Genomic DNA, 96999 nt, shown 5'->3' on the forward strand with positions numbered 1-96999 from the left:
AGGATTTCTGCGCGCACGGATAACTCCCTGCTCGGATGCGTGTGCCGCCGCCCCCATGCAGCCATATGCGCAAGCAGCGGCACGAGCTGGATGGATGACTCCGTCAAACTGTAGATGCCCTTCTGCCGGTGATTCGGGTCGTTCTGCCGATCCAGGAGCCCAGTAGCCGTGAGCCGCTTCAACCTGTCCGCAAGAATGTTCGAAGCAATGCCTTCCTCGCTGTTTTGCAGGAGTTCCCCATAGCTACGCCGGTTCCCGAACATCACATCACGGATGACGATGAGGCTCCAGCGATCACCCAGCTGCTCGAGCGTGAGGTTGATCGGGCATCCGGATCGACCATGCTGTTTCACGCGCACCCCTAGAAATGACTTGCATTGTGCAAGTGGATTCCGATAGAGTCAAACCACTTGCAAAATGCAACCACTCAAAGGCGGTGTCCATGTCGCTCACTCTCTACGGCCATCCATTTTCTTCGTACACACAGAAGGCGCTGATCGCGCTGTACGAGAACCATGTTCCCTTCGAGTTCCGATGCATCGACGCGGAGCACCCGCACAACGCGCAGGAGTGGCTGCGGCGCTGGCCGATGGCGAAGTTCCCGCTGCTAGTGGACGGCGATCGCGCGATCAGGGAAACGAGCATCATCATCGAATATCTGCAACTCACGCATCCCGGGCCCATCAGCCTGCTCCCTACGGACCCCATGGCCGCCCTGGAGGTGCGCTTTCTCGACCGGTTCTTCGACCTGCACGTGATGTCGCCGGTGCAAGGCGCGGTGAGTGCCGCCCTCACCGGCGATGCGGGGCAGCGCGAGTACTTCCACACCCGGGCTCAAGAACTTCTCGAGCGCGCCTACACGTGGCTCGAAGCACACCTCGCGGACAAGAAGTGGGCCGCCGGCACAACCTTTTCCCTCGCGGACTGCGCTGCCGGCCCTGCACTGTTCTACGCTGATTGGACGCATCCGATTTCGCTGTCACTGCCTCATGTTCGCGCCTATCGAGCTCGTCTGCTCGATCGCCCCTCGTTCGCCCGCGCAGTGCGCGAGGCAAGGCCCTACCGGCCCTTATTTCCTCTGGGCGCGCCAGATCGCGATTGAGTTCAGACGACCAGGCCCGTCGCAGCCCTCACGGAAGGCGCAAATCCATACCGAGCATCCTGGAAAGGCCGAAGGTGAAGAGCAACACCGCCAGCAGCGCCAGCATGAAAACGGCAACGACCTTGCCGCTCGTGCGCAGCAGCGCGCGCCTGTCCGCTCCTTTGTTCCCCTGGTCGTAATGCCATTTGATGGCAAAGAACATGCACGTGCCGAAGACGAGCACCTTGAACGTGATGAAGACTACAGGGACCCAGTCGATCATTTTTTGAGGAATTTCAGCGCTTGAGTTGTTATTGTCTACCGTGAAGAACACCACCGCTGCATGGCAGGTCATGGCTATCAAAAAGCAACCGGCAGCAATGCATCGGTTGCAGCCCTCCACACCATTGCGTTTTTAATGAACTTCTGCTGCACCAAAGCCGTTGGCAGTTATGACCGTCTTGACCATCCGCCCCGCCACCATTGACGACACCGATCTGATCTTGCACTTCGTGCGGGAACTGGCGATCTATGAAAAAGCGGAGCATGAGGCGCTGGCCACGCCCGCGCACGTGCACCGCACGCTGTTCTGCGCCAACCCCAAGGTGCACGGCCTGATCTGCGAGGCCGGCGGCACCGCCGTGGGCTTCGCGGTGTACTTCTTCAACTACTCTACCTGGCAGGGCCGCCACGGCCTGTACCTGGAAGACCTGTACGTCTCGCCAGAGCACCGCGGCAAGGGTGCAGGCATGGCGCTGCTGCGGCAACTGGCCCGCATCGCCGTGGACCACGACTGCGGGCGCTTCGAGTGGAGCGTGCTGGACTGGAACACACCCTCCATCGCGCTGTACGACAGCCTGGGCGCACGCCCGCAGAGCGAATGGATCCGCTACCGTCTCACGGGCGACGAGCTGCATGCGCTGGCGGCGCAGGCCCGGCCGCTGGACCCGAAGCCCTGCACGCCCGCGCCATGAGATCCCCCATCGCCATCGTCGACGTCGACCGCGTCGACACCTGGACCCGCTACCGCGCGGGCCTGTGCGAGAGCTGCGCGGCCAACTGCTGCACCATGCCGCTGGAAGTGCACCTGTCCGACCTGGTGCGCCTGGGCCTGGTGGACGCCTTCGAGGCCGAGCATGAAGAGCCCCGCCACATCGCCAAACGGCTGCAGAAGGCGCGGCTGATCGACCACTTCAACCACAAGAACACCCTCTTCACCCTGGCGCGGCGCGCCAATGGCGACTGCCAGTTCCTGGACGCCACCACGCGCCTGTGCACGGTGTACGAGCAGCGGCCCGAGACCTGCCGCCTGCATCCACAGAAGAAAAGCCCCAAGCCCGGCTACTGCGCCTACGGCGCGCGCGAGCGGCAGCGCCGCGGCTGACCACCACGCTGTAGGACGCGGCCCACGCCGCAAGCCAGCGGCCGCCCACCTGCGCCGCGCGCGCGGCGTGGTGTGATGGGCGTCTTTGCACACTGTGGAGGTTCCCATGTCCGAGAAGAAGGCCAGCGTTCACTGGGAAGGCGGCGGCAAGGCCGGCCAGGGCCAGATCAGCACCGAGACCGAAGCGCTGCAGAAGTACCCCTATGGCTTTGCCAGCCGCTTTGGCGACGACCGCAAGGGCACCAATCCCGAGGAAATCCTGGGCGCGGCGCATGCCGCCTGCTTCACGATGGCCTTCTCGTTCGCGGCGGACAAGGCCGGCTTCGCCACCGAGCGCGTCGACACCACGGCCAGCGTGCGTCTGACCCAGCAGGGCGAGGGTTTCCTCATCGACCGCATCGCGCTCACGCTGAAGGCCAAGGTGCCGGGTATGGACGAGGCCACCTTCCAGAAGCTGGCCGCCGACGCCAAGGCCAACTGCCCCTTGTCCAAGGCGCTGGCCGCGGTGCCGGAGATCACGCTCAGCGCCACGCTGGTGCAGTGAGCGGCGCTGCCGTGGACAGCGCCACCGGCCGCCCGCACATCCGCGTCGGCATCGGCGGCTGGACCTTCGCGCCCTGGCGCGGCAGCTTCTACCCGCCGGGCCTGGCGCAGGCCAAGGAACTGCATTACGCCAGCCGCCAGCTCACGGCCATCGAGGTCAACGGCACGTTCTACAGCACCTTCCGGCCCGCCACCTTCGCCAAGTGGCACGACGAAACGCCGGACGGCTTCATGTTCTCGCTCAAGGCCCACCGGCTGGTGACGCACCGCCGGGTGTTGGCCACGGCGGGTGATGCGATCGCGCGCTTCGTGGGCAGCGGCATTGCGCAGTTGCAGGGCAAGCTCGGCCCCATCGTCTGGCAGTTCATGCCCAGCAAGCGGTTCGAGCCCGAGGACTTCGAGGCCTTCCTGGCGCTGCTGCCGCGCGAAGTGGATGGGCGCCGCCCGCGCCATGCGCTGGACGTGCGGCACGAGAGCTTTGCCACGCCGGCCTTCATCGCCCTGGCACGCCGCTACGGCTGCGTGCCGGTGTGCACGGACTCCGAGAAATTCCCCGCGATAGCCGACGCCGAGGCCGACTTTGCCTACCTGCGGCTGATGCGCAGCCAAGCCGACATCCCCACCGGCTACACGCCCGAGGCCATCGCGCAATGGGCCGCCGGCGTGCGCGCCTGGACCGGCGGCGAGCAGCCGCGCGACGTATTCGTGTACTTCATCAACGGCGCCAAGGAGCGGGCGCCGGCCGGCGCCCTGGAATTGCTGCGGCAGCTCGCCTGACGCCCAGCCGGAACGGCCGCTGCCGGCAAGCTCCTGTTTTCATAGCTGCTAGCGCTTGCTGGATAAGCGCTAGAGGCCGATTTGGCTTAAACCGTCTGGCGCTGCTCAAACCCTTGGGCGTCGCAGGCGGGCGCCTCTCCCACCTCCACACGCTCCACCCGCGCGGCGGGCGGGCCCTCGTGGGCCCAGTCGATCAACGCCTGCACGGCCGGCGCGGCGCCACTGGCCAGCGCTTCCACGGTGCCGTCCTGGCGGTTGCGTACCCAGCCCTGCACGCCCAGGCGGCGCGCGGCTTCGGTCATGGATTTGCGGTAGTACACGCCCTGCACCAGGCCGTGGATGCGCAGGTGGCGGGTGATGGAAGCAGCGGATTCAGCCATAAGCCCCGCACTGTAGCGCCCGCCGTGGCATGCTGCGCCGATGACCGCCCCCCGCAAGGCCCTGCCCGCGATAGACCCGCAGCGCTGCACCGGCTGCGGCTGGTGCGTGGGCGTGTGCCCGCCGCATGTGCTGTCGCTGCAGGTGCAGGGACCGGAGCGCTTCGGCCCCAAACGCTCGGTGCTGCATGACGCGCCGGGTTGCACCGGCTGCGCGCTGTGTGCGCTGCGCTGCCCGTTCGATGCGATCCGCATGGTGCGCAATTCCACGCAGTAGGGCGGCGCCTTCACGGCGGCACAATCGACCCGGCATTCCTTCCCCTTCCAGATCGGCTTCCATGACTTGGCAACTCCCCTACCCCTCCGGCCGCCAGCCCGTGCTGGCGCGCAACGTGGTCTCCACCTCCCAGCCGCTGGCCGCGCAGGCCGGCGCGGCGGCGTTTGCGCGCGGCGGCAATGCGATCGACGCAGCCCTGGCCGCGGCCATCACGCTCACGGTGGTGGAGCCGGTGATGAACGGGATTGGCGGCGACGCCTTCGCGCTGGTGTGGGACGGCGCCGCGCTGCACGGCCTGAACGCCTCGGGCCGCGCGCCGCGCGCCTGGACGGCCGAGCGCTTTGCCCACCTGCCGCAGATGCCGCGCATCGGCTGGGACACGGTGACCACGCCCGGCGGCGTGGCGGGCTGGGTGGCACTGTCCGAGCGCTTTGGCGCCCTGCCCTTCGAGGACCTGTTCACCGACGCCATCCGCCATGCGCGCGACGGCTTTCCCGTCAGCCCGGTGATCGCGCGCCAGTGGGCGCAAGCGGCCATCGACCTCAAGGGCCAGCCGGGCTTCGAGGCCTTCACGCCCGGCGGGCGCGCGCCGCAGGCGGGCGAGATCTGGCGCTTTGTCGACCAGGCGGACACGCTGGCGGACATCGCCCGCACGCGCGGCGCGTCGTTCTACCGCGGCCGGCTGGCGCAGGCCATGGCCGACTACGCGCGCCAGCACGGCGCAGGCCTGGCGCTGGAGGACCTGGCCGCGCACGCCGTGGAATGGGTGCAGCCCATCAGCGTGCCCTTTGGCGACCGCACGGTGCATGAGATCCCGCCCAACGGCCAGGGCATCGCCGCGCTGATGGCGCTGGGCCTGCTGGAGCATCTGCCCTACCGCAGCACCGCAGCGGGCTCGGCCGCGCGCATGCACCTGGAGATCGAGGCCATGCGCGTGGCCTTTGCCGACCTGTACGCGCACGTGGCCGACCCGGACCACATGCGCCTCACCCCCGCGCAGCTGCTGGACCCAGCCTACCTGCGCCAGCGCGCCGCGCTCATCGACCCGCAGCGCGCCGGCCAGTACCCCGCCGGCCAGCCCGGCAGCGGCGGCACGGTGTACCTGTGCACGGCCGACAGCGAGGGGCGCATGGTGTCGTTCATCCAGTCCAATTTCAAGGGCTTCGGCTCGGGCGTGGTGGTGCCGGGCACGGGCATCGCGCTGCACAACCGCGGCATGGGCTTCGTCACCACGCCGGGCCACCCCAACCAGGTGGCAGGCGGTAAGCGGCCCATGCACAGCATCATTCCCGCGTTCGTCACGCGCGGCGGCCAGCCCCACATGGCCTTTGGCGTGATGGGCGGCAACATGCAGGCCCAGGGCCATGTGCAGATGGTGCTGCGCGAGGCCGTGGAGGGCCTGAACCCCCAGGCCTGCTCCGACGCGCCGCGCTGGCGCATCAACGACGCGGGCGCGCTGACGCTGGAGCACACCGTGCCCGCCGCCGTGGTCGACGGCCTGCGCGCCCTGGGCCACGACCCGCAGGTGGCCGCGCCCGGCAGCCTGGAATTCGGCAGCGCACAGATCATCCGCCGGCTGGAGGCCACGCCCGGCACCGGCTTCGCCTACGCCGCGGGCTCCGACCACCGGCGCGACGGCCAGGCCGTCGGCTGCTGATTCTCATCCCGAGGCATTCAAACCAAAACCGCCTCTAGCGCTTGTCCATCAAGCGCTAACAGCTATCAAAACAAGAGTAAAGCACGCTGCACCGTCACCTGCGCTACACTGCACGCATGCTGTTCACACTGCTTTGCTCTGACCCACGCACCCCCGCCACCGGCGCGGCGCGGGCCTGCGCATCGGGCGTGAACGCACGAATGATTACCACCATGACCACCGCGGCGACCTAGCGCACGCGCAGGGTGGCCGCACCGGCGGCCCCCTGGTGTCTTCTTCCCCCTCCGAACGAAACCCAGCCCCGGCCGCTGGGTTTTTTTGTGGGCTTTTGCAGCCCGTGTTTGGAGAAAGACATGTTCGTAGAACCCCAGCTCAGCCCCTCGCCCGAGGTGCACGCCAGTGCGCGCCGCGCCCCGGCCCCGCCCCCTGCCCTGCGCGTGGGCATGATCGGCACCGGCACCGTGGGCAGCGGCGTGTGGCGGGTGCTGCGGCGCAACCGGGACCTCATCAACGCACGCGCCGGGCGCGCCATCGAGATCGTCGCGGTCGCCGCGCGCAACACTGCGCGTGCCGCTGCGGCGCTGGACGGCGCGCCCGGCGTGCGCCTGCTGGCCGACCCGCTGCAACTGGCCACCGACCCCGGCGTGGACGTGGTGCTGGAGCTGGCCGGCGGCACCGGCGCCGCACGCGACTGGGTGCAGGCCGCCCTGGCGCATGGCAAGCATGTGGTGACCGCCAACAAGGCCCTGCTGGCCACGCACGGCGAGGCGCTGGCGCAGACTGCCGCGCGCCACGGCCGGGTGCTGGCCTATGAAGCGGCCGTGGCCGGCAGCGTGCCCGTGATCAAGGCGCTGCGCGAAGGGCTGGCGGCCAACCGCATCACCGCGCTGGCAGGCGTGCTCAACGGCACCAGCAACTACATCCTCACGCGCATGCAGGCGGCGGGCCTCGGCTTTGCCGCCGCGCTCACCGAAGCCCAGGCACTGGGCTATGCCGAGGCCGATCCGGCCTTCGACGTGGACGGCACCGACGCCGCGCACAAGCTGACGCTGCTGGCCGCCAACGCGTTCGGCATGCCGGTGCGGCTGGACGCCGTGCACGTCGAGGGCATCCGCGACCTGCAGCGGGGCGACGTGGCCGCGGCCGCGCAACTGGGCTACGCCGTCAAGCTGCTGGCCGTGGCCGAGCAGCAGGAGTGCGAGGGCCGCGTGGCCATCCAGCTGCGCGTGCACCCGGCCCTGGTGCCCGCGCGGCACCCGCTGGCGCTGCTGGACGGCGCGACCAACGGGCTGCTGGTGCGCGGCGACGCAGCCGGCAGCGCCTTTTTCAGCGGCGCGGGCGCCGGCGGCGAGCCCACGGCGAGCGCCGTGCTGGCGGACCTGATCGACCTGGCGCGCCTGCCGGCCGTTTCTTCCCCGGCACCCACGGGCCCTGGCGTGCCCACACTGGGCACCCACCGCCGCGCGGGCGACGCCCCCGCCGTACTGCCGATGGCCCAAGTGCAGACGCCGCACCTGCTGCGCCTGCTACCCGGTGCGGCCCTGTGCGAAACGGCAGTGCTACGGGCGCTGGCGCGCGACGGCGTTACGGTGCGGCGCCGCACGTGGGCGGCACCCGTCACACCGGGCGGAGCGCCCGAGTTGCTGCTGCTCACCGCGCCGACGCCCGATGCGCTGGCCGCAGAGGCCACGGCGCATTTGCAGACGTACACGGGTGCGCAGGTGCGGCGGCTGCGCGTGGAGCTGTGCAGCGCTCCCACGGATGAACAATAAAAACAGGTGCTAGCGCTTTACTATCAAGCGCTGACAGCTACTTTTTTAATAGCTATTCCGAGTCCTTGAGCTTGCGATAGGTGCGGTCGGCGGGCGGCCCACGGTCGGTGTCTTGCAGGCCGCGTTCCACGTCGCGGTGGGCTTGCTCGACCTCGGGATGGCGCTCGCCGCCGGTCATGGTGACGGACTGGTCCCGCTCGTGCGGCAGCTTGGGCGCGGCGGGGGTGCCGGCGGCGCGTTCCTGCTGGGGCGGGGTCTGCAGGTCCACGCCCTGTTCGTGGACATCGGTGTGCTCGCCCGGCGACGGCGGCGCGGCGCCCGGGGCATTGGAAGGGGACGGGGTATCGCGATGGGATGGCATGGGGAACCTCTCGTTTGCCTGCAAGGCAGATCGCCCCATGCTAGGCAGACCCCGCCCGGTTCCGCGTAGGCCGGGGGCGGACGACGGCATCAGCGTTGGGCGCACGGGCGACCACGCATCACCTGGAGGGCACGGCCAGGGGTGTATAGCCGGCCCTGAGCGGCGCCCAGCCCGCTTCGGCTAACATGCCTGGATGCATTTACAGTGGCACGCCCCGCAAAGCCGGCCCCGCGCCTGATCTCCCTTCCATGTCTTCCACAGAGTGGGCCGCCCAGGCCCTGCAATCGTTCGAGGCGGTGGTCCAGTCCACGGCCGGCTTTCGCGTGCGCGAGGGCCAGCGGCGCATGGCCGAGCAGGTGGCCCAGACCTTCAGCCAGGCGCAGCTGGGCAAGCTGGAGGACGACGATGCCCTGCCCCTGCGCGCGATTGCCGTGGTGCAGGCCGGCACGGGCGTGGGCAAGTCGCTGGCCTACAGCGTGCCCGCGATCGCGATGGCGCTGGCGCGCGGCACGCGGGTGCTGATCTCCACCGCCACCGTGGCGCTGCAGGAGCAGCTGGTGCACAAGGACCTGCCGGCCCTGGCCGCACGCATGGAGCAACCCTTCCAGTTCGCGCTGGCCAAGGGGCGCGGGCGCTACGTGTGCAAGCTCAAGCTGGAGCGCCTGGCCGGCGGCGGCGCGGCCGGCCCGGGCGGTGACGGCGACCTGCCCGACGACGACCTGTTCGCCGACGAGGAGGCCGAGCAGCGCGGCAAGCGCCCGCGCCACGAGTCCGAGGCGCGCATGAAGTTCTACGCCAGCATGGCCGACGCGCTGGCGACCAGCGAATGGGACGGCGACCGCGACACGCTCGCTACGCCGCCCGAGCCCGAGGCCTGGAGTCCCGTGGCGGCCGAGGCCAGTTCCTGCACCGGCAAGCACTGCCCGGTGTTCAACCAGTGCACCTACTACGAGCGGCGCAAGCAGCTCGTGGCCGCGCAGGTCATCGTGGCCAACCACGACCTGCTGCTGTCGTCCCTGGGCGCGCGTCTGCTGCCCGAGCTGGACAACTGCCTGCTGGTGATCGACGAGGCCCACCACCTGCCCGCCACCGCGCTCGACCAGTTCGCCTGCGAGGCCGACCTCTCGCGCCTGACCTGGATCGACCGCCTGGCCAGCCGCGCGCTGCGCATCGGCCAGCTGGTGGAGGTCGAGGACATCGCCGACATCCCCAATCACGCCGCGCGCCTGCGCGCCGCGCTGCAGGATGCGGCGCGCCTGGTGATGGACGTGTATGGCGAGCAACTGCGTGCGCCCGTGCCGGGGCGCCGCCAGTTCGCATCCAGCCTGCCCACGCGCGCCCGCGTGGCCGGCGGTGTGCTGCCCGAAGCGTTGGTGGAGCCCTTCAGCCAGGCCGCGCACCACGCCGAGGGCTTCCTGAACGCCCTGCGCGCCATTTCCAAGGCCCTGCGCAGCGAAATGCGCGACAAGCCCGACGAGGCGCGGCGCCTGTCGCAGCTGTATGCGCAGATCGGCGTGCTGGCGCCGCGGCTGGAGGCCGTGCACGCGGCCGCCCAGCTGCTGCTGCAGGACGCGCCCGAGGGCGCGGTGCCGGCCGCCAAGTGGTTCACGCTGGAGGTCGAGGGCGACTTCATCGTCGTGCGCGCGCATGCCAGCCCCGTGCTGCCGGGCAATACGTTGCGCAACCACCTGTGGTCCGCCGTGCGCGGCGCGGTGCTGACCTCGGCCACGCTCACCAGTTGCGGGCAGTTCGACTTCTTCCTGCGCGAATCGGGCCTGTTCGGCGACGAAGCCGTGACCACGCTGGCCGTGCCCAGCCCGTTCGACTACGCGCTGCAGGGCACGCTGGTGGCCACCGAGACCCGCGCCGAGCCGCGCGATGCGCAGACCTTCACCGCCGAGATGGTGGACGCGCTGCTGTCCGACCTGGCCCTGGTCGAGGCTGGCGCGCTGGTGCTGTTCACCTCGCGCGAGCAGATGCGCCAGGCCGTGGACATGCTGCCCACCGCCATGCGCAGCGCCGTGCTGGTGCAGAACACCCTGCCCCGCCCACAGCTGCTGGCGCGCCACCGCGAGCGCGTGGCCGAGGGCCTGCCGTCCATCATCTTCGGCATGCAGTCCTTCGGCGAGGGGCTGGACCTGCCCGGCAGGCTGTGCGAATCGCTCTTCATCACCAAGCTGCCCTTCGCCCCGCCCGACGACCCCGTGGGCGAGGCCCGCGCCGAATGGCTGCGCGGCGCCGGACGCGACCCGTTCAGCGAACTGGTGGTGCCCGCCACCGCCATCCGCCTGGCGCAGTGGGTGGGCCGCGCCATCCGCACCGAGGAAGACCGCGCCCACGTGTATTGCTACGACAAGCGCCTGGTGCGCACCGGCTACGGCCAGCGGCTGCTGCAGGGCTTGCCGCCGTTCACGCTGGCGCGCCGGGCCGCAGGGTGACCGATTGCTCCTATTGGTATAGCTGTTGGCGCTTGCTGGATAAGCGCTGGAACCCGATTGGACCATTGACCCCTTCCCACATCGCCTGTCGGCCCGCGTCCCACAGGCGGGCAGGCCCATCGCCGACGCCCGCGTTCTGCCGTGCTGCCTAGAGTGGATTGGACCGATCTCTGAAAGGCCCGCCATGAAGCGCACCAACGACAACTCGGGCGCCACCGACAAGGTGGCCAACGACCACAACCAGCAGGGGCACCAGCTCCCCACGGCCCTGAACCAGGCGCGTCGCACGCCCGACAGCCGCAGCGACCGCACGGACCAGGTGGGCAGCGGCAACCAGGCGCAGTCGCGCCGCGGCAGCAAGAACCAGGGCGGCGCGGGCTGAGCCCGGCCTGCAGGGCCCGCGTGGCCCGACACCCCCACTTTTGGGGGCGGCGGCGCTTCGTGCGTGGCGGCTACGATTACGCACCGGTGCCGGTGGCCCGTGCCTATCGCACGGGGTGCGCGGGGCCGGTTTCCTGCCGTCCCGCATGCCGTCCGCCCCCATCGCCGTCATCGATTTCGAAACCACCGGCATGATGCCTGCCCAGGGTGCACGCGCCACCGAGGTGGCCATCGTGCTCATGGAAGGCGGCCGCGTGGTGGACCGCTACCAGAGCCTGATGCGCACGGGCGTGCGGATCCCGCCCTTCATCACGCAACTCACCGGCATCACGAATGCCATGGTGGAAGCCGCCCCCGATGCCGCCGCAGTGATGCGCGAGGCCGCGCGCTTTGTGGGCGACGCGCCCATGGTGGCCCACAACGCCGCATTCGACCGCAAGTTCTGGCAGGCGGAATTGCAGCACGCCGGGCTCGCCGCGCCCCATCCGTTCGCCTGCACCGTGCTGCTGTCGCGCCGCGTGTACCCCGATGCGCCCAGCCACAGCCTGGGCCGCCTCACGGACCACCTCGGCCTGCCGCGCGCCGGGCGCGCCCACCGCGCGCTGGCCGATGCGGAAATGGCCGCCGCGCTGCTGGCCTGTATGCAGCGTGACCTGTGCCAACGCTTCGGCCTGGCCTGGCCGGACCACGCGCTGCTGATGCAGTTGCAGCGCTGCGCACGCCCTGCCATCGGCAAGCTGCTGCAGCGCCACCGCCAGGCCGCGCCAGCCGAACAGCCGCCAACGGCGTTGCAAATGGGGTAGCTCCCCCTGCCCTTGTTGCGGGCGCTACAGGGCATTTTTCATCCTTCTCCCATTCATACCGCGCGTCGGATTGCGCGCACATCCAGGCGTGACCGGGGCCGACACCGCGCACCCCGAGCGCACCCTACAGTGCGTTGCATGCCCGTCCCGGCGCATGCGTGACGCACCGCGCCGTGGCGTCCACCTACATCCCACGGAGGTTCTCCCATGTCCATGCCCGACGATTCCCCCCACGCCACGCTGTGGAACCGCATCAAGGACATCCGCTTTGCCATGCTCGCCCACCGCGCAGCCGACGGCCGGCTGCATGCCCACCCGCTGACCACGCTGAACAAGGACATCGATGCGCAGAGTCAACTGTTCTTCTTCATCCCGCGCGGCAGCGAGTTGCACAGCCGCCTGCAGGCCGACAGCCAGGTGCATTTGAGCTACGCCGACCCGGGCGAAGACTGCTACGTGTCGCTGTCGGGCACGGCCGGTTTCATCGAGGACCCCGCGCGCAAGGAAGCACTGTGGACGCCGCTGGCCAAGGCCTGGTTCCCCGACGGTCCCACAGACCCCAATCTGGTGCTGCTGGCCGTCCGCATCGAGCATGCGGAATACTGGGACGTGAAGGACAGCAAGCTCTCCCAGCTCTACCAACTGGCCACCGCCGCGTTGACCGGCGAGCAGCCCAAGCCGCTGGGCGAGCACCGCGAGCTGTCGCTGGATTGACGGCGCGCCCAACCCGCGCGGGGGCACTTTGCGCGAGGAGCGTCTGTCTTGCCAGCGCGCGTTGCTGGAGCGGAGAGCGGGCGCCGCAAGCCGCGGCGTGCCCCGCCACAGGGTAGCCCTTAACCCTTAGCTCGTCGCCCGCAGAGAGGTCAACCACAGACCACGTGGCGGCAGTTCCAAGGACCGCCTCCCTCCGCAAGAAGCGAGATTTCAAGAAGCGGACTTTGACAACATTCCCCCCACGGGCGGCGTGCAGCACGGGAGCGCTGCCGTATTCGCGGCGCGCTCGCGTTCGTTAAAACACCGCCCGCATCGCAGGCCGCAGCGCCCCTGCCAGGTCGCGCGCCAGCCGGCCCATATCGCGCACGCCCACGGCGCCCAGGCTGATGCGCACACCCGGCCTGCTGTGCAGCCGCAGCGGCGCGCCCACCTGCACCGCCCAGCCCGCGGCCGCCAGGGCCTGCACCGCCGCGGCTTCGTCGGACACGGGAACCCAGGCGTGCAGGCCCTCGCCTTCCAGCCAGGGCGCCGCCACCCCGTGGCCGCGCAGCGCGTCCGTCAGCGCCGCGCGGCGGGCCGCGTATTGGGCCGCGGCATGGCGCCATGAGCCCCGCGCACGCCCCTGCGCCGCCTGCCGCCACAACTGCGCCACCAGCCCTTGCAACCAGTGGCTGACCCAGCGCGGCCCCAGCGCCTGGTGTGCGCACATGCCCTGCACCAGCGCCGGCGTGCCCGCGGCCAGGGCCACGCGGCAGTCTGCGCCCAACGCCTTGCTCACACTCAGCACATGCAGCCACAGCGGCGGCAGGGCCCCGGCCATCGCCAGGGGCGCGTGGCTCAGCAGGCCCCAATGGTCATCCAGGATCAGCAGCGTGTGCGGATGGGCCCGCAATTGGCGGCGCAGCGCCTTCCAGCGCGCCGCACCCAGGGCCACGCCCGTGGGGTTGTGCGCGCGCGGCGTAACCACCACGGCGCAGCACTGCGCCAACACGCCCGCTGCCGGAACGCACAGCCCTTGCGCGTCCACGGGCAGGGGTACGGGCTGCAGGCGCAGGCTGTGCAGCAGCGCCAGCAGCGGTGGCCAGCCCGGGTCTTCCACCGCCACGCGGTCGCCGGGGCGCGCATGCTGACGCAGGGCGCGCTCGATCGCATCCAGCGCGCCCGAGAAGACCCCCACGGCATCGCCAGGCAGGCCCTGGCTCTCCAGCCAGGGGCGTGCTTGCGACAGCAGCGCTTCCGCAACCGCTTGCGGCGCATGCGGCACCGCTGCCGGCTGCCCCAGCGCAGCGGCCCAGGCCGCGCCGCGGGGGCGCGGCAGCAGCGCAGGATCGGGCTGGCCGCTGGCCAGGTCGCGCAGGCCCTCGGGCGGAGCGAACGACGGGGCAGGGCGGGGCGGCTCGCCCGCTACGCGGGTGCCGCGGCGCCCCGCAGTGACCACGCGGCCCGCGCTGCGCAACCGCGCATAAGCGGCGGCGACGGTGTTGGGATTCACCCCCAGTTCTGCGGCCAGATGGCGCACCGAGGGCAGGGCAGCGCCGCTTGGCAGAGCACCGCGGCGCATGGCATATTCAAGGCTTGCCGCAATGTCTTTGGCATTGCTTCCTTCTACAGACAACGATGGCATGCACACATTGTATTGTTTGTACTAGTACAATTTTTTGTACTGCGCGGCTCAGTCGCTGCAATCGCGCCCCACACCCTTCGCGCGTGCACCACGGCGAGGCGCCGCGAGAAAAGTGCAAAAAATGACCCCAAAAAACGTTGCAAAAGTAGGAGAAAGCGCGTTTAGGCGCGGGGTGTTGGCTGCGCCATCGCGCCGCGGCTGCTACGCTTGACCCCCATGCGCGCCTTTGCCCTTCCCGTCCTGACGCTCGCGGCCAGCCTGCTGGTGGTGGGCTGCGGCACCACGCCGCCCACCTCTGCCTCGCGCAACGCCGCCTATTCCCGCCTGTCGCCCGAGCAGTCGAGCGACATCGCCATCCATGCCCTGGGACTGGTGGGCACGCCCTACCGCTACGGCGGCAATACGCCCGACAGCGGCTTCGACTGCAGCGGCCTCATCGGCTACGTGTACACCAGCCGCGCGGGCGTGGCCCCGCCGCGCACGGTGGCCCAGTTGAGCGGTTTCGGCCAGTCCATCGACGCGGACGAGCTGCGCACGGGCGACCTGGTGGTGTTCGGCCGCGGCCGGCCCACGCATGCCGGCATTTACGTGGGAGAGGGGCGCTTCGTACATGCGCCGTCCAGCGGCGGCACGGTGCGCCTAGACCACCTGAAGTCGCGCTACTGGTCGCAACAGTTCGCGAGCTTCCGGCGCCCCTGAAGTTCCACGGCGCCGCTTGCGGCGGCCACAGGCGGTGTTACCTTCCTTCACCGCCACCTGCCGCCGGGGCAGGGCGCCGGACTCCCCGGACAGGCTCTCACGCGGGTAGCGCGACAATCGGGGCACCATGACCCTGACCGAACGCCTCGCATCCCCGCTCACCACCCACGACACCACGCGCATCGACGACCTGCGCATCAAAGCCGTGCGCCCGCTCATCACGCCCGCGCTGCTGCAGGAATGGCAGCCCGCGCCCGAGGCGGCGCAAACGCTGGTGGAAAGCAGCCGCGTGGCCATCTCGCGCGTGCTGCACGGGCAGGACGACCGCCTCATCGTCGTGGTGGGGCCGTGCTCCATCCACGACCATGACCAGGCCATGGAGTACGCGCGCCTGTTGAAGGAGCAGGCGGATGCGCTGGCGCAGGACCTGCTCATCGTGATGCGCGTGTACTTCGAGAAGCCCCGCACCACCGTGGGCTGGAAGGGCTACATCAACGACCCGCACCTGGACGGCAGCTTCGCCATCAACGAAGGTCTGGAGCGCGCCCGCGCATTGCTGCTGGACGTGCTGGCGCTGGGCCTGCCCGTGGGCACGGAATTCCTGGACCTGCTGTCGCCGCAGTTCATCAGCGACCTGGTGAGCTGGGGCGCCATCGGCGCGCGCACCACCGAAAGCCAGAGCCACCGGCAACTGGCCAGCGGCCTGTCCTGCCCCGTGGGCTTCAAGAACGGCACGGATGGCGGCGTGAAGGTGGCGGCCGACGCCATCCAGGCCGCGCAGGCACCGCATGCCTTCATGGGTATGACCAAGATGGGGCAGGCGGCGATCTTCGAGACGCGCGGCAACCACGACTGCCATGTGATCCTGCGCGGCGGCAAGGCCCCGAACTACGGCGCGGCCGACGTGCAGGCCGCCTGCGCGCTGCTGGAGAAGGCCGGCCAGCGCCCGCAGGTGATGATCGACCTGTCGCATGCCAACAGCAGCAAGCAGCACCGCCGCCAGATCGACGTGGCGCAGGACGTGGCCCAGCAGATCGCCGCGGGCGATGCGCGGATCACCGGCGTGATGATCGAGAGCCACCTGCAGGAGGGCCGCCAGGACATCGTGGACGGCCAGCCGCTCACACCCGGCGTGTCGGTCACCGACGCTTGCATCAGCTTCGCACAGACCGTGCCGGTACTGCAGCAGCTGGCTGCGGCCGTGCGCGAACGCCGCACGCGCGGCTGACACGCTCCGGCGCCGTCGCGGCCGAAAAGAAGGAGGGCGCCCATGTACCATCAGTCACATCCGCCCGCCTTTCGGGCCACAAGCGTCCGCCATGTTCTTCCAACACCCCGCCGCGCCACCGCCGAGCCCCTTGGCCGGCGCCAGCCTGGACGGCTCCTGACGCGCGCCATGGCCCGGGCCGCCTCTCGCTCCTCCCCGCAGCGCCATCCCGGCCGCGCGTGGGCATGACACGCAGCGCGCCATGCCTATCAGCGATTCCACTGGAACCCCGTCAGCCCACCCGGCCGAGGCAGGAGGCCCGGCCGCAGCGGTGCAGGCGCACGACGAGGCGGCGGCGCATGCACTCCTGCTGCAGCTCCAGCAGCTGATCACGGACCTGCAGCTGCCCCTGGAGCACGTCCTGGCGCAGGCCGCCCAAGCCGCCTGCGCGATCACGGGCGCAGTCGGGGCAATGATCGCGTTGCGCGAAAACGATGCGCTGGCCGTGCGCGCCAGCGTGGGCGCGCCGCCACTGCCAGCGATCGGCACCCGCGTGCCGCTGGACGCCTGCGCATCCTGGCAGGGCATGGAGCAAGCCGCACGCGCGGGCCTACAGGCAGCCACGGACGCCCCCGCGCAGGATGTGGGAAGTGCGCAGCCCCCCCACCGGCGGGTCAGCATGCCGCTGGGCAGCGGCGCGCTGCTCGCGGGCCTGCTCCAGGTGAGGGTGCCCCAGGGCGCAGCGCTGGAGGCGCAGCATCTGCTGCACCTGCGCATCCTGGCCGAATCGCTGGGAGCGATGCTGCAGTTGCGGCGCGTGGACGCGCAGCTGCGTGCGTCCGAGCAGCAGTACCGCACGCTCTTTGCCGAACATCCGCAGCCCATGTGGGTCTGCGACCGCGACAGCCTGCGTCTGCTGGCGGTGAACCACGCCATGGTCCGCCACTACGGCCATGCGGAGCAGGAGCTGCTGGGCATGGAGTTGCGCGCGCTCTGGTCCGCGGAGAACCAGGACGCGGCCACCTGCGCACTCGACATGCTGCGCCGCGAGGCCCATGCACCCGGGTCTCCCGCGTCCGCACCACGGCTGTGGCGCCACGCACGCAAGGACGGCGCCGCCCTGGACGTGGAAGTCGTCGTGGGCGACACGGACTTCGGCGGGCGCCCGGCGTGGCAGATGCTGGCCAGCGACGTAACCGAGCGCTGCCGTATCGAGGACGAGCTGGCGCGCGTCAACCGGGCCAAGCGCATGCGCGGCGCTTGCAGCGAGACACTGGTGCGTGCCACCAGCGAGTCCGATCTACTGCACGCCGTGTGCAGCGTGGCCGTGGAGATCGGCGGCTACCGCATGGGCTGGGTGGGCATGGCGCGCGACGATGCGCACAGGCGCATCGAGCCCGTGGCGCACGCGGGCGTCGCCCAAGCCCATGACTACACCGAACACCTGCACCTGAGCTGGTCGGCGCAGGAGCCGGGCGGTAACGGCCCGGCAGGCGTGTGCGTGCGCACCGGCCGCACGGTGATCGTGCACGACGTGCACCACAGCCCGTCTTTCAGCCACCTGGCGGACCGCATGGCCCAGCTGGGCTTTCACGCCGTGGTGTGCCTGCCGCTGCGCAACGCCGAGCGCACCTTCGGCCTGCTGTACCTGTATGCGCCCGAGGTGCTGCACCTGGGGGTGCAGGAGACGCAGTTGCTGGAGGCCATGGCCGCCGACCTCGCGTTCGGCATCGAGAACCTGCGTGCCCGCGCGGAGCAGCAGCGCCTGCAGGCCACGTTGGTCAAGGTGGCCACCGCCGTCTCGGCCGGCGTGGGCGCGGCGTTCTTCGACCATCTGGCGCAGCACATGGCCGAGGCGCTGGGCGCCCAGGTGGCCTGCGTGGGCCGCTTCCTGCCGGCCGCCCCCGGGCAGGCGCGGCGGGCGGTGGCGCTGTCGCACGTGGTCGATGGCGTGACCCAGCCCAATGCCGAATATGTACTGGAAGGCACGCCGAGCGAGCGGCTGCTGACCCAGCGCTCGCTGGTCATCCGCGACCGTGCGCGCGAGCGATTCCCGCGGGCTCCGGTGCTCGCGCGCACGGGCGCGCGCAGCTACGTGGGCCAGCAGCTCACGGCCAGCGACGGCACGCCCATCGGCATGATCTTCGTGGTGTTCCGCCAGGCGCTGGAGCGCAGCCGGTTCGTCAGCAACACGCTGCAGATCTTCGCCGCGCGCGCGGCCGCGGAACTGCAGCGCCAGACGGACGACCAGCGCATCCGCCAGCAGGCATCGCTGCTGGACAAGGCGCGCGACGCCATCATCGTGCGCGACCTGGAGCACCGCATCACGTTCTGGAACGAGGGCGCAGAGCGCATGTACGGCTGGTCGCGCGAGGAGGTCCTCGGCCGCTCCATCGCCACGCTGCTGTACCAGAACCCGGAGGACTTCCTGCGCGCCACCCAGCACGTGATGCAGCATGGCGTGTGGAGCGGCGAGATCCTGCAGTGCGACCGCGCGGGCCGCACCCTCGAAGCCGAAGGCCGCTGGACGCTGGTGCGCAACGACCGTGGCGAACCCGAGTCGGTCCTCGCGATCAACGCCGACATCGGCACGCGCAAGCACCAGGAGCGCGAGATCCAGCGCCTGGCCTTCTTCGACCCGCTCACCCACCTGCCCAACCGCGTGCAGCTGCTGGACCGCGTGGACCAGGCCCTGGCCAAGGCGCAGCGCCTGGAGCAGGGCGGGGCGCTGCTGTTCATCGACCTGGACAACTTCAAGACCCTCAACGACACGCTGGGCCATGACCAGGGGGACGAGCTGCTGCAGATCGTGGCGCAGCGGCTGAACACCTGCGTGCGCAGCGCAGACACGGTGGCGCGCCTGGGCGGCGACGAATTCGTGGTGCTGGTGGAGCAGCTCAGCGCGCACAGCGACACGCTGGCGGAGCAGGCGGGCGCCGTGGGCGAGAAGATCCTCGCCGTGCTCAGCGCCCCTTATGCGCTCACCGGGTACCAGTACCGCAGCACGCCCAGCATCGGCATCGCGCTGTTCAACCACGCGCCCACCACGGTGGGCGAACTGCTCAAGCAGGCCGACCTGGCGATGTACCAGGCCAAGACCGCGGGACGCAACACGCTGCGCTTTTTCAACCCGAGCATGCAGCATGCCGTGGCCGAGCGTGCCTCGCTCGAGGCGGACCTGCGCAACGCGCTGGCGCAGAAAGAGTTTCTGCTGCACTACCAGCCGCAGATCAATGCGCGGGGCGCGATCGTGGGCGTGGAGGCGTTGCTGCGCTGGGCGCACCCGCGGCGCGGCATGGTGTCGCCCGGGCAGTTCATTCCGCTGGCCGAGGAGACCGGCCTGGTGCTGCCGCTGGGGCACTGGGTGCTGCACACGGCGTGCTCGGTGCTGGCCGATTGGCAGCGGGTGCCGGCGCTGGCGCCGCTGACCATGGCAGTGAACGTGAGCTCGCGCCAGTTCCGGGATGCGGGTTTCGTGGACGACGTGGCGGGCGTGCTGGCCGCCACCGGCGCGCCGGCCTCCCAGCTCAAGCTGGAGCTGACCGAGAGCCTGCTGGTGGAAGACTTGGCCGCCACCATTGCCACCATGGCGGCGCTGCGCGCGCTGGGCGTGGGCTTTTCGCTAGACGACTTCGGCACTGGCTACTCGTCACTGGCCTACCTCAAGCGCATGCCGCTCGGGCAGCTCAAGATCGACCAGAGCTTCGTGCGCGACCTGCTCACGGACCCCAACGACGCGGCCATCGTGCGCACCATCATCGGCCTGGCCGCCAGCCTGGGCCTGGAGGTGATCGCCGAGGGCGTGGAGACCAGCGCGCAGCGCGACTGGCTGGCGCACGCAGGCTGCGCGGTGTACCAGGGTTACTTTTTCAGCCGGCCGCTGCCGCTGGATCTGCTAGAGCAACTGCTGCACGACCACATCGCCGCAGCCCGCACGCCGCCTCTTTAAGCCCAATTGACCTGTAACGCTTGTCCAGCAAGCGCTAACAGCTATTTAATCGATAGCTTACGCTTCCTCGCTGCGCACGAACGGCTCCAGCCCCTTGACCATGCGCGCGAACTGCGGGCCGATCTCCTGCTCCAGCAGCGCGCGCGGGAACTTGCTGGCCGAGCCCCCCGCGTTGAAGCTGATCACGCGGCCGTCGGGCTGGCGGATGGCGGCGCCCACGCCCGCGATGTCCGTCTGCCAGTCGCGCACCACCACCGTGAAGCCGCGCGCCCGCCAGTGGGCACACCCGGTCTCGATGGCCTGGCGCAACTGCGGCCAGCGCTCGCCCTCGGCCTGGCGGATCTCGGCCAGCAGCCGCTCGCGCTCGCGCGGCTCCATCACGGCCAGCAAGGCGTGGCCCATGGCCGTCTCCGCCACCGGAAGGCGCGCGCCCAGGTCCAGCCCCAGCGACAGCGGCGTGCCCGAGCGGCAGTTCTCCACGTACAGCACCGACAGCCCGTTGCGGATGCCCAGCGACACCGAGATGTCGTAGCGGTCCGCGAAGTCCTGCATGTAGGGCCGTGCAATGCGCCGCAGCCGCAGGTTGGACACCATGGTGATGCCCAGTGCCGCCAGGCTGTCGCCCAGCGCGTACTTGCCGCTGTCGCGCGAATGGCGCAGGTAGCCCAGCACGCACAGCGTGTAGGCCAGGCGCACCACCGTTGGCTTGGGCAGGCCGGTGCGCGCGGCGATCTCGGCATTGGTGAGCCATTTTTCGTCCACCTGGAAGCACGCCAGCACGTCCAGCCCCCGGGCCAGCGCGGTCACGAAGCGCCGGCTGTCCGCGCCTTCGTCGAAGTCGATGTTCCGTGTGCGCGCCATTCCCACTCTCCAGGTAAATTTCTCTTAGCGGAATTATTTCATCGCAACTTTTCTGCACCGACTCATGGATTTCCCTAGCGAGAAGGGTTTTTCATCAGGGGGATACTGAAATCACGCCACTTCTCCCGTGCCTCCATGAATTTCGCACAGAGAAACCACGCTATTTGAAGGCCTCCACAGCACACGGCCTGCACAGCGGGTTGATCGCAGCGCCGGAGGCCATTGACCCAAGGACTCCCTCCATGACCCATGCTTTGCTCAACCGCCGCACCCTGTCCCTGCTGCTGGCCGCCGGCTGCGTGGCCGGCCCCGCGCTGGCGCAACCCGAGCGCTTTCCCAGCCGCCCGATCAAGGTGCTGATCGGCTTCACCGCCGGCGGCTCGACCGATGTGCCATTCCGCGTGCTGGCGGAGAACGCCTCCAAGATCCTGGGCCAGCCCGTGATCATCGAGAACAAGCCCGGCGCCGGCGGCGTGCTGCCCGCGCAGATGATGCAGAGCACCCCGGCCGACGGCTATACGCTCGCACAGGTGCCGCTGCCGGTGTTCCGCCTGCCCTACACGCAGAAGATCAACTGGAACCCGGCCACCGACCTGCAGTACGTGATCGGCCTGGCGGGCTACGCCTTCGGCCTGGTGGTGCCCGCGGACTCGCCCATCAAGTCCATGCAGGACTACATCGCCTACGCCAAGAACAACCCCGGCAAGCTGAACTACGGCACGCCCGGTGCGCTGACCACGTTGCACCTGACGATGGAGAACATCGCCCTGCAGGCCGGCGTGACGCTGAACCACATCCCCTACAAGGGCAACTCCGAGTCGCTGCAGGCCGTGCTGGGCGGGCATGTGATGTCGATTGCCGACACGCCCGGCTGGGCGCCGTACGTGGAGCAGGGCAAGCTGCGCGTGCTGTCGGTCTGGGGGGACAAGCGCTCGGCCCGCTTCCCCAACGTGCCCACGCTCAAGGAAGTGGGCATCAACCTGGTGCAGACCTCGCCGTTCGGCCTAGTGGTGCCCAAGGGCACAGACCCGAAGATCGCCCAGGTGCTGCACGACGCCTTCAAGAAGGCCATGGAGATGCCCAACTACAAGGAGTCCCTGGCGAAGTTCGACATGGACACCTACTACATGGACAGCGCCACCTACAAGCAGTACGCGCTGGACACCATGAAGACCGAAAAGGTCATCATCGAAAAGCTTGGCTTGGCCAAATAACCCGGCTTTTAGGAAAAATGGCTGCTGGCGCTTGATGGGCAAGCGCTGGCAGCTATCAATAATGAAGCACACCGGCCGACGGCCTGACCCACGCGGCCATCGCCCCGGTTATTCATGAATGTGTCTATTACTTCATAGTGGTAGTAGTAGAGCCCGCGCCATTTTGTGGACAAGCCGCTTTTTCTGAATGGCGGCGCGTACTTGCGCTACTGCAAAGTCTGTGTCCCGGCACCAGGTCAAGTCCGGCCTGAAATGGGTACAACTGTGCCGGTGGGACGGGTGCTGTGGACAAGGCGCAGATGACCAGCGCCGCATCCCCAGGCTTGTCCACAGGCCGCTCAGAAGTGCAACGCGTAGCGCAGTTGCAGGAAGTTCTCCCCGGGATTCGGGCTCTTGATACCGGCGTTGGACACGTGCTGCACGCTCAACATCAGCTCATGCTGGCGCTGTGCGCCGAAATTGCGCCCCAGGCCCAGGTGCGAGGCAAAGTTGAAGCGGGTGCTGAACTCATGGTCCTGCACGCGGTAGCGGTGGCTGGCCACGGTGGCACCGATGCCGGCCTCCCAGAACCAGGGGGAACGGCCCTCGTCGGGGCGCAGACGCAGCGTGGGCGCCACGCCCACCACCACGGCGCTGTTGTGCCCGCCGATGCCGTCAAAGGACCAGCGGCTCAGTGAAACATCCCAATGGCCGCGCAGCTCGCCGCCCCACAGCGGGCGGCGCCAGGTGCCCCAGGGCAGGGTGGCACCGATGGTGATGGCATCCGTCTGGCGCCGCGCCCATTCGCCCTGCACGTAGACCGAAGGGGCGTAGGCCCGGTCCTCTGACGGCTGCGCCAGGGCTGGTGTGGCCGTGAGGCACGCAGCGGCAGCTGCGAGAAAAGGCGCCGGGGAGAGAAGGGCGGTGCGCCGGAAAAAGGCGCTGCGGCGGGCGATGGTAGGCATGGTTGCGAGGTGTTGTTGTTACCTGAATATGTAACCACTGTAGCCCCCCACTGCCCAGCCGCCCTGTAGGCCAGAGCCGCAGCCCGCGGCCGGGCGCAGCGGATGCGCACCCGGCCCTGGGCAGGCTTACTGCGGCGTCAGCGGCGCGCCGGGAGCTGCGCCTGTGCCCGGGCCAGGGCCTTGGTGGCGCATGCCGCGACCGTCACCGCGGAAGTTGCCCCGCGCACCGTCCTTGCCCCAGCGCTTGCCCATGGGGTGGTCGCCGCCCCAGTGGCGGTACATGCGCTTGCCTTCGGCGTCGAAGGTCTTTTGCTGCGCCGGCGTCAGCGTGCCGTAGAAGGCCTTGACGGCGTCGCCGCGGCGGTCCATCTCGGCCGCGCGCTGGGAGCGCAACGCGCGCATGCGGTCGATGCGCTCGGGCGTGGTGAGCTGGTCCATGCCTTGCCAATCCAGCCGCGCCTTGCGTGCGTCGGCGTCGGGCTTCATGGACTGCAGGAAGCTGTTCCATGCGGGCTCCTGCTCGGGCGTGAGCTGCAGCTTGCGCTTGAATGCCTCGGCGCGCTGGGCCATGTACTGCTCGCGCTGCTCGGGCGTCAGGGCGCGTTGGCGCGGACGCTGCTGCGCCTGGGATGCGCCTTGCTCGGTGGCAGCTGGGCCGGGGCCGGGTTGCGCCAGGGTGGGCACAGCCATGCCGGCGAGCACAGCGGCCGCCACGGCGGTGGCGGCCAGGCGCTGGGTGATCTTGAAACGGGCCATGGTGTTTCCTTTCTTGCTTCACACAGGAAGTGATGGGCGCCTGGTGGTCCACCCGAATGGGGGACACTGCACCCTGCGCTTGCAAAGCAGTGTGCGCCGCGTGTGTAACGCGCCCGTGAGCGAATTCTGCGCCTGTGTAAAGTTCTGCTATTCACCCGGCATGCCCCACCCTGCCGGCTACAGTCGTTTTATGCCAAAAGTGCCTCCAGCGCTTATCCAATAAGCGCTGACAGCTATCAAATCAGGACCATTCACCGCCCCGCCAGTCGTGCAGCCCTGGCGCGGGGCCGGCATTTCAAAAGGAATCTCCCCGTGTTCAAGAACATGATCGTGTACCGCATTGCCCCCGAGTGGCAGGTGGAGCTGACCCAGCTGGAGGAAGCGCTGGCCAAGACGCCCTTCCAGGAATGCGGCGCCACGCAGGAAAAGTCCAGCGGCTGGGTGCCCCCGCGCGGCGAGGCCCATGGGCTGCTGGCCGAGAGCGTGGGCGGCCACTGGATGCTGCGCTTCCAATGGGAAGCCAAGATGCTCCCGGCCACCGTGCTGGCGCGCAAGGTGAAGGAAAAGGCCGCGCAGATCGAGCAGCAGACCGGCCGCAAGCCCGGCAAGAAGGAAACCAAGGAACTCAAGGAAGAGGCCAAGCTGGACCTGCTGCCCATGGCCTTCACCAAGCAGGGCGGCACCTGGGTATGGATCGACCCACAGGCGCATTTGCTGGTACTGGATACCGGCGCCCAGGGCCGTGCCGACGAGGTGGTGAGCCTGCTGGTGGAGCACCTGCCCGGCCTGTCGCTGGCGCTGCTGGACACGCAGACCAGCCCCCAGGCGGCGATGGCGCTGTGGCTCAAGGAGCAGGAGCCGCCGGCGGGCTTTTCCATCGACCGCGAGTGCGAGCTGAAGGCGCCCGACGAGACCAAGGCCGTGGTGCGCTACGCCCGCCACCCGCTGGACATCGAGGAAGTGCAGGGCCACATCGAGGCGGGCAAGCTGCCCACCAAGCTCGCCATGAGCTGGGACGACCGCGTGAGCTTCGTGCTGACCGAGGGGCTGCAGCTCAAGAAGGTGGCGTTCCTGGACACGGTGTTTGAGGGCCAGGCGCAGGATGATGGCGGCTTCGATGCCGACGTGGCGATCGCCACGGGCGAGCTGTCGCAGCTGATTCCCGACCTGATCGCGGCGCTGGGCGGCGAGGGGCGCACGAGCCTGGGGGGCGCTGCTGCCGCCCCCGCACCAACCGCCGGGGCCTTGCATGCCGCGGCCAGCGGCCCCGACGACGACGCGCCGTTCTGACGAAAAAAAAGCCCACGCGCCGTTGCCGGTGCATGGGCTTTGGGGCCTGGCTTGAAGGCCGCTGCCGGATCAGGCCCGGTGGCGGGCCAGCACGACGGGTTCCACCGCCCGTTCGGGCTCGGGCAGGAACTCGGCCTCCCCGTCCAGCACGCGGTGCAGGCGGTCGGCATCCAGCGCGTTTTCCCAGCGCGACACCACCACCGTGGCCACGGCGTTGCCGATGAAGTTGGTGAGCGAGCGGCACTCGCTCATGAAGCGGTCCACGCCCAGGATCAGCGCCATGCCAGCCACCGGCACCTCGGGCACCACGGCCAGGGTGGCGGCCAGGGTGATGAAACCCGCGCCGGTCACGCCGGCCGCGCCCTTGGACGAGAGCATCGCCACCAGCAGTAGCGCGATCTGGTGGCCCAGCGTGAGGTGCGTGTCGGTGGCCTGCGCGATGAACAGCGCGGCCAGCGTCATGTAGATGTTGGTGCCGTCCAGGTTGAACGAGTAGCCCGTGGGCACCACCAGGCCCACCACGGACTTGCTGCAGCCGGCCTTTTCCATCTTTTCCATCAGCGAGGGCAGGGCGGACTCGGACGAGGAGGTGCCCAGCACCAGCAGCAGCTCGGCCTTCAGGTAGCGGATCAGCTTGAGCACCGAGAAGCCGCAGGCCCGTGCCACCGCGCCCAGCACCACCAGCACGAACACCGCCGAGGTGATGTAGAAGGTGAGCACCAGCTCGGCCAGGTTCACCAGCGAGCCCAGGCCAAACTTGCCGATGGTGAACGCCATGGCGCCGAAGGCGCCGATGGGCGCGGCCTTCATGACGATGTTCACCAGCTTGAACACGGGCTTGGTCAGGCCGTCCAGAAAGTCCAGGATGGGCTTGCCGGCGTCGCCCACCATGGCCAGCGACACGCCGAACAGCACGGCCACCAGCAGCACCTGCAGGATGTTGTCGCCCACGAAGGGGCTGATCAGCGTCTTGGGAATGATGTCCAGCGCGAAGCCGGTGAGCGTCATCTCGTGCGACTTGCTCACGTAGCCCTTGACGGCGGTCTGGTCCAGCTCGGCCACGTTGATGTGCATGCCGGTGCCGGGCTGCATCACGTTGGCCACTACCAGGCCCACCACCAGCGCAAGGGTGGAGAAGGTGAGGAAGTACGCCATGGCCTTGCCGAACACGCGGCCCACGGCGCTCAGGTGGCTCATGCTGGCGATGCCGGTGACGATGGTCAGGAAGATCACCGGCGCGATGATCATCTTGATGAGCTTGATGAAGGCATCGCCGAACGGCTTCATCGCCGCGCCGTACTCGGGCTGGAAGTGGCCCAGCAGCACGCCGATGATGATGGCGAACACCACCTGGAAATACAGTTGGCGATAGAACGGAAGCCGCACCGACGGCGCGGGGGCGGCAGAGGAAATGGCATGCATGCGGCGTGTCTCCGGAGGTCGAAAAAAAGACACGCCAGGGCCGTGCAATGCCGCGCATCTTTGGAAGTCCGCGGTTGTACCCCTGCATCGCCGCCGCGCCGATAACCTATTGGTATTAGACGCCGCGCCCGCCCCGCCCGCGGACACCAAACCCAGAGACACTCCGCCCATGCCGCTACGTCGCCGCCGCCCGCTGCTCACCGCGCTTGTCGCACTGTTCGTGCTGGCGGGCATGGCCGTGTGCATGCTGCTGGCCAGCCAGTACGCGCAGCGCCGTGCGCTGCACGACGAAAGCCAGGGGGTGCGGCGCCAGCTCACGCTGTACGGCCAGGCGCTGGAGCAGCGCATCGACCGCTTTCGTACCCTGCCCGAGGTGCTGGCGCTGGACGCGCAACTGAGGGACGCGCTGACCCACCCGCTCACGCCCGCCGAGGTGGACGCGCTCAACCGCAAGCTGGAGCAGGCCAACGGCGCCAGCCATTCGTCCACACTCACGCTCATCAACCTGCAAGGCCGCGCCATCGCCGCCAGCAACTGGCGCGACACCCCCAACAACGTGGGAGAGGACTACCACTTCCGCCCCTACGTGCAGCAGGCGCTGGCGCAGGGCCACGGGCGGTTCTACGGCATCGGCCTGACTACGGGGGAGGCGGGCTACTTCCTGTCCACGGCGATCCGCGGTGATGACGGGCAGACGCTGGGCCTGGTGGCCATCAAGATCCTGCTGACCGAGCTGGAGCGCGAATGGCGCCAGAGCCCCGACGTGGTGCTGGCCTCGGACGCGCACGGCGTGGTCTTCCTCGCCAGCCGCGACGCCTGGCGCTACCGGCTGCTGGCACCCCTCACGCCCCAGGCGCGCCAGGAGCTGGAGGCCACGCGCCAGTACACCGGCCAACCGCTCGCGCCGCTGGGCCTGCAGGTGGAGCGGCGGGTGGACGAAGGCACGGTGCTGGCACGCGCGCAGGAGCCCCCCTTGCCCGGCCCGCTGCTGTGGCACACGCAGGAGCTGGCAGGCACCGGCTGGCAACTGCACCTGCTGCACCACGCGGACAGCGCCATCGAGGCCCGCCGCTGGGCGGCCGGCGCGGCCGCGGGCCTGTGGCTGGCGCTGGCACTGCTGGTGCTGTTCGTGCGCCAGCGGCAGCGCCTGGCCCTGCTGCGCCAGCGCAGCCGCCAGGAGCTGGAGACCGTGCTGCGCCAGCATGCCCAGGAGCTGCGCACCGCGCAGGACGGCATCGTGCAGGCCGCGCGCGAGGCCGACACCGGCCTGTCGCGCAGCCTGCAGCACCTGCCCCAGGGCGTGGTGGTCATCGACCGCGACCTGAACCTGGTGGCGTGGAACTCGCGCTACGTGGAACTGTTTCGCTTTCCGCCCGAGCTGATGCGCGTGGGCACGCCGGTGGAGGCGCTGATCCGCCACAACGCGCGCCGCGGCCTGCTGGGCGCCACGCCCACCGAGGACGCCATCCAGCGGCGCCTGCAGCACCTGCGCAGCGGCAAGCCCCACCTGCATGAGAGCGCCAAGAGCGACGGCACGGTGCTGGAGATCCGCGGCAACCCGCTGCCCGACGGCGGCTTCGTGACCAGCTATGCCGACATCACCAGCTACAAGAACGCCGCACGCGAGCTGCGTTCGCTGGCCGATGCGCTGGAGCTGCGCATTGCCGAACGCACGCGCGATCTGGACGCCGCCCGGCGCGAGGCCGAGGCCGCCAACCGCTACAAGACCCGCTTTGTGGCCGCCGCGGTGCACGACCTGCTGCAACCGCTGAATGCGGCGCGCATGTTCGCCTCGCTGCTGCGCGGCCACCTGCACGACGCCGCCGGACGCCAGGTGGCCGACAGCATCGACGGCGCGCTGGCCGCGCAGGACGGCATCCTCAACAGCCTGCTGGACATCTCGCGCATGGAATCGGGCCAGCTGGAGGTGCATGTGCGCGACTTCGCGCTCGGCCCGCTGCTACAGGTGATGCAGCACAACTTCGGCATCATCGCCGCCAGCCGGGGCCTGCGCCTGCGCACCGTGGGCACGCGCTACGCGGTGCGCAGCGACGAGGCGCTGCTGCGGCGCATCCTGCAGAACCTGGTGTCCAACGCCATCCGCTACACGCCCCGCGGGCGCGTGCTGATCGGCTGCCGGCGCCGCGGCCGGTACCTGCGTATCGAGGTGCACGACCAGGGCCCCGGCATTCCCGAGAGCCTGCAGCGCGAGATCTTCGAAGAGTTCCGCCGCCTGGGCGAGGGCCACAGCCAGGATGGCGACCGTGGTGCGGGCCTGGGGCTGGCCATCGTCGAGCGCCTGGGCAAGCTGCTGGGGCACGAGATCGGCCTGCGCTCGGAACTGGGGCGCGGCAGCGTGTTCTGGGTGTGCGTGCCGCTGGCCGATGCCGCTGCCGCACCCCGCCCCGCCGCCGCGGGCGCAGCCGCCCCGCCCGAGGGCGACCAGCCCCTGCAGGGCACCACGGCCTGGTACATCGACGACGATGCGCCCAGTTGCGAGGCCACCGGCGCATTGCTGCGCCGCTGGGGCTGCGAGGTGCCTTTGGCGGGCGGCCCGCAGGCGGCCCTGGACTTGGCCGCGCCCGGCAACGCGCCACAGCTGGTGCTGCTGGACGTGCGCATGGGGCCCTTCCACGGCCCCGACCTGTACGACCGGCTGTGCACCGTGTGGGGCCAGGCACCCTCGGTGGTGCTGGTGACGGCCGAGCGCAGCAGCACCCTGCGCCGCCAGGCGGCCGAGCGCGGCTGGGGCTACCTGCTCAAGCCCGTGCGGCCGTCCGCACTGCGCGCGCTCATCAGCCAGATGATGCTACGAAAACAATAGCTTCTTGCGCTTGTTATACAAGCGCTATAGGCCGATTTGGCTTGAAACTTGTGCAGGCAGGGTACTGCGCTCAGGGCGCGGCTTCCGGCTCCGTCTCCAGGCTTTTCACCAGCACCGCGGCCTGGGTGCGGCTGTAGCACTCCAGCTTTTTCAGGATGGCCGTCACATGCACCTTGACGGTGTTCTCGGCCAGGCCCAGCTCGTGCGCGATCTGCTTGTTGAGCAGGCCATCGGCCAGGCACAGCAGCACGCGGAACTGCTGCGGCGTGAGCTGCGCGAGCTTGGCGGCCAGCGCGGCGTCGGCCTCGGAGCGTTCGGCCGCCATGGGCGGAAACCAGCTGCCGCCGTCCAGCACGGCCCGGATGGCAGCGCCCATGTCCTCGGCCGGGGCCGACTTGGGGATGAACCCCGCCGCGCCGAACTGCTGCGCACGGCGGATCACGCGCGGGTGGTCGTTGGACGAGATCACCACCACCGGCACCTGCGGGTACTCCCCGCGTACGTGCAGCAGGGCCGAGAAGCCCCGCGCGCCGGGCATGGCCAGGTCCAGCAGCACCAGCTCCACCTCGGGGTGGTCCTGCAGCGCCTGGCCCAGCGTGGCGGCGCTGGCGGCTTCCAGCGTCTGCAGCGGCGCAAAGCGCTCATGCAGCACCTGGATCAGCGCCGCGCGGAACAGCGGGTGGTCGTCGGCAACGAGCAGGGTGGGGGGCGGCATGGGGTGCAGTCTGCCACGGCGCACGGACGGGGCCAGCCGCTACCATCGAGTTCCATGGCACTCAACTGGGTCTGGACGGGGTTTTTCATCGTGGCGTTCGCCACCGCCGTGGTGCGCTGGCTGCTGGGCGAAGCGGGCATCTTCCAGGCCCTGCTGACGGCGCTGTTCGACGGCGCACGTGCGGGCTTCGAGATCTCGCTGGGCCTGGCCGGCATCATGGCGCTGTGGCTGGGCCTGATGCGCGTGGGCGAGCGCGCCGGCATGGTCGAGCTGCTGGCGCGCCTGGCGGGCCCTCTGCTCACGCGGCTGTTTCCCGGGGTGCCCGCCGGCCACCCCGCCCAGGGCGCGATGACCATGAACATCAGCGCCAACCTGCTGGGGTTGGACAACGCGGCCACGCCGCTGGGCCTCAAGGCCATGCAGGAGTTGCAGACGCTCAACCGCGAACCGGCGGGCACGGCCAGCAACGCGCAGATCATGTTCGTGGTGATGAACACGGCGGGGCTGACGCTGATCCCCACGTCCGTCATCGCCATCCGCCAGAGCGTGGCGCTGAAGCAGGGCCTGGGCGCGGGATTCAACGCGGCCGACATCTTCCTGCCCACGCTGCTGGTCACCTTCGCCTCGCTGCTGGCGGGCGTGCTGGCGGTGGCGCTCTTTCAGCGCCTGCCGATCTGGCGCGCGCGCCTGCTGCTGCCTTTGCTGGCCGTGGGCGGCGTGCTGGCGGCGGCGGTGGCGGGCCTGGCGCAACTGCCCGCAGAGCAAGCCGCCCAGATTGCGGGTGCCACGGGCGCGGGCGTGATCCTGGGGGTGGTGGCGCTGTTCCTGCTGGCCGGGGCCTGGCGCCGCGTGAACGTGTACGACGCCTTCATCGACGGCGCCAAGGAGGGCTTTGGCGTGGCGGTGCAGATCATTCCGTACCTGGTGGCCATCCTGGCGGCCATCGGCGTGTTCCGCGCCGCGGGGTGCATGGATGCGCTGCTGGCGGCCATCGGCGCGGGGGTGGCGGCGCTGGGGTGGAACACCGACTTCCTGCCGGCCCTGCCCGTGGGGTTGATGAAGGTGCTCTCGGGCGCCGGCGCACGGGGTTTGATGATCGACGTGATGCAAACCCATGGCGTGGATTCCTTCGTGGGGCGCCTGGCCGCCATCGTGCAGGGCTCCACCGAGACCACCTTCTACGTGCTGGCCGTGTACTTCGGCAGCGTGGGCGTGAAGCACACACGCCACGCACTGGCCTGCGCGCTGGTGGCCGATGCCGTGGGGCTGCTGGCCGCGATCGGTGTGGGCTACGCGCTGCTGCGCTGACCGCAACCTTCCCTCTTTCCCAAAAAAGCGCCTGACAAGGCGCTTTTTTTACGCCGAAGCCTTCTCAATCCGGGGCCGAGAAAGGGGTTTTGTGCGGCGCTGCGGTTTGCCACGGGTTGTTCTTTGTAGTTCTTATAAAGAATAGTTGTAGTAGTAGAGGGCGGCCCGGCCTGTGGGCAAGCCGGTTTTTGTTTGACAGATCAAGCACTTGCGCTGCGCCAAAGCATGGGGACGGCCGCAGGCGCCTGCTGTACCGCAAATGGGGACAAGCCCCAGATGCGCCCCGCACCTGTGCATAACTGGCCAGTTGTGCCAGAACGCTCCGCAGACTTATCCACAAGGCGGCCTTCCGGGGAAGACTGCCGAACAAAAACGGCGCAAGCGAAGGCTGACACAGCGTTAGAAGCTCCTTTTTCAGGAGCTCTGGAGACGTGGTACCGCGATGCAGGCCACAGCCGCCCCGGGATTGCGGGACAATGCAGGCCCTTTACTGCTTTCCGAGACCTTTCCCTGTGACCGACTCCGCCCTGCTCCCCCTGCCCGACCGCCTGGCCATCGACCCGCGCAGCCCGCACCATGTGGCGGCCGTGTTCCAGCAGGCGGCGGACATCGGCATCCGCTTCAACGGCAAGGAGCGTGTCGACGTGGAGGAGTACTGCGTGAGCGAGGGCTGGATCAAGGTGCCTGCCGGCAAGACACTGGACCGCAAGGGCCGGCCGCTGCTCATCACCCTCAAGGGCAGCGTGGAGGTGTTCTACAAGCCGGAAGCCGCGGCATAAAAAAAGCCACCCGGTCCCGCCGGGTGGCTGGTGGGTGGGCACCCGCTGGTTCATCGGCCCGGTAGTGGCCGCGCAAGCCTTCCCCTCATGATGTCCGACGTGCCGCCGTGGATGCGCAGCCTGCGCGCGTCGGTTCAGAAAAGCGCGGGAATCGGGTATGCAGCCCTAGGGTCGGATCCACCCAAGAGCTGCAGGCGGCGTTCTGATCGGCCGTGAGGAATGCGCGGGATCGTTTGGTTGCTACTCAATCAGGAGCTAGCAACGCTTGATGGACAAGCGCTGAAGGCCAGAACGACTCAAACCCGCTCGAAGATCGCCGCGATGCCCTGGCCGCCGCCGATGCACATGGTCACCAGCGCGTAGCGCCCGCCCGTGCGGTGCAGCTCGGCAATCGCCTTGGTGGTGATGATGGCGCCCGTGGCACCCACGGGGTGGCCCAGCGAAATACCCGAGCCGTTGGGGTTGACTTTGGCGGGGTCCAGGCCCAGCTCCTGCACCACGGCGCAGGCCTGGGCGGCGAAGGCCTCGTTGGCCTCGATCACGTCCATGTCCTGCACCTTCAGGCCGGTGCGCTGCAGCACCTTCTGCGTAGCGGGCACGGGGCCGATGCCCATGTAAGCCGGGTCCACCCCGGCGTGCGCATAGCCGACGAGGCGCGCCAGGGGTTTCAGGCCCAGGGCGGCCACGCGGTCACCCGCAGCCAGCACCACGGCGGCAGCGCCGTCGTTGATGCCCGAGGCGTTGCCGGCCGTGACCGTGCCGCCTTCCTTCTTGAACGCGGGCTTCATGCCGGCCAGCACGTCCAGCGTGGTGGCGGCGCGCACATGTTCGTCTTCCTGGAACAGCACGGTGCCCTTGCGCGTGGCGATTTCGACCGGAACGATCTGTTCCTTGAAGTAGCCGGCGGCGATGGCGGCGGCGGCGCGCTGCTGGCTGGCCAGGGCGAGCTGGTCCTGCATCTCGCGCGAAATTTGGTAGCGCTCGGCCACGTTCTCGGCGGTGATGCCCATGTGCATCTTCTGCCAGGGGTCGTGCAGGATGCCGAGCATGTAGTCGATGCTCTTGCTGTCGCCCATGCGCTGGCCCCAGCGCGCGCCCTGGTCGAAGTAGGGGCCGCGGCTCATGGATTCCGAGCCACCGCCCACGGCCACGTCGCAGTCGCCATAGCCAATGGCCTGCGCCGCGCTGACGATGGCCTGCAGGCCCGAGCCGCACAGCCGGTTGACGTTGAAGGCGGGCGTCTCGATGGGGCAGCCGGCGTCAATCGCCGCCACGCGGCTCAGGTACGCGTCCTTGGTGTCGGTGGGGATCACGTTGCCCATGACCACATGGCCCACGGCGTCGGGCGCGATGCCGGCGCGCGCGATGGCGGCCTTCACGGCGGTGGTGGCGAGCTGGGTGTTGGGCACGTCCTTCAGGCTGCCGCCGAAGGTGCCGATGGCGGTGCGTGCGGTGCTGACGACGAAGACTTCGCGGTGGGTCATGGGGCAGATACGGTGGTTGGAGGTGGATAGGTGACCGTACCGTCCGGGTGGACCTGTGCGGCCGGGGTGAGTGTCGCACTCTCGGTGCGCGCGCCCAGGATGTGGCGCACCACGCCGCCGGCGGCCAGCACGTGGTCGGTGATGATGCGGCGGTGGCAGCGCCACCACACGGCCTCGGCGCACATGATGGCGCAGGGCTCGCGTGCCGCGGCCGTGCGCAGCGCGGCCAGCGCGGCGCGAAAGGCGGGCTGCAGCGCGTAGTCGGCGTAGTTGTGGAAGCTGCGGTTGTCCCAGTAGCCGTTGGTGGTGGGCGGCACGCCGCGCTGCAGGGGGCGGCGCCCGCCCAGCGCCGGCATGTGGGTGTAGGCGATGCCCTGCGCGGCCAGCGCGCCGGGCAGCCGGTCCTCGTGGAATTGCGGCTGGCGCAGCGAGCGCGGGATGGCGCGCACGTCGATCACCCGTGTCACGCCTTCGCGCTGCAGCAGCGCGATGAAGTCCTGCACCGCCAGCGTGGAGTGCCCGATGGTGTAGAGCGGCGGCGCGGCCATTGCGTGTGCCGCTCAGCGGGCCAGGCGGTGCAGCGCGCTGCCTTTGTGCAGGGCGACATGGTCGGTCTTGTCGCTCTGGATCTCGTACTGCGGCTCTTCGGCGCTGGCGTGGTGTGTGTAGCCCTTCCACTGCAGCGCGCGGGTGTGGACGGCGGTGATGCGCCCGCTGACGCGGCCGGCCTCGGAGTTCCAGCTGACGTGGTCGCCCACCTTGAAAGGGTGTGCCATGGCATGCCTCCTGCAGGGTGTGTCAAGGCGGCCATTGTGGCCCGGCCGGCAGGTTGGTTTGGGGTGTTTTAGGCCTCCAGCGCCATGTTCACACGCGCTGACAGCTATGAATTAAATAGCGACTTCGGCGGCGCCGCTATTCGGGGTGCCGGCCATGGCCAGATCGTCCAGGATCGGGCAGTCCGGCCGGTCGTCGCCGTGGCAGCAGTGCACCAGCGCCTGCAGGCTGCGCTGCATGGCCTGCATGGCGGCGATGCGCTCGCTCAGGTTGTCGATGTGCGCCTGGGCAATGCGTTTGACCTGGCTGCTGGCGCGCTGCTTGTCCTGCCACAGGCCGAGCAGGGTGGCGATCTCCTCCATCGAGAAGCCCAGGTCGCGCGCACGGCGGATGAAGCGCAGGGTGTGCACATCGGCCTCGGTGTACTGGCGGTAGCCGCTGTCGGTGCGTGCCACGCCGGTCAGCAGGCCCAGCGATTCGTAGTGGCGCAGCATGCGCGCCGAGACGCCTGCGCGCTCGGCGGCGGTGCCGATGGCCACGGGCCAGTCCAGCGCGGCCACGGGCCCCGCGCCGTCGCTGGGCACGCGGTGGGCGGGGCGCCGCGGCGCGGTGCTCATGCGGCGACCTTGTAGCCTTCTTCCTGGATGGCGTTGGCCAGCGCTTCGCGCGACTTGTCGCTCTCCACGATGACCTGGCCGGTGGCCAGGTCCACCTTCACGAGGGCGTCGGTGTCGACTTGGCGCACCGCGTGCACCACGGCACGTTCGCAGTGGCCGCAGGTCATTCCCTGGACTTGAAATGTGTATTGCATGATGGTCCTCTCGATCAAAGGGCGGTGGATGGGTTGCGGGCCAGCGGGTGGCCGACAGCTGCATCATGAAGCCTGACATGGTGTCAAAGTCAAGCGGGGACCCGCGCGGCCTGCCGCTTGACCTTGCCAGCATGTCAAGGTTTAAGGTGCGCCCTGTATCGATTCCAAGGTGGCTTTCATGACTTCTGCTTCCCTTTCCCCTGCTGCATCGGGCGACGCCCCCGCGGGCACGCTGGACCTGGGCATTGCCGGCATGACCTGCGCGAGCTGCGTGGGCCGAGTGGAACGTGCGCTGCGCAAGGTGCCGGGCGTGCAGGACGCCACGGTGAACCTGGCGACCGAGCGCGCGCACATCGTGTTCGACGCCGCCAGCGGCGGGGGCATGGAGGCGCTGGCACGCCGCGCCGTGCGCAATGCCGGCTACGAGCCGCGCAGCGTGGAGGAGCAGGAAGCGGGTGAGGAGGGCGCGCAGTCGCCCTGGGCAGGCTTCACGCCGGTGGCCGTGGGGCTGCTGCTGTCGGCGCCGCTGGTGCTGCCCATGCTGGGCGATCTGTTCGGCTTGCACTGGATGCTGCCGGCGTGGGTGCAGTTCATCCTGGCCACACCGGTGCAGTTCATTCTGGGCGCGCGCTTTTACAAGGCGGGTTGGCATGCCGCCAAGGCGCTCACGGGCAACATGGACCTGCTGGTGGCCATCGGCACCAGCGCGGGCTACGGCCTGTCGCTGTGGCTGTGGGCCACGGCCGAATCCACCCATGGCGCGGGGCACACGCCGCACCTGTACTTCGAGGCATCGGCCGTGGTGATCACGCTGGTGCTGCTGGGCAAGTGGCTGGAAGCGCGCGCCAAGCGCCAGACTACGGCGGCCATCCGCGCGCTGCACGCGCTGCGCCCCGAGGTGGCCCACCTGCTGGGCCGGGACGGCGAGGTGGACGTGCCGATCGCCGAGGTGATGACTGGCGACCGGCTCGTGGTGCGCCCGGGCGAGCGCATCCCCGTGGACGGCACGGTGGTGGAAGGGCACACGCAGGTGGACGAATCCATGCTGACCGGCGAGCCGCTGCCCGTGGCGCGCAGCGCCGATGGTCCCGAGGGTGGGGCGCTCACTGGCGGCTCGATCAATGGCGATGGGCGCATCGTGATGCAGGTGACGGCCGTGGGGGGGGAGACGGTGCTCGCGCGCATCATCCGCCTGGTGGAGGATGCACAGGCGGCCAAGGCGCCCATCCAGCGGCTGGTGGACAAGGTGTCGGCGGTCTTCGTGCCGGTGGTGCTGGCGATTGCCATCGTCACGCTGCTGGGCTGGCTGTGGACGGGTGCGGGCGTGGAGGCTGCACTGATCCATGCCGTGGCGGTGCTGGTCATCGCCTGCCCCTGTGCGCTGGGACTGGCGACGCCGGCGGCCATCATGGCGGGCACCGGCGTGGCGGCCAGGCACGGCATCCTCATCAAGGATGCCGAGGCGCTGGAAACCGCCCACCGCGTGCAGACCGTGGCCTTTGACAAGACCGGCACGCTGACCGTGGGTCGGCCGCGCCTGACGGCGTTTCACGTGGAACCGGGGGTGGATGAGGCGGCACTGCTGTCGGCTGTGGCCGCGGTGCAGAGCGGCAGTGAGCACCCGCTCGCACGCGCCGTGGTGAGCGCCGCCCAGGAGCGTGGCCTGCCTGTTCCTGCGCCCGACGGAGTGCGCGCCGTGCCCGGCCGCGGCACCGAGGGCGAGGTGGCAGCGCGCAGCTATCTGGTTGGCAGCCTGCGCTGGATGCAGGAGCTGGGTGTGGACCTGGGCCCGCTGGCCGATCGTGCGGCCACGCTGCAGGCCGAAGGCGCCACCGTGTCCGCGGTGGCCGAGCGGGTCGCGCAGGATCCGAGCGGCGCACGGTCGCCCGAAGCCGCGAGCACTCCCTTGGGGGGCAGCGAGGACACGATAGTGCCGAGCGCGGGGGCGCACTATGTCTTGCGCGCGCTGCTGGCCTTTGGCGATGAGCCCAAGCCCGGCGCACGCGAGGCACTGGCGCAACTGCGCGACCAGGGCGTGCGCTGCGTGATGATCTCTGGCGACAACCGCGGTGCGGCCGAGGCCATGGCCCGCCGCCTGGGCCTGCAGCCGGAGGCCGGCGAAGTGATGGCCGAGGTGCTGCCCGGCGACAAGGCGGCGGCGGTGAATGCGTTGAAGGCGCAGGGCCATGTCGTGGCCATGGTGGGCGACGGCGTGAACGACGCGCCCGCGCTGGCCGCGGCCGATGTGGGCATGGCCATGGGCAATGGCACCGACGTGGCCATGCACGCGGCGGGCATCACGCTGATGCGCGGCGACCCGCAGCTGGTGGCGGCGGCGCTGGACATCTCGCGGCGCACGGTGGCCAAGATCCGCCAGAACCTGTTTTGGGCCTTTGCATACAACGTGGCCGGTATTCCGCTGGCGGCGCTTGGCTACCTGAGTCCCGTGGTCGCGGGGGCCGCGATGGCGCTGAGTTCGGTCAGCGTGATGACGAATGCGTTGTTGCTCAAGCGTTGGCGGGGGTGATTGCGGGATAAACGAGACAAAAGGATTCTTATTTCTCTGGCAAACTGCAACGTTTTGTTGCATATTGGCGCGCGGCTTCGTTCGTAAGTCACGCGCAAGCCATCGCCTGACAGGGTGACGGATTGCGTGACGCACATCATGGGAGGGTGGCCCGCCGGGGGCTGCACACGACAAGGAAACGGTGATGAATATTTACGCGCTCATGCGGCTCTTCACGATTCGCCTGCGAATGATCGGCGCCATTGGCGTGGTACTGGGCCTGTTGGGCCTGCTGGGCGGTGCCGGCATGCTGGGCATGTTCCGCATCCACGGGCTGGCCCAGGACTTCGTCAGCCAGCCCCATGCCGCGGTGAAGCTGATGGGCCAGCTGCGCAGCGAGATGGGTGAGATCCGCCAGCATGAGAAGGACATGATCATCCACTACGAGCGCCCCGAGTCGGTGCGCGCCGCGCACGACCGGTGGCTGGCGTCGCTGGACCGTGCGAGCAAGGTCACGGCCACGCTGGGCCAGATCTGGCAGGGCGAGGACCTGGCCGAGGCGAAGGACGTCGCTAAGCACCTGGTGGCCTACCGCGAGCAGTTCGCACACGTGGCGCGCCAGCTGGAGGCCGGCGGCTACGACACCGCCACGATCGCCAACCGCATGAGCGGCAAGGCGGTGGAGCAGTTCAACATCGCCACCGAGAAGGTGGCCGCGCTGGACAAGCGCCTGGCCGCCGAGGTGGACAGCGCCATTGCGCACCAGGACCGCGTCACCGACCAGACCAAGTGGCTGTTCGCCCTGGCGGTGCTGATCACTGTGGTGGTGGTGGTGCCGCTCACGCTGCTGAACATGGTGTCCATCTGCCGCCCGCTGGAAGTGGCCCGCGCGATGGCACAGGCGATCGCCGGGGGCGACCTGTCTCAGCGCATCCACGTGGAAGGCCGTGACGAGGCGGCCGACCTGCAGCGCGCGCTGCTGGACATGCAAAACGGCCTGGGCGCGATGGTGGCGCAGGTGCGCGACGCGAGCAGCAACATCGCCACGGCCAGCCAGGAGATCGCCACCGGCAACCAGGACCTGTCCGGCCGCACCGAGCAGACCGCCAGCAACGCACAGGAAGCCGTGGCCGCGCTCTCGCAGCTCACCGCCACGGTGCAGCAGACGGCGTCGTCCTCGCAGGTGGCCAACCAGCTCGTCACCTCGGCCTCGGGCATCGCCACGCGCGGCGGTCAGGTGGTGCAGCAGGCGGTGAACAGCATGCACGAGATCTCCTCCTCCAGCCGCAAGATCGGCGACATCATCGGCCTGATCGACTCCATCGCCTTCCAGACCAACATCCTCGCGCTGAACGCGGCCGTGGAAGCGGCGCGCGCGGGCGAGCAGGGCCGCGGCTTTGCCGTGGTGGCGGGCGAGGTGCGCAGCCTGGCGCAGCGCAGCGCGGCCGCAGCCAGCGAGATCAAGGGCCTGATCAGCTCCAGCGTGACGGCCGTGGACGGCGGCGTGCGCCACGTGGAAGATGCCGGCAAGGCCATGCAGGAGATCGTGTCCAGCGTGCAGCGCGTGACCGACATCATTGGCGAGATCAACTCCGCCGCCTCCGAGCAGGCGGGCGGCATCGGCGAGGTCAACGCCTCCGTGGGCGAGATCGACCGCATGACGCAGCAGAACGCCGCGCTGGTGGAAGAGTCCGCCGCGGCGGCCGAGTCGCTGCGCGAGCAGGCCGCCCGCCTGTCGCAGGTGGTGAGCCAGTTCCAGTTGGCCGACGACGGCCACGCGCCCGCGGCCTTCACGCGCACCGGCGCCGCCCCGGCCCCCGCGCTGCGGGGCGGCGACACGCCGCGCCTGAGCGCCGCTTGAGCGCTGCATGACGCACGCGGCGGCCGGGCGCCGCCGCCAGTTTTCAACAAACCCTCCTTGCGCACCTTCGGGTGCGTTTTTTTGCCCCTTGGTTTTGCGGCCTGTGATGGCGCGCAAGGAAGTTAGCAGATTGCTATTTAATAAATAGCTGCTAGCGCTTAATGGACGGGAGTTGGAGCCGATTTTTATGCCGATGCCAGCAGGCGCGGCATGGATGCCACCAGCAGCGCACCGCCCGACACCGTGAGCAGGCCCAGCACGATCTGGCGAAAGCGGACCTCGCTGATGCCGATATACAGCCGCGTACCCAGGAGCACCGGCACCAGCACGGCCGTGGCCACGATGCCGAAGGCCGGCAGCATGTCGCGCGTGACCAGACCCTTGGCCAGATAGGTGGCCATGGCCACGGCCAGCATCGCCAGGTTGAAGTTCTGCACCACGGCGCGCTGGGTGTCCTTGGGCAGGCCGCGCAGCGTGCACCACAGCGTGGGCAGCACGCCCGTGAAGCCGCCAATGCCGCCCATCACGCCGCCGCACAGGCCCACCACCGCGTCGGCCGTGCGCCCGCCCCAACGCACCCGCGGCAGGCTGCGCGCCATCAGCATGGCGGGGCACCAGCACACCAGCAGCGTGCCCAGCAGGGCTTTGAACCAGTGGGCGTTCAGGTGCGGCAGCAGGCTTGCGCCTACGGGCACGCCCACCAGGCCGCCCAGAATGAACGGCCACAGCAGGGCGGCATTGAAGCCGCGGCGCATGGTCACCGCAGCCAGCACCTGGCCGGTGAGCGAGCCGAACACCGCCAGCGCCGCCGCCAGGTGCGGCTCCAGCACCCAGACCCAGAACGACATGGCCACCATGCTGAACGCAAAGCCCGACAGGCCTTGCACAAAGCCCGCCACGACGGCGCCCAGGACGAGGACGGCCAGTGTCTCCATGCATCTCTCCCTGCTGCCCGCGGGTCCATGGGCGTACCCGCTTTTGTTTTGATAGCTGCCAGCGCTTTCCCCATAAGCGCTGGAGCCGTTTTTTATATCCATTCATGAAGCATCACGCCCGGCGCCGGGCGTGATGCTTGGCGGGCCGCCTGCGTCAGGCCGGGACCTGCTCCAGCGCGGGGTAGTCGATGTAGCCGTGCTCGCCGCCGCCGTAGAACGTGGTTTTGTCCCAGGCGTTGAGCGGGGCGCCCCGCCGCAGGCGCTCCACCAGGTCGGGGTTGGAGATGAACGCGCGGCCAAAGGCCACGATGTCGGCGCGGCCGCTGGCCAGCGCCTCCTGGGCCATGTCGCGGTCGTAGCCGTTGTTCACCATCCAGGCGCCGCGCCCGCCCGCGCTGCGGTAGGCGTTCTTGAACGCGGCGTAGTCGAAGGGGCGGCCTTCCACCTCGCGCGGGCCGCCGGTGGCGCCCTCGATCACGTGGATGAAGGCCAGGCCCAGCGGCGCCAGCTCGCGTGCCAGGTGTTCAAACAGCGGCTGCGGGTCGCTGTCGCGGATGTCGTTGGCGGGCGTGACGGGCGAGAGACGAATGCCCACGCGGCCGCCGCCGATGGCGTCCACCACGGCGCGCGTCACCTCCACCATCAGGCGCACGCGGTTGGCGATGCCGCCGCCGTAGTCGTCCTTGCGCTGGTTGGCGCCGTCCTTGAGGAACTGGTCCAGCAGGTAGCCGTTGGCGCCGTGGATCTCCACGCCGTCAAAGCCCGCCGTCTGCACCGCGTTGCGCGCGGCGGCGGCGAAGGCATGCACGATGTCCGGCAGTTCCTCGGCCGCCAGCGCGCGGGGCTCGGACGTGGGCACGAACTGGCCCTGGCCGCTGGCCGCGTCCACCAGGTAGGTCTGCGATTGCGCGCGCACGGCCGACGGCGCCACGGGCGCGCCGCCCTCCGGCTGCAGGGCAGTGTGCGACACGCGCCCCACGTGCCACAGCTGGGTGACGATCTTGCCGCCGCGTGCATGCACGGCCTGGGTAACGCGCTTCCAGCCGTCCAACTGCTCGGTGCCGTACAGGCCCGGCACGTCGGAATAGCCCTGGCCCTGGTGGGTGATGGCCGTGCCCTCGGTGATCAGCAGGCCGGCGCTGGCGCGCTGGGCGTAGTAGGTGGCGGTGATGTCGCGCGGCACCGCCCGGGGCGAGCGGTTGCGCGTCAGCGGCGCCATGGCGATACGGTTGGCCAGGTGCAGGTCACCGGCCTGGATGGGATCGAACAGAGTGGTCATGCGACTTCAGTACCTTCTTGCAAAGCGGACCGCGGGAGGTGCGGCACGCATCAAAGGTTACCGGTATCGCTCAGGGCGTGCAGTACACCCAGGCGCTGCAGAACCACGGGTTCTGTGCTACGTCAAACAGGGAGGGGGTACGGCGGTGGGGCCGGCCGGCGGCCCTGGATGGCGCCGGGCGTGCGGCGCGCGGGGGGATTTTTGCGGTGAGGCGCCGGCACGCACAAGCCGCGCCCCGCAGATGCCGAGCGCGGCGATGTGGGCCTTACTTGAGCAGGCCCTCGGCCTTCATGGCGGCCTGCACGGCGGGGCGGGCGGCGATGCGTTCGCGGTAGGCCGCCAGGTTCTTCAGTGCGGAAATGTCCAGGTTCACGGCGGGGGCCCAGTTGGTCACCGTGAACAAGTAGGCGTCGGCCACGCTGAAGTGCTCGCCCATGAGGTAGGGCTTGTGGGCCAGTTCGCCGTCCACCCACTTGAGGCGGCTGAGCAGTTGCTCATGCACCAGGGGCTTGTAGTCTGCGGGGGTAGTGGGCTTGAACAGGGGGGTGAAGCCCTTGTGGATCTCGGTGCCGATGAAGGTCAGCCACTCCTGCAGGCGGTAGCGCGCCAGCGTGCCGTTGGCGGGGGCGAGGTTCTTGTGCGGCGCCTGGTCGGCCAGGTACTGCACGATGGCGGGGCCTTCGCGCAGGCGTGTGCCGTCGTCCAGCTCCAGTACCGGCACGTAGCCCAGGGGGTTGATGGTGTAGTAGTCGGTGCCGTCCTGCAGCTTGTGGCTCTTGGTGCTGGCCAGCACCGAGGTGTGGGCCAAGCCGGTTTCGTGCAGCACGATGTGCGGGGAGAGCGAGCAGGCGCCAGGGGAGTAGTAGAGCTTCATGCGGTCTTGTCCTTTCAAGAGAGTGATGAAGAAAATCTCCGCAGCGCATGCTATGCCGACCTGCGCGGGTCTGCCATGCCAAGGCCTTTGTGGGGGCGTTTCCCCGCGGCGCTGCGCCTGGGGGCAAGGCGGCCTCAGCGGGGCGTGGACGGCTGCGTGGCCTGTTCCATCAACGCCAGCCAGCGCATCGCGTGCGCGCGGCTGTCGCCGCACATGGCGGGGCTGGGCCGCAGCGAGGCGCACACCGCGGGGCGCTCGGGCCGGCCGAAGATGCGGCAGCGTGTGTCGTCGTCCAGTTGCACGCAGCGCATGCCGGCCGGCTTGCCGTGCGGCATGCCGGGAATGGGCGAGGAGATCGACGGCGCCGTGCAGCAGGCGCCGCAGCCGGGGCGGCAATCCATGGTGCTATTTAATTCATAGCTGTAAGCGATTGCTGGATATGCGCTGGTGCCGGTTTTTGCTTCTGTCACGCGGTCCCGTGCAGCCGCCCGGCAGCCCACAGGACCTGCTCTACCACGCCGCGCACGTGGGCGGCTTGGCTTGCGTCGACCAGCTGGCCCTGGGCGTCGAAGGCACTGGCCGCGCGCGGCAGCGCGAAGTGGCGCGGCGCCAGCCAGCATTCCAGGTTGAGCAGCAGCGGCGCCAGGTGGCTTTGCGACCGCAGGCCGCCCAGTGCGCCGTTGGACGCGCTGAGCATGCCCACCACCTTGCCCGCGAACGGGCGTGTGCCATCACTCCATTCCGCGTGTCCGGCCACGGGGCTGGAGGCCCAGTCGATGGTGTTCTTGAGCAGGCCGGTGTAGCTGCCGTTGTACTCGGGCGAGCAGATCACCCAGGCGGGGTGGGCGTCCAGCACTTCCTTCAGCCGGATCACGTCGGCCGGGGTGCCGGCGGTCTCCAGGTCGGCGTTGTAGAGGGGGATGTCGAAGTCGGCCAGCTCCAGCAGCGTGACGTCGGCGCCGGCGTCGCGCGCCATGTGTGCGGCCACGGCGGCCAGGCGGCGGTTGAATGATTGGGTGCGGGTGCTGCCCGCGAACACGAGGAACTTCATGCGCGGGATTGGAGCACAGGCCGGGCACACTTTTCCTGCGCGGTTTCACGTGAAACAAGCCCCGCCGCGCATCCGGGTGGCAAAGATGGGAAAATTACGGATTCCCCGCCGGGCCGGCAGCGCAGGCGCGAGGGTGGGGGCGGTACCGGCGCCGTGAAAGCCGGGCTTGTTCACCGTTTGACAGGGCCGCAGCGGGCCCGGAGCACCCCACCATGTTGTACCCCCAGGATTTCGATGTCATCGTCGTTGGCGGAGGCCATGCCGGCACCGAGGCCGCGCTGGCCGCCGCACGCATGGGCAGCCGCACGCTGCTGCTCACGCACAACATCGAGACGCTGGGGCAGATGAGCTGCAACCCCAGCATCGGCGGCATTGGCAAGGGCCACCTGGTGAAGGAAGTGGACGCGCTGGGTGGCGCCATGGCGCTGGCGACCGATGAGGCGGGCATCCAGTTCCGCATCCTCAACAGCAGCAAGGGTCCGGCCGTGCGCGCCACGCGCGCGCAGGCCGACCGCATCCTCTACAAGGCGGCCATCCGCCGCATGCTGGAGAACCAACCCAACCTGTGGTTGTTCCAGCAGGCGGTGGACGACCTGATGGTGGAGGGCGACCGCGTGGTGGGCGCCGTCACGCAGGTGGGTATCCGCTTTCGCAGTCGCGCGGTGGTGCTGACGGCGGGTACCTTCTTGGACGGCAAGATCCATGTGGGTCTGAACAACTACGCGGCCGGCCGCGCGGGCGACCCGCCGGCCGTAAGCCTGTCGGCACGTCTGAAGGAGCTGCAGTTACCCCAGGGACGCTTGAAGACCGGCACGCCGCCGCGCATCGACGGGCGCAGCATCGATTTCAGCCAGTGTGAGGAACAGCCCGGCGATGGCATGCCCGGCGGCGTGAACGAGGGTGCTGTGCCTGTGTTCAGCTTCATGGGCAGCACGGCCATGCACCCGCGCCAAGTTCCGTGCTGGATCACGCACACCAACGCGCGCACGCACGAGATCATCCGCAGCGGCTTTGACCGCAGTCCCATGTTCACCGGCAAGATCGAGGGCGTGGGCCCGCGCTACTGCCCCAGCGTGGAGGACAAGATCAACCGCTTTGCCGACAAGGAAAGCCATCAGATCTTTCTGGAGCCGGAAGGGCTGACCACGCACGAGTTCTACCCCAACGGCATCAGCACCAGCCTGCCGTTCGATATCCAGTACGACCTGGTGCGCTCGATGCGCGGCCTGGAGAACGCGCACATTCTGCGGCCGGGCTACGCCATCGAGTACGACTACTTCGACCCGCGTTCGCTCAAGAGCAGTTTCGAGACGCGGCAGATCCAGGGCCTGTTCTTCGCGGGCCAAATCAATGGCACCACAGGGTACGAGGAGGCGGCGGCGCAGGGCCTGTTCGCCGGTATCAACGCCGCGCTGCAATGCCGAGGGGAGCGTGCCTGGGTGCCCGCGCGCGACGAGGCCTATCTGGGCGTGTTGGTGGACGATCTGATCACCAAGGGCGTGACCGAGCCATACCGCATGTTCACCAGCCGCGCCGAGTTCCGCCTGCAGCTGCGCGAGGACAACGCCGACATGCGCCTGACCGATGCGGGGCGTCGCATGGGTTTGGTGGATGATGCGCGCTGGGACGCTTTCAGCCGCAAGCGCGATGCGGTTTCACGTGAAACAGAGCGTTTGAAATCGACATGGGTGAACCCGCGCAACCTGCCCACGGTGGAGGCCGAGCGCGTGCTGGGTAAAGCCATCGAACATGAATACAACCTCTTCGACCTGTTGCGCCGTCCGGACGTGGGGTACGACGCACTGACGACCATGGATGGCGGCAAGTATGCGAGCGAGGCTGTTTCACGTGAAACGCTGGGCGAGCTAAGTGCGCCCGTGATCGAGCAGGTCGAGATTGCCGCCAAGTACGCGGGCTATATCGACCGCCAACGGGACGAGGTGCAGCGCGCCGCGCACTTCGAAAAACTGCGTCTGCCTGAAGATCTGGACTACATGCAGGTAGCGGCCTTGTCGATCGAGGTGCGGCAAAAACTGCAGAAGCACCGGCCGGAGACGTTGGGCCAGGCGTCGCGTATTTCCGGGGTGACACCGGCGGCGATCTCGCTGCTGACGGTCCACTTGAAGAAGGGCGGTTTCAAGGGGTTTGCCCCGCAGCCGGCGGATGGGGTGGAGACGGTCGCATGAGCGTGGTGTCGAACACAAGCCTTGAGTTCACCCTGCGTGAGGGCGCCAACGCCTTGGGGTTGGATCTGTCGGAAGCTCAAATCACACAGCTATTGGACTTCCTGGCGCTGCTGCAAAAGTGGAACAAGGTCTACAACCTCACGGCGGTGCGCGATCCGCAGGAAATGCTCACGCACCACCTGCTGGACAGCCTGGCTGCCGTCCCGCCGCTGCGCCGCCATGTCGCGCAGAGGGGGCAGGGCGGTGCAATCCACCCGGGCACGCGGCTGCTGGATGTGGGATCAGGCGGGGGACTCCCTGGCGTGGTGTTCGCCATTTGTTGCCCGGAAGTGGATGTGAGTTGCGTGGACACCGTGGCCAAGAAAGCAGCATTCATCCAGCAGGCGGCGGGCACCCTCGGTCTGTCCAACCTGCATGGCATCCATGCGCGCGTGGAAACGCTGGCGGGTCCGTTTGATGTGGTCAGTTGCCGCGCCTTTGCCGCGCTGGCGGACTTCACCGCCTGGTCGCGCCAGGCACTGGGACCGCACGGCGTGTGGCTGGCCATGAAGGGAAAGCACCCGCACGACGAGATTGCCGCGCTACCGGCGGACGTAAGCGTGTTTCACGTGGAACAACTCACTGTGCCGGGCCTGCAGGCCGAACGCTGCATCCTCTGGCTGCGCCCCGTCGCTTAAACTCAAGCCCCCTCCCGCTTCGCAAGGCGCTCCCATGTTCGGCATTGCAGACTACGGCGCATTCGTCGCCGCCATCGTGTTGTTCCTCGCCATCCCGGGGCCGGGCAATCTGGCGCTCATCACTTCCACCGGCAAGGGCGGTGTGCGCGCCGGCATGGCCGCCTGCATGGGCGTGATCGCCGCCGACCAGGTGCTCATGTGGATGGCGGTGGCCGGCGTGGCGGGCCTGCTGGCCGCGTATCCGGCGGCATTCCATGCCGTGCAATGGCTGGGCGCCGTCTACCTGGGCTGGATGGGCTACAAGATGCTCACCGCCAAGCCGGGGGATGCGCCGGTGCTGAACATCGCGCCGCGCCACTACTTTCGCCAGGGGGCGGTCATCACGCTGCTCAACCCCAAGGCCATCGTGTTCTACATGGCCTTCTTCCCGCTGTTCGTGAACCCGGCCACGCACCGCGGGCTGGTCACCTTCGCCGCCATGGCCGCCACCATCGCCACGCTCACCTTCCTGTACAGCCTGGTCGTGGTGCTGCTCACGCACTTCCTGGCCGAGCGCATGCGCGCCAACCCCACGGTGGCGCGCGTGCTGGAGAAAACGGCGGGCGTGTTCCTCATCGGCTTCGGCGTCAAGCTGGCCATTTCCAAGTAATAGCGAATTGCCCGCATGGCCAAGATCTTCTGCATTGCCAATCAAAAGGGTGGGGTCGGCAAGACCACCACTTCCGTCAATCTGGCCGCGGGCCTGGCCAAGATCGGCCAGCGCGTGCTGCTCGTGGACCTGGACCCGCAGGGCAATGCCACCATGGGCTCGGGCGTGGACAAGCGCGCGCTGGAGCTGTCGGTGTACGACGTGCTGTTGGAGTCTGCCTCGGTGCCGGAGGCCGCCGTGCTGTCGGAGCAGTGCGGTTACCGCGTGCTGGGCGCCAACCGCGAACTCGCCGGGGCAGAGGTGGAACTGGTGCCGCTGGAGCAGCGCGAACGCCGCCTGAAAGCCGCCCTGGCGGCGGTGGACTCCGACTACGATTTCGTGCTCATCGACTGCCCGCCCTCCCTGTCCATGCTCACGCTGAACGGTCTGTGCAGCGCCCACGGCGTCATCGTGCCGATGCAGTGCGAGTACTTCGCGCTGGAGGGCCTGACCGATCTGGTGAATACCATCAAGCAGGTGCATGCCAACCTGAATCCCGACCTGCAGATCATCGGCCTGCTGCGCGTGATGTTCGACCCGCGCATCACGCTGCAAAGCCAGGTCAGCGAGCAGCTCAAGGACCACTTCGGCGACAAGGTGTTCGACACCGTGATCCCGCGCAACGTGCGCCTGGCCGAGGCGCCCAGCTACGGTTTGCCCGGCGTGGTGTTCGATCCCGCGGCCAAGGGCAGCCAGGCTTTTCTGGAGTTCGCGCGCGAGATGGTGGAGCGCGTGAAGCGCATGTGATGCCTGGCCAAGGTCTTACAGGTCAAAATAGACTCCAAGGCTTATTGGATAAGCGCTATAAGCTATATAAATCATAGTAACGCCGCATGAATCCCTCGCAGATCCTCCTCCTGCCCGGCTGGCAGAACTCCGGCCCCGGCCACTGGCAAACCGAGTGGGAGCGGCTGCATGGCTACCAGCGGGTGCAGCAGCACGATTGGATGCGTCCGTTGCGCGGCGACTGGTCCGCGCGGCTGGAAGAGGTCGTGGCCGATGCGCCGGGCGAGGTGGTGCTGGCCGCGCACAGCCTGGGGTGCATCCTCACCGCTTGGTGGGCGGCGCACACCCGCCACGCGCACAAGGTGCGCGGCGCCCTGCTGGTGGCGCCGGGTGATGTGGAGCGGCCCGACCTGGCCGCGCAGATCCCTGGTTGGGCGCCCATTGCGCGCCAGGTGCTGCCCTTTCCGGCCGTGCTGGTGGGCAGCCAGGACGATCCCTACTGCAGCTTTGAGCGTGCGCAGACGCTGGCCGGTGCGTGGGGCGCACGCTTCGTGGACTCCGGTCCCCGGGGTCATATCAACGCCGATTCCGACCTGGGCGACTGGCCCGAAGGGCACGCACTGCTGCGCGCATTGATGAACAAGGACTGAAGACACATGGTCACCAAGAAACCCAAGGGCCTGGGACGCGGCCTGGAAGCACTGCTGGGCCCCAAGGTGGCCGACAAGGCGCCCGCCGGCGCCAACGCAGCGGGTGTGGCAGACGGGCCGGTGAGCACGCTGGCCCTGGACCGTCTAGTGCCCGGCATCTACCAGCCGCGCACACGCATGGACGAGGGCGCGCTGTACGAACTGGCCGAATCCATCAAGGCCCAGGGCATCATGCAGCCGATCCTTGTGCGTCGCCTCGACGACGAACAGGCGCGACAGCGCCGCCAGGAGCGTGCATCGCAGGGGGCTTCGGCGGCGATGGGCGCCCTCAGCGCCAGTGGGCCGTTGTACGAAATCATCGCGGGCGAGCGGCGCTTTCGCGCCTCACGCCTGGCGGGCCTGGCCGAGGTGCCGGTGCTGGTGCGCGACGTGCCCAACGAGGCGGCCGCGGCCATGGCGCTCATCGAGAACATCCAGCGCGAAGACCTCAACCCGCTGGAAGAGGCCCAGGGCCTGCAGCGCCTGATCCGCGAATTCGGCCTCACCCACGAACAGGCGGCGCAGGCCGTGGGCCGCTCGCGCAGCGCGGCGAGCAACCTGCTGCGCCTTTTGAACCTGGCCGAGCCGGTGCAGACCATGCTCATGGCCGGCGACATCGACATGGGCCATGCGCGTGCGCTGCTGTCGCTGGAGCGCGCGGCGCAGATCACCGCGGGCAACCAGATCGCGGCGAAGAAGCTGTCGGTGCGCGAGGCCGAGAGCCTCGTCAAGAAGCTGGGTGCGGAGTTCGCCCTCACGCCGCAAAAGCCCAAGAAGGACAAGTCGCGCGACCTCAAGCGCGTGGAGGAAGAGTTGTCCGACCTGCTCATGGCCGAGGTCGAGGTGCGCGTCAAGAAGCGCGTCAAGCGCGGCAGCCGGGTTGAGGAGATGGGTGAGCTGGCCATCCAGTTCGGCTCGCTGGAGGCGCTCAACGGCCTCATCGAGCGCCTGCGCGGCGGCTGACGCCGCACCGTTGCGGCCCGTATCCATGCCGCGCCGGCCCCGCCGACCCCATCGTCTGCACGTGCCGCCGCCGCGGCGCATCGTCCTGCCCTGGCCGCTGCCGGCGGTGCTGGTGTGGGCGGCGGCGTGGCTGCTGTTCGCGGGCCTGCGCGGCAGCGTGGCCCCGCTGGCAGCGCTCGGGCTGGCCTGCGCCGTGGGTGTGGCGGGCAGCCTGCTGGCGCAGGGCTGGTGGCGCCGCGGCCTGATCGCGCTGGGCTTTCCCTTGTCGGCGGCGCTGGGCGGCGCGGTGGCGCTGCCGGCCTGGGGCTGGCTGCTGCCGCTGGCGCTGTTGCTGCTGGTGTATCCGCTCAATGCCTGGCGTGATGCGCCGCTGTTTCCCACCCCGCCGGGTGCGCTGCACGGCCTGCAGGACGCCGTGCCGCTGCCCGCGGGTGCGCCCGTGCTGGACGCCGGCTGTGGCCTGGGCGATGGCCTCAAGGCCCTGCGCGCGGCCTATCCGCAGGCGCGGCTGCACGGGCTGGAGTGGAGCGGACCCTTGGCGCTGCTATGCCGGCTGCGCTGCCCCTGGGCGCGCGTGCGGCGCGGCGATATCTGGGCCACGGACTGGGGCGGTTACGACCTTGTGTACGTGTTCCAGCGGCCCGAGAGCATGGCCCGTGTGGCCGCGAAGGCCCGCGCGGAGATGGCGCCGGGCCGCTGGCTCGTGAGTCTGGCGTTCGCCGTGCCGGGCGTGCGCCCCAGCGCGCGGCTGGATTCCTTCGCCGGCCATGCGGTGTGGATCTACCAATTGCCTTTGCCGGCGGACAGTGCTGCGCCACACTAAAACGAAACAACTTGCAAACATCGGTTGCAAAAACTGCCGAATTGGTATGATTTTGCATTCACGTCGGCCACGTCGGTCCCGTACCGGGTGCGCAGACCGCAACGCCTCGGTTGAGACGTGTCCCACACACCCCGGAATGCAAGAAGAGAGAGAGGAAGGAAAGCTATGTCCCGTAAACCACTGACGCTGCTGGCGGCCGCCTGCGCCGCCCTGGCCCTGACCGGCTGCGAAACCACCAACATGCGGATGGGCAGCGCCGAGTCCAAGACCGTGGCCACCGGCGCTGCCGCCGGCGGCAGCGCCGCCAACGAGAGCGGCCAGCTGGAACGCTGCCAGTCGCCCCTGGGCACCGTGTCGCTGGTCGAGAACCAGGACGCCGGCTGGTACACCATCTTGCGCAACGAGTACAAGCTGCCCCCCACGGCCAACCTGCTGCGCCTGCTGATCCAGCAGTCCAACTGCTTCATCGTGGTGGAGCGCGGCGCAGCCGGCATGCGCGCCATGGACCGCGAGCGCCAGCTCATGGGCTCCGGCGAGATGCGCGGTGGCAGCAACTTTGGCCGGGGCCAGATGGTGGCGTCCGACTACGGCATGTCGCCCGAGATCATCTTCTCGAACAACGACGCAGGCGCCATCGGCGGCGTGCTGGGCGGCCTGATCGGCGGCGGCAGCGGCCGTGCGCTGGCGGCCGTCGGCGGCGGACTGAAGACGCGCGAGGCCAGCGCCATGCTGACCCTGGTGGACAACCGCTCGGGCGTGCAGGTGGCGGCCTCCGAAGGCAGCGCCTCCAAGAGCGACTTTGCCGGCTTCGGCAGCCTGTTCGGCGGCTCGGCCGGCGGTGGCCTGGGGGGCTACCAGAACACCGCGCAAGGCAAGGTGATCACCGCTGCGTTCATGGATGCCTACAACCAAATGGTTGTCGCGCTGCGCAGCTACAAGGCGCAGTCGGTGCAGGGCCAGGGCCTGGGCGGCGGCGGCCGCCTGGGCGTGGATGGCGGCGCGGCTCCCTCGCAGACCCGCGCGGGCGCGGCCATGTCGGTGCGCGAGGCGCAGGAACGCCTGAACGCCATGGGCTACAACGTGGGCACGCCCGACGGCTCCGCCGGTCCCAAGACGGCGCGTGCGCTGCGCGAGTTCCAGCAGGCCCAGGGCCTGCCCGTCACCGGCCGCCTGGACTCGGCCACGGCCGGCGCGCTGTCGCGCTGAGCGGGGCGCAAGGGGCTTCGCCCCCGGCAAGCAAGCGGCCTTCGGGCCGCTTTTTTGTGCGCGTCTTGTGGGTGAAGTGCTTCGTTATTCATAGCTGCCAGCGTCTTTCTCGCAAGGGCCATAGCCCGAAAACGCCAAGAACGACACGGTATCGCACCCGCGTGGTGCGGTATCGACGGCGGGGCTGGCCTGCAGGCGCGCAGTGGCCTAGCATGCGCGCCGCATTGTTATTGCCGCAGTTCCATGTACCTGTCCCTGCCGCCGTTCTGGTCGTCATGGCTGGCGTGGCCCAAGCCGCCGCCCGCCCCCGACGCTTCTGGCGTTTTTTCCTCCTTTCTTGATGTCTCCCGGCGCCAGGCGCGCCGCCTCGCGCAGCCCGCCGAGCTGCGCATCGACGTGGACCCGCCCGACGCCACGATCGAGCAGGAACTCTCGGCCCTGCACCAGCGGCTGCACTCTCCCGGTGACGCCCTGCATGGCCTGCCCTCCACGCTCCTGCCGGGGCACCCCGGCCTTTTCGTGCGCAGCCGCGTGGCCGATGGCGAGCTGTACGTCTACATCGAAGACCCGCTGCGCCAGTGCCTGGCGGGCACCACGGTCTTCAACCGCCTCGTCGAACTGAACCGCCGCGCCGACCGCCACCTGCGCGCGCCGCATTCGCGCTACGCGCCCGCCTACCAGCGCCGGGGCCTTGCCACGGCCGTGTACCGCTGGGCGCTGGACGGCGGGCAGTGCCTGGTGTCCGGCGCGCGCCAGTCCGCAGGGGCCCATGCGCTGTGGCAGCGCCTGGGGCGTGATTACCCGCAGGGCTATGTCTGCCTGCAGCACAAGACCCCGCGCTACCTGGGCCGCCAGGTGGATGCGCGCGTGCAGGAAGCCCTGGCCACGCGCCGCCTGCTGCTGGGCCGGGGCTGGACGCTGGCCCGCCTGGCCGCCGCCACGGGCATGCTGTCTGTGTACTGCTCCTGAAAAAAGAGCTGCTTGCGCTTATGGGGTAAGCGCTGGAGCCCTATTTGCCTTGAGATCTATGGCGACCCCAGGAAGCGTCCCGGCGCCAGCCCCACGGCCCGCCGCACCATGGCGCTGAAGGCGCTGGGGCTGTTGTAGCCCAGTTCCGCCGCGATCTGGTTGATGGGCTTGCGCCCCGCGGCCAGCGCCACGGCGCGCGCCAGAATCACCTGCTGGCGCCACTGCGTGAAGGTGCTGCTCAGCTCCTGGCGAAAGAGGCGCGCCACCGTGCGCGGGCTGGCGCCGGTGTCGCGCGCCCAGTCGGCCAGCGTGTCGTGGCGCGTGGGATCGGCCAGCACCGCCTCGCACAGGTGGCGCAGGCGCTTGTCGCGCGGCAGGTCCACGCCCAGGCGCACGCTGCTGGCACGGCGCAACTCGTCCAGGATCAGCGCGCTCAGGTGCCGCTCGCGGTGCAGCAGCTCGGGCGGCGGCGGGGCGCCGTCGTCGGGGTCGGTGGGCATCTCGCGCACCACGGCGCGCAGCAGCTCGGACACCTCCAGCACGCGGCACTGGCGCCAGGGCTCTTCCTGCGCGCGCGCGACGGCGGGGCCGCAGCGCCCGGGCGGCTGGTAGAAGTACAGCGTGCGCAGGTCGGCGTCCTCCACCATGGTCACGGCGTGCTCCACGCCCGGGGGGATCCACAGCGCGCGCGAGGGCGGCACGATGTAGGTGCCGCGCGGCACCGTCAGGCGCAGCACGCCCGTGGTGGAGATGGCCACCTGCGCCCAGGGGTGGCTGTGCGGGCGCACCTGCGTGTCGGCGCGCAGTTCGCGGTGCTTGGCGCGCACGGGGCGCTCCCGGCTGGGCACGAACAGGTGCGGCGTGAGCGACTCCACGTACGACAGCACGCGCGCCGGCCGCGCGGCGCGGCCGGCGGTGCTGGCCGCGGCGGGCTCGGCAGGCGGCGGGGCAGGGCGGGGAAGGGACGGGCTTGGCATGATCGCGACAGCAATTGGCCGACTATCGTATATCGGCCGCGACTGCCTTGCCTAAGATCATGCCCATGACGACTGCTGCCCCCACCCTGCGCCAGGACGCGCGCACCATTGGCCTGATCGGCCTTGCGCACGGCTCCTCGCACTTCTTTCACCTGCTGTTGCCGCCGCTGTTTCCGTTCCTGATCGCGGAGTTCGGCTACAGCTATTCCGAACTGGGGCTGCTGGTCTCGGTGTTCTTCGTGGTCTCCGGCGTGGGCCAGGCGCTGTCGGGCTTCCTGGTGGACCGCGTGGGCGCACGCCCGGTGCTGTTCGCCGCGCTGGCCAGCTTTGCGCTGGCGGGCCTCACCGCGGGCAGCGCCAGCGGCTACCTGGGCCTGGTGGTGGCGTCGGTGCTGGCGGGCCTGGGCAATGCGCCGTTCCACCCGGTGGACTTCACCATCCTCAACAAGCGCGTGTCGCCCGCGCGGCTGGGCCACGGCTTCTCGGTGCACGGCATCTCGGGCAACCTGGGCTGGGCCACCGCGCCGCTGTTCATGGCGGGCATCGCCACGGCCACGGGATCCTGGCGCATGGCCTGCCTGAGCGGCGGTGCGCTGGCCCTGGTGGTGCTGGCCGTCATGGTGTGGAACCGCGACGCGCTGGACGATCGCCAGGGCGCCTGGGCGCATGCGCCGGCCAAGGGCGCCACGGGCAGCGCGCACGCGCAGGAACACCCCATGGCCTTCCTCAAGCTCCCGGCCGTGTGGCTGTGCTTCTCGTTCTTCTTCTGGAGCACCTGCTCGCTCAGCGCCATCCAGAGCTTTGCCGCCCCGGCGCTGCAGCGGATGTACGACATGCCGCTGTCGCTGACCTCCATGGTGGTCACGGGCTACATGCTGTGCAGCGCCGTGGGCATGGTGATCGGGGGCTTCCTCGTGGGCCGCGTGGTGCGGCTGGAAAAGACCATCAGCATCTGCCTGATGGCCTCCGCCGCGCTGCTGGTGCTGGTGGGGCTGGGCGCACTGCCCGGCACGGTGGCGCTGGCCGTGGCGGCGCTGGCGGGCATGGGCGTGGGCATTGCCGGCCCGTCGCGCGACATGCTCATCAAGCGCGCCGCGCCCCCCGGCGCCACGGGCCGCGTGTACGGCACGGTGTATTCGGGGCTGGACCTGGGCTTTTCCGTCGCGGCGCCGTTGTTTGGCGTGCTGCTGGACCGCGGGCAGACCGCCGACATCTTCTACGGTTCGGCCCTGGCGCTGGTGCTGAGTGTGGTCTCGGCGGCACTGGTGGGCGGTGGCGTGGCACGGCGCCAGACGCAGGCTGCGTGATAGGTGCCGGGGGCTTCCAGCGCTTACGTAGCAAGCGCTAACAGCTATTGAAACAGGAGCGCCGGCGCGCCCTCCAGGGCAAGCCCTGCGCCGCGCATACCGGCTTGGCGGTTCCCCTGCCGCTGGGCGCGGGGCGGCAAGCGTTCGCCGCAGCCTGCATTCGGCCGTTATGCAGGACGGTGTGATGCGCTCTGGCCCATTGATCAAGCGGTGGATGCGAAATACAGTGAACCGCAGTGAAGAGCGGCGCGCCGCCGCGCCGTTCTCCAGCGTACGCGCCCGCTCCTTCCCCCCGGTTCTGCATCGACCCCACCCATGGAACCCCACGCCTTCAGGCACCTCCCCGAACTGCAAGGACGGCTCACGCCGCCCCAGGCCAGCGGGCTGCGCCTGACCGACGAGGTGCTCGCCGCCTGGGATGCGCAGGCGCGCCAGCAGGGCCTGTCCGCCGACTGGCGGCTGCCCGATGACGTGGTCGAGCGCTCACGCCAGGCCGTGCTGGCGCAGAGCGAGGGGTGCGACCTCTGGGTGTTTGCCTACGGCTCGCTGATGTGGAACCCCGCCATCCATTTCGACGAGGTGCGCCGCGCCCGGCTCGCGGACCATGCGCGCCGCTTCGCGCTGGCCACCACGATCGGCCGCGGTACACCCGACAGCCCGGGCCTGGTGCTCACGCTGCAGCGCGGCGTGGGTGACTGCGAGGGGTTGGCATTCCGCATTCCACAGGCGCTGCTGGAGCGGGAGTCGCGCATGCTGTGGCGGCGCGAAATGATCCACGGCAGCTACTGCCCGGGCTTTCAACCGCTGCACACGCCGCAGGGCGGTGTGCGCGCGCTGGTGCTGTCCGCCAACACCGCGCACCCGCTGCACCGCGGCGGGCTGTCGCTGGACGACACCGCCGCCATCATCGCCAGCGCGCAGGGCAGCGTGGGCAGCAACCGCGACTACCTAGACCAGTTGGCGTGCCAACTCGACCTCTTGGGCATCTGCGATGACTACGTGCGCTGCCTGGCTGCCCGGGTGCGCGCGCACCGCGCGGCGCAGGACCGGGGTGGTTAAGTGAGAACGAACCAGCGCCAGTGGCGCCTGCTGGAGCGGGGTGCCAGCGTGTGCTGGCCCATGAAGGCGGCGGGGTGCTGCGCGCGCTGCCTGCCATGCTGCTTGTGGCTGCACAAGCGTTCTTGAAAAGGGAAAGTCATGTCCAAGGTACTCGTTCTCTACTACTCGACTTACGGCCATCTCGAAACCATGGCGCAGGCCGTCGCCGAAGGCGCGCGCTCTGCCGGTGCCACGGTGGACGTGAAGCGCGTGCCCGAAACGGTGCCGCAGGAGATCGCCCGGTCCGCGCACTTCAAGCTGGACCAGTCCGCACCCGTCGCCACCGTGGCCGAGCTGGAAAACTACGACGCGATCATCGTCGGCGCGCCCACGCGCTTTGGCCGCATGCCCTCGCAGATGGGCAGCTTCCTCGACCAGGCGGGCGGCCTGTGGGCGCGCGGCGCCCTCAACGGCAAGGTGGGCGCGGCGTTCACCTCCACCGCCACGCAGCACGGCGGGCAGGAGACGACGCTGTTTTCCATCATCACCAACCTGCTGCACTTCGGCATGGTGATCGTGGGGCTGCCCTACAGCTTCCAGGGCCAGATGACGCTGGATGAAGTGGTGGGCGGCGCCCCCTACGGTGCGACCACCATCGCCGGCGGCCAGGGCCAGCGCCAGCCCAGCGCGACCGAGCTGGACGGCGCACGCTTCCAGGGCCGTCTGGTGGCCGAGACGGCCAACAAGCTGTTCGGCGCCTGAAGCCGCGCCGGTGCGGCGCCGGTGCCGCGTGGCGTGGTCCGCGTGGTGCCGGGTAGCGGAGCGCCTGCCCCCAGCCCAGCCGCGGACCGGCTGGGCTTTTTATTGCCCGCGCGCTCGGGCCCGTTGCGCGGAAAACAAGGGTAAAAAAGGCCCTGGCGCTTATACAGCAAGCGCTTGCAGCTATTGAATCAGGAGTGGCGGCGCGCCCGCCGCGGTGCAGGCTACAGCGCGAAGATCTTGCCCGGATTGAGGATGTTCTGCGGGTCCAGCGCGCGCTTGATGGCGCGCATCATCTCCACCGCGCCCTCGCCGGCCTCGTCCACCAGAAAGCCCATCTTGTGCACGCCCACGCCGTGCTCGCCGGTGCAGGTGCCGCCCAGGCGCAGCGCGCGCGCCACGAGCTGGTGGTTGAGCCGCTCGGCTGTCTCGCGCTCGGCGGGGACGGCCGGGTCCAGCAGGTAGCCGAAGTGGAAGTTGCCGTCGCCCACGTGGCCCACCAGGAAGTAGGGGATGCCACTCGCGTCGGCCTCGGCCACGGAGTCGAGCAGGCAGTCGGCCAGGCGGCTGATGGGCACGCAGGTGTCGGTGCTGATGGCCTTGCAGCCCGGGCGGCTCTGTACGGCGGCAAAGTAGGCGTTGTGCCGCGCGGTCCACAGGCGCGTGCGCTCCTCGGGCGTGGTGGCCCATTCAAACGCGTTGCCGTCCCATTCGCGTGCAATGTCCTGTACCACCTCGGCCTGTTCCTGCACGCCAGCGGGCGAGCCATGGAATTCCATCAGCAGCAGCGGCTCCTCGCGCAGACGGAGCTTGCTGTGGGCGTTGACCATGCGCACGCTGTTGGCGTCGATGAGCTCCACGCGCGCGATCGGCACACCGAGCTGGATGGTCTGGATCACCGTGCGCACGGCGGCCTCGATGGTGGGGAACGAGCAGATCGCCGCGCTCACCGCCTCGGGCAGCGGGTACAGGCGCACGGTGACCTCGGTGAACAGGCCCAGCGTGCCCTCGCTGCCCACCATCAGGCGCGTGAGGTCGTAGCCGGCGCTGCTCTTCTTGGCGCGCGTGCCGGTGCGGATCACCTCGCCACGGGCGGTGACCACCTCCAGCGCCAGCACGTTCTCGCGCATGGTGCCGTAGCGCACGGCGTTGGTGCCGCTGGCGCGCGTGGCAGCCATGCCGCCGATGCTGGCGTCGGCGCCGGGGTCGATGGGGAAGAACAGGCCCGTGTCCTTGATCGCCTCATTGAGCTGCTTGCGCGTGATGCCGGGCTGCACGGTCACGGTGAGGTCGTCGGCGTCAACGGACAGCACCCGGTTCATGCGGCCCATGTCGATGCTGATGCCGCCCTGGACGGCCAGCAGGTGCCCTTCGAGCGACGAGCCCGCGCCGTAGGGGATCACTGGCACGCCGTACTGCGCGGCCAGGCGCACGGCGTCCTGCACGTCCTGCGTGCTCTCGGCAAAGACCACGGCCGCCGGCGGGGGCGCCTGCAGCGAGCCCTCGTCGCGCCCGTGCTGCTCGCACATCGCCTGCGCCGCCGAGTACTGCGCGCCAAAGCGTGCGGCCAGCGCGTCCAGCATCGCCTGCGGCACGGGGCGCGGCGTGGTCTGGGGTTGCAGATGGGCGGTGGTCGCGGGGGCGTTCATGGCGGGCTTCCTTCAAGGCGCGTGGGTGGCGGCCATTCTAGAAGTCCGGGCTGCGGCCTGCGGGCCGCGTGTTGAGAGTTCACCATGGTCGGCCTGTGGTGAAAGGCCGATCTAGCGTGTATCCATGGAAAAACCCCGCCCGCACCCTGGAGGACAGTGCAGGCGGGGGGTGGTGGCGGCCCGAGAGGACGGGCCGCCCAGGACGGGTACGGCGTTGCGCTCGAAGGGTGCGTAATCAATGCTTAACCATGCCCGTCCCTTTAAGCGTCAAGACCGGCTGCCGGCCTCGAATTCGGTGCGGGACAGGTTGCCGTTCTTGTCCTTGTCCAGCGCCTGGAAGCGGTTGGCGATGGCGGGTAGCTGGCCCGCCTCGGCGCTGCTCAGCTGGCCGTCGCGGTTGGCATCGGCGCGTTCAAAGGCGCTGGCGCTGGCGCTGCTGCCGCTGGGCGTGGCCGTGCTGCTGCCGCCAAAGGTCGCTTTGGGCTGCGTTGTGGCTGGGCCCGGCCCCGTCTGGTACTGCGGTTGTGCGGAGGGGGCGCTGGGCGTCTGGGCCTGCGCCGCCGCACCGCCCACGGTCAGCGCCGCAAACAGCATCACGCTGCGGGCATCGAAGGAGGGGAGGGTGCGTCGTTGCGGTGTGTGAGGCATCGATTCGGCTCCGGTGGAAGTTGAACAGGCCTTCATTGCACCGCAGCATGGATGCCGCAGCCAGCACTTTTGCCCGCTGTTGCCCGTCTCCACAATGGCCCGGCGGATGTAACGCACAATCGTCGCCCCGGCCCCGAATGAGGAGGAAACGCGCCATGGGAAACAGACTGACACAAATCGCCACGCGCACCGGCGACGATGGGTCCACGGGCCTGGGCGACAACACCCGCGTGTCCAAGGCCAGCGGCCGCCCGCACGCCATGGGCGACGTGGACGAGCTCAACTCCCACATCGGCCTGCTGCTGTGCGAGCCGCTGCCCGCGGACATGCGCGAGCTGCTGATCGACGTGCAGCACCAGCTGTTCAACCTGGGCGGCGAGCTGTCCATGCCCGGCTACGAGCTGCTCAAGGACGATGCGCTGCTGCAGCTGGACAACGCGCTCGCGCGCTACAACGCCGAGCTGCCGCGGCTGCTGGAATTCATCCTGCCCGCGGGCACGCGCGCTGCCTGCCAGGCCCATGTGTGCCGCACGGTGGCCCGCCGCGCCGAGCGCGCCGTGGTGGCGCTGCAGCAGCACGAGACCATGCGCGCCGCGCCGCGCCAGTACCTGAACCGTCTGTCCGACCTGCTGTTCGTGCTCTCGCGCGCGCTTAACCGCATGGACGGCGGCAGCGAGGTCTACTGGAAGAGCGAGCGCCTGGCACGCCAGAACGATGCTACTGAATAAGTAGCTGACAGCGCAGACTAGTCAAGCGCTGCGGCACGATGGGGCGCATAACACGATGGGGCGCATAAGTCACCGCAACGCGGCAGGTGCGCTGGCGCGCAACCCATACCGTGCTCCAACCTTCCGAAAGCCGCAGCGCAGGCCCCCCTGGCAAACGCGCGGAGCGGGCTGTGGGCCGCAGGCGCTGTCTCTGGGCGCGAGCGGGGTGGTGTTGCTATTAAAAAAGTAGCTTCTGGCGCTTACCCATCAAGCGCTACACCCCGATTGGACCCATTGTCCCACTGCGGCCCGGAACGGTGCTGGCGCGATCCCTCGCCACGCTGCCCCTTCCGAAGTCCGCGGAGCAGGCCACCTCAGCAGACGCCGTGGAGAGGGCTTTGACCAGCCCCTGGCGTCGTCCCCCTTCCCGCGCGCAGCGCGAAAGCAGGGGCTGAGGGGCGCGGCTCCGAACCTGCCTGCGCAGGCTTGGGCATCCCCAAAGAGCGGCCGCCTCTGGCGGCTGCACCCAGGCGCGCAGCGCCTCAGGGGGATGCGCTTATTTCGGCGCCAGCATCGCCATGGTGATGCGCGACACGCAGGTCAGCTCGCCCGCGTCGTTCACCATGTCGATCTGCCAGACCTGTGTGGTCTTGCCGATGTGCACCGGCCGGGCCGTGCCCGTGACCCATCCGCTCCTGGCGGCGCGCAGGTGGTTGGCGTTGATGTCCAGGCCCACGGCCAGCCAGCCCTCGGGGCTGGCGTGGTAGGCGCCCACCGAGCCCAGCGTCTCGGCCAGCACCACGCTCACGCCGCCGTGCAGCAGGCCGAAGGGCTGGCGTGTGCGCTCGTCCACGGGCACGCGCGCGCGCAGGAAGTCGTCGCCGACTTCGGTGAACTCGATGCCAAGGTGGCTCACAGCGGTGTTGGCGCTGGAGGCGGTGATCAGCGCGAGGGTGGTGGGTTTTTTCCAGAGGGACATGGGCTGAGGGGTCTCACATCAGGGCTGCGCCCGGCAGCGGCGCAGGGCTTTGGCACGATTGGTGGGCTCGGTGGCGGAAGTTGCAACCTCCACGCGCCCAGAATCGACCGGTTTGCTCGTTTGGAGCTTATCCGTTTCCCGTGCGCAGTGCTTTGCGCGGCCCATCAGCGGGCCGGGGCGCCGCGGGGCTGCCTTCCCATCCAACCCACACATTCCTTTGACCATGCAACGCCGCCAGTTTGTCCTCCAAGCCGGCCGAGCCGCCGCCCTCGCGGCCGCGCCGGCCTTCGTGCTCCCGGCCCGTGCGCAGGACGCGCCAGGCGTGTCCGCCAAGGCCCTCTCGATCGGCTGCTCGGCCGCCATGAGCGGCCCGCTGCTGGGCTTTGGCACCGACATCCAGCTGGGCGCGGGCGCTGCTTTCGCGCAGGCCAACGCGCGCGGCGGTGTGCATGGGCGCACGCTGCAGCTGCAGATGGTGGACGACGCCTATGACCCCGAGCGCACGCTGGCCAACGTCAAGCAGATCATCGGCCAGGGCAGCGCACTGGCGCTGCTGTCGTGTGTGGGCACGCCCAACAACGCGGCCATCGTGCCGCTGGTGGAAGAGGCCGGTATTCCCTACGTGGCGCCGGTCACGGGCGCGTCGTCGCTGCGCAAGAGCACGCGCAACGTGTTCCATGTGCGCGCCAGCTACACCGACGAGGTGCAGCGCCTCATCCAGCGCCTGGCGGGCATGGGCCTGAAGGGCATCGGCGTGGTGTACCTGGACAACGGCTACGGCCGCGAAATGCTGGAGGACGCCACGCGCGCCCTGGCGGCGCTGAACATGAAGCCCGCCGTGCAGGTGGCCGTGGCCACCGACGGCAAGAACCTGCCGCAGGTGCTGCAGGCCGTGGCCGCGGCGCGCCCCTCGGCCGTGCTGCTGGCGACCGCGGGCACGGTGTCCGTGGGCCTGGTGCGCGGTATCAAGAAGGAATCGCCCGGCGTGCTCATGGCCGGCCTGAGCGTGACGCTGCCCAGCGCCAGCCTGGGTCAGCTGGGCGAGGACGGCAGCGGCCTCGCGCTGTCCATGATCGTGCCCGACCCCAACCGCGCCAAGCTGCAGCTGGTGCGCGACTACCAGTCCGCCATGCGTGCGCAGGGCAAGAGCGAGTTCTCGCAAGGCAGCCTGGAGGCCTACGTGAACGCGCGCGTGCTCATCGAAGGCCTGGACCGCGCCGGCAAGGACGTGACCCAGCCCAAGCTGCGCGCGGCGCTGGCGGGCATCCGCAACCTGGACCTGGGCGGCTTCGTGGTGGACTACAGCGGCCAGGCGCCCTACGTGGGCTCGCGCTTCATCGACCTGGGCGTGCTGGGCAGCACGGGCCGCTTCATCGCCTGAACACGGCACCGCTGAGGCGCTTCGCGCCTCGGTGCTATCTGTAGGCCCCGGGGCGCCAGGGACGGCTGGAGCCCTCAGGGCAGCATGCTGCCCGTGGCCAGGCAGCGCTCGTGCCAGGACAAGGCCTCGCCCAGGATGTGGGGCGTGTGCTGCGCGCCCTTGCTGCGCGCGCGGTCGAAATAGTCCTGCAGCAGCGGGCGGAAGTCCGGGTGCGCGCACTTGTCGATGATGACCTGCGCGCGCTGGCGTGGCGACAGGCCGCGCAGGTCGGCCAGGCCCTGCTCGGTGACGATGATCTGCGTGTCGTGCTCGGTGTGGTCCACGTGCGAGACCATGGGCACGATGCAGCTCACCTTGCCGCCCTTGGCCACCGAGGGCGTGACGAAGAACGACAGGTAGCCGTTGCGCGCATAGTCGCCCGAGCCGCCGATGCCGTTCATCATGGCCGAGCCCATCACGTGCGTGGAATTGATGTTGCCGTAGATGTCGGCCTCGATCATGGCGTTCATGGCGATTACGCCCAGGCGCCGCACCAGCTCGGGGTGGTTGCTGATCTCCTGCGGGCGCAGCACGATGCGGTCGCGATAGAAGGCGATGTGTTCGTTGAAGTCCTTCAGCGCCTCGCTGCTCAGCGAGATCGCGGTGGCCGACGCCGCGGTCATCTTGCCGCGCTTGATCAGCTCCAGCATGCCGTCCTGCAGCACCTCGGTGAAGCCCAGCAGTTCGTCGAACGGGCCGTCCAGCAGCCCGGTCAGCACCGCGTTGGCCACGTTGCCCACGCCCGACTGCAGCGGCAGCATGTTCTTGGGCAGGCGGCCCACCTTCACCTCGTGGGCCAGGAAGTCGATGATGTGCGCCGCGATCTGGTTGGAGACTGCGTCGGGCTTGGCGAAGGCCGTGTCGCGGTCGCGCTGGTGCGTCTGGACCACCGCGATCACCTTGGACGGATCCACGCGCAGGTAGGGCTCGCCGATGCGCTCGGTGGCCTGCGTCAGGTGAATGGGCTGGCGGCGCGGCGGGATGGCCGTGCCGTAGTAGATGTCGTGCATGCCCTCCATCTCGATCGGGGGCAGCGAGTTCACCTCGAGGATCACCTTGTCGGCGATCTCCAGCCAGGTCTTGTTGTTGCCCACGGCGGACGAGGGGATCAGGCGGCCGTCGGGCAGGATGCCCAGCACCTCCACCACGGCCACCTGCATGGGGCCCAGGAAGCCGAACCACGCGTGCTGCGCCACGTGCGAGAGGTGGATGTCCAGGTAGTGCACCTCGCCCGCGTTGATCTTGTCGCGGCAAATCGGGTCCGACTGGAAGGGCAGGCGCTGGTGGATGCCGTTCACCTTGGCCAGCGCGCCGTCCAGCTCGGGCGCGGTGGAGGCGCCCGTCCACACGTTGACCTGGAACGGCCGACCTGCTGCATGCTCGGCCTCGATGCGCGCGGCCAGCGCCTGGGGCACCTGCTTGGGATAGCCCGCGCCGGTGAAGCCGCTCATGCCGATATTGGCGCCGGCCGGGATCAGGGCCGCGGCTTCGGCCGCGCTCATGATTTTCTGGGCCAGACCGGGGTGCTGGATACGGGGGGACGACGAGGTGGACACGCTAACTCCAGACGGACAAGCGCCCCGTGCAGGCCTGGCGGGCAGCTGGCGCGGGGCGCAAAAAAGAGCGTAAATCTTAGCAGCCGCTCCGTGCGCGGCTAGGGATAACCCTGGCCTTACACCGCGCTGACGCAGGCCGCACGCGCAGGCACGGCCGCGTCGCGGCAACGGCCGGGCAGGCAGTACGATCGCGTCCACCATGCCGTTCACACCGCTTTGCCCCTCGTGCCGCCAGCCCACCGAGATCCGGCGCTTTGCCGCCAGCACCGGAGGCACGCTGGAGCTGGACCTGTGCTTTGCCTGCCAGGGCATGTGGTTCGACCCGCAGGAGAACACGCGCCTGGCGCCGGCGGCCGTGCTGGAGCTGTTCGAGCTGCTGCACCAGCACCGTGGCGATGCACACCACCCGCTGGCCGACCGGCTGCGCTGCCCGCGCTGCAGCCAGGCGCTGGCCAAGGGCTACGACGTGGCGCAGGGCGGGCGCTACGTCACCTACCGCTGCGCGGCGCGCCACGGGCGCTTTTCGACCTTTGGTTCGTTCATGGTCGAGAAGGGCTTCGTGCGGCACCTGTCCACGATGGAGATCGAGGCGCTGGCCGAGCGTGTGGGCACCATCAACTGCACGAGCTGCGGCGGCACGGTGGACATCCGCCACGACCACGCCTGCCCTTACTGCCGCTCGGCCCTGTCGCTGCTGGACCCGCAGGCGGTGGACAAGGCCCTGGTGCGCCACGGCAGCGCCGCCCGCCAGACCGCGCCGGCGGACGCCGCCTCGCCCGACACCCTGGCCGATGCGCTGGTGGCGCTGGAGCGCAACCGTGCGCGGGAGGAGCGTGCGCGCCAGCGCGAACGGCTGGAGGGCAAGCGTAGCGACGAGTTCGACCTGCTCACCGCGGGCATCGAGATGGTGTGGTCGCTGCTGCGGCGTTGATCGGTTTGCTACTGAAAAAAGAGCTGCTGGCGCTTGTCACAATTGGTCTTCAAGGCGGAAAGTGCCTTGAATCGTTTCGGGATAAGCGCTAGCAGCTATGGATACGGGAGCGCCTGGGCGCTCCCGCCCAGCCTTACTTGCCGCGGTTCAGGGCCGCGTACAGCACGATGGCGCCGAAGGTCGCGGTGCCGATGCCGCCCAGCGCGAAGTCGCCGAACTTCAGCGTGAATTCGCCCGTGCCCAGGATCAGCGTGATCGCCGCCACGATGAGGTTCTTGTTCTGCGAGAAGTCCACCCGGTTGTCCACCCAGATCTTGGCGCCGGCAATCGCAATCAGGCCGAACACCACGATGGACACGCCGCCCATGACCGGCAGCGGGATCGCCTGGATCAGCGCGCCGAACTTGGGCGAGAAGCCCAGCAGCACCGCCAGCAGCGCCGCGACCAGGAACACCGCCGTGGAGTAGATGCGCGTGGCTGCCATCACGCCGATGTTCTCGGCGTACGTCGTCACGCCCGTGCCGCCGGCCGCGCCGCTCACCATCGTCGCCACGCCGTCACCGATGAAGGCGCGGCCCATGTACTGGTCCAGGTTCTTGCCGGTCATGGCCGTCACGGCCTTGATGTGGCCCAGGTTCTCGGCCACCAGGATGATGACCACGGGCACGATGAGCAGCAGGGCGTTGGCCTCAAACACCGGCGCATGGAACTGCGGCAGGCCAAACCAGGCGGCGTTGGCGATGCCCGACACGTCGATCGGCTTGCCCAGGCCCATGCCGTTGGTCAGCAGCGCGTACAGCAGGCTGGCGATGATCAGTCCCACCAGGATCAGCAGGCGCTGCAGCATGCCGCTGGTGAATACCGCCACCAGCGCCACGCACACGAAGGTCAGGGCCTGCATCCAGGCCTCGAAGTTGTTGGCCGCCATGTTCTTGATGGGGATGCCGGCCAGGTTCAGCCCGATCACGGCCACCACCGCGCCGGTGACCACCGGGGGCATGAAGCGCTCGATCCAGCCCGTGCCCACCAGGTGCACCACCACGCCCACCAGCGTGTACACCAGGCCGCAGGCGATGATGCCGCCCAGCGCCACGCCGATGTTGGCGTTGGGCCCCTTGCCTGCATAGGCCGTGGCCGCGATCACCACGCCGATGAAGGCGAACGACGAGCCCAGGTAGCTCGGGACCTTGCCGCCGGTGATGAGGAAGAAGATCAGCGTGCCGATGCCGCTCATCAGCACCGCCACGTTGGGGTCGAACCCCATCAGGATGGGCGCCAGTACCGTGGCGCCGAACATGGCGATCACGTGCTGGATGCCCATCAGCCCCGTCTGCGGCCAGGGCAGGCGTTCGTCGGGGCCGATCACCCCGCCCGATTGCAGCACCTGCGCCGGGCGCTGCGTCCATTGGAAAAGTCCCATCAATCACTCCTTGTTATGAAAAGTGGGGCGATGTTAGGGCTTGTTCATCCTGTTTGCCTGGTGCCGGTGCCGCCTGCGCGAAGGCGGCCACCGCCTGCAGCACCTCGGGCGCTTGCAGCATGCCCCTGTGCCCCAGCCCCTCGGTGACCAGCAGGCGCGCGCCAGCGATCGCGTCGCGGAAAGCCTCGCCATCGGCAAGGCGGTTCACGCGGTCGCCGCGGTCGTGCACCACCAGCGTGGGCACGGCCACGCGCGGGCCCACGGCGGCGGGCTCGAACTGGCGCATCAGGATGCCCTCGCGCGCCTCGATGCGCTGCTGCATGGCCGCGCGGGTGCGCTCCGTCAGACCGAACACCTGGGCGAACAGCCGTGTGAACTCGTGGGGCGAGGCCGGAGGCGCCAGCAGCACCAGCCGGTTCGCGGGCAGGCCCCGACTGGCCGCATGCGCCGCGGCGTTGGCCGCCAGCGAATGCGCGACCACGGCGGCCAGCGACGCGCCCTCGGCGCGCAGCCGCTCGGCCACGTACTCCAGCGCGCGGGAGAACTGGGGAAGGTTGCTCACCCGGCCGCGGCTGCGGCCATGCGCCGGCATGTCCACCAGCACGGGGGCCAGGCCGCCGTCCGCCAGTGCGTCGGCCAGCCTCTGCATCTGCCCCGCCTGGCCGCCCCATCCGTGCAGCAGCAGGGCCGTGGGGCCCTGTGCGGTGCGGTGGCGGTAGAGGGTGATCTCGGCGTCCTCAAACGGCCAGCGCTCCACGCGCCAGTGGGCGCCCCAGGGCGCGTTGCGGGCCGGCCGGCGCAGCGGCAGCGGCGTGCCGAACAGCCGGTAGGCCGCGCGCACCGCCAGCGTGGGCCACAGCCGCTGGGTGGCGGCCATCGCCCAGCGCAGGGCGCGCACGCCCGTGACGTTACGGTAGTAGGCAGGAGTGGTCTGCAATGCGGTGGGGGTCATGGTGTGGGCTCAGTAGAAGATCCAGTCGGCATTGCTGCGTGGCAGGCCGCGCAGCAGCCGCAGCGCACACCAGGCCAGGCGCAGGGCGGCCACGACGGCCGCGATGAAAAGCATGATCAGCATGATTGCTCCTTTATTCGCACGGTTGTGCGAAATTTGGGAAGAGAAAAACAAGGGTTCCGTGTCACGCCCCGCGGATTCAGGCTTGGTAACTCTTGACCAGGCGCTCCCAGGACGCCTCGGTGCGATGCGCCGCCTGCGGGTCGCGCAGGAAGCGCACGTCGTGCAGCTGGCCCATGATGAGCGCGCTGATCTCGCCCGCCAGCTGGTCGGCGGACGTATCGGCGCGCAGATGCCCGGCCTCGACGGCCTGCAACACCGTGCGGCGCAGCGCGGCGCGCCAGCGCAGCACCTCGCTGAGCAGCAGGTCGCGCAGCTCGCCCTCGCGGTCGTCCAGCTCGAACGCGCCGGCTGTGAAAATGCAGCCCTGGTGGGCCTCCACGTCGCGGGTACGCGCGATCCAGCGCCGCACGATGGTGTCCAGGCGCGGCAGGCCCTTGGGCTGCTGCATGGCGGGCACGAACACGTCGGCGATGAAGCGGCGACCGAATTCCTCGATCACGGCCTTCTGCAGCGCCTCGCGCGAACCCACGCGAGAGAACACGCCGCTCTTGGACAGCTGCACGCGGTCGGCCACGGCCTGCAGCGTGATGGCCTCCAGCCCCTCGGCCGCGGCCAGGTCCAGCGCCGCGCCGATGATGGCCATGCGTGTGAATTCCGCCTTCTGGGTCTTGGCATCCATGATGTAGCGCAATTTAGCACAATTGTGCGAAAAGTGGTGGAGACGCTCTTTTCTTGTTCAGAAGTCAGCCTGTCGAGGCAGCGTTGACGTCATGCGTTGACCTGCCAGGCGCCCTGACTGCGCGGGTTGCCGGGGCTGCTATACACAATGACAGGTGGTGGAGGCCATGTTCCGCGTTGGCACCCGCCACAGGGTCTCGCGGACTCTGAAGCCCCCGCACAACCGGCCATGGCACATTGCAGTCAGCCGCGCGATGCCAGCGCCCGTGCGATGCGATCGCGCTTGACCGTGGTCTTGGGTACGCGGAACGGGAACCACATGCGCACGTCCTCTTCCAGCCCGATGCCGTGCATGTAGTTGTAGATGGCTTTCTTGAGCCCCGCGCCCAGTGCGTCGTGGTCCACGCCCGTGGGGTCGATGAAGGCCACGTCGTTCTTGGCGAAGCCGCCGGGCGGCAGCGGCGCGAGGGTGATGCCGTATTCCGCGGGGTTCTGGCCCACGGGCGAGTGCACGGTGCAGGCGAAGCGGTGGAAGAAGCCGCTCTGAATGCAGCCGTTGCCGAACAGCTGGCGCACGTACTCCAGTGCGTCCACCGTGTCCTGCACGGTCTGCGACGGAAAGCCGTACATGAGGTAGGCATGCACCAGGATGCCCGCGTCGCTGAATGCGCGGGTCACGCGCGCCACCTGGTCCACGCTGACACCCTTCTTCATCAGGCCCAGCAGCCGATCGGAGGCGACCTCCAGCCCGCCCGAGATGGCGATGCAGCCCGCGTCGGCCAGCAGCTCGGCCAGCTCGGGCGTGAAGGTCTTTTCAAAGCGCACGTTGCCCCACCAGGAGATGCCGGTGCCGCGTGCGATCAGCTCCTGCGCGAGCGCCTTGAGGGCCTTGGGTGGCGCGGCTTCATCGACGAAGTGAAAACCGGTCTGCCCGGTCTCGGCCACGATGGCCGCGATGCGATCGGCCAGTACCTGGGCGCTGGCGCCCTCGTAGCGGCCGATGTAGTCCAGATTCACGTCGCAGAAGCTGCACTTCTTCCAGTAGCAGCCGTGCGCCACGGTGAGCTTGTTCCAGCGCCCGTCGCTCCACAGCCGGTGCATGGGGTTGAGCATGTCCAGCAGCGACAGATAGCGCTGAAGCGGCAGGCCGTCCCAGGTGGGCGTGCCGATCTCGGCAAAGGCGACGTCGGGCTCTGCCAGGTGGATGTACTGCACGGCACCATCGTCATTGCGCACAAAGGTGCGCACCAGCCGCTGGCGCCCGCGCTGGCCTTGCAGGTGCTCCAGCAGCGCGAGCAGCGGGCGCTCGCCGGCGTCCAGCGTCACGTAGTCGAAAAAATCGAACACCCGTGGGTCGGCCAGCTCGCGCAGCTCGGTGTTGACGAAGCCGCCGCCCAGCACGGTGACGATGTGCGGGTGCTGTGCCTTGATGGCCTGGGCAATGCGAAACGCGCCATACACCGAGCCCGGGAAGGGCACTGAGAGCAGCACCACGCCGGGCTGGTGGCGCGCGACGGCCTCATGGGTGAGCTGCTGCAGCACCTCGTCCACGAAGGTCGGCGCCTGCGCCAGCGCGTCGGCCAGCGGGTCGAACGTGGGCTGGCTGCCGGCGAGCTGTTCGGCGTATCGCACAAACTCGAAACGCGCGTCCACGGCGCCCTGCAGCACGTCCGCCAGGTCGTTGAGGTACAGCGTGGCCAGATGCTTGGCCTTGTCGGCCAGGCCCAGGGCGCCGAAGGCCCAGCCCAGCGGGTCGCCGCTGCCGTCGTCCTCGTACACGTCCAGCGCCGCGAAGCGCGGCCCTTCCGGCAGGTAGTGGCGGCCCACGATGCGGTGCGCGAGGGTGCTGTCGCGGCCCTGCAAAAAGGCCATGGCTGGGCCGATGGTGGCCAGGTACCGCTCCTGCTGCGCAAGAAAGGACTGCACCGCCGGGCTCTGCGCGTTTGCGGGCACGGCCTGTGCCCTTTCGGCGACCTGCGCGAGACCGTCGCGCGAGAGCAGCCGCAACACCAGCGCGATCGCCAGGTCCTCCTGCCACGCCGGCACGCCGCGCGAGCGCAGAAAGCCCGTGAGGTAGGCGGTGGAGGGGTAGGGCGTGTTGAGCTGCGTCATCGGCGGGATGACGGACAGCACGCGGGGCAGGGCTGCGGGCATGGGCAAAGGGGTGGAGGGGGCTGGCAGAGCGGCGGATTATCCCGGCCCCCTGCCGCGCATGCCCGTGCGGGGACTTGTTCAGCGCACGGCGCGGCGCGCCTTCTTGGCGGCGTACATGGCGCGGTCGGCCTCGCGCAGCGCCTCGTCGGCCGTCATGCCGTTGGGGAGCACGGCGATCACACCCACGCTGGCGCCGGCGTAGTCGATGGGGGCGTCCGCCCCGCCAAAGCGCCCGCGCGTGGCCTGTGCCAGGCGCTGGCCGAACCCCTGGCGGGCCGCCTCCAGCGCCGGGCCGGGCGCGGGGCCGGGGCCTACGGCCACGAACTCATCGCCCCCGTAGCGTGCAACGAAGTCCTGCGCGCGCGCCGCGCCGCGCAGCCGCTCGGCCATGTCGGCCAGGAAGAGGTCGCCCACCTCGTGGCCATAGGTGTCGTTGATCGCCTTGAAACCGTCCAGGTCCATGAAGGCGATCAGCACCGCCGTGCCCTGGCGCGCGCCTTGCGCCAGTTGCTGGTGCAGCATCTCGCGCAGCGCGCGGCGGTTGGGTAGGCCGGTGAGGGCATCGGTCGCCGCGTAGGCCGCCAGCCGGGCATTGGCCTGCAGCAATTGCTGCAGCAGCAGCTCGCGCTCGACCTGCTGGCCAATGAGCCGCGCGAACAGCGTCAGCGCGTTGCGCGCCTGGGAAGTGAGCTCCTGGCGCTCGTCGCTGGCGGCGCAAAGCGTGCCGTAGAGCTGGCCGTCGGCCATGCGCACCGGTGTGCTGGCGTAGGTCTGGATGCCCAGCGCGGCGGCGGCCTGCGAATCGCCCCAGCATTGCCCCACGTCGGCGGTGAAGGGTCGGCCCTCGTCCAGCGCGCGTTTGCACAACGTGTCGTGCCAGGGCACGCTCAGTCCCTCGGGGATCTGCATTTGGCGCGTGTTGCGCGCGTACAGCACACGCTGCACACCACGCTCCAGGTCCACCACCGTGAGGTAGGTGGATTCGAACCCGGTGATGTCTTCCAGCAGCTCCAGCAGCGGCCGGGTGAGCTCTTCGACGGTGCGTGCGCGGGTGACGGTCTCGCAGAGATGGTCCAACAGGTTGTCCATGCGGCCATTATGGATGGGTGTGCCGCAGGACGCTGGCCGGGACAGGCAGCGAGTGCCTGCCCCTCCAGTTGGATGACGGTGTGCGCGCTAAGGCGCGGGAGTGGGCCAGGCGGGGCGCCGGCCTGTGAGCTGGCTCACGATGGCGCCCTTGAGGGGCGGCAGCCGGTTGGCGCCCGCCAGCACCACCTGGCGCAGCAGGCGGGGCAGCGGCCGGTCGTCGGTGTACAAGCGCACGATGGCATTCGTGCCCTGGTACAGCGGCCAGGCGTGGCGGTGATGGCCGCGCGCGTAGCCTTCCAGCACGCTGGCGGCGCCGATGTCCGCACCGCGCTCGCGTGCCTGGGTGAGTGCGCGCGTGAGGCTGTCCACACCCGCCAGCCCCAGGTTGAACCCGTGCGCCGTCACCGGGTGCATGCCGACGGCCGCGTCACCCAGCAGCGCGCAGCGCGCGGCGGCGAAGCGGTGCGCATACACGGCGACCAGCGGGTAGGCGTGGCGCTCGCCCACCAGCCGCATGGCGCCCAGGCGGTCCTTGAACTGGGCTTGCACGCGTGCGGCGAATGCCTCAGGAGGCAGTGTCAGCAACTCCTGCGCATGCGCCGCGCCGGTGGTGACCACGGCCGAGCACATCGGCGCGCCATCGACCAGGTCGCCCGGCAGCGGCAGGATCGCCAGCGTCTGCTCGTAGCCGAAGCACTCGTGCGCGACCTCGTGGTGCGGCAGTTCGTGGCGCAGGCGGCAGACGATGACCGTGCGGCCGAAGTCGTGCATGGCCGCGCCAATGCCCAACTGGCGCCGCGTGGCGGAAAAGCGGCTGTCGGCAGCCACCAGCAGCGGGGCCTGCAGACGCAGGGGCGCTGCGTCGAGGTTGCGGGTGTCGGTGTATTCCAGCTCGGCATGCGCGGGCGTGACGGCCACGCGCGTGACGCGCGCCTCGGTGACCAGTCGCACGCCGGGCGTGTGCGCGGCCACTTCGTAGGCCGTGCGGCGCAGCGCGTGGTTGGGCACGATCCAGCCCAGATGCTGGACGCCACTGCCGCCTGCGTGCAGCTGCATGGCCCCGCGCTGGCCCACGGGGCCGTCGTGCACCTGCGCCTCGCGCAGCAGGCCGACCTCGTGCGCGGCCAGGCGCTGCCAGCTGCCCATGCGCTGCAGCGTGGCCACGCTGGGGTGGGTGAGTGCGATCTCGCGCCCGTCGGCCGGGGGCGCGGCCAGCGTGGAAGCGGGTTGCTGCTCCAGCACCGTGACCTGCATGCCGGCCTGGGCCAGCGAGGCCGCCAGCGACAGCCCGGCAGGCCCCGCACCCACGATGAGCACGTCGCTGCGCTGAGAGGAAACGTCTTGTGTTGTCATGATTCAGAAACAGGCCGCCGGCAGTGGCAACAGCGGGCAATTGTCGGCAGGGCGGAAAGCGGCGATCTTGCCTTGCGTCAAGCACGGCGGCCATGCGGCCGCTTCCTACGCCGGGCGGGCGATGGTCTCACTACAGTGGAGAACCCTGCAACCAGCAAGCAAAGGACCCGACATGCGCGTGGACATCTACCGCCGATCCGAAGCCGAGGGGCGTTATTCCCATCTGGCCGTGCCCGAGGGTAAGCCCATACCGCAGGAGGCCATCAATACCGATTGGAACTGCGAGCACCGCGCCGTGGAGCGGGACGAAACCCAGGCGCACTGGAACGACCTTGGTATTCCCGAGCCCGGACGGCAGTTGCGCGACAAGGGCTATGCCATCACCAGCGTGACGGAGCAGCCGCTGCGCTGAGGCCAGGTGCGGCCGGCCAGGTGCCGCCGGCGAGGTGCGACCGGCCAGGTGCGACCGGCAAGTTGTCACGTGCGTGGCGCGCACGGCGACCGCGACCGCGCTAGGCTGTGCGCATGGAGACACACCACAACATCCCCCCAACACACCCGCCTTACGCGCCCCAGATACGCCGCTACCAGGATTGGCTGCAGGCGCAGCACGGCCTGCGCTTTGACGATTACGACGCGCTCTGGCGCTGGTCCACCACCGATCTGGACGCCTTCTGGCAGAGCATCTGGGACTACTTCGACCTGCAGTCACCCACGCCGCACCGCGCGGTACTCGCAAAGAACGTGATGCCCGGCGCGCAGTGGTTCCCCGGCGCGCAGGTGAACTACGCGCGCCAGGTGCTGCGCCATGTGGACGCCGCACAGGCCGCGGGCCAGCCGGCCCTCATCGGCCGCAACGAACGCGGCGAGCGCCGCGAGCTGTCCTGGCCCGCGCTGCGCCGGCAGGTGGCGGCGCTGGCGCTGCACATGAGGGCCCAAGGCGTACAGCCCGGCGATCGCGTGGCAGCCTACCTGCCCAACATCCCCGAGACCATCGTCGCCTTCCTGGCCTGCGCCAGCATCGGTGCGGTGTGGAGCCTGTGCGCGCCCGACATGGGCACGCACGCGGTGCTGGACCGCTTCCGCCAGATCGCTCCGACGGTGCTGTTGGCCGTGGACGGCGTCACCTATGGGGGGCGCGACCATGACCGTTGCGACGTGCTGGCGGAACTGCGCGCGCAACTGCCCACGCTGCGCCACGTGGTGCTGGTGAACAACCTGGATGCTTCAAAAACAGTAGCTGATACCGCTTGCTACGCAAGCGTCATCGCCCGAAATGATGCAGAGACAGCGGCCTTTGAACCGGCGTGGCTGCCGTTCGACCACCCGCTGTGGATCGTCTATTCCAGCGGCACCACCGGCCTGCCCAAGCCCATCGTGCACGGCCACGGCGGCATGCTGCTGGTGATGCTGCAGCTGGCGGTGCTGCACAACGACATCGGCTGCAGCTACGCGCCCAACTCCCTGGGCGAGCGCTACCACTGGTACAGCTCCACCGGCTGGATCATGTGGAACGCCCAGGTCGGCGGCCTGCTGGGCGGCACCACCTGCGTGCTGTACGACGGCAACCCCGGCGGCAGCAAGGAGCGGCCCGACTGGACAGTGCTGTGGCGCATGGCGGCCGAGGAGCGCGTGACCTTCTTCGGCGCTGGCGCCGCGTTCTACGGCCACTGCATGAAGGCCGGGATCACCCCTGCGGCCTGCGGCGATCTGTCGGCGATCCGCGTGCTGGGCTCCACGGGGTCGCCGCTGCCTGCCGAAGTGCAGCGGTGGGGATCGCAACTCCTGGCCAGCGCGGGCGCGCCGCAGGTCTGGTGGTGCAGCATCTCCGGCGGCACCGACTTCGCGGGCGCTTTCATCGGCGGCAATCGCGAACTGCCGCAAACGCCCGGGCGCATGCAGTGCCGCATGCTGGGCGCGGCCGTCGAGGCCTGGGACGAGCAGGGCCGCCCGGTGCTGGACTCCGTGGGCGAGCTGGTGTGCACCCAGCCCATCCCGTCCATGCCCTTGTTCCTGTGGGGCGACGCCGATGGCGCGCGCTACCGCGCCAGCTACTTCGAGATGTACCCGCCCGGCCACGGCCGCAGGCCCGGCGGCGGCGACCTGGGGACCGAGGCCGGCGCCGTCTGGCGCCACGGCGACTGGATCGAGATCGGCTCCAGCGCCCACCCCGGCTGCGTGATCTACGGCCGCAGCGACGCCACCATCAATCGCCACGGCCTGCGCATGGGCACGAGCGAGATCTACAGCGCCGTGGAGGCCCTGCCCGAGGTGCTCGACAGCCTGGTGGTGGACCTGGAATACCTGGGCCGCGCGAGCTACATGCCGCTGTTCGTGGTGCTGCGCGGCGGCTTGGCGCTGGATGACGCGCTGCGCGCGCGCATCAACGACGCGATCCGCGCCAGCCTGAGCCCGCGCTTCCTGCCCGACGAGATCGTGCAGGTGGCCGAGGTGCCGCGCACGCTGAGCGGCAAGAAGCAGGAGCTGCCCGTTAAGAAGCTGCTGCTGGGCCAGCCGATGGACAAGGTGGTCAACCCGGACGCGATGGCCAATCCCGGCTGCCTGGCGTGGTACGTGGACTTTGCGCGGCAACGTGCGGCGGCGGTTGCTTCATAAAAGATAGCTGCTCGCGCTTGATGGACGGGCGGTTCAGCCCGGTTTGTCCCAGTTCTCGCCTTCCACGCGCGGCACGCTGGCAAAGCGCAGCGCGTGCTCCGTGAAGCGCTCCACCACGCGGCTGGTGCCGCCGGCCAGGCGCGCCAGCGCAATGCCCACGTGAAAGCCCGGCGGGTTGTCGGTGAGCGCCAGGCATTTCACGCCGCTCGGCACCACCTGCCGCGCCACGCTGGCCACCAGGCCCACGCCCAGGCCCGAAGCCACCAGGCTCATGATGGTCTGCACCTGCATCGCCTCCTGCGCCACGCGCGGCGCAAAGCCCGAGAACTGGCAGCGCATCATGGCCAGGGCCGAGAGGCTGGGCACCTTGTGCTGCGGGTACATGATGAAGGGCTCGTGCGCGGCCTCGGCCAGCGCGATGGCGTCGCGCTGCGCCAGCGGGCTGCTCTCGGCCACGGCCAGCACGAAGTCGTCGCGGTCCAGCGGCAGCAGCTCGAAGCCGCTCGGGTCCAGCACCGGGTAGCGCAGCAGGCCGGCATCGAAGCGCCGCGACACCAGCCCCTCCAGGATCTCGGACGACGTGGCTTCGCTCAGCTCCAACTCGATCTGTGGATAGCGCTGGCGCAGTGACGGAATGAGTTGGGGGAGCAGCGCATAGGTGGCCGAGCCGATGATGCCCAGGCGCAGCAGCCCGCCTTCGCCCTCGCGCGCGTCCTGTACCGCCTGGCGGCACTGCTGGGCGTGGAACAGCGCGCGGCGGGCGTCGCCCAGCATGGCTTCGCCGGCCGGGGTGAGCACCACGCCCGTGGTGGTGCGCTCGAACAGGGGGCTGCCGAGTTCTTCCTCCAGCTTGCGGATGGACACCGACAGGGGCGGTTGCGCCATGTGCAGGCGCTCGGCCGCGCGGTGGAAGTTGCCGGTTTCCGCCAATGCGACGAACTGGCTGAGTTGCCGGAGGTTCATGCGATATGAAAAAAGTATTGAAATCTAAACTTTTAATATTAGACAGCATGCAAGGTGCTGCCTAGAGTGCCAACTCCGACCCCTTTGCGGGGCACCGTAGCGGAGCAGAGACTCCAAGGAGACATTGCACATGGCATTCCACCGCAGAACCACCCTGCGCGCCCTGGCGGGCGCCAGCCTCGTGGCCCTGGGCGCCGCCCTCGCGCCCGCCGTGCAGGCGCAGGCCTTCCCGTCCAAGACCCTCAAGTTCGTCGTGCCCTTCGGGCCCGGCAGCGGCACCGACACCTCGGCGCGCTACTTTGCGCGCAAGCTGCAGGACCTCACGGGCCAGTCCGTGGTGGTGGAGAACAAGCCCGGCGCCAACGGCTTCATTGCGGTCAAGCAGGTGCTCTCGGCCCCGGCCGACGGCTACACCGTCTTCATCGGCAGCAACTCCACCCTGGCGGTGAACGCGGCGCTGTTCAAGGAGCTGCCCTACGACCCGGTGAAGGACTTTGCGCCGCTGACCATGATGATGCGTTCGCCCGCCATGCTGGCCACGGCCCCGCAGGCGCCGTTTGCCGACCTCAAGGGGCTGGTCAGCTATGCCAGGGCCCATCCGGGCAAGGTGAACTTCGGTGCCGGTTCGGCCGGTTACCAGCTCATGGGCGAGCTGCTCAACGACAGCGCCGGCGTGCAGACCGTGCATGTGCCGTTCAAGGGCGCCGGCGAGACCATGACCGCCCTCGCCGCGGGCACCGTGGACTACGCCTTTGCCGAAGTCACGGCCGTGCAGGAGCTGGCCAAGGGCGGGCGCGTCAAGGTGCTGGCCGTGGCGGCGGACAAGCGCGTGGCCACCTCGCCCGACGTGCCCACCGCAAGCGAGGCCGGCCTGCCCGGCTTCGAGGCCTACACCTGGGTGGGCGCGATGGTCAGCAGCAAGACGCCGGCGGCCGAGACCGCCAAGCTGGCCGAGCTGTTCACCACCATCTCCAAGATGGATGAGACCCGCGCCTTTTACGAGCGCCTGGGCGCCACGCCCATGACCGGCGGCCCCGCCCAGATGCACGAGTTCCAGAAGAACGAGATCGCGCTGTGGAAGCGCATCGTCACCCAGGCCAAGGTGCCGCTGCAATGACCTCACCGGCCGCCCTGCAACCTCGCGCGCTGCAGCACGTGAAGGTGCTGGACCTGTCGCGCGTGCTGGCCGGCCCCTGGGCCGCCCAGACGCTGGGTGACCTGGGCGCCGAGGTCATCAAGGTGGAGCGCCCCGGCAGCGGCGACGACACGCGCGCCTGGGGCCCGCCCTACGTGACCGACCCCGCCGGCCAGCCCACGGGCGAGTCGGCCTACTACATGTGCACCAACCGCAACAAGCAGTCGGTGACCATCGACTTCACCCGCCCCGAAGGGCAGGAGCTGGTGCGGCGCCTGGCGCAGCAGTGCGACGTGCTGGTGGAGAACTTCAAGACCGGGGGCCTGGCGCAATACGGGCTGGACTATGCCTCGTTGAGCGCACTCAACCCGCGCCTGGTGTACTGCTCCATCACCGGCTTCGGGCAGAGCGGGCCGTATGCGCACCGCGCCGGCTACGACTTCCTGATCCAGGGCATGGGCGGGCTGATGAGCGTCACCGGCCGCCCCGACGGCGAGGACGGCGGCGGCCCGATGAAGGTGGGCGTGGCGCTCACCGACATCCTCACCGGCCTGTACGCCAGCACCGCCATCCTGGCCGCGCTGCAGGCGCGCGAGCACACCGGCCGCGGCCAGCACATCGACCTGGCGCTGCTCGATGTGGGCGTGGCGTGCCTGGCCAACCAGGGCATGAACTACCTGTACGGCGGCAAGGTGCCGCAACGCATGGGCAACGCCCACCCCAACACCGTGCCCTACCAGGACTTCCCCACGGCCGACGGCCACATGATCCTGGCCGTGGGCAACGACGGGCAGTTCGCGCGCTTGTGCCACGCCGTGGGACAGCCCGGCTGGGCGCAGGATGCGCGCTTTGCCACCAACGCCGCGCGTGTGGCGCACCGCCACGAACTGGTGGCGCTGATCCGCGGCGTGACGGTGGGCAAGCCCACGCGCGACTGGATCGCCCTGCTGGAGCAGCACGGCGTGCCCTGCGGCCCCATCAACACCGTGCGCGAGGTGTTCGACGACCCGCAGGTCAAGGCGCGTGGCATGCAGATTGCCATGCAGCACCCCCAGGCGGGCAGCGTGCCGCTGGTGGCCAGCCCCCTGCGCCTGTCGGACACGCCCGTGAGTTACCGCCATACGCCCCCGCAACTGGGCCAGCACACCGATGCGGTGCTGGTCCGCCACCTCGGCCTTGCGCCCGAGGCACTGCAAACCTACAGAGACAACGGAGTTTTGGGATGAGTACCCTGGATTCACTCGCGCTCACGCGCATCCCTCCCGAGGACGAGGCCCTGCGCGCCGAGGTGCGTGCCTTCCTGGCCGAGGCGATCTCCGAACTGCCCGCGCATATCCGCGCCCGCTCGTGGGGCGGCTACAGCAGCGAGCTGAGCCGCAAGCTGGCCGCCCGCGGCTGGATCGGCGTCACGCTGCCCAAGGAATATGGTGGCGGCGGACGCAGCGCCTTCACGCGCTATGTGCTGGTGGAGGAGTTCCTCGCCTGCGGCGCGCCCGTGGGCTCGCACTGGATTGCCGACCGCCAGAGCGCGCCGCTGATCCTGAAGTACGGCACCGAGGCGCAAAAGCAGTTCTACATCCCCCAGGTGTGCCGCGGTGAGGCCTTCTTCTGCATCGGCATGAGCGAGCCGGGCTCGGGCTCGGACCTGGCCAGCGTGAGGACGCGCGCCACGCCCAATGACCAGGGCTTTGTGCTCAACGGCCAGAAGATCTGGACCACCAACGCGCACCACTGCCAGTACATGATTGCGCTGGTGCGCACCTCCGGCAGCAGCGAGGACCGCCACAAGGGCCTGTCCCAGGTCATCGTGGACCTGTCGCTGCCCGGCGTCACGGTGCGCCCCATCGAGGACCTCTCGGGCGACCGCCATTTCTGCGAGGTGTTCTTCGACAACGTGCAACTCGCCCCTGATGCCCTCGTCGGTGCCGAAGGCCAGGGCTGGGAGCAGGTGACGGCGGAACTCGCCTTCGAGCGCAGCGGGCCCGAGCGGCTGTTCTCCAGCATCGTGCTGTTCGACCAGTGGCTTCAGTACGTGCGCACGCCGCAAGGGCGCACGGAGTCGGCCCAACGCCTGGCCGGCCAGGTGCTCACGCAGCTCGCGCCGTTGCGCGCCATGTCGGTGGCCATTCAGGACAAGCTGGTGCGCGGCGAAAGCCCCATCGTCGAGGCCGCGCTGGTCAAGGAGCTGGGCACCACGCTGGAGCAGATGATCCCTGCGGCCATCTCCGACGACCTGTTCGCCCGCGAGGCGGAAGACGTGCCCGTGGAACTGCTGATGACCCTGAAATACGTGACCGAGGCCTCGCCCTCGTTCTCTTTGCGCGGCGGCACGCGCGACATCCTGCGCGGGATGATCGCCCGGGGCCTGGGCCTGCGCTGAAACGGAGCCACGACATGAGCCAAGACAACGATCTGTTTGCCGACGCGGCCCGCCAGGTGCTGGCCGACCAGTGCACCCCCCCGGTGGTGCGCGCCATCGAATCCGGCGGGCGCGCCGCGCCCGCGACGCAGCTGCTGTGGGCGCAACTGGAGGCCACGGGGCTGGCCGACGCGCTGTTGCCCGAGGACGACGGCGGCGCCGGGCTGGGGCTGACACAGGTGTTCGGCGTGCTGGAGCAATGCGGCGCGCATGCGCTGCCGCTGCCGCTGGGCGAGACCATGGTGGCGCGCGCGCTGCTGGCCCAGGGCGGCGTGGCTCGCCCCGCCGGCAGCATCACGCTGGCGCGTGGCGAGCAGCTGCCGGATGGCGGCGTGCGCTGCGCCCTGGTGCGCGGCGGCCAGGTGGCCGATCACGTGCTGGTGCAGGCTGGCAGCGCCTGGCACCTGCTGGCCACGGCCGATGCGCAGGCTGCGCCCCAGGCGCTGGCGCTGGATGCCGCCCTGGCCTGGTCTGCTGCCCAGGTGGAGGCCGCGCCCGGGGTGCCGGTGGACGCCGCGCAAGACGCACGCACCCTGCAGGCCGCCGTGGTGGCCCCGCAGATGGCCGGCGCGTTGGGCGACGTGTTCCGCCGCACCCTGCAGTACGCCAACGAGCGCCAGCAGTTCGGCCGCCCCATCGGCAAGTTCCAGGCCATCCAGCACCAGCTGGCGGTGATGAGCGAGCATGTGTTCGCTGCGCGCATGGCTGCGCAGCTGGGCTGCAACGGCGCCGGTGTGCTGCCCGACCGGCTGCGTGTGGCCACTGCCAAGGCGCGCTGCAGCGAGGCCGCATTGGCTGTGGCCGAGTTCGCCCATGCCATCCACGGCGCCATCGGCTTCACCGCGGAATACGACCTGCAGCTGTTTACCCGCCGCCTGCACGCCTGGCGCCAGACGGCCGGCAGCGAGTCTTACTGGCACGGCGTGGCCGGCGAGGCGCTGCTGGCGCACGGCGGGCTGACGCTGGACCTCGTGCGCCGCATCACCGATGTGGAAATAGCGCTCTGAAAACCATAGCTGTTTGCGCACATCAATCAAGGAATTCAATGTGTTTTCATGTTGAAATCAAGCAGTGATGTGCGCTGGCAGCTCCTACTTTTGACTACGGAGAGACACCATGGCCTTCCTGACCATTGAACGCGACGGCGGCATCCTGACCGCCACCATGAACCAGCCCGAGACGCGCAATGCGCTCACCGGCAACACGGCCGTGCAGGAGTTCGTGCAGCTGTGCGACACCGTGCGCAAGGACGCCAGCGTGAAGGTGCTGATCCTCACCGGCGCGGGCCCCATCTTCAGCTCGGGCGGCAACGTCAAGGACATGCAGCGCTTCTTCGACGATGCGCTCACGCCCGACCTGATCCGCGAGGAATACCGCCAGGGCATCCAGCAGATCCCCAACGCGCTGTACCAGCTCGACGTGCCGGTGATCTGCGCCGTCAACGGCTCGGCCATCGGCGCGGGGCTGGACCTGACCTGCATGTGCGACATCCGCATCGCGGCCGAGAGCGCCACCTTCGCAGAAAGCTTCGTGCGCGTGGGCATCGTGCCCGGCGACGGCGGCGCCTGGCTGCTGCCGCGGGCTGTGGGCATGGCCAAGGCGTCCGAGATGGCGTTCACCGGAGAGGCCATCAGCGCCCAGGACGCCCTGGCCTGCGGCCTGGTGAGCCGCGTGGTGCCGGCCGACCAGCTCCTGCCCACCGCGCGCGCGCTGGCCGAGAAGATCGCCGCCAACCCCGGTGCCGTGATGCGGATGACCAAGCGGCTGCTGCGCGAGGGCGAGCACGCCTCGCTGGCCTCGCTGCTGGAGATCTCCGCCGGCTACCAGGCCATCGCCCACAAGACGGCCGACCACCGCGAGGCGGTCACCGCCTTCATCGAGAAGCGCGCCCCGCGTTTCCAGTAGACCGAATCAGCCATCGGCGGACAAGGAAAGGCCCGGCGGCCGTTCGATAATGCCGCCATGGCTTCTCCCCACAAACGCTTTTCGATGATCCGCGAGTTCCACCTCGCGGACTGGTTCACGCTGGGCAACGCGGTGTGCGGCGTCGGGGCGCTGTTCTCGTCGATGACCTATCTGGAAACGTCGGACGTGCGCCATGTGTACTTCGCCTGTGCGCTGGTGCTGGCGGCGCTGGTGTTCGACGTGCTGGACGGGCGCATCGCGCGCTGGCGGCAGAAAAGCTCGGCCATGGGGCGCGAGCTGGATTCGCTGGCCGACGTGATCTCCTTCGGCGTGGCGCCCGCCATCATCGCCTACGCCTGCGGCATGCAGGGGCTGTACGACCGCGTGGTGCTGGCCTTTTTCGTGGCCTGCGGCGTGTCGCGCCTGGCGCGCTTCAACATCACGGCCGAAACGCTGGCCGAGGGCCCGTCGGGCAAGGTCAAGTACTTCGAGGGCACGCCGATCCCCACCTCCATCGTGCTCGTGGGCCTGATGGCCGTGGCCGCCAGCGTGGGCGCGGTGCGCGGCCAGCTGTGGCTGGGGTCGGTGACGATCGGCGGCTTCACGCTGCACCCGCTGGTGCTGCTGTTCGCGCTGTCGGGCTCGCTGATGATCAGCCGCATCCGCATTCCGAAGTTCTGAGCATCCCCCCGCGGCGCTGGCGCACCTTTCCCCTTCTCTCGCCGCGCTGCGCGGCGGGAAGGGGGCGCAGCCGGTGGACTCGTGAAGCCAGATCCGCGGCGCCCAGGCCTGGGGTGCGCCCGGGTTCGCCGCACGTCCTGATACGGTGGCAGCGGCGCAGCGCAGGTACACTTTGCGGCTTCGAGGCGGCGCCCGTGCGCGGCGTCTTTTTTCCCATCAGAACCGCTTCATGGCCGTTGATACGGCGGGCCAGGCCCGCACCCACCTAGACCTCAAGAGTGCCCAGCTGCCCGTGGTGGCCATGGTGCTCAAGACCACCGACGTGGCCAGCATCGCCGCCGAGCTGGCTGCCCGCAGGGCCGACGACCCCGAATTTTTCGACAACGACCCGGTGCTGATCGACCTCTCGGCCGTGCAGGACGAGCCGCAGCCCATCGACTTCGCCGCGCTGGTCAAGACGCTGCGCAGCCACCGCACGCAGCCCGTGGCCGTGCGCGGCGGCAGCAGCGCGCAGAGGCAGGACGCGCACGACGCGGGCCTGATCGCCGCCCCCGACGCGCCGCCCCCGCGCATGCAGGCGCCGCGTGACAACACTCCCCGCGAGGTGGTCCACGAAGTCATCCGCGAGGTGGAGGTCGTGCGCGAGGTCCCCGTGCCCGCGCCGGCACCGGGGACCGTGGTGGTGGACAAGCCGCTGCGCTCGGGCCAGCAGGTGTATGCCCGCGGCTCGGACCTGGTGGTGATGGCCGTGGTCAGCTTTGGCGCCGAGGTGATCGCCGACGGCAACATCCACGTGTACGCACCGCTGCGCGGGCGCGCCATCGCCGGCGCGCGCGGCGACACCAGCGCCCGGATTTTCAGCACCTGCATGGAGCCGCAACTGGTCTCCGTGGCAGGCATCTACCGCACCACCGAGACCGAGTTGCCCGACAACGTGCGCGGCAAGCCGGCCCAGGTGCGGCTGGACGGTGAGAAGCTGCTCATCGAGCCGCTGTGACCGTCCCCCCCTTTTCTTACTCCACAGACCGCAACGCAAGGACCTCTCAGAACATGGCCAAAATCGTCGTCGTGACCTCCGGCAAGGGGGGCGTGGGCAAGACCACCACCAGTGCCGCCTTCGCATCGGGCCTGGCGCTCGCCGGCCACAAGACCGCCGTCATCGACTTTGACGTCGGCCTGCGCAACCTGGACCTCATCATGGGCTGCGAGCGCCGCGTGGTGTATGACCTGATCAACGTGATCCAGGGCGAGGCCAACCTGAACCAGGCCCTCATCAAGGACAAGCAGTGCGAGAACCTGTTCGTGCTGGCCGCCAGCCAGACGCGCGACAAGGATGCGCTCACGCAGGACGGCGTGGGCAAGGTGCTCAAGGACCTGGCCGACATGGGCTTTGACTACATCGTCTGCGACTCGCCCGCCGGCATCGAAAGCGGTGCGCTGATGGCCATGCACTTCGCCGACGAGGCGCTGCTGGTCACCAACCCCGAAGTCTCCAGCGTGCGCGACTCCGACCGCATCCTGGGCATGCTCAGCAGCAAGACCAAGCGCGCCATCGAAGGCGGCGAGCCCGTCAAGGAACACCTGCTGATCACGCGCTACAACCCCCATCGTGTGGAAGACGGCCAGATGCTGAGCCTGGAGGACATCCAGGACATCCTGCGCATCAAGCTCATCGGCGTGATCCCCGAGTCCGAGAGCGTGCTGCAGGCCTCCAACCAGGGCCTGCCCGCCATCCACCTGTCGGGCACCGATGTGTCCGAGGCCTACAAGGACGTGGTTGCGCGCTTCCTGGGCGAGGACAAGCCCCTGCGTTTCATCGAGGCGGCCAAGCCCGGCTTCTTCAAGCGCATCTTCGGCGGGAGGTAAGCGAGATGTCCCTGCTGTCCTTCCTGCTCGGCGAGAAGAAAAAGACGGCCTCGGTGGCCAAGGAGCGCCTGCAGATCATCCTGGCGCACGAGCGCAGCGGCCGCAGCGCCGGCCAGCCCGACTATCTGCCCGCGCTGCAGCGCGAGCTGGTGGCGGTGATCTCCAAGTACGTGAAGATCAACGCCGACGACCTGAAGGTCCACTTCGAGCGCCAGGACGACCTGGAAGTGCTGGAAGTGAAGATCGAACTGCCCGAGGCGACAGCCAAGTAACGGGCAGATATCCGGCCCGTTCCGCCCAGCCCCGAAGCGGCCGGGCGTGCCTGCGCCCCGGCGCAAGCCGGGGCGGCTATTTCTCCATCGGGCGGGCTACGGTGGCCGAAAGGCTTCCCAGCGGATGCTCCGTATAGAACACCCCCCCGTGGTACAGCAGGGGCGAGGCGCCTTCCCGGTGGCTGCAACGCTCCACCTGGCCGACGAAGATCGTGTGGTCGCCCTCCACGTACTGGCTGCGGTTGAAGCACTCGAACACGGCCGCCGCGCCGTCCAGCACCGGCACGCCGCTCAGTCCCAGGCGGTAGGCCACGCCGGCGAAGCGGTCGATGCCGCGCGTGGCGAACTGCTCGGCCAGGGCGCGCTGTTCCACCGTCAGCACATTGATGGCGTAGTGTGTGGCACGGGAAAAAGCGGGCAGCGACGACGTCTTGTGCCCCAGGCTCCACAGCACCAGCGGCGGCTCCAGCGACACCGAGTTGAACGAGTTTGCTGTCATGCCGATCAGCGCGCCGCCTTCCCCGCGCGCCGTGACGATGGTCACGCCCGTGGCGAACATGCCCAGCGCGTCGCGGAACTCGCGTGGCGTGAAGACGGGAGTTTGGCTGGAGGGCGGGTGGGGCAGGCGGCTGTTCACGAAGGGGGGCGGCGCCTTGGGCGCGCCGCGTAGGGCAATGGGAGGGCTATTATCAGTCTGCACCTGCGCGCCTGCAGCGCGCGTGCCCTGCGGCCCTGGACCCTGCGATGTCTCTTCTTCCACGCTTTTCCCTGCTCGGCTCCGGCCCTACCGTGTTGCTGCTGCACGATGCCGACGGCGATCACCTGGGCTTTGCCCCCACGCTGGAAACCCTGGCCGCCGCGGGCTACCGTGCCGTGGCATGGGACATGCCGGGCTATGGCGGCAGTGCGCCAGTGGAGCCCTACAACTTCAAGGGCCTGGCCCAGCGTGCGCTGCTGTTGCTCGATGCCCTGCGGTGCGAGCAGGTGGTGCTGGTCGGCCACGGCCTGGGGGCGATGCTGGCGCTGGAGATCGCCGTGCGGGCACCGCTGCGCGTGCGGCGGCTGGTGCTGTGTGCCGGCGGCCCGGCGCTGGACGAGGCCGCCACCGCCGTGTGGGTGGCGCCGCGCCTTGCGGGCCTGGACGATGGACGGGACATGGCCCGGCTGGCCGACCCTACCGTGGCGCGCGACGCCGGCCCCGGCGCGCTGCCCGAGGGGCTGCAGCTTGCACGGCACGCCATGGGCCGCGTGCCGCCCGCCACCTACCGCCGTGCGTTGGAGGCCCTGACGGCTTTCGCGCGGCGTGCGCCGGAACTTGTGCGCCTGCAGGTGCCCGCGCTGCTCATCGGGGGTGAGCACGACCGCTGCACTCCGCCCGAGGCGCTGCTCGCCCTGGCCCATGTGCTGCCCGATGCGCGTGCCGTGCTGCTGCCCGGCGTGGGCCACTGGCCGCAGCTTGAAGACCCCGAGGGTTTCGAGGCGGCGCTGCTGGACTTCCTGGCCGGCCCGGCGCCAGTGCTGCACTGAACGCGTGCGCGGTCCCTCACCGCAAATCGCTTACCCGCCCCTGACCGCGACCGCGCGCCGCTGCGCAATAAACCACATCGCGCGCCCGCGCTTTTGGTTAGGCTGGAGTGTTTTTCACAACATTGCGGAGACACGATGATGGCCATGAGACCCAGACACTGGGCAGGGGCGCTGGCGCTGTGGGCGTTGGCGGGCATGGCGGGCGCCCAGCCCGTGAAGGTGGGGGTCATCGGCCCCTTTTCGGGACCGTCGTCGGACTTCGGCACGCCCATGCTGCAGGGCATCCAGCTCGCGGTGGAGCAGTTCAACGCCGTGGGCGGCTACCTGGGCCGGCCTGTGGAGCTGGTGGTCAAGGACGACCAGGGCTCGCCCGACACCGGCCGTCAACGCTCGCAGGAACTGGCCAGAGAAGGCGTGGTGGCTGCCCTGGGCTTTTGCAACACCGGCGTGGCGATGAAATCGCTGGACGTGTTCCAGCAGGCGAAGCTGCCCTTGATCGTGCCGTGCGCCACGGGCACCCCCGTGACACGCACCTATCCGGCGGCGCAGAGCTTCATCTTCCGCACCTCGGCCCCCGACAACATCCAGGCGCCCTTCGTGGTGGAGGACATCCTGCGCCGCGGCTGGACGCGCGTGGCCCTCTTTGCCGACGACACGGGCTACGGCCAGGCCGGGCGCAAGGACGTGGAAGCGGCGCTCGCCGCGCACCAGCTCACGCCCGTGTACGCGACCAACTTCCCTCTGGGCGTGAAGAGCCTGGTGTCCCAGTTGCAGGCCGCGCGCGATGCGGGCGCACAGGTCATCTTCAGCTACACCGTAGGGCCGGAGAACGCCGTCATTGCCCAAGGCCGCAAGGAGCTGGGCTGGAAGGTGCCGCAGGTCGGCGGCTGGACGCTGTCGTTCCCGTTCTTCATCCAGGGCGGCAAAGACGCCGCCGAGGGAGCGCTGACGGCGCAGACCTTCATCGCCGAGCCCAGCAACGAACGCCGCGCCTCGTTCCTGAGCACCTACGCGCGCGCCTTCAAAGGCCGCCCGGCCGTGCCGATGGCGGCGGCGCAAGGGTACGACGCGGCCTACCTGCTGATGTATGCACTGCTGGGCATCCGCGACGGGCAGGTCAACGGCCCGGCCCTCAAGCATTCGCTGGAGAACCTGCAGCGCGTGTATTACGGTGTGGTGGCGACCTACGAGCGGCCCTTCTCGGCCGAGGAGAAAGAGGCCATCACCCCCAACATGCTGGTGATGGGCAAGGTGCAGGCCGGCGCGGTGACCTTCGCCTACCCCGAGGATGCCAAGCGCAACCTGCTGGTGCAGCGCAAACGCTGAGGTGCGAGCCGCTCAGGCCAGGCGCGGCGCCCCGTAGGCGGCAGCGGGCGTGTCGTCGCCCAGGAAGGCGAAGTCCATGGCTGGCCGCTCGCCGCTCAGCAACTCGGCCATGGCCTTGCCCGAGCCTGCGCCATGCGTCCAGCCCAGCGTGCCGTGGCCGGCGTTCACCCACAGGCCGTGCAGCGGCGTACGGCCGATGAACGGGATGTTGGTGGGCGTGGCGGGGCGCAGGCCGGTCCAGTACTGCGGATCGCCGCCTTCCTCGGGCGTGCGCGTGTCGCACACGCCGGGCAGGATGGTCTCAATGCGGCGCGACAGCATGTGGCAGCGCGCGTGCGCCACAGGGCTGTCCAGCGACAGGTCGTAGCCGCCCAGCTCGATGGTGCCGGCCACGCGCAGCACGTTGCCCAGGCGGCTCATGGCGATCTTCTTGCCGTCGTCGATGGTGGAAACCATGGGCGCGCCCTCCGGTTTGAGCAGCGGGAACGTGGCGCTGTAGCCCTTGCCGGGGTAGATGGGCAGGTGCACGCCCACGCCCCGCAGCAGCGGTGCGCTGTAGCTGCCGCATGCAACGACCACGGCATCGGCTTTCAGTATTTGGTCTTTTTGGCCTGTAGCGCTTTCCTGGCGAGCGCGAATAGCTATTGATTCAATAGCGTCGCCGGAGCGGTTCAGGCGCAGCACGTCGTGACCGTAGAGGAACTGCACGCCGCGCTCGGCGCAGCGGCGGGCCAGTGCCTGGGTGAATACGCGCGCGTCGCCGCTCTCGTCGGTGCTGGTGTAGGTGCCGCCGGTGATGCGGTCGCCGTAAGCGCGGAAGGCCGGCTCGATGGCGAGCAGCTCGTCGCGGCTGACCACGCGCCGCTGCACGCCGAAGCGGCGCATCAGTTCCACAGCATGGGCCGCGTCGTCAAAGGACTTCTGGTCGGTGTAGAAGTGCGCGATGCCGCGTTCCAGCCGGTGGTACTCGATGCCTGTGACGCGCACCAGCTCTTTGAGTGCGGCATGGCTGTAAGCGCCCAGCGCCACGATCTGCTGCACGTTGCGTGCGAAGGCCGTGTCGTTGCACTGCGCCAGGAACTTCAGGCACCAGCGCCATTGCTCCCAGTCCAGCTGGGGGCGAAACAGCAGCGGCGCTTCCTTGTCGAACATCCACTTGAGGGCCTTCCATGGCGCCTCGCGGTTGGCCCAGGGCTCACAGTAGCTCACCGAGATCTGCGCCGCGTTGGCAAAACTGGTCTCCAGCGCCGCGTCGGGCTGGCGGTCGACCACAGTGACTTCATGCCCGCGCTCGCGCAGATGCCAGGCGGTGCTAATGCCGATGATGCCGGCGCCCAGGACGATGGTTTTCATGGCGCGCAGTGTGCTGCGGCCCAATGAAAAACAAAAGCGTGATTAAACTTCTTCGGAATTCATCAGAATGACTAATGGATACCGACCGTGAGCACATTTGACCCCGCCGCATTGGAATGCCTGGCCGCCATCGTCGAAGAGGGCGGTTTCGAGCGCGCCGCGCGCCGCCTGAACATCACCCAGTCCGCCGTGTCGCAGCGCCTGCGTGCGCTGGAGGCGCAGGTGGGCTCGGTGCTCATCGTGCGCAGCCGGCCGCTCAAGCCCACTTCGGCCGGGCAGTTGTTGCTCAAGCACACCAAGCAGCTGCGCCTGCTGCGCGCCGACCTGGAGCGCGATCTGCAGGACCTCATGCCCAGCGGGCGCGGCGGCGGCCGCGAGGAAGAGCGCATCGCCATCGCCATCAACGCCGACAGCATCGCGACCTGGGCGGTGGACGCGCTCGGCGATCTGGTGCGCCAGCGGTTGCCGCTGGAGATCATTGCCGACGACCAGGACTTCACGCAGGAGTGGCTGCGCTCGGGCCAGGTGATGGGCTGCGTGACGACGTTGAAGAGCGCGCTGCGCGGCTGCCGCATGGTGCCCCTGGGCGCCATGCAGTACGTCGCCGTGGCCGCGCCGGAGCTGGCGCGCCGACAACTGCCGCAAGGGCTCACGGCGCACAACTTCCGCGACGTGCCTTTCGTCTCGTTCAACCGCAAGGACGATATGCAGGCCGAGTTCGTCACGCGCACCTTTGGCCTGAAACGCGTGTCGCTCAGCCGCGTGTTCGTGCCTAGTTCGGAGGGCCAGGTGCGCGCCGTGGCCGCGGGCTGGGGCGTGAGCGTGGTGCCCGAGCTGCTCGCGCGTCCCTGGCTGCAGCAGGGCCGGTTGGTGGACCTGGCGCCGGGCCATACGCTGCCCATCCAGCTGTATTGGCACTCATGGAACCTGGAGTCGGAAGTGCTGGATGCGCTGGCCGATGCGCTCACCAGCGCGGCGGCGCAGTACCTGTCGGCCTGACGGCACACGCGGATGGGGGTCTTTAGGGTTATCGGCCTGCGCGGGGTGAAGGCTCGCTAACATCGCCCGCATGAACACGTTGCAGCCGCCCCGTCCGTCCTTCAAGGAGCAGATGCTCCGGGCGCGCGAGGATGCCATCGTGGAGGCCGCGAGCCGCCTGCTGGGCGAAAAAGGCTTCGAGACCATGACCGTGGACGAGGTCGCCGCGGCCGTAGGCATTGCCAAGGCCAGCCTGTACAAACACTTTGCCGGCAAGGACGACCTGTGCTCGGCCGCCATGGTGCATGTGGTGGAGCGCCTGCAGCGCTTTCTGGCGGCACTGCCGGCCGAACTGGGCGCCATGCAGCGCCTGCACGCGCTGCTGTGCTGGACGCTGCAGTTGCAACTGGCCGACGAGGTGCCGCTGCTGCCCAGCCGCAACTCCGCGCTGGCCCAGGCGCTGCGCGCCTGCGACGCCTACCAGGCATCGATGCAGGAGGTGCATGCCTGCATCCTCGGCTGGATCGTCGAGGCGCAGGCCCAGGGACAGCTGCGGCGCGAGTTACCGCCCGATGTGATCCTGTGTGCGCTGCTGGCGCGCAATTCCGATCCCATGCTCGGCATGCTGCGCGACCGCGGCTATGCGGACGAGTGCATCATCGACTGGGCCGCGGACACCTGCCTGAGCGGCCTGGCGAGCGGCCCCGCCATGCGGGTGGCCTGATCAGCGCACCAGCAGTACCGGCACCTGGCAGTTGGCCAGCACCTGCGTGCTGACCGAGCCCATCACCAGCTTGCCCAGCGAGCCGTGGCCGTGCGTGCCCATGACGACCAGGTCGTACTTGCCGGACTCGGCCACCTTGGCGATGGTCTCGCCCGCCGGGCCCACCTTGGTCATGGTCTTGAGCTGCACGCCCTGACGCGCCATGAACTTCACGACGGGCGACAGCACCTTTTCGCCTTCCTCAGCGTGGTACTTGTCCACGACTTCCTTGCCGAGCGCGGCGCGCGCGCGGGGAGGCAACTGGGGCTGCACGGTGATGGCCGTGTAGGTGTGCGAGCTGCCCAGCATCTCGTCGTGAGCGGCCAGGTAGGCCAGCATTTTCTTGGTGTAGGTGCTGCCGTCGACAGCAAGCAGGATGTTCATTCGAAGTGCTCCGGAAACGAGAAATCAGACTAATCCGCGCCGGCGCCTGTTGTCTTGACTTCAGTCATATTTTTGATGCGGTACGCGGTGGCGGGCGCAGGGCCCGCACGCATCATACGGTGAGCACGCAGTGCGGCTGAAAGGTTGCCTGCTCCCCCTTGCGGGCATAGCCCAGCGGGTTGGCCACTATGCGGCAGCTCCAGGGCGTGCCGTCCACGCGGGCCCCGCGCACCAGGTAGTCGCTGGGGGCATGCAGATGGCCGTGCAGCCACAGCTGGGCGTGGGGCAGGCAATCGTCCAGCGCATTGCAAAACCCCGCTGTGCCCGGCACCAGGCCGTAGCGCGGATCGGCGCTGAGCAGACTGGGCGCGAAGTGCGTGACGGCCACCGTCGTGCCCGCGAAGGGCTGTGCGAGCGCGTTGCGTAGCCAGGCCTGGCAAACCAGGGCCTGTTCGCGCACCTCGGCTGCAAGGAAGGGCACACCCTGGCGGGTGCTGCCAGTCTTGGAGAGATAGAAATTGGCCGCGCGGAACGCCTTCTCGCGCCGCTGTAGTCGCTGGCCCGGGTCGGTGATCCCCGCGTGGTCGGCCAGCGCGTCGAAGTCGCTCCACAGCGTCGTTCCGACGAAGCGGACCCCCTGCAGCACCATGCTCTCACGCTCCAGCCAGATCAGCCCCAGCCGGTCGCAGATGCGGCGCAGGCGCGCATGCGCGGCGTCGAAGTCCTGCATGTCGTATTCATGGTTGCCAGGGACGAAGACCACTGGCGTGGGCCATCCGGCGTACTGCGGCAGAGGAGAGAAGCGCGCCAGGCCGAAGTCGTCGTCCGACAGCAGCGAGCCGGCCTGGTAAGAGCCGATGTCGCCGGCCAACACCAGGACATCGGCGCCAACGGCGGGGCTGGGGGTGAAATGCGGGTGGGCTTCCAGGTGCAGGTCGGACAGCAGTTGCAGCTTCATGGGTGAGTGGGACGGGTCAATCCTGGCGGTGGATGGGGGCGGGCGTGTTGCGCGCGGCGCGCGCAATCGCCTCGCGCAGCCAGCGGTGGGCGGGGTCGTGGTTGCGCCGGCGGTGCCACAGTGCGTCCACGTGCACGGGCGGCAGCGTCATGGGCAGCGGGCGCCACACCAGTTCGTCGCGCACGCTGGCCACGCCGACGAAGTGGCGCGGCAGCACGGTGAGCAGGTCCGTGGTGGCCACCACCCGTCCCGCGGTGAAGAACTGGTTCACGGTAAGCACGATGCGGCGTTCACGTCCCAACGCGGCCAATGCCCCGTCGATGAAGCCGAAGGGCTTGCCCGAGAAGCTCACCAGCAGGTGGCGCGCGGCGCAGTACAGGTCCAGCGTCATCGGCACGGCGGCCAGCGGGTGGTCCGCGCGCATCACGCACACGTACTGGCCATCGTAGAGGCGGGTGCTTTCGTGCGCCACCACGTTGTCCGACTGCGCCCGCGCCGTGAGGTCGGCCAGCACGGCGGGGAAGTAGCCCACGGCCATGTCGGCGCTCTCGTCGTCCAGCAGGCGGCGCGGGTCGCGTGTGGTCAGCGGCACCACGCGCAGCGAGACGCCGGGGGCTTCGCGTTCCACGATCTCGATGAGTGGCGGGATCAGCGTGGCACCCGTGGCGTCGGCCATCGCTAAAACGAAGGTCGTCTGTGCGGACGCCGGGTCAAAGCGCCCGGGGGAAAGTGTCTCCTGCAACTGTGCCAATGCGTGCCGTACGGCGGGCCACAGGGCCAGTGCCCGCGGCGTGGGCTCCACGCCGTGGCCGCGCCGCGTGACCAGCTCGTCGCCCAGCACCTCGCGCAACCGGCGCAGTGCGTTGCTCACGGCGGGCTGTGTGATGGCCAGTTTCTCGGCGGCGCGGGTCAGGTTGCGCTCGGCCATGACCTCGTCAAAGACGCGCAGCAGATTGAGATCCAGCGTGCGAAAGTTCAATGGCTGCATGCCGCAATCATCACACGGATGAATATGGGTGATTCAACATATAAATTAGACACAAACAAGGGTAAACCCTAGTATTGCTGCACCGCCCGGCAATTTCGCCAACAGTGGCGTACGAGTCGCATCATGACGAAGTTTGTACACATCGATGTTCCTGTCCAGCACCACGGCATTGCACGCATTGAAGAGGCCGCAAGCCATCTGAAGCAAACCGCTGCCCGCTTTGACGGCACCCGCGGCGCAACGTCGCTGCTGCTGGCGGCGCTGGTCGCCGCGCTGCTTGTCGTGGCCAACCAGGTCATGGACACCTGGAACGATGGCCACATGCTGGCCGGCTGGATGGTGATGTGGGTGATCGCTTTCGCGGGAATGGCGTTGCTGGCGGCACCTGCGCGCAGCGCGGTGCTAGGCCTGCGTGCCGCTGCCAAGGCTTGGTCGGACGCGCACCGGCGTGCGGCAGAGGACGAGCGCACCTGGAATGCCGCACTGCGCGACGCCCGCATCATGGCCGACCTGAGCCGTGCGATGAACGGCATCGCGGTGGACGATCTGCGCCGTTACCGCTGAACGGCCGCGCGGCGACACCGCGCCAACCGACAATAGGGCACCTTCGGGTGCCCTTTTTGCTATGTGCGCGGCAGCTTCCTCCGGGGCACATTCATGAAAAAACCCCGCGCCACAGATGTGGTCGCGGGGTTGTGTGTAGGCCCGGCTGAATTACACGCGCCGAGCCGAGGCAGGGCGGTCAGGCCGCCAGACGCTTCTCCAGCGCGGCCTTGGTGGCCAGCAGTTCCTGGGGCAGGTGGTAGGCCAGCTTGTCGAAATGCTCGGTGTGCAGCTTCAGTTCTTCGGCCCAGGCAGCCTTGTCGATGCTGGTCACCATCTTGAACTGCTCGGTGCTGAAGTCCAGGCCGGTCCAGTTGATCTCGGCGTACTGCGGAGCAATGCCGAACATGGTCGGCTCGCCTTGCGCCGTGCCCTCGATGCGGTCCAGCATCCACTTGAGCACGCGCATGTTGTCGCCATAGCCGGGCCAGACGAATTTGCCGTCCTCGCCCTTGCGGAACCAGTTGACGCAGAAGATCTTGGGCAGCTGGTGGCCGGACTCCTCCAGCTTGTGTTCCATGTCGAGCCAGTGCTGGAAGTAGTCGCTCATGTTGTAGCCGCAGAACGGCAGCATGGCGAACGGGTCGCGGCGCACGACGCCCTGCGCACCAAAGGCGGCGGCGGTGGTCTCGGAGCCCATGGTCGCGGCCATGTAAACGCCTTCCATCCAGCTGCGGGCCTCGGTCACCAGCGGCACGGTGGTGGAGCGGCGGCCGCCGAAGATGAAGGCGTCGATGGCCACGCCGGCAGGGTTGTCCCACTCGGGGTCCAGGGCCGGGTTGTTGGTGGCGGCCACCGTGAAGCGCGAATTGGGGTGCGCGGCCTTGGCGCCGGTTTCCTTGGCGATCTGCGGTGTCCAGTCCTTGCCCTGCCAGTCGATGAGGTGGTCCGGGAGCTTGCCGGTGTCCTTCTCCATGCCTTCCCACCACACATCGCCATCGTCGGTGAGGGCGACGTTGGTGAAGATCACGTCCTTGTCCAGCGAACGCATGCAGTTCGGGTTGGTGTGCATGTTGGTGCCAGGGGCCACGCCGAAGTAACCGGCTTCGGGGTTGATGGCGTACATCTTGCCGTCGGCATGGGGCTTGATCCAGGCAATGTCGTCACCGATGGTCGTGACCTTCCAGCCGGCGAAGCCGGCTTCCGGCGGCACCAGCATGGAGAAGTTGGTCTTGCCGCAGGCGCTGGGGAAAGCGGCGGCCACGTGGTACTTCTTGCCCTCGGGGTTGGTCACGCCCAGGATCAGCATGTGCTCGGCCAGCCAGCCCTGGTCGCGGCCCATGGTCGAGGCAATGCGCAGCGCCAGGCACTTCTTGCCCAGCAGTGCGTTGCCGCCGTAGCCCGAGCCGTACGACCAGATCTCGCGGGTCTCGGGGTAGTGGACGATGTACTTGACCTGGGGGTTGCAGGGCCAGGACGTGGTGTCCTTCTGGCCTGCGGCCAGCGGGGCGCCCACGGTGTGCATGCAGGGCACGAACTCGCCGTCGGTGCCGAGCACGTCATAGACGGCCTTGCCCATGCGGGTCATCAGCTTCTGGTTCACGGCCACGTAGGCGCTGTCGGTCAGTTCGATGCCAATGTGGGCGATGTGCGAGCCCAGAGGGCCCATGGAGAAGGGCACCACGTACATGGTGCGGCCAGCCATGCAACCGTCAAACAGCGGCTGCAGCGTGGCGCGCATCTCGGCCGGGGCCATCCAGTTGTTGGTCGGGCCGGCGTCTTCCTTTTTCTCCGAGCAGATGTAGGTGCGGTCTTCCACGCGCGCGACGTCCGACGGGTCGGACCACGCGAGGTAGCTGCCCGGGCGCTTGGCGGGGTTCAGCTTCTTGAACGTGCCGGCATCCACCAGTTGCTGACACAACTGCTCGTACTCCTGCTGCGAACCGTCGCACCAGTGGATGCGGGCGGGCTTGCACAGCGCGGCCATTTCGGCCACCCAGGCGATCAGCTTGGCGTTCTTGACGTATGCGGGCGCCTGAATGTCCAGGACGGGCATGGTGGGTGCGTTCATCGGGAAGGCTTCTTTGAAGTTGAAAAACAGTCTTTTCAAAGGAAGCGAACCGGGTCACGACGCACAGGCCCGCGCTGAACCGATCTGCGCGCTGCCTTTGAAAAAACCGCTGGGACTCAGTCGGCTGGCGAAACGGGGGTACCGCGGTGGCACCCCTGCACAGGTCGGCTGGGGTGACGATTTTATGAAGACGCCCCCGATTTGTCTGTCGGACAGGGGGCTAAATCATGCAAAAAACACATGACGTTATGCGCGTCATGGCGTCGGTGCAAAACGCGATCACCAAAAACAAAGCCCCGCAGAGGCGGGGCTGGGTGGCGAGCGGGCAGTGCGTTCAGGCCATGTACACCGCAATGAAGGCCAGCAGGAAGATCATGGCCGCACCCACCGCAGGGATCACGACGGGAATCAGATGCACCACGGACTCGGCGGCATCGGTGGCCGTGGCGGCCTCGACGTCGGCGGCGTTGGGGGCGATGGGGTGGTCATGGGCCATGGGTTCGGTCTCCTGTGGGGTCTGGTGCCTTGATGGGGGACAAGTGTAGCCACAACGCCCCCGCGCGTGCACGGGCCTTACCCGCACCCCGTACGGCATGGCGCTCTCAGCGCAACTCGGCTTCCATCTGCGCGGCGCGCAGCAGGTCCAGCACCTGCTGGATGTGGGCCTTGCCGCGCGTTTGCAGCACCAGTTCGATCTCCACGTTCTGCGCGGCCAGCACGGTGAAGGCGCGCTGATGGTGCACCTCTTCAATGTTAGCGCCCGCTTCGGCCACGAGGGCGGTGATGCGGGCGAGCACGCCGGGCACGTCGCGTGCGCTGACCATGATGCGCGCCAACCGGCCGGAGCGCACCATGCCGCGCTCGATGATGGCCGCCAGCAGCAGCGGGTCGATGTTGCCGCCGCTGAGCACCAGCCCCACCTTCTTTCCGCGAAAGCGCTCGGGGTGGCGCACCAGCGCGGCCAGCCCGGCGGCCCCCGCGCCTTCCACCAGCGTCTTTTCGATCTCCAGCAGCATCAGCACCGCCTGCTCGATGTCGCCTTCGTCCACCAGCAGCAGGTCATCCACCAGCCGGCCAATGACCTCCTGCGTCATCTTTCCGGGCTGGCCCACGGCGATGCCCTCGGCGATAGTTGACGCGCCCTGCGCGTGGTGCGTGCCCTTGATGGCATTCACCATGGCCGGGAAGCGCGCAGTCTGCACGCCGATGATCTCCAGGTTCGGCTTAATGGCCCGCGCCGCCGTTGCCATGCCGGCCAGCAGCCCGCCGCCGCCCACCGAAACCACCAGCGCATCCAGGTCGGGCTGGGCGGCCAGCATCTCCATCACCAACGTGCCCTGGCCGGCGGCCACGGCCTCGTCGTCGTAGGGGTGCACGAAGGTCAGGCCCTGCTGCTCCGCCAACTGGTAGGCGTGCTGGCGGGCTTCCTCCAGCGTGTCGCCGTGCAGCACCACCTCGGCACCAAAGCCGCGCGTGCGCTCCACTTTCACACCGGGGGTGAAGCGCGGCATGACGATCACGGCGCGCAGGCCCAGGCGCTGCGCGTGGTAGGCCACCCCCTGGGCATGGTTGCCCGCGCTCATCGCCACCACGCCGCGCTCGCGTTCTTGGGGAGTGAGCTGGCTCAGCTTGTTGCAGGCGCCGCGTTCCTTGAACGAGGCGGTGAATTGCAGGTTCTCGAACTTGAGGAACACCTGTGCGCCCACGATCTGCGAGAGCGTGCGCGATTCGACGCAGGGGGTTTCCAGCACCTGGCCGCGCAGGCGCTCAGCGGCGTGCTGGATGTCTTGGAAGGTCAGCATGGTGCATTGTGGCGCAGCGCGCCAGGTGAAGCAGTTTTGCTATTGTAAAA

General features: G+C 69.1%; 93 protein-coding genes (1 of these 93 running past the window's edge). 53 read left to right on the forward strand and 40 right to left on the reverse strand.

Going from position 1 to position 96999, the window contains the following annotated elements; translation table 11 throughout:
- Positions 1 to 353 carry the 5' portion of a winged helix-turn-helix transcriptional regulator gene (locus AC1PPL_RS09915; protein WP_287964224.1) on the reverse strand. The gene continues 145 nt to the left of window position 1, outside the view, so 353 of the gene's 498 nt are visible here — the first part of the coding sequence; it begins with the start codon at positions 351 to 353; the stop codon falls past the left edge of the window.
- An 89-nt stretch (positions 354 to 442) separates the two neighbouring features.
- On the opposite strand from AC1PPL_RS09915, the gene AC1PPL_RS09920 reads away from it, so the two are divergent.
- Entirely contained in the window at positions 443 to 1102 is a 660-nt protein-coding gene (locus tag AC1PPL_RS09920) for a glutathione S-transferase family protein (protein ID WP_287740129.1), read from the forward strand.
- A 28-nt stretch (positions 1103 to 1130) separates the two neighbouring features.
- Here AC1PPL_RS09920 and AC1PPL_RS09925 read toward each other — a convergent pair whose 3' ends face one another.
- Positions 1131 to 1364 carry a BPTI domain-containing protein gene (locus tag AC1PPL_RS09925; protein ID WP_479973220.1) on the reverse strand — a complete coding sequence of 78 codons (234 nt, stop codon included), beginning with the start codon at positions 1362 to 1364 and terminating at the stop codon, positions 1131 to 1133.
- A gap of 169 nt (positions 1365 to 1533) precedes the next feature.
- Here AC1PPL_RS09925 and AC1PPL_RS09930 point away from each other — a divergent pair, with 169 nt between their 5' ends.
- The 4 genes from AC1PPL_RS09930 (at position 1534) to AC1PPL_RS09945 (ending at position 3785) form a co-directional block, all read left to right on the forward strand.
- Positions 1534 to 2055, forward strand: a complete 522-nt coding sequence (locus tag AC1PPL_RS09930) for an N-acetyltransferase family protein (protein WP_479973177.1) — start codon at positions 1534 to 1536, stop codon at positions 2053 to 2055.
- Positions 2052 to 2465 (forward strand): YkgJ family cysteine cluster protein, encoded by a 414-nt coding sequence (locus AC1PPL_RS09935; RefSeq protein ID WP_424294741.1) that lies wholly within the window; start codon positions 2052 to 2054, stop codon positions 2463 to 2465. Before AC1PPL_RS09930 ends, AC1PPL_RS09935 begins: the two co-directional genes overlap by 4 nt.
- A gap of 106 nt (positions 2466 to 2571) precedes the next feature.
- Positions 2572 to 3009 (forward strand): OsmC family protein, encoded by a 438-nt coding sequence (locus AC1PPL_RS09940; protein ID WP_011807225.1) that lies wholly within the window; start codon positions 2572 to 2574, stop codon positions 3007 to 3009.
- A complete protein-coding gene (locus AC1PPL_RS09945; RefSeq protein WP_479973178.1) occupies positions 3006 to 3785 on the forward strand; it encodes a DUF72 domain-containing protein in 780 nt (259 codons plus the stop codon). The genes AC1PPL_RS09940 and AC1PPL_RS09945 overlap by 4 nt, the downstream gene beginning before the upstream one ends.
- Positions 3786 to 3871: 86 nt before the next feature.
- Here AC1PPL_RS09945 and AC1PPL_RS09950 read toward each other — a convergent pair whose 3' ends face one another.
- Positions 3872 to 4165: an acylphosphatase gene (locus tag AC1PPL_RS09950; protein WP_196994712.1), complete on the reverse strand. Its 294-nt coding sequence runs from the start codon at positions 4163 to 4165 to the stop codon at positions 3872 to 3874.
- A gap of 40 nt (positions 4166 to 4205) precedes the next feature.
- On the opposite strand from AC1PPL_RS09950, the gene AC1PPL_RS09955 reads away from it, so the two are divergent.
- From AC1PPL_RS09955 to AC1PPL_RS09965, 3 genes are all read left to right on the forward strand, one after another.
- The gene (locus tag AC1PPL_RS09955) at positions 4206 to 4439 is read left to right on the forward strand and encodes an ATP-binding protein (RefSeq protein WP_011807228.1); all 234 of its coding nucleotides are present in this window, start codon (positions 4206 to 4208) and stop codon (positions 4437 to 4439) included.
- A 61-nt stretch (positions 4440 to 4500) separates the two neighbouring features.
- Positions 4501 to 6096, forward strand: coding sequence for a gamma-glutamyltransferase family protein (locus AC1PPL_RS09960; protein WP_479973179.1), 1596 nt, complete (start codon positions 4501 to 4503; stop codon positions 6094 to 6096).
- A gap of 353 nt (positions 6097 to 6449) precedes the next feature.
- Complete coding sequence (locus tag AC1PPL_RS09965; RefSeq protein WP_479973180.1) at positions 6450 to 7868, forward strand: homoserine dehydrogenase; 1419 nt, start codon at positions 6450 to 6452, stop codon at positions 7866 to 7868.
- Positions 7869 to 7920: 52 nt separating this feature from the next.
- Here AC1PPL_RS09965 and AC1PPL_RS09970 read toward each other — a convergent pair whose 3' ends face one another.
- The gene (locus tag AC1PPL_RS09970; protein WP_011807231.1) at positions 7921 to 8229 is read right to left on the reverse strand and encodes a hypothetical protein; all 309 of its coding nucleotides are present in this window, start codon (positions 8227 to 8229) and stop codon (positions 7921 to 7923) included.
- 248 nt (positions 8230 to 8477) lie between these two features.
- Between AC1PPL_RS09970 and dinG the strand changes: the two genes are divergently transcribed.
- From dinG to AC1PPL_RS09990, 4 genes are all read left to right on the forward strand, one after another.
- Positions 8478 to 10667 carry an ATP-dependent DNA helicase DinG gene (gene dinG, locus AC1PPL_RS09975; RefSeq protein WP_479973181.1) on the forward strand — a complete coding sequence of 730 codons (2190 nt, stop codon included), beginning with the start codon at positions 8478 to 8480 and terminating at the stop codon, positions 10665 to 10667.
- Between the two features lie 184 nt (positions 10668 to 10851).
- Entirely contained in the window at positions 10852 to 11049 is a 198-nt protein-coding gene (locus tag AC1PPL_RS09980) for a hypothetical protein (RefSeq protein WP_479973182.1), read from the forward strand.
- Positions 11050 to 11194: 145 nt separating this feature from the next.
- Positions 11195 to 11851: a 3'-5' exonuclease gene (locus tag AC1PPL_RS09985; RefSeq protein WP_011807234.1), complete on the forward strand. Its 657-nt coding sequence runs from the start codon at positions 11195 to 11197 to the stop codon at positions 11849 to 11851.
- A 207-nt stretch (positions 11852 to 12058) separates the two neighbouring features.
- Entirely contained in the window at positions 12059 to 12565 is a 507-nt protein-coding gene (locus AC1PPL_RS09990) for a pyridoxamine 5'-phosphate oxidase family protein (RefSeq protein WP_011807235.1), read from the forward strand.
- A gap of 295 nt (positions 12566 to 12860) precedes the next feature.
- On the opposite strand, the gene AC1PPL_RS09995 is transcribed toward AC1PPL_RS09990, so the two are convergent.
- Positions 12861 to 14189, reverse strand: coding sequence for an aminotransferase class I/II-fold pyridoxal phosphate-dependent enzyme (locus tag AC1PPL_RS09995; protein WP_479973183.1), 1329 nt, complete (start codon positions 14187 to 14189; stop codon positions 12861 to 12863).
- 216 nt (positions 14190 to 14405) lie between these two features.
- Here AC1PPL_RS09995 and AC1PPL_RS10000 point away from each other — a divergent pair, with 216 nt between their 5' ends.
- The 3 genes from AC1PPL_RS10000 (at position 14406) to AC1PPL_RS10010 (ending at position 20044) form a co-directional block, all read left to right on the forward strand.
- On the forward strand, positions 14406 to 14888 hold the full coding sequence (locus AC1PPL_RS10000) for a C40 family peptidase (RefSeq protein ID WP_012655137.1): 483 nt from the start codon (positions 14406 to 14408) through the stop codon (positions 14886 to 14888).
- A 127-nt stretch (positions 14889 to 15015) separates the two neighbouring features.
- Entirely contained in the window at positions 15016 to 16116 is a 1101-nt protein-coding gene (locus tag AC1PPL_RS10005) for a 3-deoxy-7-phosphoheptulonate synthase (protein ID WP_088887999.1), read from the forward strand.
- 241 nt (positions 16117 to 16357) lie between these two features.
- Positions 16358 to 20044: a bifunctional diguanylate cyclase/phosphodiesterase gene (locus AC1PPL_RS10010; RefSeq protein ID WP_479973184.1), complete on the forward strand. Its 3687-nt coding sequence runs from the start codon at positions 16358 to 16360 to the stop codon at positions 20042 to 20044.
- Between the two features lie 57 nt (positions 20045 to 20101).
- Here the strand turns inward: AC1PPL_RS10010 and AC1PPL_RS10015 are convergent, their stop codons facing one another.
- On the reverse strand, positions 20102 to 20905 hold the full coding sequence (locus AC1PPL_RS10015) for an IclR family transcriptional regulator (RefSeq protein WP_012655140.1): 804 nt from the start codon (positions 20903 to 20905) through the stop codon (positions 20102 to 20104).
- Between the two features lie 242 nt (positions 20906 to 21147).
- On the opposite strand from AC1PPL_RS10015, the gene AC1PPL_RS10020 reads away from it, so the two are divergent.
- Positions 21148 to 22119 carry a tripartite tricarboxylate transporter substrate-binding protein gene (locus AC1PPL_RS10020; protein WP_088887998.1) on the forward strand — a complete coding sequence of 324 codons (972 nt, stop codon included), beginning with the start codon at positions 21148 to 21150 and terminating at the stop codon, positions 22117 to 22119.
- Between the two features lie 338 nt (positions 22120 to 22457).
- Here AC1PPL_RS10020 and AC1PPL_RS10025 read toward each other — a convergent pair whose 3' ends face one another.
- Both AC1PPL_RS10025 and AC1PPL_RS10030 read right to left on the reverse strand, forming a co-directional pair.
- Positions 22458 to 23063 carry an acyloxyacyl hydrolase gene (locus AC1PPL_RS10025; RefSeq protein ID WP_088887997.1) on the reverse strand — a complete coding sequence of 202 codons (606 nt, stop codon included), beginning with the start codon at positions 23061 to 23063 and terminating at the stop codon, positions 22458 to 22460.
- Positions 23064 to 23189: 126 nt separating this feature from the next.
- The gene (locus AC1PPL_RS10030; RefSeq protein WP_479973185.1) at positions 23190 to 23819 is read right to left on the reverse strand and encodes a Spy/CpxP family protein refolding chaperone; all 630 of its coding nucleotides are present in this window, start codon (positions 23817 to 23819) and stop codon (positions 23190 to 23192) included.
- 312 nt (positions 23820 to 24131) lie between these two features.
- On the opposite strand from AC1PPL_RS10030, the gene AC1PPL_RS10035 reads away from it, so the two are divergent.
- Entirely contained in the window at positions 24132 to 25109 is a 978-nt protein-coding gene (locus tag AC1PPL_RS10035; protein WP_479973186.1) for a recombination-associated protein RdgC, read from the forward strand.
- A gap of 69 nt (positions 25110 to 25178) precedes the next feature.
- On the opposite strand, the gene AC1PPL_RS10040 is transcribed toward AC1PPL_RS10035, so the two are convergent.
- On the reverse strand, positions 25179 to 26531 hold the full coding sequence (locus tag AC1PPL_RS10040) for a dicarboxylate/amino acid:cation symporter (RefSeq protein ID WP_012655145.1): 1353 nt from the start codon (positions 26529 to 26531) through the stop codon (positions 25179 to 25181).
- Positions 26532 to 26700: 169 nt separating this feature from the next.
- On the opposite strand from AC1PPL_RS10040, the gene AC1PPL_RS10045 reads away from it, so the two are divergent.
- On the forward strand, positions 26701 to 29355 hold the full coding sequence (locus tag AC1PPL_RS10045) for a hybrid sensor histidine kinase/response regulator (protein WP_479973187.1): 2655 nt from the start codon (positions 26701 to 26703) through the stop codon (positions 29353 to 29355).
- A 70-nt stretch (positions 29356 to 29425) separates the two neighbouring features.
- Here AC1PPL_RS10045 and AC1PPL_RS10050 read toward each other — a convergent pair whose 3' ends face one another.
- Positions 29426 to 30070 (reverse strand): LuxR C-terminal-related transcriptional regulator, encoded by a 645-nt coding sequence (locus AC1PPL_RS10050; protein WP_011803483.1) that lies wholly within the window; start codon positions 30068 to 30070, stop codon positions 29426 to 29428.
- 54 nt (positions 30071 to 30124) lie between these two features.
- Between AC1PPL_RS10050 and AC1PPL_RS10055 the strand changes: the two genes are divergently transcribed.
- Both AC1PPL_RS10055 and AC1PPL_RS10060 read left to right on the forward strand, forming a co-directional pair.
- Positions 30125 to 31378, forward strand: coding sequence for a nucleoside recognition domain-containing protein (locus AC1PPL_RS10055; RefSeq protein ID WP_479973188.1), 1254 nt, complete (start codon positions 30125 to 30127; stop codon positions 31376 to 31378).
- 476 nt (positions 31379 to 31854) lie between these two features.
- Positions 31855 to 32157 carry a DUF3297 family protein gene (locus AC1PPL_RS10060; RefSeq protein WP_012655148.1) on the forward strand — a complete coding sequence of 101 codons (303 nt, stop codon included), beginning with the start codon at positions 31855 to 31857 and terminating at the stop codon, positions 32155 to 32157.
- A 296-nt stretch (positions 32158 to 32453) separates the two neighbouring features.
- Here the strand turns inward: AC1PPL_RS10060 and AC1PPL_RS10065 are convergent, their stop codons facing one another.
- From AC1PPL_RS10065 to AC1PPL_RS10085, 5 genes are all read right to left on the reverse strand, one after another.
- A complete protein-coding gene (locus AC1PPL_RS10065) occupies positions 32454 to 33641 on the reverse strand; it encodes an acetyl-CoA C-acyltransferase family protein (RefSeq protein WP_479973189.1) in 1188 nt (395 codons plus the stop codon).
- Complete coding sequence (locus AC1PPL_RS10070; protein ID WP_479973190.1) at positions 33638 to 34189, reverse strand: DUF488 domain-containing protein; 552 nt, start codon at positions 34187 to 34189, stop codon at positions 33638 to 33640. Before AC1PPL_RS10070 ends, AC1PPL_RS10065 begins: the two co-directional genes overlap by 4 nt.
- A gap of 12 nt (positions 34190 to 34201) precedes the next feature.
- On the reverse strand, positions 34202 to 34417 hold the full coding sequence (locus AC1PPL_RS10075; RefSeq protein ID WP_011803488.1) for a hypervirulence associated TUDOR domain-containing protein: 216 nt from the start codon (positions 34415 to 34417) through the stop codon (positions 34202 to 34204).
- 111 nt (positions 34418 to 34528) lie between these two features.
- A complete protein-coding gene (gene cueR, locus AC1PPL_RS10080; RefSeq protein WP_479973191.1) occupies positions 34529 to 35032 on the reverse strand; it encodes a Cu(I)-responsive transcriptional regulator in 504 nt (167 codons plus the stop codon).
- Positions 35029 to 35226 (reverse strand): heavy-metal-associated domain-containing protein, encoded by a 198-nt coding sequence (locus AC1PPL_RS10085; protein ID WP_012655153.1) that lies wholly within the window; start codon positions 35224 to 35226, stop codon positions 35029 to 35031. The genes cueR and AC1PPL_RS10085 overlap by 4 nt, the downstream gene beginning before the upstream one ends.
- 178 nt (positions 35227 to 35404) lie before the next feature.
- Between AC1PPL_RS10085 and AC1PPL_RS10090 the strand changes: the two genes are divergently transcribed.
- Positions 35405 to 37753 (forward strand): heavy metal translocating P-type ATPase, encoded by a 2349-nt coding sequence (locus AC1PPL_RS10090; RefSeq protein WP_479973192.1) that lies wholly within the window; start codon positions 35405 to 35407, stop codon positions 37751 to 37753.
- Positions 37754 to 37937: 184 nt separating this feature from the next.
- On the forward strand, positions 37938 to 39593 hold the full coding sequence (locus AC1PPL_RS10095; RefSeq protein ID WP_479973193.1) for a methyl-accepting chemotaxis protein: 1656 nt from the start codon (positions 37938 to 37940) through the stop codon (positions 39591 to 39593).
- Positions 39594 to 39778: 185 nt separating this feature from the next.
- Here AC1PPL_RS10095 and AC1PPL_RS10100 read toward each other — a convergent pair whose 3' ends face one another.
- The 5 genes from AC1PPL_RS10100 to AC1PPL_RS10120 all read right to left on the reverse strand — a co-directional run bounded on the left by AC1PPL_RS10100 (position 39779) and on the right by AC1PPL_RS10120 (position 43732).
- Positions 39779 to 40528 (reverse strand): sulfite exporter TauE/SafE family protein, encoded by a 750-nt coding sequence (locus AC1PPL_RS10100; protein WP_088887986.1) that lies wholly within the window; start codon positions 40526 to 40528, stop codon positions 39779 to 39781.
- A gap of 154 nt (positions 40529 to 40682) precedes the next feature.
- On the reverse strand, positions 40683 to 41807 hold the full coding sequence (locus AC1PPL_RS10105) for an alkene reductase (protein WP_088887985.1): 1125 nt from the start codon (positions 41805 to 41807) through the stop codon (positions 40683 to 40685).
- A gap of 265 nt (positions 41808 to 42072) precedes the next feature.
- Positions 42073 to 42681: a glutathione transferase GstA gene (gstA, locus tag AC1PPL_RS10110; RefSeq protein ID WP_012655159.1), complete on the reverse strand. Its 609-nt coding sequence runs from the start codon at positions 42679 to 42681 to the stop codon at positions 42073 to 42075.
- A gap of 134 nt (positions 42682 to 42815) precedes the next feature.
- Positions 42816 to 43082 (reverse strand): YkgJ family cysteine cluster protein, encoded by a 267-nt coding sequence (locus tag AC1PPL_RS10115; protein ID WP_479973194.1) that lies wholly within the window; start codon positions 43080 to 43082, stop codon positions 42816 to 42818.
- 65 nt (positions 43083 to 43147) lie between these two features.
- Complete coding sequence (locus AC1PPL_RS10120; protein WP_479973195.1) at positions 43148 to 43732, reverse strand: NADPH-dependent FMN reductase; 585 nt, start codon at positions 43730 to 43732, stop codon at positions 43148 to 43150.
- A gap of 212 nt (positions 43733 to 43944) precedes the next feature.
- Here AC1PPL_RS10120 and mnmG point away from each other — a divergent pair, with 212 nt between their 5' ends.
- From mnmG to AC1PPL_RS10165, 9 genes are all read left to right on the forward strand, one after another.
- A complete protein-coding gene (mnmG, locus tag AC1PPL_RS10125) occupies positions 43945 to 45918 on the forward strand; it encodes a tRNA uridine-5-carboxymethylaminomethyl(34) synthesis enzyme MnmG (RefSeq protein ID WP_312131053.1) in 1974 nt (657 codons plus the stop codon).
- The gene (gene rsmG, locus AC1PPL_RS10130; RefSeq protein ID WP_312131054.1) at positions 45915 to 46595 is read left to right on the forward strand and encodes a 16S rRNA (guanine(527)-N(7))-methyltransferase RsmG; all 681 of its coding nucleotides are present in this window, start codon (positions 45915 to 45917) and stop codon (positions 46593 to 46595) included. The genes mnmG and rsmG overlap by 4 nt, the downstream gene beginning before the upstream one ends.
- 34 nt (positions 46596 to 46629) lie before the next feature.
- Positions 46630 to 47244: a LysE family transporter gene (locus AC1PPL_RS10135; RefSeq protein WP_011803500.1), complete on the forward strand. Its 615-nt coding sequence runs from the start codon at positions 46630 to 46632 to the stop codon at positions 47242 to 47244.
- Between the two features lie 15 nt (positions 47245 to 47259).
- The gene (locus tag AC1PPL_RS10140; RefSeq protein ID WP_011803501.1) at positions 47260 to 48030 is read left to right on the forward strand and encodes a ParA family protein; all 771 of its coding nucleotides are present in this window, start codon (positions 47260 to 47262) and stop codon (positions 48028 to 48030) included.
- Positions 48031 to 48116: 86 nt separating this feature from the next.
- Positions 48117 to 48659: an RBBP9/YdeN family alpha/beta hydrolase gene (locus tag AC1PPL_RS10145; protein WP_088887981.1), complete on the forward strand. Its 543-nt coding sequence runs from the start codon at positions 48117 to 48119 to the stop codon at positions 48657 to 48659.
- Between the two features lie 6 nt (positions 48660 to 48665).
- Positions 48666 to 49661: a ParB/RepB/Spo0J family partition protein gene (locus tag AC1PPL_RS10150; protein WP_312131057.1), complete on the forward strand. Its 996-nt coding sequence runs from the start codon at positions 48666 to 48668 to the stop codon at positions 49659 to 49661.
- A 25-nt stretch (positions 49662 to 49686) separates the two neighbouring features.
- On the forward strand, positions 49687 to 50484 hold the full coding sequence (locus AC1PPL_RS10155) for a class I SAM-dependent methyltransferase (protein ID WP_479973196.1): 798 nt from the start codon (positions 49687 to 49689) through the stop codon (positions 50482 to 50484).
- 165 nt (positions 50485 to 50649) lie between these two features.
- Complete coding sequence (locus AC1PPL_RS10160; RefSeq protein WP_012655168.1) at positions 50650 to 51690, forward strand: peptidoglycan-binding domain-containing protein; 1041 nt, start codon at positions 50650 to 50652, stop codon at positions 51688 to 51690.
- Positions 51691 to 52074: 384 nt separating this feature from the next.
- Entirely contained in the window at positions 52075 to 52659 is a 585-nt protein-coding gene (locus tag AC1PPL_RS10165; RefSeq protein ID WP_479973221.1) for an N-acetyltransferase, read from the forward strand.
- A 56-nt stretch (positions 52660 to 52715) separates the two neighbouring features.
- Here the strand turns inward: AC1PPL_RS10165 and AC1PPL_RS10170 are convergent, their stop codons facing one another.
- On the reverse strand, positions 52716 to 53636 hold the full coding sequence (locus AC1PPL_RS10170) for an AraC family transcriptional regulator (protein ID WP_479973197.1): 921 nt from the start codon (positions 53634 to 53636) through the stop codon (positions 52716 to 52718).
- 59 nt (positions 53637 to 53695) lie between these two features.
- Between AC1PPL_RS10170 and AC1PPL_RS10175 the strand changes: the two genes are divergently transcribed.
- The 3 genes from AC1PPL_RS10175 to wrbA all read left to right on the forward strand — a co-directional run bounded on the left by AC1PPL_RS10175 (position 53696) and on the right by wrbA (position 56743).
- Positions 53696 to 54943, forward strand: coding sequence for an MFS transporter (locus tag AC1PPL_RS10175; RefSeq protein WP_312843554.1), 1248 nt, complete (start codon positions 53696 to 53698; stop codon positions 54941 to 54943).
- Positions 54944 to 55258: 315 nt separating this feature from the next.
- On the forward strand, positions 55259 to 56002 hold the full coding sequence (locus AC1PPL_RS10180) for a gamma-glutamylcyclotransferase (protein ID WP_312843555.1): 744 nt from the start codon (positions 55259 to 55261) through the stop codon (positions 56000 to 56002).
- A 138-nt stretch (positions 56003 to 56140) separates the two neighbouring features.
- The gene (gene wrbA / locus AC1PPL_RS10185) at positions 56141 to 56743 is read left to right on the forward strand and encodes an NAD(P)H:quinone oxidoreductase (protein WP_019373987.1); all 603 of its coding nucleotides are present in this window, start codon (positions 56141 to 56143) and stop codon (positions 56741 to 56743) included.
- Between the two features lie 221 nt (positions 56744 to 56964).
- On the opposite strand, the gene AC1PPL_RS10190 is transcribed toward wrbA, so the two are convergent.
- Both AC1PPL_RS10190 and AC1PPL_RS10195 read right to left on the reverse strand, forming a co-directional pair.
- The gene (locus tag AC1PPL_RS10190) at positions 56965 to 58389 is read right to left on the reverse strand and encodes an FAD-binding oxidoreductase (RefSeq protein WP_479973198.1); all 1425 of its coding nucleotides are present in this window, start codon (positions 58387 to 58389) and stop codon (positions 56965 to 56967) included.
- 267 nt (positions 58390 to 58656) lie between these two features.
- A complete protein-coding gene (locus tag AC1PPL_RS10195; RefSeq protein ID WP_479973199.1) occupies positions 58657 to 59037 on the reverse strand; it encodes an EF-hand domain-containing protein in 381 nt (126 codons plus the stop codon).
- Between the two features lie 155 nt (positions 59038 to 59192).
- Between AC1PPL_RS10195 and AC1PPL_RS10200 the strand changes: the two genes are divergently transcribed.
- Positions 59193 to 59765 (forward strand): cob(I)yrinic acid a,c-diamide adenosyltransferase, encoded by a 573-nt coding sequence (locus tag AC1PPL_RS10200; RefSeq protein ID WP_479973200.1) that lies wholly within the window; start codon positions 59193 to 59195, stop codon positions 59763 to 59765.
- A 535-nt stretch (positions 59766 to 60300) separates the two neighbouring features.
- Here AC1PPL_RS10200 and AC1PPL_RS10205 read toward each other — a convergent pair.
- On the reverse strand, positions 60301 to 60723 hold the full coding sequence (locus AC1PPL_RS10205) for a hotdog fold thioesterase (protein ID WP_011803515.1): 423 nt from the start codon (positions 60721 to 60723) through the stop codon (positions 60301 to 60303).
- 223 nt (positions 60724 to 60946) lie between these two features.
- On the opposite strand from AC1PPL_RS10205, the gene AC1PPL_RS10210 reads away from it, so the two are divergent.
- Positions 60947 to 62104: an ABC transporter substrate-binding protein gene (locus AC1PPL_RS10210; RefSeq protein WP_479973201.1), complete on the forward strand. Its 1158-nt coding sequence runs from the start codon at positions 60947 to 60949 to the stop codon at positions 62102 to 62104.
- Between the two features lie 74 nt (positions 62105 to 62178).
- On the opposite strand, the gene AC1PPL_RS10215 is transcribed toward AC1PPL_RS10210, so the two are convergent.
- Positions 62179 to 63699 carry an acetyl-CoA hydrolase/transferase family protein gene (locus AC1PPL_RS10215; protein WP_281631021.1) on the reverse strand — a complete coding sequence of 507 codons (1521 nt, stop codon included), beginning with the start codon at positions 63697 to 63699 and terminating at the stop codon, positions 62179 to 62181.
- A 199-nt stretch (positions 63700 to 63898) separates the two neighbouring features.
- Here AC1PPL_RS10215 and AC1PPL_RS10220 point away from each other — a divergent pair, with 199 nt between their 5' ends.
- Positions 63899 to 64630, forward strand: coding sequence for a TFIIB-type zinc ribbon-containing protein (locus tag AC1PPL_RS10220; RefSeq protein ID WP_479973202.1), 732 nt, complete (start codon positions 63899 to 63901; stop codon positions 64628 to 64630).
- A 133-nt stretch (positions 64631 to 64763) separates the two neighbouring features.
- Here the strand turns inward: AC1PPL_RS10220 and AC1PPL_RS10225 are convergent, their stop codons facing one another.
- The 6 genes from AC1PPL_RS10225 to ubiM form a co-directional block, all read right to left on the reverse strand.
- Entirely contained in the window at positions 64764 to 66050 is a 1287-nt protein-coding gene (locus AC1PPL_RS10225) for a solute carrier family 23 protein (RefSeq protein WP_312792242.1), read from the reverse strand.
- A gap of 13 nt (positions 66051 to 66063) precedes the next feature.
- Positions 66064 to 67002 carry an alpha/beta fold hydrolase gene (locus AC1PPL_RS10230; protein ID WP_479973203.1) on the reverse strand — a complete coding sequence of 313 codons (939 nt, stop codon included), beginning with the start codon at positions 67000 to 67002 and terminating at the stop codon, positions 66064 to 66066.
- A gap of 199 nt (positions 67003 to 67201) precedes the next feature.
- Positions 67202 to 67804 carry a TetR/AcrR family transcriptional regulator gene (locus tag AC1PPL_RS10235; protein WP_123675395.1) on the reverse strand — a complete coding sequence of 201 codons (603 nt, stop codon included), beginning with the start codon at positions 67802 to 67804 and terminating at the stop codon, positions 67202 to 67204.
- Positions 67805 to 68046: 242 nt separating this feature from the next.
- Positions 68047 to 69957, reverse strand: a complete 1911-nt coding sequence (locus AC1PPL_RS10240) for a B12-binding domain-containing radical SAM protein (RefSeq protein WP_479973204.1) — start codon at positions 69955 to 69957, stop codon at positions 68047 to 68049.
- A 78-nt stretch (positions 69958 to 70035) separates the two neighbouring features.
- Positions 70036 to 71046: a sensor domain-containing diguanylate cyclase gene (locus AC1PPL_RS10245; protein ID WP_479973205.1), complete on the reverse strand. Its 1011-nt coding sequence runs from the start codon at positions 71044 to 71046 to the stop codon at positions 70036 to 70038.
- 87 nt (positions 71047 to 71133) lie between these two features.
- Complete coding sequence (ubiM, locus tag AC1PPL_RS10250; RefSeq protein WP_479973206.1) at positions 71134 to 72399, reverse strand: 5-demethoxyubiquinol-8 5-hydroxylase UbiM; 1266 nt, start codon at positions 72397 to 72399, stop codon at positions 71134 to 71136.
- Positions 72400 to 72571: 172 nt separating this feature from the next.
- Between ubiM and AC1PPL_RS10255 the strand changes: the two genes are divergently transcribed.
- The gene (locus AC1PPL_RS10255) at positions 72572 to 72811 is read left to right on the forward strand and encodes a DUF6139 family protein (RefSeq protein WP_312301683.1); all 240 of its coding nucleotides are present in this window, start codon (positions 72572 to 72574) and stop codon (positions 72809 to 72811) included.
- Between the two features lie 113 nt (positions 72812 to 72924).
- Positions 72925 to 75015 (forward strand): acetoacetate--CoA ligase, encoded by a 2091-nt coding sequence (locus AC1PPL_RS10260; protein ID WP_479973207.1) that lies wholly within the window; start codon positions 72925 to 72927, stop codon positions 75013 to 75015.
- A 33-nt stretch (positions 75016 to 75048) separates the two neighbouring features.
- On the opposite strand, the gene AC1PPL_RS10265 is transcribed toward AC1PPL_RS10260, so the two are convergent.
- Positions 75049 to 75978: a LysR family transcriptional regulator gene (locus tag AC1PPL_RS10265; RefSeq protein WP_479973208.1), complete on the reverse strand. Its 930-nt coding sequence runs from the start codon at positions 75976 to 75978 to the stop codon at positions 75049 to 75051.
- Between the two features lie 130 nt (positions 75979 to 76108).
- Here AC1PPL_RS10265 and AC1PPL_RS10270 point away from each other — a divergent pair, with 130 nt between their 5' ends.
- From AC1PPL_RS10270 to minE, 9 genes are all read left to right on the forward strand, one after another.
- Positions 76109 to 77095 (forward strand): Bug family tripartite tricarboxylate transporter substrate binding protein, encoded by a 987-nt coding sequence (locus AC1PPL_RS10270; protein WP_479973209.1) that lies wholly within the window; start codon positions 76109 to 76111, stop codon positions 77093 to 77095.
- Complete coding sequence (locus AC1PPL_RS10275; RefSeq protein WP_479973210.1) at positions 77092 to 78339, forward strand: CaiB/BaiF CoA transferase family protein; 1248 nt, start codon at positions 77092 to 77094, stop codon at positions 78337 to 78339. Before AC1PPL_RS10270 ends, AC1PPL_RS10275 begins: the two co-directional genes overlap by 4 nt.
- A complete protein-coding gene (locus tag AC1PPL_RS10280) occupies positions 78336 to 79493 on the forward strand; it encodes an acyl-CoA dehydrogenase family protein (RefSeq protein WP_479973211.1) in 1158 nt (385 codons plus the stop codon). Before AC1PPL_RS10275 ends, AC1PPL_RS10280 begins: the two co-directional genes overlap by 4 nt.
- Positions 79494 to 79507: 14 nt before the next feature.
- Positions 79508 to 80539 carry an acyl-CoA dehydrogenase family protein gene (locus AC1PPL_RS10285; RefSeq protein ID WP_479973212.1) on the forward strand — a complete coding sequence of 344 codons (1032 nt, stop codon included), beginning with the start codon at positions 79508 to 79510 and terminating at the stop codon, positions 80537 to 80539.
- Between the two features lie 109 nt (positions 80540 to 80648).
- Complete coding sequence (locus AC1PPL_RS10290) at positions 80649 to 81437, forward strand: crotonase/enoyl-CoA hydratase family protein (RefSeq protein ID WP_479973213.1); 789 nt, start codon at positions 80649 to 80651, stop codon at positions 81435 to 81437.
- A gap of 57 nt (positions 81438 to 81494) precedes the next feature.
- The gene (pssA, locus tag AC1PPL_RS10295; RefSeq protein WP_011803534.1) at positions 81495 to 82118 is read left to right on the forward strand and encodes a CDP-diacylglycerol--serine O-phosphatidyltransferase; all 624 of its coding nucleotides are present in this window, start codon (positions 81495 to 81497) and stop codon (positions 82116 to 82118) included.
- Between the two features lie 229 nt (positions 82119 to 82347).
- Positions 82348 to 83115, forward strand: coding sequence for a septum site-determining protein MinC (gene minC / locus AC1PPL_RS10300; protein ID WP_479973214.1), 768 nt, complete (start codon positions 82348 to 82350; stop codon positions 83113 to 83115).
- A 53-nt stretch (positions 83116 to 83168) separates the two neighbouring features.
- Positions 83169 to 83984: a septum site-determining protein MinD gene (gene minD, locus AC1PPL_RS10305; protein ID WP_011803536.1), complete on the forward strand. Its 816-nt coding sequence runs from the start codon at positions 83169 to 83171 to the stop codon at positions 83982 to 83984.
- Between the two features lie 5 nt (positions 83985 to 83989).
- Positions 83990 to 84256 carry a cell division topological specificity factor MinE gene (gene minE, locus AC1PPL_RS10310; RefSeq protein ID WP_011803537.1) on the forward strand — a complete coding sequence of 89 codons (267 nt, stop codon included), beginning with the start codon at positions 83990 to 83992 and terminating at the stop codon, positions 84254 to 84256.
- A gap of 76 nt (positions 84257 to 84332) precedes the next feature.
- Here minE and AC1PPL_RS10315 read toward each other — a convergent pair whose 3' ends face one another.
- The gene (locus tag AC1PPL_RS10315) at positions 84333 to 84893 is read right to left on the reverse strand and encodes a flavin reductase family protein (RefSeq protein WP_479973215.1); all 561 of its coding nucleotides are present in this window, start codon (positions 84891 to 84893) and stop codon (positions 84333 to 84335) included.
- Between the two features lie 107 nt (positions 84894 to 85000).
- On the opposite strand from AC1PPL_RS10315, the gene AC1PPL_RS10320 reads away from it, so the two are divergent.
- Positions 85001 to 85783, forward strand: coding sequence for an alpha/beta fold hydrolase (locus AC1PPL_RS10320; protein WP_047350122.1), 783 nt, complete (start codon positions 85001 to 85003; stop codon positions 85781 to 85783).
- A 135-nt stretch (positions 85784 to 85918) separates the two neighbouring features.
- A complete protein-coding gene (locus AC1PPL_RS10325) occupies positions 85919 to 87109 on the forward strand; it encodes an ABC transporter substrate-binding protein (protein ID WP_287741239.1) in 1191 nt (396 codons plus the stop codon).
- Between the two features lie 12 nt (positions 87110 to 87121).
- Here the strand turns inward: AC1PPL_RS10325 and AC1PPL_RS10330 are convergent, their stop codons facing one another.
- On the reverse strand, positions 87122 to 88462 hold the full coding sequence (locus AC1PPL_RS10330; protein WP_479973216.1) for a D-amino acid dehydrogenase: 1341 nt from the start codon (positions 88460 to 88462) through the stop codon (positions 87122 to 87124).
- 87 nt (positions 88463 to 88549) lie between these two features.
- On the opposite strand from AC1PPL_RS10330, the gene AC1PPL_RS10335 reads away from it, so the two are divergent.
- Positions 88550 to 89461 (forward strand): LysR family transcriptional regulator ArgP, encoded by a 912-nt coding sequence (locus AC1PPL_RS10335; protein ID WP_011803542.1) that lies wholly within the window; start codon positions 88550 to 88552, stop codon positions 89459 to 89461.
- A gap of 70 nt (positions 89462 to 89531) precedes the next feature.
- On the forward strand, positions 89532 to 90164 hold the full coding sequence (locus tag AC1PPL_RS10340) for a TetR/AcrR family transcriptional regulator (RefSeq protein ID WP_287803865.1): 633 nt from the start codon (positions 89532 to 89534) through the stop codon (positions 90162 to 90164).
- Here AC1PPL_RS10340 and AC1PPL_RS10345 read toward each other — a convergent pair whose 3' ends face one another.
- The 3 genes from AC1PPL_RS10345 to AC1PPL_RS10355 form a co-directional block, all read right to left on the reverse strand.
- Complete coding sequence (locus tag AC1PPL_RS10345; RefSeq protein ID WP_012655202.1) at positions 90165 to 90587, reverse strand: universal stress protein; 423 nt, start codon at positions 90585 to 90587, stop codon at positions 90165 to 90167.
- Positions 90588 to 90699: 112 nt separating this feature from the next.
- On the reverse strand, positions 90700 to 91545 hold the full coding sequence (locus AC1PPL_RS10350) for a metallophosphoesterase (RefSeq protein ID WP_479973217.1): 846 nt from the start codon (positions 91543 to 91545) through the stop codon (positions 90700 to 90702).
- A 16-nt stretch (positions 91546 to 91561) separates the two neighbouring features.
- Positions 91562 to 92533 carry a LysR family transcriptional regulator gene (locus tag AC1PPL_RS10355; RefSeq protein WP_047350125.1) on the reverse strand — a complete coding sequence of 324 codons (972 nt, stop codon included), beginning with the start codon at positions 92531 to 92533 and terminating at the stop codon, positions 91562 to 91564.
- Between the two features lie 123 nt (positions 92534 to 92656).
- Between AC1PPL_RS10355 and AC1PPL_RS10360 the strand changes: the two genes are divergently transcribed.
- Positions 92657 to 93097, forward strand: coding sequence for a hypothetical protein (locus AC1PPL_RS10360; protein WP_088887960.1), 441 nt, complete (start codon positions 92657 to 92659; stop codon positions 93095 to 93097).
- Positions 93098 to 93275: 178 nt separating this feature from the next.
- On the opposite strand, the gene AC1PPL_RS10365 is transcribed toward AC1PPL_RS10360, so the two are convergent.
- The 3 genes from AC1PPL_RS10365 to AC1PPL_RS10375 all read right to left on the reverse strand — a co-directional run bounded on the left by AC1PPL_RS10365 (position 93276) and on the right by AC1PPL_RS10375 (position 96949).
- A complete protein-coding gene (locus AC1PPL_RS10365; protein ID WP_012655206.1) occupies positions 93276 to 95147 on the reverse strand; it encodes a phosphoenolpyruvate carboxykinase (GTP) in 1872 nt (623 codons plus the stop codon).
- Between the two features lie 334 nt (positions 95148 to 95481).
- A complete protein-coding gene (locus AC1PPL_RS10370; RefSeq protein ID WP_012655207.1) occupies positions 95482 to 95643 on the reverse strand; it encodes a hypothetical protein in 162 nt (53 codons plus the stop codon).
- Between the two features lie 106 nt (positions 95644 to 95749).
- The gene (locus AC1PPL_RS10375) at positions 95750 to 96949 is read right to left on the reverse strand and encodes a threonine ammonia-lyase (protein WP_287927421.1); all 1200 of its coding nucleotides are present in this window, start codon (positions 96947 to 96949) and stop codon (positions 95750 to 95752) included.
- Positions 96950 to 96999: the final 50 nt, after the last annotated feature.

This window comes from Diaphorobacter sp. B2A2W2, assembly GCF_056730635.1.

Bases quoted from the DNA above. Each gene is read 5' to 3' on its own strand.
- AC1PPL_RS10090 (WP_479973192.1), top strand. From the start codon at position 35,405: ATGACTTCTGCTTCCCTTTCCCCTGCTGCATCGGGCGACGCCCCCGCG.
- AC1PPL_RS10230 (WP_479973203.1), bottom strand. From the start codon at position 67,002: ATGACCCCCACCGCATTGCAGACCACTCCTGCCTACTACCGTAACGTC.
- AC1PPL_RS10220 (WP_479973202.1), top strand. From the start codon at position 63,899: ATGCCGTTCACACCGCTTTGCCCCTCGTGCCGCCAGCCCACCGAGATC.
- AC1PPL_RS10370 (WP_012655207.1), bottom strand. From the start codon at position 95,643: ATGGCCCATGACCACCCCATCGCCCCCAACGCCGCCGACGTCGAGGCC.
- AC1PPL_RS10280 (WP_479973211.1), top strand. From the start codon at position 78,336: ATGAGTACCCTGGATTCACTCGCGCTCACGCGCATCCCTCCCGAGGAC.
- cueR (WP_479973191.1), bottom strand. From the start codon at position 35,032: ATGAGCACCGCGCCGCGGCGCCCCGCCCACCGCGTGCCCAGCGACGGC.
- mnmG (WP_312131053.1), top strand. From the start codon at position 43,945: ATGTTGTACCCCCAGGATTTCGATGTCATCGTCGTTGGCGGAGGCCAT.
- AC1PPL_RS09940 (WP_011807225.1), top strand. From the start codon at position 2,572: ATGTCCGAGAAGAAGGCCAGCGTTCACTGGGAAGGCGGCGGCAAGGCC.
- AC1PPL_RS10365 (WP_012655206.1), bottom strand. From the start codon at position 95,147: ATGAACGCACCCACCATGCCCGTCCTGGACATTCAGGCGCCCGCATAC.
- AC1PPL_RS10355 (WP_047350125.1), bottom strand. From the start codon at position 92,533: ATGCAGCCATTGAACTTTCGCACGCTGGATCTCAATCTGCTGCGCGTC.
- AC1PPL_RS10290 (WP_479973213.1), top strand. From the start codon at position 80,649: ATGGCCTTCCTGACCATTGAACGCGACGGCGGCATCCTGACCGCCACC.
- AC1PPL_RS10135 (WP_011803500.1), top strand. From the start codon at position 46,630: ATGTTCGGCATTGCAGACTACGGCGCATTCGTCGCCGCCATCGTGTTG.
- AC1PPL_RS10025 (WP_088887997.1), bottom strand. From the start codon at position 23,063: ATGCCTACCATCGCCCGCCGCAGCGCCTTTTTCCGGCGCACCGCCCTT.
- AC1PPL_RS09920 (WP_287740129.1), top strand. From the start codon at position 443: ATGTCGCTCACTCTCTACGGCCATCCATTTTCTTCGTACACACAGAAG.
- AC1PPL_RS10340 (WP_287803865.1), top strand. From the start codon at position 89,532: ATGAACACGTTGCAGCCGCCCCGTCCGTCCTTCAAGGAGCAGATGCTC.
- AC1PPL_RS10210 (WP_479973201.1), top strand. From the start codon at position 60,947: ATGCAACGCCGCCAGTTTGTCCTCCAAGCCGGCCGAGCCGCCGCCCTC.
- wrbA (WP_019373987.1), top strand. From the start codon at position 56,141: ATGTCCAAGGTACTCGTTCTCTACTACTCGACTTACGGCCATCTCGAA.
- AC1PPL_RS10040 (WP_012655145.1), bottom strand. From the start codon at position 26,531: ATGCATGCCATTTCCTCTGCCGCCCCCGCGCCGTCGGTGCGGCTTCCG.
- dinG (WP_479973181.1), top strand. From the start codon at position 8,478: ATGTCTTCCACAGAGTGGGCCGCCCAGGCCCTGCAATCGTTCGAGGCG.
- AC1PPL_RS10020 (WP_088887998.1), top strand. From the start codon at position 21,148: ATGACCCATGCTTTGCTCAACCGCCGCACCCTGTCCCTGCTGCTGGCC.
- AC1PPL_RS10140 (WP_011803501.1), top strand. From the start codon at position 47,260: ATGGCCAAGATCTTCTGCATTGCCAATCAAAAGGGTGGGGTCGGCAAG.
- AC1PPL_RS10055 (WP_479973188.1), top strand. From the start codon at position 30,125: ATGGCACTCAACTGGGTCTGGACGGGGTTTTTCATCGTGGCGTTCGCC.
- minD (WP_011803536.1), top strand. From the start codon at position 83,169: ATGGCCAAAATCGTCGTCGTGACCTCCGGCAAGGGGGGCGTGGGCAAG.
- AC1PPL_RS10195 (WP_479973199.1), bottom strand. From the start codon at position 59,037: ATGCCTCACACACCGCAACGACGCACCCTCCCCTCCTTCGATGCCCGC.
- AC1PPL_RS09925 (WP_479973220.1), bottom strand. From the start codon at position 1,364: ATGATCGACTGGGTCCCTGTAGTCTTCATCACGTTCAAGGTGCTCGTC.
- AC1PPL_RS10190 (WP_479973198.1), bottom strand. From the start codon at position 58,389: ATGAACGCCCCCGCGACCACCGCCCATCTGCAACCCCAGACCACGCCG.
- AC1PPL_RS09985 (WP_011807234.1), top strand. From the start codon at position 11,195: ATGCCGTCCGCCCCCATCGCCGTCATCGATTTCGAAACCACCGGCATG.
- AC1PPL_RS10260 (WP_479973207.1), top strand. From the start codon at position 72,925: ATGGAGACACACCACAACATCCCCCCAACACACCCGCCTTACGCGCCC.
- AC1PPL_RS10105 (WP_088887985.1), bottom strand. From the start codon at position 41,807: ATGACCACTCTGTTCGATCCCATCCAGGCCGGTGACCTGCACCTGGCC.
- AC1PPL_RS09980 (WP_479973182.1), top strand. From the start codon at position 10,852: ATGAAGCGCACCAACGACAACTCGGGCGCCACCGACAAGGTGGCCAAC.
- AC1PPL_RS09930 (WP_479973177.1), top strand. From the start codon at position 1,534: ATGACCGTCTTGACCATCCGCCCCGCCACCATTGACGACACCGATCTG.
- AC1PPL_RS10065 (WP_479973189.1), bottom strand. From the start codon at position 33,641: ATGACCCACCGCGAAGTCTTCGTCGTCAGCACCGCACGCACCGCCATC.
- AC1PPL_RS10205 (WP_011803515.1), bottom strand. From the start codon at position 60,723: ATGTCCCTCTGGAAAAAACCCACCACCCTCGCGCTGATCACCGCCTCC.
- AC1PPL_RS10170 (WP_479973197.1), bottom strand. From the start codon at position 53,636: ATGCCAAGCCCGTCCCTTCCCCGCCCTGCCCCGCCGCCTGCCGAGCCC.
- gstA (WP_012655159.1), bottom strand. From the start codon at position 42,681: ATGAAGCTCTACTACTCCCCTGGCGCCTGCTCGCTCTCCCCGCACATC.
- AC1PPL_RS10350 (WP_479973217.1), bottom strand. From the start codon at position 91,545: ATGAAGCTGCAACTGCTGTCCGACCTGCACCTGGAAGCCCACCCGCAT.
- AC1PPL_RS10180 (WP_312843555.1), top strand. From the start codon at position 55,259: ATGGAACCCCACGCCTTCAGGCACCTCCCCGAACTGCAAGGACGGCTC.
- AC1PPL_RS09990 (WP_011807235.1), top strand. From the start codon at position 12,059: ATGTCCATGCCCGACGATTCCCCCCACGCCACGCTGTGGAACCGCATC.
- AC1PPL_RS10010 (WP_479973184.1), top strand. From the start codon at position 16,358: ATGCCTATCAGCGATTCCACTGGAACCCCGTCAGCCCACCCGGCCGAG.
- AC1PPL_RS09960 (WP_479973179.1), top strand. From the start codon at position 4,501: ATGACTTGGCAACTCCCCTACCCCTCCGGCCGCCAGCCCGTGCTGGCG.
- AC1PPL_RS10015 (WP_012655140.1), bottom strand. From the start codon at position 20,905: ATGGCGCGCACACGGAACATCGACTTCGACGAAGGCGCGGACAGCCGG.
- AC1PPL_RS10285 (WP_479973212.1), top strand. From the start codon at position 79,508: ATGAGCCAAGACAACGATCTGTTTGCCGACGCGGCCCGCCAGGTGCTG.
- AC1PPL_RS10200 (WP_479973200.1), top strand. From the start codon at position 59,193: ATGGGAAACAGACTGACACAAATCGCCACGCGCACCGGCGACGATGGG.
- AC1PPL_RS10060 (WP_012655148.1), top strand. From the start codon at position 31,855: ATGCAGGCCCTTTACTGCTTTCCGAGACCTTTCCCTGTGACCGACTCC.
- AC1PPL_RS10325 (WP_287741239.1), top strand. From the start codon at position 85,919: ATGATGGCCATGAGACCCAGACACTGGGCAGGGGCGCTGGCGCTGTGG.
- AC1PPL_RS10050 (WP_011803483.1), bottom strand. From the start codon at position 30,070: ATGCCGCCCCCCACCCTGCTCGTTGCCGACGACCACCCGCTGTTCCGC.
- ubiM (WP_479973206.1), bottom strand. From the start codon at position 72,399: ATGACAACACAAGACGTTTCCTCTCAGCGCAGCGACGTGCTCATCGTG.
- AC1PPL_RS10175 (WP_312843554.1), top strand. From the start codon at position 53,696: ATGCCCATGACGACTGCTGCCCCCACCCTGCGCCAGGACGCGCGCACC.
- AC1PPL_RS10345 (WP_012655202.1), bottom strand. From the start codon at position 90,587: ATGAACATCCTGCTTGCTGTCGACGGCAGCACCTACACCAAGAAAATG.
- AC1PPL_RS10000 (WP_012655137.1), top strand. From the start codon at position 14,406: ATGCGCGCCTTTGCCCTTCCCGTCCTGACGCTCGCGGCCAGCCTGCTG.
- minE (WP_011803537.1), top strand. From the start codon at position 83,990: ATGTCCCTGCTGTCCTTCCTGCTCGGCGAGAAGAAAAAGACGGCCTCG.
- AC1PPL_RS09970 (WP_011807231.1), bottom strand. From the start codon at position 8,229: ATGCCATCCCATCGCGATACCCCGTCCCCTTCCAATGCCCCGGGCGCC.
- AC1PPL_RS10330 (WP_479973216.1), bottom strand. From the start codon at position 88,462: ATGAAAACCATCGTCCTGGGCGCCGGCATCATCGGCATTAGCACCGCC.
- AC1PPL_RS10245 (WP_479973205.1), bottom strand. From the start codon at position 71,046: ATGGACAACCTGTTGGACCATCTCTGCGAGACCGTCACCCGCGCACGC.
- AC1PPL_RS10005 (WP_088887999.1), top strand. From the start codon at position 15,016: ATGACCCTGACCGAACGCCTCGCATCCCCGCTCACCACCCACGACACC.
- AC1PPL_RS10225 (WP_312792242.1), bottom strand. From the start codon at position 66,050: ATGGGACTTTTCCAATGGACGCAGCGCCCGGCGCAGGTGCTGCAATCG.
- rsmG (WP_312131054.1), top strand. From the start codon at position 45,915: ATGAGCGTGGTGTCGAACACAAGCCTTGAGTTCACCCTGCGTGAGGGC.
- AC1PPL_RS10275 (WP_479973210.1), top strand. From the start codon at position 77,092: ATGACCTCACCGGCCGCCCTGCAACCTCGCGCGCTGCAGCACGTGAAG.
- AC1PPL_RS09950 (WP_196994712.1), bottom strand. From the start codon at position 4,165: ATGGCTGAATCCGCTGCTTCCATCACCCGCCACCTGCGCATCCACGGC.
- AC1PPL_RS10045 (WP_479973187.1), top strand. From the start codon at position 26,701: ATGCCGCTACGTCGCCGCCGCCCGCTGCTCACCGCGCTTGTCGCACTG.
- AC1PPL_RS10095 (WP_479973193.1), top strand. From the start codon at position 37,938: ATGAATATTTACGCGCTCATGCGGCTCTTCACGATTCGCCTGCGAATG.
- pssA (WP_011803534.1), top strand. From the start codon at position 81,495: ATGGCTTCTCCCCACAAACGCTTTTCGATGATCCGCGAGTTCCACCTC.
- AC1PPL_RS09935 (WP_424294741.1), top strand. From the start codon at position 2,052: ATGAGATCCCCCATCGCCATCGTCGACGTCGACCGCGTCGACACCTGG.
- minC (WP_479973214.1), top strand. From the start codon at position 82,348: ATGGCCGTTGATACGGCGGGCCAGGCCCGCACCCACCTAGACCTCAAG.
- AC1PPL_RS10265 (WP_479973208.1), bottom strand. From the start codon at position 75,978: ATGAACCTCCGGCAACTCAGCCAGTTCGTCGCATTGGCGGAAACCGGC.
- AC1PPL_RS10075 (WP_011803488.1), bottom strand. From the start codon at position 34,417: ATGGCACACCCTTTCAAGGTGGGCGACCACGTCAGCTGGAACTCCGAG.
- AC1PPL_RS10150 (WP_312131057.1), top strand. From the start codon at position 48,666: ATGGTCACCAAGAAACCCAAGGGCCTGGGACGCGGCCTGGAAGCACTG.
- AC1PPL_RS10030 (WP_479973185.1), bottom strand. From the start codon at position 23,819: ATGGCCCGTTTCAAGATCACCCAGCGCCTGGCCGCCACCGCCGTGGCG.
- AC1PPL_RS10100 (WP_088887986.1), bottom strand. From the start codon at position 40,528: ATGGAGACACTGGCCGTCCTCGTCCTGGGCGCCGTCGTGGCGGGCTTT.
- AC1PPL_RS10120 (WP_479973195.1), bottom strand. From the start codon at position 43,732: ATGAAGTTCCTCGTGTTCGCGGGCAGCACCCGCACCCAATCATTCAAC.
- AC1PPL_RS10240 (WP_479973204.1), bottom strand. From the start codon at position 69,957: ATGCCCGCAGCCCTGCCCCGCGTGCTGTCCGTCATCCCGCCGATGACG.
- AC1PPL_RS10160 (WP_012655168.1), top strand. From the start codon at position 50,650: ATGTCCCGTAAACCACTGACGCTGCTGGCGGCCGCCTGCGCCGCCCTG.
- AC1PPL_RS10270 (WP_479973209.1), top strand. From the start codon at position 76,109: ATGGCATTCCACCGCAGAACCACCCTGCGCGCCCTGGCGGGCGCCAGC.
- AC1PPL_RS10070 (WP_479973190.1), bottom strand. From the start codon at position 34,189: ATGGCCGCGCCGCCGCTCTACACCATCGGGCACTCCACGCTGGCGGTG.
- AC1PPL_RS10375 (WP_287927421.1), bottom strand. From the start codon at position 96,949: ATGCTGACCTTCCAAGACATCCAGCACGCCGCTGAGCGCCTGCGCGGC.
- AC1PPL_RS10115 (WP_479973194.1), bottom strand. From the start codon at position 43,082: ATGGATTGCCGCCCCGGCTGCGGCGCCTGCTGCACGGCGCCGTCGATC.
- AC1PPL_RS10085 (WP_012655153.1), bottom strand. From the start codon at position 35,226: ATGCAATACACATTTCAAGTCCAGGGAATGACCTGCGGCCACTGCGAA.
- AC1PPL_RS10320 (WP_047350122.1), top strand. From the start codon at position 85,001: ATGTCTCTTCTTCCACGCTTTTCCCTGCTCGGCTCCGGCCCTACCGTG.
- AC1PPL_RS09995 (WP_479973183.1), bottom strand. From the start codon at position 14,189: ATGCCATCGTTGTCTGTAGAAGGAAGCAATGCCAAAGACATTGCGGCA.
- AC1PPL_RS09955 (WP_011807228.1), top strand. From the start codon at position 4,206: ATGACCGCCCCCCGCAAGGCCCTGCCCGCGATAGACCCGCAGCGCTGC.
- AC1PPL_RS10235 (WP_123675395.1), bottom strand. From the start codon at position 67,804: ATGGATGCCAAGACCCAGAAGGCGGAATTCACACGCATGGCCATCATC.
- AC1PPL_RS10155 (WP_479973196.1), top strand. From the start codon at position 49,687: ATGCCGCGCCGGCCCCGCCGACCCCATCGTCTGCACGTGCCGCCGCCG.
- AC1PPL_RS10255 (WP_312301683.1), top strand. From the start codon at position 72,572: ATGCGCGTGGACATCTACCGCCGATCCGAAGCCGAGGGGCGTTATTCC.
- AC1PPL_RS10145 (WP_088887981.1), top strand. From the start codon at position 48,117: ATGAATCCCTCGCAGATCCTCCTCCTGCCCGGCTGGCAGAACTCCGGC.
- AC1PPL_RS10360 (WP_088887960.1), top strand. From the start codon at position 92,657: ATGACGAAGTTTGTACACATCGATGTTCCTGTCCAGCACCACGGCATT.
- AC1PPL_RS09965 (WP_479973180.1), top strand. From the start codon at position 6,450: ATGTTCGTAGAACCCCAGCTCAGCCCCTCGCCCGAGGTGCACGCCAGT.